The following is a 115,343-nucleotide window of genomic DNA, read 5'->3' as shown; positions in this document are numbered from 1 at the left end:
GCTATCCCCGCCCTATCACGGTTCACGCGCACGAAACCCCCACACCATGGACACCGGAGGGGTGTTCGGGGAGACTTGCCCAGCGCTCCACCCGTTCTCAGGCGTTGCCCCAGCTGGGAGACTCATGACTGTTTCGTCCGGCGGGGTGTTCCACACCCCGGACGCGGTGGTTTTCCGGATCCTCGGACCGTTACAGGTGACCGGCCGTGACGGGCCGGTGAGGATTCCCCCGGGGCGGCAGGAAGTCATTCTGGCCGCCCTGCTCCTTGAGGCGAACCGGGTGGTCAGCACCGACTACCTGGTCGATCTGATCTGGGACGACGAACCGCCGGACACGGCGCGCACCCAGGTGCAGATCTGTGTCTCGCGGTTGCGGAAGCTGTTCACGAAGGCGGCCATCGCCGCCGCGATCACGACGCGTCCTCCGGGGTACGTGCTCAAGACGGAGGGTGACCTCGTGGACGCGGCGCTGTTCGTGCGCAGGGTCGCGGACGCGCGGACCGCCGCACGACAGGGCGCCATGACCGAGTCGGTGGAACTCCTGCGATCGGCAGGAGAGTTGTGGCTGGGCGACTGTCTGAGCGGGGTGTCGAGCGAGACGTTGCGCAGCAAGGCACTCCAGTTGGACGAGGAGCGGCTGACGGCCGTGGAGACGCGGATCGAGTTGGATCTGGACCTGGGGCGTCACCATCAGCTCGTGGGCGAGATCCAGTTGTTGGTGCGGGTCCACCCGCTGCGGGAAAGGTTGCGCGGACAGTTGATGCTGGCCCTGTACCGGTCGGGCCGGCAGGCGGAGGCGTTGGAGAGCTACCGCGTCGGGCGCGACCTGCTGGTGGAGGAGCTGGGCCTGGAGCCCGGTGGGGCGCTGCGCAGGCTGGAGCGGGACATCCTGTCGGGTGCCGTTCCCCCGCCGCCGTCGGAGACCGGGCCGGCCACGCCCGCCGCGGGTGCCACGGGGGGCGACAGACCCGGCCCCGGCCGTGCGCCGGGTGGTGACCCCCGACCCGATCCGGCCGCAGGGGGTCATTTCGAGCAGCGCCGGGACCGGGATCGCGCCGACGAGGCCGGGGCGGCGATGACCGCGGCCGTGACCGCGCCCTCGACTCCCCCGATCGGCCCCGTACCGACCGGCCCCGTACCGACCGGCCTCGTACCGACCGGCCCCGTACCGACCGGCCGGGGCCCCGCCGATGCCGACCCGACCGAAGCGGCGGGGTACCGCGGGGCCACGACCGCCCGCGAGGAGGTCCCGCGTCAACTCCCGGCTGACACGTGCGACTTCGTCGGTGACGAGGAGCAGATGGCGCGGGTCGAACGGACGCTGCTCGGTGACGGGGATAGGCGAGCGGTGGGGCTCGCGGTGATCGTGGGCAAGCCCGGCACCGGGAAGTCCACGCTCGCCACGCACATCGCACACAGGCTGGGCGAAACCTCTTTCCCTGACGGGCAGTTGTACTGCGACCTGCGCGGTACGGGAACTCCGGCCACGTCCGGCGAGGTGCTGGGCCGGTTCCTGCGCGCGCTCGGCATCCCCGGGCCGGTGATCCCCGAATCGCAGGACGAGCGGGCGGAGATGTACCGGACGCTGCTGGCCGCGCGACGGGTCCTGGTCGTCCTCGACGACGCGGCGTCCGAGAGCCAGATCCGACCCCTGTTGCCCGGCAGCAACAGGTGTGCGGTGCTCGTCACCAGTCGGGTCCGCCTGACCGGGCTGCCCGGGGCGCACCGGGTCGAGCTCGACGTGATGGACACCGAGCGGGCGTTGGAACTGTTGGCGCGGGTCGTCGGCGGCGACCGCGTCGGCCGTGAGGCGGCGGCCGCGGAGGCTCTCGTACGGACGGTCGGCGGACTGCCCCTGGCCCTGCGGATCGTCGCGGCACGGCTCGCGGCCCGACCACACTGGCCGTTGTCCTCGATGGTGCACCGGCTCGCCAACGAACGGCACCGTCTGGACGAGCTGACCCACGGCGAGATGACCATGCGGGCCAGCCTCTGCCTCACCCATGACGGGCTCGCGGCGGAGGACCGCCGGCTGCTGCGCCTGTTGAGCCTGGCGCAGGGGCCCACCCTGCCGGGTTGGCTGGCGGGGGCGCTGCTGGACGACCGGCGCCCGTTCCCCTCGGACCTCCTCGAACCCCTGGTCGACGTACAGATGCTGGACGTCGTCGGCGTGGACTCCACCGGCGGCTTCCGCTACCGCTTCCACGAGATCATTCGGGTCTTCGCCCGGGAGCAGTTGGCCACGCACGACGATCCGGGCGCCCAGAAGACGGTCGTCGCCAGGATGCTCGGTGGCTGGCTGTCGCTGGCGGAACAGGCCCATCGGCGCATCTACGGCGGGGACTTCACGGTTCTGCACGGCACCGCTCCGCGCTGGGAACCGCCGGCCGCGTGCGTGGACGAGCTGCTGGTCGATCCGCTGGAATGGCTCGACAGCGAGCACGCGAACCTGGTGCAGGCCGTCGAGCACGCCGCCCGCGAGCAACAGGACGAGCTGTGCTGGGACCTGGCGACCACCCTGGCCACCCTCTTCGAAGGGCGCGGATACTTCGACGACTGGGAGCGTACGCACCAACTCGCCCTGGAGTCGGTCCGGTCGGCCGGGAACACGCGCGGCACGGCGGCGCTGCTGAGCTCGCTCGGGGTGCTGTACCTGGGCCGCAGCCAGAACGAGGAGTCCCGCACCGCCTTGACGACGGCGCTCGGGCTGTTCCGGGAGCTCGACGACCGGCAGGGCCTGGCGCTGTGCCACCGCGACCTTGCCCTGCTGGAGCGGATGCGGGGCGACGACGACCGCGCGCTCGGGCTGTACGACCGGGCGCTGCGGGATTTCGACCAGGTCGGTGACGTGGTGGGCCGGGCCATCGTCCTGACGCAGAGCGCGCACATCTGGATGCGGCGCGGGCAGGACTCGGCGGCGCAGAGCCGACTGGACGAGGCACTCGGCATCTACCGGTCCGTGGGCTACACGGGAGGTGAGGCACGGACCCTGCGCAGAGCCGGTCAGTTGTCGCAGAGCCGAGGTGAACACGAGCGTGCGGTGCGGACGTTCACGGAGGTGTTGGAGCTCTGCCGCGCGAGCGGGGACCTGATCGGCGAGGGACACCTGCTGCGGGACCTGGGGCACGCGCACGTGGAGATGGGCCGGGGTGAGGCGGCCCGGGGCTTCTACGCCCAGGCGCTGTCCGTGCGGGACCAGATGATGGACCACGGCGGCGCGGCGCTGGTGCGCCTCGACCTGGCGCGGCTGCTGGCCGCGAGCGGAAGCTCCGGGGAGCGGTCGCGTTCCCGCGAGTTGCTGGAGACGGCGGTACGGGCCTTCCGCGAGCGTCGGATGACGGCGGAGCTTGCCGAGGCGGAGGGGATGCTGGGAATCGGCGCGGGTACTGCTGCCGTCACCGTCATCGGTTCGGCGGGAGGTACGCCGGGCGGTACGGCCTCGGGTCCCGGTGTCGGGGGCGGTTCCTCGGCCGGGCCGGTGCACGGGCCGGCCATCACGGCCCTGACGGCTCGGGCGGTGCACGCGCCGGCGGCGGAGTCCGCCGCCGAGGTCTGACCGGCCGTCGTTCCCGAGCGGCGGGGCGTCAGTCCCACGGGTTGGTGTTGGTGGAGGCGCCCGCCGCAGCCGCACTGTGCGAGGCGCCGGCGACCGCGGTGAGGCCGGCCGGGTCGGCGGCGTGGGCGGCCTGGGTCCCGAGGGTGGCGACTCCGGCGATGGCGACGGTGACGAGGGCGGCGCGGAAGGCGTGGGTGACGCTCATGTCGGGGTCCTTTCATCGGTGCGCTCCGGTGGTTCCGGGGCGCTTCCTGCTTTCTGGACCTCACGTTAGGAACGGCCGGAATCCCCGGACCGGCCCCGCTCCTATCGCCCCGCTATCACCGTTGGCCCGCGCTTTCCCGGCCCGGTGATAGCGGCGCCCGGCCGTCGGACGATGCCCGCGCGATAGCGCGCTGCCGACGATGGGAACAGGAACCGGGCGCATCACCCCAGGCCCGCCCGTTCCCCCACCACCGCAGCCGGGAGCGCCCACATGACAGCTCACACGACCGCTCGCAGCGCCGCCCACCCGAACCCGCACGACGCCCCGTACGGGACGCACGGCGCGCGGGACCCGTTCAGCCCGCTCGGCACGCACGAGACCCACGGCACCCACGGCGCCCACGGCACCCACGGCACCCACGGCACCCACGAGACCCATGGCTCTGACGACACCCACAGCACCCACGACACCCACAACGCCCACGGCACCCCCCACACCGGCGGCACGCCCGACGCACGCGAACCCGAGGGCGGGGCGGTGCGGGAGGCCTCCCGGGTGGGGGCCCTCATCAGAGGGCACCGGCTGCGCATCGGCATGACCCAGCGGGAGCTGGCCGACCTGTCGACGATCAGCGTGCGGGCCATCCGCGATCTGGAGCAGGGCAAGGCGAGACGTCCCCGCCCCGACACGGTGCGGCTGATGGCGGAGGCGCTGCGGCTGGGCCCGCGGGCCCGGGCGGCGTTGGAGGCGGCCGCGCAGCAGGGCCGGCCGGGCGGGCAGGGGTGGTGGACGGAGCCGCCCGCGCCGCCGACGGCCCTGCACGCGATCCTGGGCCGGGATGCCGAGGCGGGTTTACTGGAGCGGGAGTTGGGGTCGGGCGCGGAGCGGCTGGCGCACGTGGTGGGGCTCGCCGGGGTGGGCAAGACCCGGTTGGCGCTGGAGGTGGCGGATCGGTTGCACCGAGCGGGGACGCCGGTGCTGTGGCACGCCTTTCCCGGCGCCACGGCGGACTATCTGACGTCCGGGGAAGGCACGGTGTCGGCCCGAGCGGCTGCCGCCGCGGCCCGACTGTGGACCGCCGCGGACCCGGCTTCCGCCGTCCGTGCCGCGCACGGCCCCGGAGGCGGGGGCGGCGATCCGGAGGGCGCGGAGGCCGTGTCGGCGCTCGCGGAACTCCTGGGCGACAGGGCCGCGTTACTGGTCCTCGACGGCGCTCCCGAGGATCCGCCCCGGTTCGGCCTGTTGACGGCGCTGCTGCGGGCCTGCCCCGGCCTGCGGCTGCTGGTCACCTCGGACCGGCCGTGGGAGATACCGGGCGAGCGGATCTTCCTGCTCTCCCCTCCGGCGGTGCCGGCCGAGGGAACCGTCGATCGCGCCGCCCCGGCCGTGCGGGTGTTCCTGGACCACGCCCGGAGGGTTCGGCCCGGGTTCGGTGCGACGTCGGCGGATCTGGAGCGGACGGCGTGGATCTGCCGCCGCCTGGACGGCCATCCGGGAGCGCTCGCCGCGGCCGCGTCCTGGCTGGTGCTGTGCGATCTCGACGCCCTGTGCCGGAGCCTGGACGCCGACCCGGCGGCCCACCTCGACCACCTCGGCGGGGGCGAGGGCACGGGGCGTCTACGGGCGGCGTTGGACGCGCTGACGGACCGGCTCACGCCCGGCGCGCGAGGTCTGTTGGAGGCGCTCTGCGCCGGTGGCGGGCCCGACGACGAGTTCACGCTGACCGGGATCACCGCACTGACCGGCCGCGACCTGCCGAGCTCCGGGCGGCTGCTGCGGGAGCTGCTGATCAGCGGGGCCGTACGAGCCGCGCACGAGGGCGACGGTTCGCGCTTCCGGGTGCTGGGCCTGGTCCGGACCGCCTGCCGGGCCCGGGCGGTCGGCTCCGTCGCCGCCGCCTCCTGACTGCTGCCGGAGTGCCGGAGTGCCGGAGTGCCGGAGCAACTGCTGCCGGAGTGCCGGAGCAACTGCCGCCCGGGCCGGCGCGCCGCGGGTTGGATGACGTACGGCCGGACGACCACCCCGACGACCATCCGACGACCGCCCGACGACCATCCGACGACCGCCCGATGAGTCCCGGACGACCACCCGACAGCCCCGGCGCGCGTCGGCGCCCGCGGTCCGCCTCGGCAACGATTCCTAGGAGCATCCGCATGTCCCCGAAGGCCTCTGAACAGGGCACCGCGCACGGGCCCGCCGCTGTGCGGCTGCCCCTGTCGGCGGCGCAGCGCGACATCTGGATGGCCCATGGGCTGGACGCCACGGGCTGCCGCTACAACATCGGGGAGTACCGGGAGGTCCTGGGCGCCCTGGATCCCGAGGCACTCGCCGGCGCCTGGTACCAACTCGCCCGGGAGGCCGACGTCCTGCGGATCCGGGGTACGGGATCGGACGAGCACGGCGGCCTGTGGCAGCTCGTTCACCCCGAACCGGTGGGCCGACGGCTGGAGTTCGTGGATCTCGGCGGTGAACCGGATCCCGCCGCCGCGGCCCGCGCGTGGATGGCGGCGGAACTGGCCCGGCCCTTCGACCTCGCCGAGGACTGGTTGACCCGGCACGCCCTCATCCGGCTGGGCGGGGAGCGGTGGTTCTACTTCCACGCCTTCCACCACCTCGCGATCGACGGCATGGGGGTGGCCCTGCTCGACCAGCGTCTGGTGGAGCTGTACGCGGCGGTTTCCGCGGGGGAGCCCTGGGGACCGAGCCCGTTCGGGGCGCTGTCGGACGTGCTGGCCGAGGACGCGGCGTACCGGACCTCCGAGGAGGGGGCCGCCGACCGGGCACACTGGGCCGCGCACCTCGCCGACCTGCCCGCGACCCCGCGGCTCGGGGAGGGACACACCGGCCGTACGGCGCCGGGCGCGCTGCCCTTCGTCCGTCGGACCGTGGTGCTGTCCCCCGATCGGGCGGACCGGCTGCGCGAAGTGGCCCGCGAGCACCGGGCGCCGTGGACGATGCTGGTGATCTCGCTGGTGGCGGCGTACACGCACCGGGTGAGCGGGAGTCCGGAGACGGTGTTGGGGCTGCCGGTCACGGGCCGGCGGACCGAACTCGCGCGGCGCACCCCGGGGATGCTGTCGAACGTGGTCCCGCTGCGGGTGCGGGTCGCGGCCGACGGGTCGCTCGCCGAGCTGTTGGCCTCCGTCGTCGCGGAGACCCGGCAGGGTCTGCGACACCAGCGCACCCGGTACGAGGACATGTGCCGTGACCTGGGTCTGGGCGAGACCGAGCGGCGGATCACGGCCCCGCTCGTCAACATCATGGCGTTCACGCCGGGGATGCGCTTCTGCGGGTTCCCCACCACTCAGCACAACCTGGGCAACGGGCCCGTCGAGGACCTGGCGGTCGGCGTGTACGACCTCGGTCCGCGGGGCGGGTTGCGCATCGACTTCGACGCGGCGCCGGAGGTGTGCGACATCGAGGCCGTGGCCGGTCATCAGGACCGGTTCCTGCACTTCGTGGAGCAGGCCGTGAATGGCTTCCGACTCCCCTTGTCCCAGGTCGAGTTGTTGGGCGGGGTGGAGCGGCGGCAGGTGGTGGAGGAGTGGACGGGTACCCGTGCCGAGATCGGCGAGGCGACCCTCACGGACCGTTTCGAGGAACAGGCACGGCTACGGCCCGAGGCCCCGGCGGTGCTCTTCGGCGGCCGGGAACTCACCTACGGGGAGCTCAACACCCGAGCCAACCAGCTCGCCCACCACCTCACCGCGCGGGGACTGGGCCGAGGCGACCTGGCCGGCATCCTCCTCGACCGCGGACTCGACTTCGCCGTCGCCGTCCTCGCCGTCGTCAAGACCGGCGCCGGCTACGCCCTCCTGGACCCCGAGTTCCCCGACGAACGCCTCTCCCGCACCGCACACGACGCCACCATCCGCACACTCGTCACCGACACCCGACAGGGCTCACGGATCAGCGGCCCCTGGACCACCACGCGAACCGACGCCGACCACACCACCATCGCCGGCCGACAGTCCGGAAACCTCGGCGTGCCCCTCGCCCCGGCCGACACCGCCTGCGTGATGTTCACCTCGGGATCCACCGGACGCCCCAAAGGCATCCTCTCCACCCACCGCAACCTGGTCTCCACCCTCACCGCCCAGACCTACGCCCACTTCGGCCCCGACGAAACCTTCCTCCAATGCTCCCCCGTCTCCTGGGACGCCTTCAGCCTCGAATTCTGGGGAGCACTGCTCCACGGCGGAAGCACCGTCCTCCAACCCGGCCAACGCCCCGACCCCACCGTCATCTCGGCCCTGGCCCGGCAACACGCCGTCACCATGCTCCAACTCTCCTCCAGCCTCTTCAACCACCTCACCGACGAACACCCGGACACGTTCGCGAAGACCCGGATCGTCTACACGGGTGGCGAGCCCGCCTCCCCCACGCACGTCCACCGGCTCCACCTGTCACACCCCCACCTCACCATCACCAACGGCTACGGCCCCGCCGAGTCGATGGGGTTCACCACCACCCACACCATCGAACCCACCACCGAGCCACCCACCGGCACGGTCCCGATCGGCCGCCCGCTCACCAACAAGCACGCCTACGTGCTGGACGTGCGGCTGCGCCCGGTCCCGCACGGCACCACGGGCGAGCTGTACCTGACGGGCGACGGCCTCGCCCACGGCTACCTCGCCCAACCCACCACGACCGCCACCCACTTCATACCCCACCCCTTCGGCCCACCCGGCTCACGCCTCTACCGCACCGGCGACCAGGCCCACTGGGACACCGCCGGAAACCTGCACTACACAGGACGCACCGACACCCAGATCAAGATCCGCGGCTTCCGCATCGAACCCACCGAGATCGAAACCGTCCTCACCACCCATCCCCTCGTCAACCAGGCCACGCTGGTCCACGCCGACGAACGGCTGACGGCGTACGTGACCCTCACGTCCGGGACACGGCCCGCGCCCGGCCCGGGTGATCTGAAGGCGTGGTTGCGCGAGCGGCTGCCCGATCACATGGTCCCCGCACGGTTCGCCGTCCTCGACCGGCTGCCGCTCACTCCCAACGGCAAGATCGACCGGCGGGCGCTGCCGGCCGTGGAGGCGCTCCCGGCCGTCGGGGGGCGGGCGCCGCGCAGTGAGCTGGAGGAGGTCGTCAGGACGCTGGTCGGCGAGGTGCTCGGTTCGTCCGTCCCCCTGTCCATGGACGACGACTTCTTCGACCACGGCGGCCACTCGCTCCTCGCCGCCCGCCTCACCAACCGGATCGGCGCCACCCTCGGGGTGACCCTCACGCTGCGGGACGTCTTCCGGCACCCGACCCCGGCCGCCCTCGCCCGGCGGGTCGAGGATGCCGGGCCGCGGCCCGCCCTGCCGCCGCTGACCCGTGTCGAGGAACGCCCGGAGCACCTGCCCCTGTCCTTCGCCCAGCAGCGGCTCTGGCTGGTGGAGGCACTGGGCGGGCGGGGAACCTCGTACAACGTTCCGTTGGCGGTCCGGCTGGAGGGCCGACCGGATTCCGACGCGTTGCGGGAGGCGTTCGGGGACCTCGTCGCCCGCCATGAGCCGCTCCGGACCCGGTTCGCCACCGCGGAGGGACATCCGTACCAGGTCATCGACCCGCTTCCGGTCACGCCCGTCTTCGAGGTGCGCGACGTTACGGCGGAGCGTCTGGACGCCGAACTGCTCGCGGCGGCCGGCCACTCCTTCGATCTGACGGCCGAACACCCCTTGCGTGTCACGCTTTTGCGGACGGAGAGCGGGGACTGCGCGCTCCTCGTCCTGCTGCACCACATCGCCACCGACGGCCAGTCGCTCGGGCCGCTCTTCGCGGACCTCTCCTCTGCCTACGCGGCCCGACTCGAAGGCCGGTCGCCCGACCGGGATCCGCTGCCCGTCACCTACACCGACTACGCCCTCTGGCAGCGCACCGCCCTCACCGGACGGCCGCTCCATGAACAACTCGCCTACTGGAAGACCGCGTTGGCCGGGCTCCCGGAGGAGCTCGCGCTGGTCCATGACCGGCCCGCGCCGGCCACCGCCGGGCAGCGCGGGGGTGTGGTCCGAGTGGATTTCGGAGCCGAACTCCATCATCGAGTCGTGGAGTTGGCGCGGGTCGAACGCTGCACCCCGTTCATGGTCGTACAGGCCGCGCTCGCCGCGACCCTGACCCGCTCGGGTGCGGGGAGCGACATCCCGATCGGGTCGCCGGTCGCCGGTCGGTCGGACGAGGCGCTGTCGGCGCTGGTGGGATTCTTCGTCAACACCCTCGTACTGCGTACCGACACCTCCGGTGATCCGGAGTTCCGTGAGTTGTTGGCCCGGGTCCGCAGCGCCGACCTGGATGCCTTCGCCCATCAGGACGCCCCCTTCGACCTGGTGCTGGAGGCCGTGAACCCGGCGCGCTCCCTGGCCCGGCACCCGCTGTTCCAGGTCTGCCTGGCATTGGAGTCGGGTCCGTCGGTCGTGCCGAAGCTGCCGGGGTTGCTCGCCGGGCCGGTCGAGCCGCTGGCGACCGGCGCGGTCAAGTTCGACCTGGAGTTCCTGCTGCGGGCCGACGAGGAGCGGGGTCTGACGGGCGCCGTGCTCTACCGCCGCGACCTGTACGAGCAGGCGACCGTCGAGCGTCTCGTCGCGAGGGTGCGCCGCGCGCTGGAGCAGGCGACGGCCGGGCCGCGTACGCGGCTGTCGGAGCTGGAGCTGCTCGGGGAGGTGGAGCGGCGGCAGGTGGTGGAGGAGTGGACGGGTACCCGTGCGGAGATCGGCGAGGCGACCCTCACGGACCGTTTCGAGGAACAGGCACGGCTACGGCCCGAGGCCCCGGCGGTGCTCTTCGGCGGCCGGGAACTCACCTACGGCGAACTCAACACCCGCGCCAACCAGCTCGCCCACCACCTCACCGCGCAGGGACTGGGCCGAGGCGACCTGGCCGGCATCCTCCTCGACCGCGGACTCGACTTCGCCGTCGCCGTCCTCGCCGTCGTCAAGACCGGCGCCGGCTACGCCCTACTGGACCCCGAGTTCCCCGACGAACGCCTCTCCCGCACCGCACACGACGCCACCATCCGCGTGCTCGTCACCGACACCCGACAGGGCTCACGGATCAGCGGCCCCTGGACCACCACGCGAACCGACGCCGACCACACCACCATCGCCGACCGACAGTCCGGAAACCTCGGCGTGCCCCTCGCCCCGGCCGACACCGCCTGCGTGATGTTCACCTCGGGATCCACCGGACGCCCCAAAGGCATCCTCTCCACCCACCGCAACCTGGTCTCCACCCTCACCGCCCAGACCTACGCCCACTTCGGCCCCGACGAAACCTTCCTCCAATGCTCCCCCGTCTCCTGGGACGCCTTCAGCCTCGAATTCTGGGGAGCACTGCTCCACGGCGGAAACACCGTCCTCCAACCCGGCCAACGCCCCGACCCCACCCTCATCTCGGCCCTGGCCCGGCAACACGCCGTCACCATGCTCCAACTCTCCTCCAGCCTCTTCAACCACCTCACCGACGAACACCCCGAGACCTTCACCACCACGCGGATCGTCTACACCGGAGGCGAGCCCGCCTCCCCCACCCACGTCCACCGACTCCACCTCGCCCACCCGGGCATCACCATCACCAACGGCTACGGCCCCGCCGAGTCGATGGGGTTCACCACCACCCACACCATCGAACCCACCGCCGAGCCCACCGTCACCGTCTCGATCGGCCGCCCGCTCACCAACAAGCACGCCTACGTCCTCGACGCCCACCTCAGGCCGACTCCGGCCGGCACCGTCGGCGAGCTGTACCTGACGGGCGACGGCCTCGCCCACGGCTACCTCGCCCAACCCACCACGACCGCCTCCCACTTCATACCCCACCCCTTCGGCCCGCCCGGCTCACGCCTCTACCGCACCGGCGACCAGGCCCACTGGGACACCGCCGGAAACCTGCACTACACAGGACGCACCGACACCCAGATCAAGATCCGCGGCTTCCGCATCGAACCCACCGAGATCGAAACCGTCCTCACCACCCATCCCCTCATCGCCCAGGCGACCCTCGCGACCCACCAGGACCACCGCAACACCCCTCAACTGACGGCGTACGTGGTGACGACCGGGGAGCTGACCGCGCAGGACGTGCGCCTGTGGCTGCGCACGCTCCTGCCCGACCACATGGTCCCGGCCTTCGTCGTCCCGCTCGACCGGCTGCCGCTGACCCCCAACGGCAAGATCGACAAGACCGCGCTGCCCCAACCCCAGGCCGTGACCACGCCCGGTGGACGGGCCCCGCGCACACCGCTCGAAGAGTCCGTGCGGAACTGGTTCGGCGAGGCCCTCGGCACCCCCTCCCCGCTGTCCATCGACGACAACTTCTTCGACCACGGCGGCCACTCGCTCCTCGCCGCCCGCCTCACCAACCGGATCGGCGCAGCCCACGGGGTCACCCTCACCCTGCGCGACATCTTCCAGCACCCCACTCCCGCCGCCCTCGCCCAGCACGTCGAGGCCCTGACGGCCCCGGCCGGGCCCGCGGCCGCGCCGAGGCGCGGCCGGCCCGCGCTGCGGCAGCGCACCCCCGATCAGGAACGGACTTCCTCATGAACGGCGTGAACGACATGAACGAGGTGGACGACATGCACGGCACACACGACGACGACCGGTCACCGGCCTTCACCCCCGCGCCCGACGACGTGGTCTGGGACCTGCCCGGCGAGGGCGAGCAGCGGACCTCGCTGCTGGTCCTCCCGCACGCCGGCGGCAACGCGCACGCGTACGCCGAGTGGCGCGCGCACCTGCCGGCCGACGTGCGCCTGCTGATCGGCCAGTACCCGGGGCGCGGAGCCCGCTTCGCGGAGGACCTTCCGCGCGACGTCGCCGATCTCGCCGGCCCGGTGGTGGCGGCCCTGCCGGCCGGGGCCACCGACGACCTGGTGGTGCTGGGGCACAGCATGGGTTCGCTCGTGGCCTTCGAGGTCGTGCGCGCCCTCCAGGCGGCCGGCCGTACCCCTCGAGCGCTGGTCGCCTCGGCCTGCCGGGCGCCGTTCCTCGCGAACCCGGCCGCCGTACATCCGGAACTCCTGGACGACGACGCGTTGGTGGCCGCCATCAAGCAGCGCGGTGGCACCGACGACGGAATCCTCGACGAGCCGGAGCTCCGGGAGATCATCCTGCCGGCCATCCGGGCCGACTTCGCGATCGACGACGTGTACCGCTGCGAGGAGTCGGCCGCCCGGGTGGACTGCCCGGTGACGGTGATCGGCGGCGACGCCGACCCGGTCGCGCCCGCCCCGGCGCTGGGCAACTGGGCGCGGATCACCGACCGGGGGTTCACCTCGCACGTGCTGCCGGGCGGCCACTTCTACTTCCAGCAGCGGTTGCCGGAGTTCTTCGCCGTACTGGCCTCGGTCGTCGACGGGCACGTGCAGGCCCCGACCGCCGCCTGACCCGCGCCCCGGCCCCACACCACCGCGCCCGCCCGTCCCCGGCCCGTGACCCGCCCTTCCCCGTTCTTTCGTTCCGCACCCTTGAAGGACTCCTCATGACCCTGACCACAGTGGCCCACGCTCAGGTCTCCGCCGGGATCACCCCGGTCCGCGAACCCGGCAGGCCCGTCGTCGTCCACACGCCCGCCGGCGCCGACCTGGAGACCTCCGTCGCCTGGCTGACCACCCACCGGGAGGCGATACAGGCCGAGTTGTACCGCTCGGGCGCCGTCCTGCTGCGCGGATTGCCCGTCACCGACGCGGCCTCGTTCGCCGTCGCGCGGGACGCCCTGATCCGGCAGCGGGCCGGCTACAAGGAGAAGGCCACGCCGCGCACCGACTTCGGCGAGGGCGTCTTCTCCTCCACCGATCTGCCGGCCGTGCAGCCGATCCGGTTGCACAACGAGAACAGCTACACCCTCGACTTCCCCGGCGTGCTGCTGTTCGGCTGCGTGATCGCTCCCGAGGAGGGCGGCGCGACCACCGTCGGGGACATGCGGGAGGCGCTGCGTCTGCTGCCGCCGGAGCTGGTCGAGCGGTTCGAGCGGGCCGGCTGGCTGCTGGTGCGCAACTACTCCGAACTGGCGGGCCTGCCCTGGTACAAGACCTTCGCGACCGAGGACAAGGCCGTGGCGGAGGCGTACTGCGAGGAGAACACGGTCGGCTACGAGTGGGTCGACGACGGGGACTCGATGATCACCCGGCAGCGGCGTTCGGCGATCGTCACGCACCCGGTGACCGGTGAGCGCACCTGGTTCAACCACTTCGCGTTCTGGAACAGCCGGACCCTGGACCCCGATGTCCGCGAGGTGCTGGTGGAGACGTACGGCGAGGACGGGCTGCCCTTCAACACCTACCTGGGGGACGGGTCCCGACTGACCGACGCCGAGGTGGACGCGATCAACGCCGTCTACGACCGGGTGACCGTACGGGAGACCTGGCAGGCCGGCGATCTGATGATCGTCGACAACATCCTGTGCGCTCACGGCCGCGAGGCCTTCAAGGGAGACCGGAAGATCCTCGTCGCGATGGGCGAACCGGTCGCCCTCGCCGACTGCGCCCCGGCCACCCGGCCGTCCACCACCGTCCACAGCGCGCCCGCCGGGGAGTGATCGCCGTGACCGCCGTCCTTCCCGAGCGCCCGAGCACCCTCGCGGCGCGTCCCGAGCCGCTCGCCGCGCCCGACCTGCTGGACCTGCTGGACCGGCTCGCCCTGGTGCCCGCCGCGCGGACCGCCGTCGTCGCGGGCGATCGGGCGCTGAGCTTCGGCACCCTGCGCGCCCAGGCGATGCGGGTCGCCGGCCGGCTCGCCGAGCGGGGCATCGGCCCGGAGAGCGTGGTCGCCCTGTGCCTGCCGCGCGGCACGGAGCTGGTCGCCGCGCTGCTCGGCACCCTGTGCGCGGGGGCCGCGTACCTTCCCGTGGATCCGAGGCTGCCCGCCGAGCGGCGCCGGTACCTCGTCGAGGACGCGGGGGCCGACCTGGTGGTCACCACGTCCGACCTGGAGCCGATCGTCGAGGGGACGCCGCACCTGGCGGTGGCCGCCCTGACGGCGCCCGGCCCCCGGGACCGCCCGTTCGCGCCGGTCGCCGTGTCCCCCGAGACCCTCGCCTACGTCATCTACACCTCGGGTTCCACGGGCCGGCCCAAGGGCGTCGAGATCGTACGGGGCGCCGCGTCCGCGCTGCTGGCCGAGTTGGAGGACGCCGGCATCGCGGTCACCGAGGGCGGGCGGGTCGGCTGGAACGCCTCGCCGTCCTTCGACGCCTCCGTGCAGCAGTGGGTGCGGGTCTGCCGCGGCGACACCCTGGTCATGATCGACGAGGAGACGCGTGCGGACCCGGCGCTGCTGGCCCGGCTGATCGACGAGCAGGCCCTGACCGATCTCGACATCACGCCCTCGCACGCCGATCCGCTGCTGGACCTGCTCACCGCGGACGGCGGGCCGCGCCCGCTGACCCTGCTCGTGGGCGGTGAGGCGATCGGCCCCGCGCTGTGGCGTCGGCTCGCCGAGCGCGGTGCGGCCGGGGTGCTGCGGACGGTGAACCTGTACGGGCCCACCGAGTGCACGGTGGACTCCACGGCGGGTTGGGTGGACGGGGCGGACGAGCCGCACATCGGGACCGTCCTGCCCGGCCTGCGGATGCGGGTGCTCGACGGGCGGCTGGAGCCGGTGGCCGAGGGCGAGAGCGGCGAACTGTACCTGGCGGGGCCCCGGGTGGGGCGCGGCTACCGGCGCCGGCCGGGGTTGACGGCGGAGCGGTTCGTCGCCGACCCGGGGGGCTCGGGTGAGCGGATGTACCGCACGGGCGACCTGGTGCGGCTGCTGCCGGACGGCCGGCTGGGCTACCTCGGCCGGGCCGACGGGCAGATCAAGCTGCGCGGCCACCGGATCGAACTCCGGGAAGTCGAGGCGGCGTTGGCAGCGCTGCCGGGGATCGCCGAGGCCGTGGTGCTGCTGCGGGAGGAGGTGCACGGGGCGCCGGGGCTGGTGGCCTACCACCGGGGCGTGGAGCCGGTCGCCGAGGCGGCGCTGCGCTCGGCGCTGGCCGCCGCGCTGCCCGCGTACATGGTTCCGTCGGCCTTCGTGCCCGTGGACCGCTTCCCGACCACGCCCAACGGGAAGATCGATCGGGCGGCGCTGCCGGCGCCCGCCGTGTCGGCCTCCCCGCAGTCGCCGCCGGCCACCGGCGGGCTGACCCCCTCGCAGGAGCTGATCGCGGGTGTCTGGGCGGCCGTGCTGGGCGCCTCGCGGATCGGCCCGGACGACAACTTCTTCAAGTTGGGCGGCCATTCACTGCTCGCGATCAAGCTGGTGTCGCGGGTCCGCGCGGAGCTGGGCGTCTCCCTCCCGGTGAAGGCCGTGTACGCCAACCCGCGCCTGCGGGACCTGGCCTCCCACATCGACACGCTCGTCGCGGCCGCCGCAGGTCCGGCCCCGTCGGGCCAGGACGGCTGAGGACATGACCGTGATCCCGTTGTCGTTCGCGCAGCGCCGGCTGTGGTTCCTGGGCCGGCTGCACGGACCGTCGGCCACCTACAACGCGCCGGTGGTGCTCCACCTGGACGCCGAGCCCGACGCCGACGCGCTCGGCCTGGCGCTGGTCGACGTGGTGGAGCGGCACGAGGTGCTGCGCACGGTGCTGCCGGCCGACGCCGAGGCCGAGCCGCACCAGGTCGTGCGGGAGTCGGCGGCCGTGCCCCGGCTCACCGTCCGGACCTGCGCGCCGGACGGGGTGGAGGCGGCCGTGGCCGCGTTCGTCCGGCAGCCGATCGACATCACCCGCGAACCCCCTTTGCGGGCGCGGCTGCTGCGGCCGGGCGACGGGACCTCGGTCCTGGTCCTGCTCATCCATCACGTGGCGACCGACGGGTGGTCCGTACGCCCCCTGCTGCGCGACCTGTCGCAGGCGTACGGTGCGCGCCTCGCGGGTCGGGAGCCGGGCTGGGAGCCGCTGCCCGTGCAGTACGCGGACTACAGCGCCTGGCAGCACGAGCTGCTCGGGGATCCGGCCGACCCGGGCAGTCTGGCGGCCGAGCAACTGGCCCATTGGCGGACCGTGCTGGACGGCGCCCCGCCGGTGATCGCGCTGCCGGCGGACCGGCCGCGTCCCGCCGAGCCGTCAGGACGGGGGGCCATGGTGACGGCCCGGCTGGACGCGGCGTCGCACGAGGGGCTGCTGGCCCTGGCCCGTGCGCACCAGGCGAGTCTGACGATGGCGGCCGGCGCGGCGCTCGCGGCGGCCCTGGCCGCCACTGGAGCGGGCGAGGACCTGGTGATCGGCACCCCGGTCGCGGGCCGGCCCGAGGAGGACCTGTACGAGCTCGTGGGATTCTTCGTGAACTCCCTCGCGCTGCGCACCGACCTGTCCGGGGATCCGACCGTCGGCGAACTGCTGGACCGGGCCCGGGACGCGAGCCTGGCGGCGTACGCGCACCAGGACCTGCCCTTCGACCTGCTGGTGGAGCGGCTCGCCCCGGAGCGGGCGCTCGGGCACCACCCGTTCTTCCAGGTGATGCTGACCGTGGCCACGGGCGGCGAGGCCGCGGGGCCGGTGGAGTGGGCCGGCGGGATCCGCGGGCGGCTCGCGGACGTCGTGTTGGACGCGGCCAAGTTCGACCTGACCTGGTACTGCGTGGAGCGGCGGACCGCCGAGGGGCGGCCCGGGGGGCTGGAGGTGGCCCTCCAGTACGCGACGGACCTGTTCGACGAGGACACGGCCCGGCTGCTGCTGGACGTGTACGTACGGGCGTTGGCGGGCTTCGCGGCGCGGCCGGCAACCCGGTTGGGCGGACTGGGCCTGGTGTCGCCCGAGGAGGCGGGCGGGTTGGCCGCGCGGGGCGCGCGGCGCGCGATCGACGCGGCGCCGCCGCCTGCCTCCGGGTCGGGCCGGCGGGACGTGCTGTCCCCGCGCGAGGAGATCCTGTGCGGGCTGTTCGCGGAGGTGCTCGGCCGGGAGACGGTGGCCGCCGACGCGAACTTCTTCCGCAGCGGCGGGCATTCGCTGCTGGCGAGCAAGCTCGTCAACCGGATCCGGGGCGCGCTCGGAGTCGACGCGGGCATCCGCGACCTGTTCCTGGCGCCGACGCCGAGCGCCCTGCACCGCCGGTTGACCGAACGGGGCGACGCGGCGGCGGCCCGGCCGGCGCCGGTGCCCGTCGCGGGCCGGCCGGAGCGGGTCCCGCTGTCGGCGGCGCAACGGGCCCTGTGGCTGGTGGGCCGGATCGATGGCCCGTCGGCGGCCTACAACGCGCCGTTGGTGATCCGCTGGGACGGGGTCCCGGAGCGGGCCGCGCTCGCGGAGGCGCTGGGGGACGTGCTGGAGCGGCACGAGGTGCTGCGCACGGTGTACGGGTCCGAGGGCGGGGAGCCGTACCAGCGGGTCCTGACCGCCTGGGAGGCCCCGTTGGAGGTGGTGGACTGCCCACCGGGGGAGCTGGACGCGCTCGCGGACGGCTTCGGCCGCGAGGTCTTCGACCTGGAGAACGAACTCCCCTTGCGAGCGCGGCTGTTGCTGCCGGGGGACGGTACGTCGGTGCTGGTGCTGCTCGTCCACCACATCGCCACCGACGGGTGGTCGATCGCGCCGCTGCTGCGGGATCTGGGCGAGGCCTACGAGGCCCGGCGCGCGGGCGGGGCGCCGCGGTGGACGGCGCTTCCGGTGCAGTACGCCGACTACGCCCTCTGGCAGCGGGCGTTGACGGCGGAGCCGGACCGGCTCCTCGACTTCTGGCGGGAAGCCCTGGACGGGATGCCGGAACGCACCGCGCTGCCGGCCGACCGGCCGCGCCCCGTCGAACCGTCCGGCCGCGGGGCCACGCTGTCCGCGACCCTGGGGGCGGCGGAGCACCGGGCGCTGGTCGGACTGGCCCGCTCCGGCCGGGCGAGCCTGTTCATGGTGGTCCGCTCCGTGTTGGCGGTGGCCCTGTCGGCCACCGGGGCCGGGGAGGACCTGGCGATCGGCACCCCGGTGGCGGGACGCGCGGACCAGAACCTCCACGAGCTGGTGGGCTGCTTCGTCAACTCCCTGGTGCTGCGCACCGATCTGTCGGGTGAGCCGACCGTCGCCGAGCTGGTGGAGCGGGTACGCGACGCCGACCTGGCGGCTTTCGACCACCAGGACCTGCCGTTCGACGTCCTCGTCGAACGACTCGCCCCGTCGACCCGCGCCTTGGGCGAACACCCCTTCTTCCAGGTGATGTTGACCGTGCGGGAAGCGGGCGACGACCGGGTGCGGCTGGGTGGGATCGAGGGCCGGGCCGGCAGCACGGACCTGGGCGCGGCCAAGTTCGACCTGAGCTTCCACTGCGCCGAGCGGCGGGACCCGCGCGGTGGGGCCGACGGCCTGGACGTACACGTGCAGTACGCCGAGGACCTGTTCGACGAGTCCACGGCGCGACTGCTGCTGGAGGTGTGCGTACGGGCGTTGCGCGCGTTCGCGGCGGCTCCCGAAGCACGGACGGCCGAACTGGAGCTGCTGTCGGCGGCGGAGCTGCGGGCGCTTCAGGAGCGCCGGGACGGGCTGGAGCGGGCCGCCGCCTCGGCGGCGGCCGCCGTACGGGAGTCGGCGCCGGCCGTCCCCGCGGCGCTCTCGCCCCGCGAGGAGATCCTGTGCGGACTGTTCGCGGAAGTCCTCGGCCGCGACGGCCTCGCGGCGGACGCCAACTTCTTCAAGTCGGGCGGCCACTCGCTGCTCGCGAGCCGGCTGGTCAACCGGATCCGGGCCGTGCTCGGCGTGGAGACGGGCATCCGCGACCTGTTCCTGGCGCCGACGCCGAGCGCCCTGCACCGGCGGCTGGACACGGCCGCGGGATCGACGCGCCCCTCGCTGCTCCCCGTGCCGGACACGGAGCGACCCGCTCGGCTGCCGCTGTCGTACGCCCAACGCCGACTGTGGTTCATCGACCAGTTGGAGGGCCCCTCGGCCGCGTACAACATCGCGCTGGTGCGACGCCTGGACCGACCGCTGGACCCGGCGGCGCTCGCCGAGGCGCTGGCCGACGTCGCCGAGCGGCACGAGGTGCTGCGCACGGTGTACGGGATCGAGGACGGGGAGCCGTACCAGCGGGTGTTGGAGGGGGCGAGGCCGCCGCTGGTGCTCGGCCGGCCGGTCGACGTGACGGCGGCCGTGGACGAGGCCGCCGGGCACGTCTTCGACCTGACGCGCGAACTGCCGCTGCGTGCCTGGCTGTTCCTGCCGGACGGGGACGGTCCGCAGACCCTGGTGCTGTTGCTGCACCACATCGCGGCCGACGGCGGGTCGACGGGGCCGCTGCTCGCGGACCTGTCGGCGGCCTACGAGGCCCGGTGCGCGGGCGGCGCGCCGGGGCGGGAGCCGCTCGCGGTGCAGTACGCGGACTACACGCTGTGGCAGCGGGACCTGTTGGCGGACGCCGACGCCGAGGTGGAGCACTGGCGGGCCGCGCTGGCGGGGCTGGCGCCGCTGATCGACCTGCCGACGGACCGGCGGCGCCCGGCCGAGCCCTCGGGGCGCGGGGCGGTCACCGTTTTCGCGGTGTCCGCCGCGACGCACCGGAGGTTGACCCGGATCGCGCACACCGGCGGGGCCACGCTGTTCATGGTGGTGCAGGCCGCTCTCGCGGCGGCCCTGTCCCGGTGCGGCGCGGGAACGGACCTGGCGCTCGGCACCTCGGTCGCGGGGCGCTCCGACGAGGCCCTGTCGGGGCTGGTCGGGTTCTTCGTGAACACGCTGGTGCTGCGGACGGACACGGCCGGGGACCCGACGTTCGAGGAGTTGCTGGCCCGGGTGCGGGAGGCGGACCTGGCGGCGTACGCGCACCAGGACCTGCCGTTCGACCGGCTGGTGGAGGCCCTCAACCCGCACCGCTCGTCGGCGCACCATCCGCTGGTGCAGGTGATGCTCCAGGTGAACCCGGCGGAGCCGGACGCGGCCGACGGCGGCCCGCTGGCCGGCGCCACGCTGCCGTACCGGGCCGGGTCGGCGAAGTCGGACCTCACCTTCGCGTTGACGCAGGACGCGGACGGCGGGCTGAGTGGGGTGCTGGAGTACGCGAGCGACCTGTACGGCCCTTCGGGTGCGGCGCGGCTCGCGTCGCTGCTGGTGGAGGCGCTGGAGCTGTTCGCCGCCGATCCGGGGAGGCGGATCGGCGAGCTGCCGGCGCCGCCGGACCGGCGCCCCGAACGCGTCCTGGTCGGCGGCTACCGGATCGACGCGGCGCACGTCGGGGCCGTCCTGGCGGAGCACCCCTCGGTGGTCCGGGCGGAGGTGCGCGTGGAGGACGGCCGGCTGGTCGCGTACGCCTCGGGCGGCGTGACGGAGGGCGAGCTCCAGGCGTGGGCGGCGGAGCGGCTGCCGGAGTACGAGGTCCCGTCGGCCGTGTTCCTGCCGACGAGCCCGACGAGCCCGACGAGCCCGACGATCCCGGCGGGACCGGCGGGACCGGCGGGACCGGCGGCGGCCCGGACACCCGACCCGTCCGAGGCCCGGGACGCGGACGCGGGGGACGGCCCGGTGGCGACACTGGTCCGGCTGTTCGGGGAGGTGTTGGAACGCGAACGGATCGGCGCGCAGGACAACTTCTTCAAGTCCGGCGGACACTCGCTGCTCGCGGTGCGGCTGGTGAACCGGGTCCGTGCGGAGCTGGGCCGTGAGCTGACCCTGCGCGAGGTGTTCCGCCACCCGACGCCCGCCGGCCTGGCCGCCCTGCTGGCCGCCGGCGCCCTCGGCGGCGGATCCGGCCCGGCGCCGACGTTGCGCCGCCGCACCCGGGGCGGCGCCCGCGTCCCGCAGGCGTAGGAGGACCGCCGTCGAACCCCCGGGGCGGGCCCCCGAGGGTTCGACGGCAGTCGGGCGGCAGTCCGGGGCGGCAGCGCGCCCGGCCCGAGCTGCCCCGGGGACTGCCCGCCGGGGCCGGGGGCGGTGCCTAGCGTGGTGGTCACGGACTCCGCTCCGCATCCCACCCCTCGCCTGGAGGCCCCGCGATGCCCTCGACCGCCCCCACCGCCTCCGCCGTCCTGGACGGCGGCCCGGCGATCACCCCGGCGCCCGGAGTGCTCGACCGGATCGCCGCCCAGAGCCCCGAACGGGTCGCGCTGGTGCACGGCGAGCACCGGATGACCTACGGGCAACTGGCCCTCGCGGTGGCGTTCCGCGCCGACGAACTGGCCGGCTCCGGGGCCGGCCCGGGACGCCTGGTGGCCGTCCACCGACCCCGGGGCGTCGACGCCGTGGTGGGCCTGCTGGCCGCCCTGCGAACGGGCGCCGCCTACCTGCCGCTGGACCCCGGGGCGCCCGCCGCCCGCAACGCCGCGATCCTCGCCGACTGCGCGGGCGTCGACGTCCCGCTGGTCGACGGCGAGTTCCCGCTGCCGGGACCCGGGGTTCCCGAGGGTTCCGCGTACGTGATCTACACCTCCGGGTCCACGGGCACGCCCAACGGCGTCGTCGTCGGGCACGGGGCGTTGGCCCGGTTCGTGGCCGGTGCGGGCGCCCGGTACGCGATCACCGCCGAGGACCGGGTGTTGCAGTTCGCCCCGCTGCACTTCGACGCCAGCGTGGAGGAGATCTTCCTGACCCTGGGCGCGGGCGCCACGCTCGTGCTGCGGGACGAGGAGATGCTCGACGTGCCGGGGCTGCTGGCCGGGTGCGCGGCGCACGGCATCACCGTGCTGGACCTGCCCACCGCCTACTGGCACGAACTCGCCCACGCCCTGGCTTGCGGGGTCGCCCGCCTGCCGGACACCCTGCGCACGGTCGTGATCGGCGGTGAGGCCGCGTTGCCCGAGCGGGTCGCGCAGTGGTGCCGGACCGTGGACCCGGGGCGGGTGCGGCTGCTGAACACGTACGGGCCCACCGAGGCGACCGTCGTGGCCACCGTCGCCGACCTGTCGCGGTACACGGGCGGCCCGGTGCCCATCGGGCAGCCCCTGCCGGGCGTCCGCGCCGCCGTGGTGGACGGTGAACTGTGGTTGCTCGGCGACGCGTTGGCGACCGGATATCTGGGCCGGCCCGAGCTGACGGCGGCCCGGTTCGCCACGCTGGGCGGGGAGCGCGCGTACCGCACCGGCGACCTGGTGTTCGTGCGGCCGGACGGGCAGTTGGGGTTCCGGGGCCGGGCCGACGACGAGGTGAAGATCAACGGGCACCGGGTGGACCCCGCTTCCGTGGAGGCCGTGTTGACGGCGCACCCCGGGGTGCGGGAGGCCGCCGTGGTACCGCGGGAGACCGCCGACGGGGTGCGCCGGCTGGCCGCGTTCGTGGTCGCGGACGAGGGGGTCGACGCCGCCGCGCTGCGGGACCGGGTCGCGGCGGAGCTGCCGGCCGCGGCGGTGCCCGGCACGGTGACCCTCGTGGCGGCCCTGCCCCGGACCTCCTCCGGGAAGATCGACCGCAAGGCCCTGCGCGGCCCGGCGGCCGCGGACGACACCGAGCCGTCCACCGGGGTCGTGTTCGACGGGGCGGTGCTGCCCCCCGAGGAGCGGGTCCCGCTCTCCTTCGCCCAGCGCCGCCTGTGGTTCCTGGCCGGGCTGGAGGGGCCGTCGGCGACGTACAACCTGCCCGTGGTGCTGCGGCTGGACTCCGTGCCCGACACGGCGGCGCTGGCGGCGGCGCTGGCCGATGTGGTGGAACGGCACGAGGTGCTGCGCACCGTCTACCCTGCGGTGGACTCCGAGCCGTACCAGCACGTGCTCCAGGCGCCGCCGGTGCCGTTCGAGGCGACCGGGTGCACCCCGCCGGAGGTGGCCGCGCTCGTGGCCCGGTTCACCGCCTCAACCTTCGATCTGGGCTACCAACTCCTCTTCAGGGCACGACTGTTCGTACCCGGTGACGGATCGGCGACGCTGGCGCTGCTGATGCACCACATCGCGGCCGACGGCTGGTCGGTCGGACCGCTGCTGCGCGACCTCGGCGAGGCGTACGCGGCCCGGGCGGCCGGACGCGCCCCCGCCCGGGAGCCGCTGGCCTTGCAGTACGCGGACTACACGCTGTGGCAGCACGAGCTGCTGGAGCGGCCGGCGCAGGCGCTGGAGCACTGGCGGGCCGCACTGGACGGCATGCCGACGCTGCTGGACCTGCCACTGGACCGGCCACGGCCCGCCGAGCCGACCGGCGCCGCCGCCACGCTGCCGGCCCGCCTCGACGCCGACACGCACCGCCGGCTGACCGCGATCGGCGCGGAACGCGGGGCGAGCCTGCTGATGGTGCTCCAGCCCGCGTTGGCGCTGGCCCTGGCCGCCGTCGGCGCGGGGACGGACATCGCGATCGGCACCCCGGTCGCGGGGCGGGACGACGAGGCCCTGGACGAGTTGGTCGGGCTCTTCGTGAACACGCTGGTGCTGCGCACCGACGTCTCGGGCGACGCCCCGTACGGCGAGTTGGTCGAGCGGGCCCGGGACACGGCCCTGGCCGCGTACTCCCGTCAGGAACTCCCCTTCGACCTGCTGGTGGAAGCCCTCAACCCGCGGCGGGAGTTCGCCGTCAACCCCTTCTTCCAGGTGATGCTGACCGCGCAGGCCCAGGACGGGGAGCGGGTCTCGCTCGGCGACGGAGCCCTGACCGGGCAGTACGTCGAACCGGGCCTGGAGGTCGCCAAGTTCGACCTCAGCGCCTCCTGCGTGGAACTGCCGGGCGGCGGCCTGGAGGTGTGGTGGCAGTACGCGACGGACCTCTTCGAGCCGGAGACGGCCCGGCTGCTGCTGGACGTGTTCACCCGGGCCCTCGCGCACGCGGCGGCCGACCCCGGCGCGCGGCCCTCCGCGTGGCCGCTGCTCGACGAGGAGGAGCGTCGGGGGATCGCGGAACGCCGAGCCCGGGCGACCGGGGCGCGCGCGGCCCTCGACGCGGCCGCCGCCGCAGGGACGACCGGGCCCACCGGCCGCCGATCCCCCGCCGAGCAGGTGCTGTGCGTGCTGTTCGGCGAGGTGATCGGGCTCGACGGACCGGTGGCCCCCGACGCCAACTTCTTCTCTGCGGGCGGCCATTCGATGATGGGGGTGCGGCTCGTCAACCGGATCCGGGCCACGCTCGGGGTGGAGGCGCGCATCCGGGACCTGTTCCTCGCGCCGACCCCGGCCGAGCTCGCGGTCCGCCTGGTGCGGGAGGCCGCGCCGACCGGCCGGCCCGCTCTGGTCCCCGTGCCGGCGGCGGACCGGCCGGAGCGGGTCCCGCTGTCCTCCGCGCAGCGCCGGCTGTGGTTCGTGGACCAGTTGGAGGGGCCGAGCGCCTCGTACAACATCCCGTTCGCGCTGCGCCTGGACCGGCCGCTGGACCCGGCCGTGCTGGCCTCGGCGCTGGCCGACGTGTCGGAGCGGCACGAGGTGCTGCGGACCGTGTACCCGGTGGTGGACGGGGAGCCGTACCAGCGCGTCCTGGAGGCGGTGCGGCCCGAACCGGTACGGGTGACCGTGCCGGAGGGGCACGGCGCGGCGGCGGTCGACGCCGCCGCCGGCCATGTCTTCGACCTCGCGACGGAGCCTCCGCTGCGGGCGACGCTGATCGACGCCGGCACCGAACGGTTGCTGGTGCTGGTGGTGCACCACATCGCCGCCGACGGCTGGTCCGCCGGACCGCTCCTCGCCGACCTGGCACGGGCGTACGAGGCCCGGGAGGCCGGCCGGGCGCCCGACCAGGAACCCCTGCCGGTGCAGTACGCGGACTACACGCTGTGGGAGCGCGCGGCGCTGGAGGACGGCGCCGCGGCGGACGGGACGGCCGGAGACGCCCCGTTCGCGCGGCACGCCGCCTACTGGCGGGCGACCCTGGCCGACGCCCCGCCGGTACTGGAGCTGACCGCGGCCCGCACCCGGCCCGCGGAGGCCTCGCACCGGGGCGCCTCCACACCGGTCGCCCTGGACGCCGACACGCACGCCCGGCTGGAACGGCTCGCGCTGGAGCACGGCACCACCGTCCTGACCGTGGTGCAGGCGGCCGTGGCCGCCACCTTGACCCGGCACGGGGCGGGCACCGACCTGCCGCTGGGGACGGTGACCGCGGGCCGTGACGACGAGGCCCTGGACGATCTGGTGGGCTTCTTCGTCAACACCCTCGTCCTGCGCTGCGACACCTCCGGCAACCCGTCCTTCGGCGAGCTGCTGGGCCGGGTCCGGGACACCGCGCTCGGCGCCTACGCCCACCAGGAACTCCCCTTCGACCTGGTGGTCGAGCAACTGAACCCGGTGCGCTCCACCGCCCACCACCCCCTGACGCAGGTGATCGTGCAGGTGCAGCCGGACGAGCCGCGGACGGCGCCGGAGGGCGCGCTGAGCGGGGTGCCGCTGGGATCGGAGTCCGGGTTCACCAAGTTCGACCTCACGCTGTCGCTGCGCGAACTCCGGGGCGAGCGGGGGGCTCCGGGCGGGCTCGTCGGTGTGCTGGAGTACGCGACGGACCTCTTCGACGAGCCGACCGCCGCGGTCCTGGCGGAGCACCTGGCGCGGACCCTGCGGGCGGTGGCCGAGGACCCGGGGCAGCGGATCGGGGACGTCCGGCTCCTCTCGGAGCGGGAGGAAGCCCGGTTGGCCGCGTACAACGACACGGCCGTGCCCAGCGTCGCGGGCGGGCTGATCCACGAACGGTTCGCGGAGCAGGCCCGCAGGACGCCGGACCGGATCGCCGTCTCGTACGAGGCGGAGGAGCTGTCGTACGCGGCGTTGGACGCGCGGGCCGACGCCCTCGCCCACCGGCTCCTCGCCGAGGGCGTACCCCGCGACGGGGCGGTCGGGGTCCTGCTGGACCGCACGCCCCACCTCCTGGTCGCCGTGCTGGCCGTGCTCAAGTGCGGTGCGGCGTACGTCCCGCTGGACCCGCGGCTGCCTCAGGCCCGCATGCGCATGATCATGGAGGACGTGTCGGCCCGGGTCCTGGTGACGGGGTCGGCGCACCTCGACGCGGCGTCGGTCGGACGGGAGCGGGCGGCCGGGGTGCGCGTCCTGTGCGCGGACGACACCGACGACACCGACGGCCAGGGGTCGGACGCGGTCGCCTCGGGTCCCGGCGTGGTCGTGGGCGAGGACGCGTCGGCGTACGTGATGTTCACCTCGGGCTCCACGGGCCGACCCAAGGGGGTCGCGGTCACCCACCGCAACGTGGTCGAGCTGGCCGGCGACCGCTGCTGGGACCGGGCCAACCACCGCCGGATGCTGGTCCACTCCGCGATCGGCTTCGACGCCTCGACCTACGAGTTGTGGGTGCCGCTGCTGAACGGCGGCCGGCTGGTCATCGCCCCCGGCGACGGCACCGACGTCGCGGAACTCGACCACACCATCCGCACCCACGACGTCACCGCCGCCTACTTCACCATGGGTCTCTTCCACATCATGGCGGACGAGGGCCTCGACACCCTGAAGCTGCTGGACGAGGTGTGGACCGGCGGCGACGTCGCCTCCCCCAGCGCCCTCCAACGGGTCCTGGACCAGTGCCCCGACACCGTCCTCGTCCACTCGTACGGGCCGACCGAGACCACTTTCGCCTCCCATCACCAGCGCCTGCCCCTCACCGTGCGCACCCTGCCGGGCGTGTACCTGGGGGCGGCGCTGGACAACACCCGCGTCCACGTCCTGGACGCGCGGCTGCGGCCGGTCCCGGTGGGGGTGCCCGGCGAGATGTACATCGCGGGCACGCAGGTGGCGCGCGGCTACGTCGGCCGGCCGGGCCTGACGGCCGAACGGTTCGTCCCCGACCCGTTCGGCGGCGACGGCGGGCGGATGTACCGCACCGGGGACCTGGCGCACTGGACGCCCGGCGGGGAGCTGCGGTTCATCGGACGGGCCGACGGCCAGATCAAACTGCGCGGCTTCCGCATCGAGCCGGGCGAGATCGAGGAGACCCTGGCCCGGCACCCGGGCGTGGGGCAGGTCGCGGTGGTGGTCTTCGAGGACGGACCGGGCGGCAAGCGCCTCGTCGCGTACGTCGTGCCGCGCGCCGGCCACACCCTCACCGACACCGAGTTGCTGCGCTGGGCCGGCGGCGAGCTTCCCGAGCACATGGTCCCCGCCGCGGCGGTGGTGGTCGAGGGCATCCCGCTCACCGTCAACGGCAAGCCGGACCGGGCGGCCCTGCCGGCGCCCGCGCCCGCGGCGCGCGGTGCGGGTCGGGGGCCGCGTACCCCGCGCGAGGAGGTGCTCTGCGGGCTCTTCTCCGAGGTGCTGGGGATCCCGGACGTCGGCATCGACGACAACTTCTTCGGCCTGGGCGGGCATTCGCTGCTCGGGGTCCGCCTGATCAGCCGGATGCGGACCGTGCTGGGGCTGGACCTCGGGGTCCGTGACCTGTTCCGCACCCCGACCGTGGCGGGGCTGCTGGGCGACGAGCCCACCGGTTTCGACCCGATGGGGGTGATGCTGCCGCTGGCCACCCGGGGTGCGGGGCGGCCGTTGTTCTGCGTCCACCCCGGCACCGGCGTGGGGTGGCCGTACGCGGGGCTCGCCCGGCACCTGGGGCCCGACCAGCCGTTGTACGCGATCCAGGCGCGGGCGTTGAGCGAGTGGGGCCACTCCCCCGGCACGGTCGAGGAGATGGTGGCCGATTACCTCCCGCTGATCCGGGAGGTCCAACCGCACGGCCCGTACCGCTTCCTGGGCTGGTCCTTCGGGGGCACGGTCGCGCACGCCCTCGCCGTCGCGCTGGCCGAACTCGGCGAGCGCACCGAGCTGCTGGCCATGATGGACGTCCACCTGCTGCCGACCGAGCCGGAGCGGCGCGCGATGACGCCGGCCCAGAAGCGGGACATGCTCGTCGGCGACGCCGCGGACGAGCCGGCGGACGCCCCCTTCGACGTGGACACCCTCATCGGCCTGGTCCGCCTGAAGGACCCGGTGCTCGGCGCGTTCTCCGACGAGGAGATCCGCTCGGTGATCGGGGCTTCCATCAACCACGCGGAAATCATGAACCTGTACGCGCCGCGCCCGGTGGCCACCGATCTGTTGTTCCTGGCGGCCCTCGAGGACGGCGAAACGGAGAACACGCTCGCACGGCACTGGATTCCCTACATCGAGGGCCGCGTCGAGAATCACGTCATAGGGGTCCCGCACACCCGTATGGGAGAACCGACCCCGCTCGCCCTGATCGGCCGTATCCTTTCCGAGAAATTGAGGAGTCTGTCATGACCAATCCTTTCGACGACACCGAGGGCATGTTCCACGTCGTGGTGAACGCCGAGGGCCAACACGCCCTGTGGCCCGCGTTCGCCGCCGTCCCCGAGGGCTGGGAGTCGGTGTGGGGCGAGGGGACCAGGGCGGATGCCCTGGCGTACGTGGAGGAGAACTGGACGGACATCCGCCCGAAGAGCCTCATCGCCCAGTACGCGTGAACCAGCCCGCGCCGAACACCTGAATTCTTCCCGAATTCAGGGAGAGCCGTGACCCGCACCGCGGGTCACGGCTCTCCGCGTCCACCGCATTCCACGCGCAGGAATTCCGCACGGTCGAGCACCCCGAATTCCTCGATACTGCCGCCTCGACTTCCCCTCGCCGGGGACATCCGTTCCTATATTTGTCGGCATGCGACGACGGAATGTGAACATCCTGCTGACGGGTACCGCATCGGATTCCCATACGTGGAATCTCGTCTATCTCCAGCTCTTCCTGGAGGAGCAGGGGCACCGGGTGCGCAATCTGGGCCCCTGTGTCACCGACGACCTGCTGACCGCGGCGTGCGCGGCCGACGCGCCCGACCTGGTGGTCATCAGCAGTGTGAACGGCCACGGATACCGCGACGGCCTGAGCGCCGTCCGGGCCGTGCGGCGCGCCGGCCTGACCCTGCCCGTGGTGATCGGCGGCAAGCTGGGTGTCGCGGGCCGGGCCGATCCGCACGCTCGGGGCCTGCTCCTCGACGCCGGCTGCGACGCCGTGTTCGACGACGGGGACGTCGAGGCCCTGCGCCGCCATCTCAGCCCTGCGACCACCATCGACGCCACCGCCGCCGCCGCGCGGGCCGTGGCATGACCGCCGCCACGCTCGCCGCACCGATCGTGGCCCGACCCACCACCACGGCCCCCTCGTTCGGGGCGTTCGTCGCGCGGGCGGCGGCCGCCGGGCAGCTCGTCGTCCAGCCCCGGATGGGGTTCGGCGAGCCGCGCCGGATGCGGTCCGGCCTGGAGCGCACCAAGTCCGCCGTCGCCACCACCGTGGGCACTCTCACCATCGACAGCTACACCCGGGTCGGCGATCAGGACGCCGCCCGGGCCGCGCTCGCCGAGGGTCTCGCGCTCAACGGCTATCCGATCGCCACCCATCCCGCCGACCTGACCCGCGCCCTGCTCGACGGGGTGATGGATCCGGGGTTCCCCGTCCAGGTGCGGCACGGCTCCTCCCGGCCCGAGTCGATCGTGCGGGCCCTCGCCGCCGCCGGGCTCGACGCCACCGAGGGCGGGCCCGTCTCGTACTGCCTGCCCTACGGGCGGACCCCGCTGTCGGAGTCCGTGGAGAACTGGGCCCGCTGCTGCGAGTTGCTGGCCGAGCTGGTCCCGGCGCCGCGGGTGCCCCACCTGGAGAGCTTCGGCGGCTGCATGCTCGGCCAGCTCTGCCCTCCCGGGCTGCTGGTGGCGCTCAGCCTGCTGGAGGGGCTGTTCTTCGCCCGGCACGGCATCGGCAGCGTCTCCCTCAGCTACGCCCAGCAGAGCGACCCCGGCCAGGACACCGAGGCGATACGGGCGTTGCACCGGCTCGCCGGGGAGTTCCTGCCGGCCGGCGTGGACCGGCACGTCGTCCTCTACACCTACATGGGGGTGTTCCCCCGTACCGAGCCGGGCGCGACCCGGCTCCTGGAGGCCTCGGCCCGGCTGGCCGTGCGGGCCGGGGCGCAGCGGCTGATCGTGAAGACCGCCGCCGAGGCGCACCGCATCCCGACGGTGACGGAGAACGTGCGCGCCCTGGAGACGGCCGCGGCGAGCGCGGCCCTGGCGGAGGCGGAGGCCGGGCCGGCCGGCGGGCCCGCCGACAGTGAGGTGTACCGCGAGGCCCTGGCCTTCGTGGAGGCCGTGCTGGACCTCGACGAGGACCTCGGGCGGGCGCTGCGGAAGGCCTTCGCGCGGGGCGTGTTGGACGTCCCGTACTGCCTGCACCCGGACAACGCGGGCCGCTCGCGCAGCTTCGTCGACGGGGCCGGCCGGTTGCGCTGGTCCGAGGTCGGGGCGATGCCGGTCGCGCCGTACGCGGCCCCGGCCGGCCGCAGGCGCGCCTTGACCTCGGACGGGCTGCTGGTGGCCCTGGGGGCGGTGGCCCGGAGGTACGACGACGCCGGCGAGGAGGACCGCCCCGGCTGACCGGGACGCGCACGCGGCCGGTTCGAGCACACACGGACACGAGACAGGAGTCGACACCATGGAAACCACCCACGGAACGGACACCGCGGACACCGCGGGGACGACAGTGACGGCGGGGACGGCGGGGACGACGCCCCCGACCCCGCCCCCGCTCGGCGAGCACCTGCGCTCCCCCGAGCTGCGGTCGGCGATGCTGGTGCAACAGGAAGTCCTCTTCGCCGCACGGGAGTTCCTGCGCGGCAGGGAGTTCGTCGAGCTGCTCCCGCCGCTGGTGGGGCCGGTGACGGACCCGGGCGGGCGGGGCGCGAAGGCGCTGGACGTGGACTACTACGGCCGGCCGTACAAGCTCATGACGAGCGCGATCCTGTACAAGCAGGCCTCGCTGAAGGGGTTCCCCCGGCTGTTCTACATCGCGCCGAACGTCCGCGTGGAGCCGCCGGAGACGGCGTCCACCGGCCGACACCTGGTGGAGTTCCACCAGATCGACGTGGAGTTGGCGGGCGGTACGCGCCTCGACGCGCAGGAGCTCGCGGCCGGGCTGCTGACGCACGTGGTGGAGCACGTGTGGACGGCCGTGCCGCAGGTGCTGCGCGAACTGGGCCGTGAGGAACTGGACTTCGCCGAGCTGCGGCAGGGCAAGTTCGACACCCGCACCCACGAGGAGGCGGTGGCCGCGCTGATCGGGCGGGGCCACCCGCAGAGCCCGGACGCCGAGATCGACTGGGCGGGCGAGAAGCTGCTCTCCCTGGAGGCCGACCGCCCGTTCTTCGTCAACGACTACCCCAAGGGTTCGCGCGGGTTCTACGACCGCGAGGATCCCGAACGGCCGGGCGTGCTCCGCAACTTCGACCTGATCGCGCACGGCGGCTTCGGCGAGCTGGTCAGCGGCAGCGAGCGCGAGTCCGCGTACGCGACGATCGTGACCCGGATGCGGGAGAGCGGGGAGAACCCCGCCAAGTACGCCTGGTACCTGGACCTGGCCCGGGAGGGCATCGAGCCGAGCGCCGGTTTCGGGATGGGGCTGCAGCGCCTGGTCCGCTTCCTGACCGGACTGGACGCGCTGTGGCAGGTCAGCGCGTACCCGAAGCTGCCCGGGGTGATCGCGCCGTGAGCGGGCTGAACGCCCCCGGGTTCCCCGAGGAGGCGGTACGGGCCCGGGCGCGGACCGGGACGGCCGAGGTGTTCCCGGCGCCGGACGGGTACGGGTCCCGGCTCTTCGGGGCCACCCCCGTCCAGGGGGACGGCCTGGACGCCTTGCGGCTCGTTCCGCCGGTGTTCATGCCGCGGCGGCTGGAGAAGCTGATCGACCTGGGCCGGGAGCCCTCGTACGAGGACGTGGACCTGCGCACCCGGGTCGGCGGTTTCGCCTCGCTGCTCCCGCTCTACCTCTCGGCCTTCGGATCGACCCGGGCGGGCAGCGGGGACCTCGGCGTGGCCGCGGGCCGGCAGGCCGCGCGGCTCGGCATCCCGATGGTGATCGGCGAGAACATGGTGCCGGTCCACGGCTACGGCGCGCGTTCGGCGCTGCTGGAGCGGGTGGCGGAGTACGCCGAGACCGTCGCGGACGGGGTCGGCGGGGTGGTGGTGCAGCAGTCGACCGAGGACGCCGACTCCGAGGTGTGGAACCTGCTCTACAGCGACCCGGGGACGCGCGCCCTGCGGGATTCCGGCCGGCTCGGGTTCGAGCTGAAGGTGGGCCAGGGCGCGAAGCCGGGGCTCGGCGGGATGACCGTGGTCGGGGCGGCCGAGGCCGAGCGGCTGGCCGAACAGTTCGCGGTGCGGGACCTGTTGGGCGACCCCGACCGGCGGCTGCGCTGCGCGACCCCCGGCACGTTCACCGAGGAGATCGTCCGCCGGCAACTGAGGTTCATGCGGAACAACTTCCCGCTGGCCCGGACCTGGGTGAAGTTCCACCCGGGCCGGGACGTGGGCCGGGCCGCCGCCGTCGCCTGGACGGCGGGCGCCGACGCCGTCACGGTGGACGGCGCCGAGGGCGGCACCGGTTGGGCGCCGCGCGCCTTCCTGGAGGGCGTCGGCCTGCCCCTCGACGAGTGCCTGCGCCGTGTCGGCACCCCGGCCGGGGACCTGCTCGCCTCGGGCCGGATCTGGGAGGGCGGGCGCGCGGTGCGGGTGCTCGCCCTGGGCGCGACGGCGGTGGGCATGGGCCGGGCGGCGCTGCTCGCCGTGGACGAGGACCCCCGGGCGGGTCTGGTCCGGCTGGTCGAGGCACTGGCCCTGGAGACCCGGCTGCTGGTCAGCGCCCTCGGCAAGTACCACGTGGGCGACCTCGACCCGGCCGACCTGTGGGCTCCGGACCGTCCCGGCGCACCCGCCCCCGTCACGCCGGTCCCCGACCGGGCCGCGCCCGCCACGACGCATTCGGCCGCGGCGACCGCGGCCGCGACGGTGGTCGGTGGGCCGTCGTGAGGCGGGTCCGGCGCGGCGGCCGGTTGGCGCCGCCCGGTTGTCCGGGTCGCCGCCGGCGACCCGGCTACGCCCGGGCCCGGTTCCGGCTCTCCGAGCTCCCCGGGGTCACGGTCACCCCCACCGCCGGCGGCGGCGCGGCCGGGGCCGCCGCCTCCCGGGTCCTGACCGGGGCCGGCCTCGGCCACCTCGGCGGGCACCTGGAACTGCGGAGTTTCGGTTCGCCCGGCCCGTCCGCCCGGGCCCGCGCGGCGGAACACGCCGTCCGGGCCGCACTGCGTCGCACCGGCTGACCCCCGCCCACCGCCCCTCCCCCTCCCTCCTCGCCTTCCACACGGAACAGGTGCACCTGATGGACACCCCCGCACGTCTCGACACCGAACGACCCGACCCCGCCCGGCCGGACCCCGCGAAGGTCCAGTGGGGTCGCGTCGGCAGCCTCGTCGGCGGTCAGGCCGCCGTCCAACTGGGCAGCTTCGCCCTGCTGATCGCCATGAACTGGACCGCCGTACAGATCGGCGGGACCCGCGCCGTCACGCTGCTGATGCTCGCCGCGACCGTGCCCCGCGCCCTCATGCTGATCTTCGGCGGGGCGGTCGCCGACACCCTCGGTCCGCGCTTCGTCCTGCTGCGCACCACCGCCGCCCGGGTCCTGCTGCTCGGCGTCGGCGCCGTGGTCACCGCGAACACCGGACAGTTGTGGCCCCTGGTGGTGATCGCCCTGGTCGAGGGCGTGCTGCTCGGGCTTGCCGGGCCGGCCTCCGGGGTGCTGCTGCCCCTGTTCGCCCGCGGCGACCAACTGGCGCGCGCCAACTCCCTGTACGCGATGGTCCTGCGGGTCGCGCCGATCCTCGGCGCCCCCGCCGGCGCCTTCCTGATCACGGTCGGAGAGTTGTGGGTGGCGATGCTGGTCGGCGCGCTCACGGGCGCGATCTGGCTCGGCTGCCTGCTCCACGTCACCCACGGGTTCGTCAGGCCCGAGCCGGAGCCCGGGGTCTCCCTGGTGAAGCGGTCCGGGGACGGTTTCCGACTGCTGGCCCGGCATCCGAGGCTGCGCTGGATGTTCGTCGCCGCGCTGTGCCTGGACATGGCGTTCAGTTGGCCGGCCGAGGTGGCGCTGCCCCTGCTGGTGTCCGAGCGGGGCTGGGGCGTCGGCGCGGTCGGCGTGGTCCTGGCGGCGTTCAGCGTGGGGGCGCTCGGCTCCAGCGCGGTGGGGGCGGCGTTCGCGCACCGCATCCCGATGTTCGTGCGGCTCGTCGTGACGGGCGCCGGCCTGGCCGCCGGGATCCTCGTCATGGCGCTGATGCCGTCGGTGGTCTCGCTGACCGTCGTCGCCGCCGGCGTCGGGCTGCTGTCCGGGCTGAACGGCCCGGCGATCGTCACCCTGTACCAACAGTCCGCCCCCGAGGACCGGATGGGCGCCGCGATGTCCACCCTCTCGCTCGCCGGGATCGGCACCGCGCCCGTCTCCATCGCCGTCTTCAGTTCGCTCTCGCTGGTCCTCGGCGTCCAGAGCACCTGGTTGTTGTGCGGTGCCATCGCGTTCGTCTCCCCCTTCGCGGCGGTGATGGCCCTGCGCCAACCGGCGCGGGCCGAGGAGCCGGCGCCGGTGGAGCCGCCCGTACCGGCCGCGGTGTGAGGGGGTCCCGTGACGTCTCTCGCCATCCCTCCCCGCGGCCGGGCCCCCGGGCGGCTCCTGGTCCCGGAGCCGCTGTCGGACCCCGGGCCGGAGCGGGCCGCGCTGGTGGCCGCGACCCCGCAACTGTGGCTCGTGGACACCACGGCGTACCGGGCGCACGCGGCTCGGCACGCCCCGGGGACCCTGGACGCCCAGGAGTTGGCGCGGGCCGCGGAGTTCGCGCGGGCGGCCGACCGGGACGCGTACGTCTGCGCGCACGTGGCGCTGCGCCGGCTGCTCGGCGCGTACCTGGGAACGGCCGCGCGCGAGGTGGTCGTCGAGCGGGCGCCGTGCTCGCACTGCGCGGAGCCGCACGGACGTCCCGTGCTCCCGGGTGGGGCCCTGCACTTCTCGCTCTCACACTGCACCGGGATCAGCCTGTTGGCGTTCGCCTCCGCGCCGGTCGGGGTGGACGTGGAGGAGGTGGTGCGGCCCGACGTGATCGCCGACACGGCGGACGTGCTGCACCCGAGGGAGGCGGCGGAGCTGGCCGCCCTCCCGGCGGGCGAACGCGCCCGCGCCTTCACCCGGGTGTGGACCCGCAAGGAGGCCTACCTCAAGGGCCTGGGGGTGGGGTTGTCGGAGGACCCGGCGGCGGACTACGTGGGGTCGGGGCCGGAGCCGGCGCGGCTGCCGGGCTGGACGCTGACCGACGTACGGGTCCCCGAGGGTCACCGGGCGGCGCTGGCGCTGAACACGGGGCGGGCGCGATCGGCGGGGGACCCGGCCCGGGCGGGCGGGGGCGGCGCGGCGATGTCCCCGCCGGCCGCCGGCGCGGCGCTCACGCCACCTCGACGGCCGACCGCGGGTTGAGCGCGGCGTACTCCAGCGGCGCCGACGGGTCGATCGTCAGCTCGTACGGCGCCGGCCGCGTGCCCGCGCGGACCAGCAGGTCGCCGATGGCCGCGATCATCGCGCCGTTGTCGGTGCACAGGGTCATCGGCGGAACCCGCAGTTCGATCCCGGCGGAGGCGCAGCGCCGCTCCGCGAGTTCGCGGACGCGGGAGTTGGCGGCCACTCCGCCGACCACCACCAGGGTCCGGACCCCGTACTCCTTGCAGGCCGCGACCGCCTTGCGGGTCAGCACGTCGGCCACCGCCTCCTGGAGCGAGGCCGCGCCGTCGGCGACCGGCGGTTCCTCGCCGCGCAGTCGGTGGCCCTCGGCCCAGCGGGCGGCGGCGGTCTTGAGCCCCGAGAAGGAGAAGGAGTGGGCGTACGGGTCGCCGGCGCGGGGCCCGCCGGTGAGCGGGCGGGGGAAGGCGACGGCCTTCGGGTCGCCGCCCCGGGCGGCCCGGTCGATGGCCGGCCCGCCCGGGTAGGGCAGGCCGAGGACCCGGGCGACCTTGTCGAAGCACTCGCCGGCCGCGTCGTCGAGGGTGTCCCCGAGGTGCAGGATCGGTTCGCGCACGAGGTCGCGCACCAGCAGCAGCGAGGTGTGGCCGCCCGAGACGATCAGGACCATGCAGGGTTCGGGCAGCGGCCCGTGCTCCAGGGTGTCGGCGGCGACGTGTCCGGCCAGGTGGTGGACCCCGTACAGCGGCAGGTCCAGGGCGTAGGCGAGGGTCTTGGCGCCGGCGAGCCCGACCTGGAGCGCGCCGGAGAGGCCGGGCCCGGTGGTGACGGCGATGGCGTCGAGCTGCGACATCCGCAGGCCGGCCTGGTCGAGGGCCTGGCGGACGACCGGGTTGAAGGCGTGCAGGTGGGCACGGGCCGCGATCTCGGGCACCACTCCGCCGAAGCGGGCGTGTTCGTCCATGCTCGACGCGACGACGTGCGCGAGGAGCTTTCCGTCGCGCACGATTCCCGCGCCGGTCTCGTCGCAGGACGATTCGATGCCGAGCACCACCGGAGATCCCACGACGACACCTTCAACCCTTGTTGCGAATGGTTCGCAACAAGGGTAGCGGCGCCGGGGGCTCGACCTCGCACGGGCTGTGAGGACGGACACGTCCCCTTTCGGGAACCCCCGGCACCCCGCACCCGTCGGACGGGACGTCGAAGATCTTCGGGAACGGGAGCGGGAGCGCCACATGGTCGGCAAGGCGGGGGGCGGGGCGAGACGCGTCCGCGTCGTGCTGCTCGGGATCGTTCTCGCCCTGCTGGGAGCCGGTTCCTGGGTCGTGTGGGAGCTGCGTGTCGTCGCCGCGCACCTCGCGGACGGGGACCCGGCGCAGGGCACCTACCTCCAGGATCCGGAACGCGCCGACCGGACGGCCTCGGCGGTCCTGGACGGCCTCGTGGTGGAGGTCGAGGCACCGCGCGACGACACCCCGGACCCCGCCGGTTCCGAGGCGACCGCCGAGCCCGCCGGATCCGCGACCCCGGCCGAGCCCGCCGGATCGGCGACCCCGGTACGGTCGCGGCGGGAGGGCGACTGGCGCCCCTCCTCGCCCCTGGAGGCCCGGAGCACGGCGCCCGAGCCCGCGATCGGCGCGCTGTTCTCCCCCGGCGGCGACTGGGACTCCGACCACCACTGCTCCGCCGGCGTGGTGCACTCCCCCGACGGGGATCTGCTCGTCACCGCCGCCCACTGCGTGTACCAGGGCGGCTTCCGCACCAACCTCGCCTTCGTGCCGGGCTACCGGGACGGCGTGGCCCCGTACGGCGTCTGGGTGCCCACCCGGATCGACGTGGATCCCCGCTGGACGGAGTCCGCCGACCCCGATCACGACGTGGCCTTCGTCCGGGTGCGCCGCCCCGGACACCCCGGGGAGCGGCTGGAGGACGTCACCGGCGCGCCCGCGATCCGGTTCCGGCCCGGGCTTCCCGTGCCCGCACGGGTGGTGGGCTATCCGAACGACGCCGAACAGCCGGTGGACTGCTTCAACACGGCCCGCGCGGAAGGGCCCGCGCAGGTGCGGCTGGACTGCGCGGGCGTACCGAACGGGACCAGCGGCGGCCCGATCCTGACCGAAGGACCCGCCCTGATCGGGGTGGTCGGCGGCCGTGACGGCGGCGGCGACGAGAGGACCTCGTACAGCAGTTGGTTCGACGACGGCACCCGCGCCCTCTACGCCCGGGCGACCGGATCCCCCTGAGGGGGCTCCCGGGATCCGCTCCGGGTGCGCCCGCGCCTCGGGGGGAGCCCGGGTCCTGGGTGGTTGTCCGTAGAGTCGTCTTCCATGCCGCCGAGTGTCCGGGACGGCGGGGTCCGGTTCAGGGTCCACCCGGGGCGCCCGGAGGCGTCCCGGGGGCGGACGGGCTCACTTCGAGGCACCCGTGACGGCGGATCCGGGGTGCGTCAAGAGCCTCACGGGGGCGGGTGTCGGCCATCCGCCCCCGAGACATCGGCCGTTCAGCGCGCCGGCGCCGGGTACGACACCCCGGTCAGTTTCTCGGAGGCGCTCCACAGCCGCTCCCCGGACGCGTCGTCGAGGGTCCACTTGGCCCGCCGGGACCGGACGGGTGCCCCGCGCCAGCCGAGCCGCGGCCCGATGAACGCGTCGGGCCGGACCCCGGGGGCGGTGGCCGCGTACAGGGTGGGCAGCGCGCCGGCCTCGGCGGACTGCGCGACGACGGCGATGCCGACGGCGTTGACCGCGGCGTTCGCGGCGACGGCGATCCGTGACGTGAGGGTGCGCCCGGCCCGCGGGGCCGCCCCGACGTGCAGGTTGGTGGAGGCGTAGCCGGGGTGGGCGGCGGCCGCGACGATCCCGGAGCCGGCGGCCGCGAGACGCCGGGACAGTTCGTGGGTGAAGAGCAGGTTGGCGGTCTTCGAGCGCCCGTAGACGATCCAACGCCGGTATCCGCGTTCGGCGTTCAGGTCCTCGTGGTCGAGGTCGCCGAGGACGTGGAAGGCGCTGGAGAGGGTGACGATCCGCGCCCCGTCGCCGGCGGCGAGGAGACGGGGCAGGAGCAGCCCGGTCAGGGCGAAGTGACCGAGGTGGTTGACCCCGAACTGGCTCTCGAAGCCGTCGGTGGTGCGACCGTACGGCAGGGCCATCACGCCGGCGTTGTTGACGAGCAGGTCCAGGGTGTCGTGGCGCCGCGACCAGGCCCGGGCGAACTCCCGCACGGAGGCGAGGTCGGCGAGGTCCAGCGGCATGAACTCCACGTCCGCGCCGGGCACCTCGGTCCTCAGCCGTACCGCCGCGGCGTGGCCCCGGGCCGCGCTGCGACAGGCCAGGACGACCCCGGCGCCGGCGCGGGCCAGCTCGCGGGCGGCGACCAGCCCGATGCCGCTGTTGGCCCCGGTCACGACGGCGGTGCGACCGCTCTGGTCGGGGATGTTCCTGACGTTCCAGCCGGGCATCTCGACTCCCTCACGACGACGTGGTTACTGAGGGTAACATCCCGTGTTCCGGGTGCCCGGCACGTGGGGCCGGTCACCCCGGGGACCGGGGAGGTGCGCAGGCCAGTAGGCTGCGGGTCCATCCGCTTCCCCTCCCCCGAGGTCCACGCAGTGAGCTCCGCACCCCCCGCCCTCCCCGTGACGGTCGTCGGCCTCGGCGCCGACGGCTGGGCCGGGCTCACCGCCGCCGCGCGGACCGCGCTGACCTCCGCCGAGGTGCTGATCGGCGGCCCGCGCCAACTGGACCTGCTGCCGACCGACGCCTGCCCCGGCGAACGGGTCGCCTGGCCCAGCCCACTGCGCCCGGCCGTCCCGAAACTGGCCGCCGAGCACGCGGGCCGTCGGATCGCGGTGCTGGCCAGCGGCGACCCCATGTTCTACGGGATCGGCCGCGCCCTCTGCGAGGAACTCGGACCGCACGCCCTGCACGTCCTTCCGCACCCCTCGTCGGTGTCCTACGCCTGCGCCCGGCTCGGCTGGCCGGTGGAGGACACCGAGGTCGTCACCATCGTCGGCCGCCCCGTGGCCCGGCTCGCCGCGGCCCTGTACGAGGGCCGGCGGGTGCTCGTGCTCAGCGCGGGCGCGGGCTCGCCGGGCGAGATCGCCGCGCTGCTGCGGGAGCGGGGCTTCGGCCCGAGCCGCATGCGGGTGCTGGAGCGGCTCGGTTCCGAGCACGAGGACGCGTACGAGGGCCACGCGGACGGCTGGGACCGGGCGCCGGGCGACCCGTTGAACGTGGTGGCCGTGGACTGCCGCCGCGACCCGGCCGCCCCGACGCCCCGCCTCGGCACCACCCCCGGCCTGCCCGACACCGCGTACGAACACGACGGCCAGCTCACCAAGCGGCACGTACGGGCCGCGACCCTGTGCGCCCTCGCCCCGGCCCCCGGCGAGCTGCTGTGGGACATCGGCGGCGGTTCCGGTTCCATCGGCATCGAGTGGATGCGCAGCCACCCCTCCTGCCGGGCGGTGGCCGTGGAACGCGTCCCCGAACGCGCCGAACGCATCACCCGCAACGCGACCGTCCTCGGTGTGCCGGGCCTGCGGGTCGTCCTCGGCGCCGCCCCCGACGCGCTGATCGGACTGCCCGCCCCCGACGCGGTGTTCATCGGCGGTGGCCTGACCGCGCCCGGCCTCCTCGACGCGGCCTGGACGGCGCTGGCACCCGGCGGCCGGCTGGTGGTCAACACGGTCACCCTGGAATCGGAGGCCGTGCTCGGCGACCACTACCGCCGCCGCGGTGGCGAACTGGTCAAACTGGCCGTCGCCCACGCGGTGCCGGTCGGCGGCTTCACCGGCTGGCGGCAGGCGATGGCGGTCACCCAGTGGTCGGTCACCAAACCGCACCCGACGACGGACCGGACGACCGAGAACGAGAACGAGAGCGACAAGGACCCGACATGACCGTGTACTTCATCGGAGCGGGCCCCGGCGCCGCCGACCTGATCACCGTGCGCGGTGCCCGGACGCTGGCCGCCGCCCCCGTCTGCCTGTACGCGGGCAGCCTGGTGCCGCGCGAACTGCTGGCCGAATGTCCGGCAGACGCGCGCCTGATCGACACCTCCCGGCTCAACCTGGACGAGATCGTCGCGGAGTTCACCCGGGCGCACGAGGCGGGCCTGGACGTGGCACGGCTGCACTCCGGCGACCCGTCGATCTTCAGCGCGGTCGCCGAGCAGATGCGGCGCCTCGACGCGGCCGGCATCCCCTACGAGGTGGTCCCGGGCGTGCCGGCGTTCGCCGCGGCGGCCGCCGCGCTGAAGCGGGAGTTGACCGTGCCCACCGTCGGGCAGACCGTGATCCTGACCCGGATCGCCCAGCAGGCCACCCCGATGCCGCCCGGGGAGGACCTGGCGACGCTCGGCCGCAGCGGCGCGCTGCTGGTCCTGCACCTGGCGACGCGGTACGTCGACCGGGTCGTCGAGGAGCTGCTGCCGCACTACGGGGCCGAGTGCCCCGTCGCGGTGGTCGCGATGGCCAGCCGCCCCGACGAGCTGATCCTGCGCGGCACCCTGACCGACATCGCGGAACAGGTGAAGGCGGCCGGGCTGGTGCGCACCGCGGTGATCGTGGTGGGTCGCACGCTGGGCGCGGAGCAGTTCCGCGACAGTCACCTGTACTCCGCCGAACGCGACCGGCATGTCTGCTGAAGGGGACCCCGGTCACCTGCTGATCCTGGGCGGCACGACGGAGGCCCGCCGGCTCGCCGAGGCCCTGGAGCGGTTCCCGCTTCGGGTGACGAGCTCCCTGGCCGGCCGGGTCGGCGCGCCGGTGCTGCCGCCGGGCGGGACCCGGATCGGCGGCTTCGGTGGCGCCGAGGGCCTGGCGGCCTGGATGACCGCCCACCGGGTCACGCACCTGGTGGACGCCACCCACCCCTTCGCGGAGCGGATGAGTTTCCACGCGGCGCGGGCCGCGGAGCTGACCGGCGTACCGCTGCTCGCGTTGCGCCGTCCCGGCTGGGTCCCGGGGCCCGGCGACGACTGGACGTTCGTCGACTCCCTCGACGCGGCGGCGGCCCTGCTCCCGGAGCGGGGCCGTCGGGTGTTCCTGACCACGGGCCGGATGGGCCTGCACCGCTTCGCGCACCTCACCGAGCCCTGGTTCCTGGTGCGTTCCGTGGACCCGCCGGACGGGGAACGGCCGCCGCGCCTCGAAGTGCTGCTCGCGCGGGGGCCGTTCGGCCTCGCCGACGAGCGGGACCTGTTGGCCCGGCACCGGATCGACGTCCTGGTGACCAAGGACAGCGGCGGCGACGCCACCGCGCCCAAGCTCGTCGCGGCCCGCGAGGCGGGCATCGCGGTGCTGGTCGTCCGGCGACCGCCGGTGCCCGAGGGAGTGCCGGAGGCGGACTCGGTCGAGGCGGCGCTGGCCCGACTGACCGGCTTCCGGGCCTGAACCGGCCGAACGACCCGGCCCGAACCAGCCGGGCCCGACCTGGCCCGAACCAGCGCGGCCCGACCCGGCCGAACAGCCCGGCCCGGCCCGCCCGATCGGCCGGGTCCGATCGCCCGCGCGGCCGGGTCCCGGGGCCGTCACCGCCCCCGAGCCCGGCTCTCGCGTCGACCGATCAGACCGATCGGACCGGTCAGGCGTAGCGGCGCGGGGTCCACGTGACCCGCGACCCGTCGGCCCGCTCGGTGATCCGGGTCTGCGAGGAACCGATCAGCAGGATCGTGCGCATGTCCACCTCGGCCGGCTCCAGTTCGGCGAGGGTCACGATCCGCACCGACTGTTCCGGGCCGCCGACGTCCCGCGCGACGACCACCGGGGTCTGCGGGGAGCGCAGTTCCAGCAGGAGCTCCCTGGCCTGCGCGACCTGCCAGGTGCGGCTGCGTGAACCCGGGTTGTACAGGGCGAGCACCAGATCGGCCGCGGCGGCGGCGCGCAGCCGCTCGGCGATGACCTCCCACGGCTTGAGCCGGTCGGAGAGCGACACGGTGGCGTAGTCGTGGCCGAGCGGCGCCCCGGCCGCCGCGGCGGCGGCGTTGGCGGCGGTCACGCCCGGCAGGACCCGTACCGGCACGTCCTTGTAGGCGTCCTGGTCGGCGACCTCCAGGACGGCCGTGGCCATCGCGAAGACGCCGGGGTCGCCGCCGGAGACCACGACGACCCGCTTGCCCCGGCGGGCGAGGTCCAGGGCGAACTCGGCGCGCTCCGACTCCACCTTGTTGTCGGAGCCGTGCCGGACCTGCCCCGGCTTGACCGGGACGCGATCCAGATAGGTCGTGTACCCGACCAGCACCTCGGCATCGGCGAGCGCCCGCCGGGTCTCGGCGGTCAGCCACAGCGGGCCGGCCGGTCCGGTGCCGACGACGGCGACCTCGCCGGGTCCGGACGGCACGCTGCCCGGGTTGCCGATCCGGCTGGGCACCACGGCGACGGCGAAGTACGGGACGCTGTCGGGGTCGGTGTCGGCGAGCAGGCCCGTGCGCTCACCCGCCATGGTGGCGCGCTCGACGTAGCGGGCCTCGGCGAGCCGGCCGCTGTTCTCCATGGCCCGGCGGACCGCGGGGAAGGTGCGGCCGAGCTTCATCACGACCGCCGAGTCGGTGGCGGCGAGCCGGGCGGTGAGCTCCTCCTCGGGCAGGGTGCCGGGCAGGATGGTCAGCACCTCCTCGCCCTCCACGAGCGGGGTCCCCAGGCGTGCTGCGGCGGCGCTCACCGAGGTCACGCCGGGGATCACCTCGGCCGGGTAGCGGTCCGCGAGTCGCTTGTGCATGTGCATGTACGAGCCGTAGAAGAGCGGGTCGCCCTCGGCCAGCACGGCGACGGTCCGGCCGGCGTCGAGGTGTGCGGCCAACCGGGCGGCGGAGGCCTCGTAGAACTCCTCCATCGCACCCTGGTAGCCGCCGGGGTGATCGGTGGTCTCGGTGGTGACCGGGTAGACCAGCGGTTCCTCGACGTGGTCGGCGCGCAGGTGCTTCGCGGCGATCGAGCGGGCGATCGAGCGGCCGTGGCGGGCGGAGTGGTAGGCGACGACGTCCGCCTCCGCGATCACCTCGACGGCGCGCAGGGTCATCAGGGAGGGGTCGCCGGGGCCGAGGCCGACGCCGTAGAGCCGGCCGGGGGTCACCTCGTCGGCGCTCATTCGGCCACGCTCGCGATGGCGTTGACGGCCGCGGCGGCGATGGCGCTGCCGCCCCGCCGGCCCCGCACGATCAGGTGGTCGAGGCCCGAGGGGTGGGCGGCGAGCGCGTCCTTGGACTCGGCCGCGCCGATGAAGCCGACGGGGACGCCGATGACGGCGGCGGGGCGCGGCGCGCCCTCCTCGATCATCTCCAGCAGGCGGAAGAGAGCGGTCGGGGCGTTGCCGACGGCGATCACCGAGCCCTCCAACAGGCCCCGGTCACGCCAGACTTCGAGCGCGGCGGCGCTGCGGGTGGTGCCCATCCGCGCGGCGAGTTCCGGCACGGCCGGGTCGGAGAGGGTGCAGATCACCTCGTTGTCTGCGGGCAGCCGCTTGCGGGTGACCCCGCTCGCGACCATCTGCACGTCGCACAGGATCGGCGCGCCGGCCTCCAGCGCGGCGCGCGCCCGCAGGACGACGTCCGGGGTGTACCCGAGGTCCTGGGGCAGGTCGGTCATCCCGCAGGCGTGAATCATGCGCACCGCGACCTGGGCGACCGAGGCGGGCAGCCCGGAGAGGTCCGCCTCGGCGCGGATCGTGGCAAAGGACTGGCGGTAGATCGCCGCGCCGTCCTTCTCGTACTCGAACACGGGGCACTCGCTCATTTCTTCACTGCGGGGTCGGGGGCTGGTGGGGTGGTGCGGGCGTCCGCGAGGGCCGCGGCAAGTTCGGTGGGGGTGTCCGGCACATGGCGTGCGGGGCGGCCCGGTGCGGCGAGCCGGTAGCCGGTCGGGCCGGCGACCAGGTCCACCCAGGCGGTGCCGCGCGGGTGCCCGCAGCGCCGTTCGCAGCCCGACCAGTGCACGGGCAGCGGGCCGCGCGCGCGGTCCACGACGGCCCGCGCGTCGGCGCGCACGTCCGCGAGGGACTTCGCGCAACCCGGCCGTCCGGTACAGGCGGTGACGGACTGCCAGGGACCGTCGGGGGCGAGCACCAGTCCGGCGTCCTCGACGCGGGCCGTGACGGAGGCGGCGGGCCAGGGGGCGTCGCCCGGGGGCAGCACGACGCCGCGCCACGGGGTGACGCGCAGCTCTCCGCGCCCCTGTTCCGCGACGTCGACGAGGACCCGCCACTGCGCGGTGGTGGCCCGGCCCAGCGGGGGCAGGACGCACAGGGCGCCGCGGCCGTCGTCGCCCGGCCCGGCGGGCGCGGGCGGCGGCGCGTACGGCCAGGTCGGCGTGCCGGCGTCCACCGCATCGATTCCGGCGGCCACCAGGCGCCGGTTCAACTCGGCTGCTTTCAGGGGGTGTTCGGGGGGCAGTTCGGACACCCGCCAGGCGCGGGTGCCGGCCTCGGCGGCGGTGTCGAGGAAGTACGCGGCGGCCAGCAGCGCCGCCCGGGGGGCGTCGGGCGCGGGCACGTCCACGGCGTCGGCGGCCGCGCCGAGCCGGAGCAGCGCCCGTCCGTCGGGCCGGCCGAGCACGGTCACGTCGGGGCCGAGGGCGGCGACGTCCCCGCGTCCGTCGTCGAAGGCGAACAGGAACCGTCCGGACAGGGCGGTGGCCCCGGCGCTCGCGCAGAGCAGCCGGTCGAAGGCCATGGCCCAGGCGAGCGCGTCGGGCCGGTGCGGGCCCTCCAGCCCCGACATGGGGGTCGCCACGATGTTCCGTACCCGCTCGTGGGCCGGCGCCGGCAGCAGCCCGGCGGCGTCCAGCAGTTCCGCGGGGCCCGCGCCGCAGTCCTCGGCCAGGCCGCGGAGCTGCACGTTCCCGCGCGAGGTGATCTCCAGGTGCCCGTCCCCGAAGCGGTCCGCGGCGAGCGCCAGGGCCTCGGCCTGCGGGGCCGTGAGCAGCCCTGCCGGGATCCGCACCCGGGCCAGGAAGCCGTCGTCCGCCGCGTGCAGCCGCAGCGCGCCGGGGCAGGCGTCACCGCGGTCCCGTATGACGGGTTTCTCCCGCGATGCGGCGGAGGGGGGCGTGGGCATGGCCGCGAGCATACCCAGGATTGCCGCCCCCCGACCTGTGTCCGTCACCACCCCCGGGGCTCGGGCCGCCCCGCCCCGCGCCCCTCGTCCTCTCCGCCCCCACCAGCCACTTTCCGGCCCGCGGGGGTTTGGGGCACCCGTGCCGTGGGGCAGGGCCCCGGCAACGGAGCCGCGCACGCCGCCCCCCTAAGATGACCACCGGCGGGCCGCACGGCCCGCCGTCGCCGAGGACGGCGACATGGGAGGAAGCCCGGTGAGATTCCGGCGCGGTCCCGCCACTGTGAACCCCGGGGAGCGATCCGCGGGGTGAGTCAGGAACTCCCGCTGTCCTCACTGCCCGGGGCGCGGAAACCCCGAGGAAGGCTGCCGCCGCATGATCCTGTTGCTGTCGACGTCCGACACCGATCTGCTCAGCGCCCGCGCCGCGGACGGCCCCGTCCCGTACCGGTTCGCGAACCCCTCCCGCCTTCCCCTGGACGATCTGCCGGGCCTCCTCGACGGCGCCGACCTGGTCGTCGTACGCCTCCTGGGCGGTCTGCGGGCCTGGCAGGACGGCCTCGACCTGCTGCTGGCCCCGGGCCAGACCCGTCCCGTGGTGGTGCTGACCGGCGAACAGGCCCCGGACGCCCAGCTGATGGAGGCCTCCACGGTCCCGATCGGCATCGCCGCCGAGGCACACGGTTACCTCGCGCACGGCGGTCCCGCCAACCTGGACCAGCTGGCCCGTTTCCTCTCCGACACCGTGCTGCTCACCGGTCACGGCTTCGAGCCGCCGGCCGCGGCGCCCACCTGGGGCCCGCTGGAGCGCACCCCGCAGCGCATCGAGGGCCCCAAGGTCGCGGTGCTCTACTACCGCGCCCACCAGATGAGCGGCAACACCTCCTTCGTGCACGCCCTGTGCGAGGCCGTCGAGGCGCAGGGCGCCCGGGCGCTCCCGCTGTACGTCTCCTCGCTGCGCACGCCCGAGCCGGGCCTGATCGCCGAGCTGGAGTCCGTCGACGCGGTCGTCACCACCGTCCTCGCGGCGGGTGGCACCAAGCCCGCCACCGCCTCGGCGGGCGGCGACGACGAGTCCTGGGACGCGGGCGCGCTGGCCGGGCTCGGCGTGCCGATCCTCCAGGCCCTGTGCCTGACCGGATCGCGCAGCGCCTGGGAGGAGAACGACGAGGGCCTGTCCCCGCTCGACGCGGCGACGCAGGTCGCGGTGCCGGAGTTCGACGGCCGTCTGATCACCGTCCCGTTCTCCTTCAAGGAGCTCGACGAGGACGGACTGCCCGCCTACGTGGCCGACCCCGAGCGGGCCGCCCGGGTCGCGGGCATCGCCGTGCGCCACGCCCGGCTGCGGCACATCGAGCGCCGGGACAAGAAGATCGCGCTGGTGCTGTCGGCGTACCCGACGAAGCACTCCCGCATCGGCAACGCGGTCGGCCTGGACACCCCGGCGAGCGCCGTGGAACTGCTGCGCACACTGATCGCCGGCGGCTACGACTTCGGCCCCGTCGAGGAGATCCCGGGGCTGGTCTCGGGTGACGGCGACGAGCTGATCCGCGCCCTGATCGAGGCCGGCGGCCACGACCAGGACTGGCTCACCGAGGAGCAGTTGGCCCGCAACCCCGTCCGCATCCCGGCCGCCGACTACGAGCGGTGGTTCGCGCAGCTCCCGGCCGACCTGCGCGCGAGCGTCGAGGAGCACTGGGGCGAAGCGCCCGGCAACATGTTCGTGGACCGCTCCGCCAACCCGGAGGGCGACATCGTCCTCGCGGCCCTGCGCCGCGGGAACCTGCTGATCCTGATCCAGCCGCCGCGCGGTTTCGGCGAGAACCCGATCGCGATCTACCACGACCCGGACCTGCCGCCCTCGCACCACTACCTGGCCGCGTACCGCTGGATCCAGGCCCGCGCCGAGGACGGCGGCTTCGGCGCCGACGCCATGATCCACCTGGGCAAGCACGGCAACCTGGAGTGGCTGCCGGGCAAGAACGCGGGCCTGTCCGCGTCCTGCGCCCCGGACGCCGCCCTCGGCGACCTGCCGCTGATCTACCCGTTCCTGGTCAACGACCCGGGCGAGGGCACCCAGGCCAAGCGCCGGGTCCACGCCACCCTCGTCGACCACCTGGTGCCGCCGATGGCCCGCGCGGAGTCCTACGGCGACATCGCCCGCCTGGAGCAGCACCTGGACGAGTACGCGCAGATCTCGGCGATGGACCCGGCGAAGCTCCCGGCGATCCGCGCGCAGATCTGGACCCTGATCCAGGCCGCGAAGCTGGACCACGACCTGGGGCTGGAGGCGCGCCCCGACGACGACGGCTTCGACGACTTCCTGCTGCACGTCGACGGCTGGCTGTGCGAGGTCAAGGACGCCCAGATCCGCGACGGTCTGCACGTCCTGGGCGGCGCCCCGACCGGCACGGCCCGGGTCAACCTGGTGCTCGCCATCCTGCGCGCCCGCCAGATCTGGGGCGGTACGACGGCCCTGCCGGGCCTGCGCGAGGCGCTCGGCCTGGACGAGTCCGCGGCCACCCGCACCTCCGCCGACGAGGCGGAGGAGACGGCCCGCGCGCTGGTCCAGGCGATGGAGGACGCCGGCTGGGCCCCGGAGGCGGTGGCTTCCGTGGCCGGCGACCACTCGGCGGACGTGGCGGCGGTGCTGGACTTCGCGGCCCGCGAGGTCGTGCCGCGGCTGGCCGGCACCACCGACGAGATCGCCCACGTGGTCAGTGCCCTGGACGGTTGCTTCGTCCCGGCGGGCCCCTCCGGCTCGCCGCTGCGCGGTCTGGTCAACGTGCTGCCGACCGGTCGGAACTTCTACTCCGTCGACCCGAAGGCCGTCCCGTCCCGGCTGGCGTGGGAGACCGGTCAGGCGCTCGCCGACTCGCTCCTGAACCGCTACCGCACGGACAACGGCGAGTGGCCGCCGTCCGTCGGCCTGTCGCTGTGGGGCACGAGCGCGATGCGCACCTCCGGCGACGACGTGGCGGAGGCCATGGCGCTGCTGGGCGTGCGCCCGGTCTGGGACGAGGCCTCGCGCCGGGTCACCGGTCTGGAGCCGATCCCGCTCGACGAGCTGGGCCGGCCGCGCATCGATGTCACCCTGCGCATCTCGGGCTTCTTCCGGGACGCGTTCCCGCACGTCATCGGCCTGCTGGACGACGCGGTGCGGCTCGCGGCCTCGCTGGACGAGCCGGCCGACCGGAACTTCGTCCGGGCGCACGCCCAGGCGGACCTGGCCGAGCACGGCGACGAGCGGCGCGCGACGACCCGTATCTTCGGCTCGCGCCCGGGCACGTACGGCGCCGGCATCCTCCAGCTGATCGACTCGCGCGACTGGCGCACGGACGCCGACCTCGCCGAGGTCTACACGGTGTGGGGCGGGTACGCGTACGGTCGCGGCCTGGAGGGCCGTCCGGCCCGCGCCGAGATGGAGACGGCGTACAAGCGGATCACCGTCGCCGCGAAGAACACGGACACCCGCGAGCACGACATCGCGGACTCGGACGACTACTTCCAGTACCACGGCGGCATGGTCGCCACCGTGCGCGCCCTGCGGGGAACGGCGCCCGAGGCGTACATCGGGGACTCCACCCGCCCGGAGACGGTCAAGACCCGCACGCTGGTGGAGGAGACCTCCCGGGTCTTCCGCGCCCGGGTGGTCAACCCGAAGTGGATCGAGGCGATGCGTCGCCACGGCTACAAGGGTGCCTTCGAGCTCGCGGCGACGGTGGACTACCTCTTCGGGTACGACGCCACGACGGGCGTCGTCGCGGACTGGATGTACGACAAGCTGACCGAGACGTACGTCCTGGACCCGGAGAACCGCGCCTTCCTGGAAGAGGCCAACCCCTGGGCCCTGCACGGCATCGCCGAACGCCTCCTGGAGGCGGAGTCGCGCGGCATGTGGGAGAAGCCGGACGCGCGGATCCTCGAGGAGCTGCGCCAGGTGTACCTGGACACCGAGGGCAACCTGGAGAGCGACGCCGAGTAGGGCCGGGCGGTCGCCGGGGAGTCCCGGCCCGCCCTCGCGCCACCGGAGCGACGAACGTCCTCCCCGCCCGTCGTCGGGCGGGGAGGACGCACTCGTTTCCGGGCCGCCGGGCGCCCGCCCGGACCGCGGACCGGCCGGCTACTTGGTCGTGGTGTTCAGCGAGACCAGCGCCGCCGCCCACCGGGCGTACTTCAGTTGGCCGAGGTCGGCGACGGTCTTGACCCCGAACGCCTCCTGGAGCAGCTCGCCGTCCCGGTCGGTGACGCCCTTCAGGGCCGCCACCGGCGCCGCGAGGACCTCCGCGAGCGGCTTGTCCTCCCAGGCCTTGTCCAGCACCTTGCTCAGATCGATCGAAGACATCGGCGTTTCCTCCCGTATGGGATTTACATAGGGGAGGAAATCTAGATGAACAGGACATCGGTCCGGAGGTTCGACACGAAGGAGGTCCGGAGGTTCGACACGAAGGACCGGATCTCTATCCCCCGTCGGGTCCCCATGTCGCGGAACGCCACTTCCGTCACCTGAAGCAGTGAAATCCCCCTTGTCCCTCCCGCACCAGGGGTAGGTGCCTGCTGATCTCGTGCGGGGGGCCGCAGCCGAAGGCCTCCGCACCCTCGGACCGAAAGGCCTGCCCCGCCGTGACACAGCCGTTTCAACTGCCGGACTTCTACGTGCCGTATCCGGCGCGACTGAACCCCCATCTGGAAGCCGCGCGCGCCCACACGAGGCAGTGGGCCCGCGACTTCGAGATGCTGGAGGGGTCCGGCGTCTGGGAGGAGAGCGACCTCGAATCACACGACTACGCCCTGCTGTGCTCCTACACGCACCCCGACTGCGACGTCGACGCGCTGAACCTGGTCACCGACTGGTACGTCTGGGTCTTCTTCTTCGACGACCACTTCCTGGAGATGTACAAGCGCTCCCAGGACCGGGACGGCGCCAAGGCGTACCTCGACCGGCTCGCCGGCTTCATGCCGATGGACCTCTCCGACGGATTCCCCGAGCCGACCAACCCGGTGGAGGCGGGCCTGAAGGACCTGTGGCTGCGGACCGTCCCCGCCATGTCGGCGCACTGGCGGGAACGGTTCTCCGAATCGACCCGCAACCTCCTCAACGAGTCGATGTGGGAACTCGCCAACATCAACATCGGGCGGGTGGCGAACCCCCTCGAATACATCGAGATGCGCCGCAAGGTGGGCGGCGCCCCCTGGTCGGCCGGCCTCGTCGAGTACGTCTCCGCGGAGGTCCCGGCGCGCGTCGCCCACTCACGGCCGCTCGCGGTGCTGCGCGACGCCTTCTCCGACGCCGTGCACATCAGGAACGACATCTTCTCCTACGAGCGCGAGGTCGCCGACGAGGGCGAACTCTCCAACGCCATCCTCGTGTTGGAGACCTTCCTCGGATGCTCCACCCAGGAGGCGGCCGAGGCCTCCAACGACCTTCTCACCTCCCGGCTCCACCAGTTCGAGCAGACCGCCCTGGCGGAGCTGCCCCAACTCTTCGTCGACCACGCGATGAACCCGGCGGAGGTCGCCGCCGTCCTCGCCTACGCGAAGGGCCTCCAGGACTGGCAGTCCGGCGGCCACGAGTGGCACATGGTCTCCAGCCGCTACATGAACAAGGAGGCCCGGGCCACCGCCCCGCTCAGCCTGCCCTTCATGCCCGGCGGGCTCGGCACCACCGCGCTCGACGTCCGGTCCCTGTTCACACAGCGCTCGATGGACCTGCGCCGCCGCTCCTTCACCCACGTGCCGTTCGAGAAGACCGGGCCGTCGGTCATCCCCGACATCTACATGCCGCACCGGCTCTCGCTGAGCCCGCACCTGTCGCACGCCCGCGAGGAGTCGGTCGCCTGGTGCAAGGCCATGGGGATGCTGGACCCGCAGCCGGGCGATCCCGGTTCGGCGATCTGGTCCGAACGCAAGCTGCGCGGCTACGACTTCGCGGTCTGCTCGGCCGGGATCGACCCCGACGCCACCCCGGAGGCCCTGGCCCTCAACGCGTGCTGGCTGAGCTGGGGCACGTACGGGGACGACTACTACCCGGTGGTGTTCGCCCGGGCGAAGGACCTCACCGCGGCCAAGGCCACCACGGCCCGACTGATCGCCATGATCCCCGTCGACCACGCGGAGCAGGCGGAGCCGGTGACGGCGATGGAGCGCGGGCTCGGCGACCTGTGGGTGCGCACCAGCGCGGACATGTCGCACGAGCAGCGCACGGAGTTCCGCACGACGCTGGTGAGCATGTTGGAGAGCTGGCTGTGGGAGGTGGAGAACCAGATCCTGAACCGCATCCCCGACCCGGTGGACTACGCGGAGATGCGCCGGCACACCTTCGGCTCCCACCTCACCATGTACCTGTGCCGGCTCGGCCACCAGAACCGCGGCATCCCCGACGAGATCTACGCCTCGGGCACCATCCGGTCACTGGAGAACGCCGTCGCCGACGCCGCCTGCTTGATCAACGACGTCTACTCCTACCAGAAGGAGGTGGAGGTCGAGGGCGAGGTCCACAACCACATCCTCGTCACCCGCAACTTCTTCGACATCGGCTACCCGGAGGCCCTGCACATCTGCCACGCGCTGATGACGCAGCGGACCGAGGAGTTCGAACACATCGTCGCGACCCAGATGCCGCTGCTCTACGACGACTGGAAGTTGGGCGAGGAGGCCCGGGCGGCGCTCGACGCGTACGTCACCGAGCTCAAGGACTGGCACGCGGGCATCCTCAACTGGCACGAGAAGATCGCCCGTTACCGGCCCGAGGACCTGTACGAGCTGCCGGTGGGCCTGGGCGCGGGCGCCTGGAGCGACGGCTTCGGGATGTCCGCCGCCCGGATCTCGCTGCCCCGCTGACCCGGTGGGCGGGGGCGGTCCGCTCGCCCGCCCCCGCCCGCCGTACTCGGCCTCCGCGCCCGCTCAGAACTCGTCGGCGGTGTGCGGGAGCAGTCGGGTCCGCAGCGCCGCGTCCAGTGCGGCCGCCGCGCCCGGGACCCGTTCCTCCACCAGGCCGGCGGCGACCAGCTCACCGACCCGGGTCCCACCCAGGTAGCAGGCGGCCAGCTCGCGCACGTCCAGCACCAGGTCGGGTGCGGCCCGGGCGGGCTCGCAGGCGGCCCCGTCCGGTCCCGCCTTGAGCCGGTACCGTCCCGCGTTCGCGGGCAGACGTACGTCGGACAGCTCCAGCACCACTTCCACCGGCGCGGCCCACGCCCGGGCGGTCAGCGCCGCCGGGACGTCGACCAGGCGCAGCCACAGTGCCGGGAACTGGGCGGTGACCCTCACCTGGTCCCGGTCGGCGGCGAAGTGCAGCAGCGGGTCGTCGACCGGACGGCCCCAGGCGGTGACCCTGCCGGTCAGATCGAGGGAGGACACGCACTCCCACAGGGCGGCGGCGACCGCCGGGGTGTCGGCCTCCAGTTCGTCCACGCGCACCAGGCCCACACCGCGCGGGCGGCCGTCCCCCGCCGCCGAGGCGGACTTGGTGCGGTAGAGCACGTAGCCGGCGATCGGCTCGCCCGGCTCACCCAGGACGACGGTCCGGGGCGGGCTCAACTCCTCGTCCTCCTCGTCGTGTTCGCAGAGCCACTCGTCGGCCCAGCGCTCCGCGCTGCGGCTCGGCCGGCCGGCCCGGGCGCCGCGGGCGGCCTCGTGGTACGGACCGACCAGGTCCGGTACGTCGGTGGGTTCGACCAGGCGCAGCGGGCGCCGGTCCGGGGCGACGCGCAGGGCCAGCGGTCGGGTGGAGTCGATCTCGATGGTGACGCCCTGGGTGGCGGCGCCGTAGCCGAAGCGGCCGTAGATGGCGGCCTCGGAGGCCCACAGGGCGGCGATGGGTTCGCCGGCCGCGGCGGTCCGGCGCAGTTGTTCGTCCATCAGGGCGGTGAGGACGCCGCGGCGGCGGTGCGTGGGGGCGACGCAGACGAAGGTCAGCCCGGGGCAGGCGAGGTCGCTCCCGGGCACGGACAGCCGGAAGTCGTGCGCGGCCATGAATCCGACCAGCGCTCCCCCGTCGAAGGCGCCGATGCGGGCGCACCGGGTCAGCAGGGCGTGGTGAAGTGCCCGGCGGTCCTGGTCGGGGCGGTCGTGGAAGACCAGGTAGGCGAGCTCCAGAGCGCGGTCGATCTCGGTCTCGGGTACCTCGCGGATGTCCACCATGATCGGGAGACTAATCGGTCATCGCGGACCGGTCACCCCATAGTGGCCGGATCCGTACGGCCGCCCGGGGGTACGCCCCGCGTACGGGGCGGTGGTGCGACCGGCCGGCGCGAGGGGTCGGCTCTTCAAGCGACGGAGCCTATCCGTCCGACCACGGTGTTCGATCCGTCGTGGTGGATGGGGATGCGCGCGCCGGTCAGGGCGGCGCCGGTGCCGCCGCGGCGGTTGGCGACGATCTCGGCGGCGATGGACAGCGCGGTCTCCTCCGGGGAGCGGGCGCCGAGGTCCAGGCCGATCGGGGAGCGCAGGCGGGCGAGTTCGAGTTCGCTCACGCCGACCTCGCGGAGCCGCTTGTTGCGGTCCTCGTGGGTGCGGCGGGAGCCCATGGCGCCTACGTAGGCGACGGGGAGTCGCAGGGCCAGTTCGAGGAGCGGGACGTCGAACTTGGCGTCGTGGGTGAGCACGCACAGGACGGTCCGGGCGTCGACGGCCGCGGCGTCGACCTGGGCCTCCAGGTAGCGGTGCGGCCAGTCGACCACGATGTCGTCCGCCTCGGGGAAACGGTTCTTCGTGGCGAACACGGGCCGGGCGTCACACAGGGTGACGTGATAGCCGAGGAACTTGCCGATGCGCACGAGGGCGGAGGCGAAGTCGATGGCACCGAAGACGATCATCCGAGGGGGCGGGACGCTGGACTCGACCAGCACCTTGAGCGGCTCCCCGCACAGCCGGCCGTCCGCGCCGACATCCAGCACGCCGGTCCGGCCGGCGTCCAGCATGGCGCGGGCCTCCTCGGCGAGCGTGCGGTCGAGCTCGGGGTGTCCGCCGAAGCCGCCCTCGGAGGAGCCGTCCGCCCGGACGACCAGGGCGCGGCCCATCAGCTCGGCCGGGCCCTCGGCGATCCGGGCCACCGCCGCCGCCTCCCCGCGGGCGGCGGCGGCCAGCGCCGCCGCGAACACCTCCCGGACGGGAGAGTCCGCGGCGACCGGGGTGACGAGGATGTCGATGATCCCGCCGCAGGTCAGGCCCACGGCGAAGGCATCGTCGTCGCTGTACCCGAAGCGCTCCAGGACGGGCTCCCCGTCCTCCAGCGCCTGCCGGCACAGTTCGTACACCGCCCCCTCCACGCATCCGCCGGAGACCGAGCCGATGGCCGTCCCCTCGCCGTCGACGGCGAGGGCGGCTCCGGGCTGCCGGGGCGCGCTCCCGCCGACCGCCACGACCGTGGCGACGGCGAAGTCACGTCCCTGCTCGACCCACCGGTTCAGTTCCTCGGCGATGTCCAGCATGCGGGCCTCCTCGGAGAGGTTCGGTTTCCAGTATCGGATACGTGGGGAATGCGGCTTGGTGCGCGGGCGTCCGGGTCGGCTGGGCCGGCTCTTCCGGGTCTTGCCTGGCCCGCGCCGCCCGGCACCGCACCTCGCCGCGTTGTCGAGGCACCCGAGGACGTCCAGTACTCGGGAGCCTCTCCGCCTTGCGATGCACGGCACCGGACGACGCGGGCCTGACCGGCGAGATCCGAAAGAGACGGCCTAGCCGACGCCGAGCCAGCCCTCGATCGGGTGGAGCGCGAAGTAGACCAGGAAGATGCCGGTCAGGGCCCACATGAAGGCGCCGATCTCGCGGGCCTTGCCCTGGGCGACCTTGATGGCCACGTAGGAGATGACGCCCGCGGCGACACCGGCGGTGATCTGGTAGGTGAACGGCATGATCACGACGGTCAGGAAGACCGGGATCGCGGTGGCCGTGTCGGCCCAGTCCACGTGGCGGGCGTTCTGCATCATCATCGCGCCGATGACGACCAGGGCCGCGGAGGCGACCTCGCCGGGCACGATCTGCGTGATCGGGGTGAAGAAGAGGCAGGCGGCGAAGAAGAGGCCGGTGACGACGGAGGCGAGACCCGTACGGGCGCCCTCGCCGACGCCGGTGGCGGACTCGACGAAGACGGTCTGGCCGGAGCCGCCCGCGATGCCACCGATGGCGCCACCGGCGCCGTCGATGAACAGCGCCTTCGACAGGCCCGGCATGCGGCCCTGGTCGTCGGCGAGCTTGGCCTCGGTGCCGACGCCGATGATGGTGGCCATCGCGTCGAAGAAGCCGGCGAGCACGAGGGTGAAGACGATCATGCCGATCGTCATGACGCCGACGTCGCCCCAGCCGCCGAACTCGACCTTGCCGAACAGCGAGAAGTCGGGCATCGAGACCGCGGAGCCGGAGAGCTCCGGGGGACCGTTCTTCCAGGCCTTCGGGTCGATGTCCACGATGGCGTTCAGGATCGCGGCGAGGACGGTGCCGCCCACGATGCCGATCAGGATGGCGCCGGGGATCTTGCGGGCCTGCAGCATGAAGATGGCGAGCAGGGTGACGCAGAAGAGCAGGACGGGCCAGCCGGCGAGCTCACCGACGGCGCCGAGCTGGACCGGGGGGCCGAACTGCGGACCCGCGCCGACGAAGCCGGCCTTCACGAGTCCGATCAGGGCGACGAAGAGGCCGATGCCCATGGTGATGGCGTGCTTGAGCGCGAGGGGGATCGCGTTCATGATCATCTCGCGGAGGCCGGTGACGACCAGGAGACAGATCACCACGCCGTACATCACGCACATGCCCATGGCCTGCGGCCAGGTCATCTGCGGCGCGACCTGCGAGGCGAGCACACCGGAGACGGAGAGCCCCGCCGCGAGGGCGAGCGGCACCTTGCCGACGAAGCCCATGAGCAGCGTGGTCAGGGCCGCCGCGAACGCGGTGGCGGTGATCAGGGCCGCGGGGGCCATGGTGTTTCCGGCGACGTCCTTGCCGGAGAGGATCAGGGGGTTGAGCAGGAGGATGTACGCCATGGCCATGAAGGTCGTGATGCCGCCACGGACCTCGTTGCCGACGTTGGATCCTCTGTGCGTTATGTGGAAGTACCGATCGAGCCAAGAACGCCCGGCGGGGGTGCGAGAGCCGTCGCCGGCCTCTTCCGCGGTGGTCTTGGGCTCCACAGACGATTGGGTCATGGTGCCTAACTCCCAAGGTTCAAAGGGGCACCCGCTTGAAGATTGGAGATGCGGGATTTGGGATGGTGCGTTTGGCTGCACGACCCGGGGTGACGGCCCGAGGCGACGCGAAAGTGCACTGCGTGTACTGCGGGTACTGCGGGGTTTCGCGGTACTGCCGGTGGCTCCGGGGTGGTGGTGCCTTCCGGGGTGGGTGGTGCGTGGGGGTACTGCCGGTGGAACGGGCCGCGAGCGGAGCGGCATGTCGTATTCCGGACTTCGAGCTCCGGGCGGTGCGGTCGGCAAGTGTGACGTTCCCGTGTCACACCGCCCGGAGAGCTGGGGGTCCGGGGGCCTCGCGGCCCCCGGAGCACGCCGTCCTAGAGGGTGCCGGTGAGGGCTTCCGGACGGATCGGCGTCTTGTTGAGCTCCAGCCCGGTCGCCGCCCGGATCGCCGCGAGGACGGCCGGGGTGGACGACAGGGTGGGGGCCTCGCCCATGCCGCGCAGCCCGTAGGGCGCGTTCGGGTCGGCGAGTTCCAGGACGTCGACCGGGATGGTCGGGGTGTCGAGGATGGTCGGGATCAGGTAGTCCGTGAAGGAGGGGTTGCGCACCTTCGCGGTCTTCGGGTCGACGATGATCTCTTCCATGATCGCCACGCCGAGGCCCTGGGTGGTGCCGCCCTGGATCTGGCCGACGACGGAGAGCATGTTCAGCGCCTTGCCGACGTCCTGGGCGGTGGCGAGCTCGACGACCTTGACGAGGCCCAGCTCGGTGTCCACCTCGACCACCGCGCGGTGCGCGGCGAAGGTGTACTGGACGTGGCCGTCGCCCTGACCGGTCTTCAGGTCGAAGGCGACGGTCGGCCGGTGCCGGAACTCCAGCTCCAGGTCGATCGCGTCCTCGCCCTCCAGGATGTCCGCCAGCTCGGCGAGCACCTCTCCGCCGTCGGTGACGACCTTGCCGCCCTCCAGGAGCAGTTCGGCGGTCGCCCACGCGGGGTGGTACGAGCCGTTCTTGCGGCGGCCGATCTCCAGAACGGCCTCGCGGACGGCCTCGCAGGTGTTCTTCACGGCGCCACCGGTCATGTACGTCTGCCGCGAGGCGGACGTGGAACCGGCGGAGCCGACCTGCGTGTCGGCCGGGTGGATGGTCACCTGCGTGACACCCAGCTCCGTGCGGGCGATCTGGGCGTGCACGGTGACACCGCCCTGGCCGACCTCCGCCATGGCCGTGTGGACCATCGCGACGGGCTCGCCGTTGATGACCTCCAGGCGCACGCGGGCGGTGGAGTAGTCGTCGAAGCCCTCGGAGAAGCCGACGTTCTTGATGCCGACCGCGTAGCCGACACCGCGGACGACGCCCTCGCCGTGGGTGGTGTTGGACAGGCCGCCGGGCAGCGCGCGGACGTCGGCGCCCTCGCCGGCGGTCTCCCACTGGCGCTCCGGCGGGAGCGGGCGGGCCTTGACCCGGCGCAGCAGTTCGGCGACGGGCGCCGGGGAGTCCACGACCTGGCCGGTGGGCATGATCGTGCCCATCTCCATGGCGTTCAGCTGGCGGAACTCGACCGGGTCCATGCCCAGCTTCGCCGCGAGCTTGTCCATCTGGGCCTCGTACGCGAAGCAGGCCTGGACGGCGCCGAAGCCGCGCATCGCGCCACAGGGCGGGTTGTTCGAGTAGAGGGCGATGGCCTCGATCTCGACGTCGTCGATCACGTACGGGCCGACGGACAGCGAGGAGGCGTTGCCCACGACCGCCGGGGAGGCCGACGCGTACGCGCCGCCGTCCAAGACGATCTTGCACTTCATGTGCGTGAGCTTGCCGTCCTTGGTGGCGCCGTGCTCGTAGTAGAGCTTCGCCGGGTGACGGTGCACGTGGCCGAAGAAGGACTCGAACCGGTTGTAGACGATCTTGACCGGCTTGTTCGTGGCCAGGGCCAGGAGGCAGGCGTGGATCTGCATCGAGATGTCCTCGCGGCCACCGAAGGCACCGCCGACGCCCGAGAGCGTCATGCGGACCTTCTCCGGCGGCAGGCCCAGGACCGGGGCGATCTGCTGGAGGTCCGAGTGCAGCCACTGGGTGGCGACGTACAGGTCGACGCCGCCGTCCTCGGACGGCACGGCCAGACCGGACTCCGGGCCGAGGAAGGCCTGGTCCTGCATGCCGAAGGTGTACTCGCCCTTGACGATGACGTCGGCGCGCTTGGCGGCCTCGTCCGCGTTGCCGCGGATGATCGGCTGGCGGTGCACGATGTTCGGGTGCGGGACGTGACCGGAGTGGTGGTCGTCGCGGCCCGGGTGGATCAGCGGCGCGTCGGGGGCGATGGCCGAGGCCTCGTCCGTGACGAGCGGCAGCTCCTTGTAGTCGATCTTGATCTTGGCGGCCGCACGGCGGGCGGTCTCCGGGTGGTCGGCGGCCACGAGGGCGACCGGCTCGCCGTGGTGGCGTACCCGGCCGTTGGCGAGGACCGGGGTGTCCTGGATCTCCAGGCCGTAGTTCTTCATCTCGGCCGGCAGGTCGTCGTACGTGAGCACCGAGTACACGCCGGGCAGCGCGAGGGCCTCGGAGATGTCGATCGAGACGATCTCGGCGTGGGCCACGGTGCTGCGGAGCGTCTGGCCCCACAGCATGTCCTCGTGCCACATGTCGGAGGAGTACGCGAACTCGCCGGTCACCTTGAGGGTGCCGTCGGGGCGCAGCGTGGACTCGCCGATGCCGCCCTTGGTGTGGTTCTGCGTGACGTTGGTCGGCGTGCCCGCCGGAACCGTGCGCGTGTTCTGAGCCATGGTCAGACCGCCTCTCCCTGACGGGCGGCCGCGAGGCGGACCGCGTCGAGGATCTTCTCGTAGCCCGTGCAGCGGCAGAGGTTGCCGGACAGGGCCTCACGGATGTCCTGGTCGGACGGGGAGGAGTTCTCCTCCAGCAGCGCGTCGGCCTGGACCAGCAGACCCGGGGTGCAGAAACCGCACTGCACGGCGCCGGCGTCGATGAACGCCTGCTGGATGTTGGAGAGCTCGACGCCCTCGCCGGTCTGCGAGTCGCCCGGCTTGGACTGCCACCGCCTGGCCGCGTCCAGTGAGACGCCGCCCTTGGCGCCGCAGCCGCCGCCGGTGCCGCAGGCACCGCCGTGGCCGTGCTCCTCGCGCTGCTTGGCGAACTCCGCCAGGCCCTCGACGGTCACGACGTCGCGACCCTCGACCTGGCCGGCGGCCACGAGGCAGGAACACACGGGCACGCCGTCGAGGCGGACGGTGCAGGAACCGCACTCCCCCTGCTCACAGGCGTTCTTCGAACCGGGCAGGCCCAGGCGCTCGCGCAGGACGTAGAGGAGGGACTCGCCCTCCCAGACGTCGTCGGCTTCCTGCTGACGGCCGTTGACAGTGAAATTGACGCGCATGATTACGCAGCCCCTTCAAGCGAGCGGCCGTTTTCGGTGCCGCGGTACTGCTCCCAGGTCCAGACGAGCTGGCGGCGAGCCATGATGCCGACCGCGTGACGGCGGTACTTCGCCGTGCCGCGGACGTCGTCGATCGGGTTGGCCGCGCCGGAGGCGAGGTCACCGAACTGCTTGGCGATCGACGGGGTGACGACCTTGCCGGACTCCCAGAACCCGCCCTCTTCGAGCGCGGCGTTCAGGAACTCCTCGGCGGCCTTCGCGCGGATCGGGGTCGGCGCGGCCGATCCGATGCCGGTGCGGACCGTGCGGGTCTCGGGGTGCAGCGCCAGGCCGAACGCGCAGACCGCGATGACCATCGCGTTGCGGGAGCCGACCTTGGAGTACTGCTGGGGGCCGTCCGCCTTCTTGACGTGGACGGTCTTGATGAGCTCGTCGGCGGCCAGCGCGTTGCGCTTCACACCCGTGTAGAACTCGTCGATCGGGATGAGGCGGGAGCCGCGTACGGACTCCACCTCGACCTCGGCACCCGCGGCGAGCAGCGCGGGGTGGGAGTCACCGGCCGGCGAGGCGCAACCGAGGTTGCCGCCGACGCCGCCGCGGTTGCGGATCTGCGGGGACGCGACCGTGTGCGAGGCGAGCGCGAGACCGGGCAGCTCCGTGCGGAGGTTCTCCATGATCTGCGTGTACGGGACGGAGGCGCCGAGCCGGACCACATCCTCGCCGACCTCCCACTCCCGCAGGAGACCGATGCGGTTCAGGTCCAGGAGGTACTCCGGCCGACGGTGGTCGAAGTTGATCTCGACCATCACATCGGTGCCACCCGCAATCGGCACAGCCGTGGGGAACTCGGCCTTAGCGGCGAGCGCCTCCTCCCAGCTGGCGGGGCGAAGGAAGTCCATGTGCGGCTCTCTTCTTCTTCATCGTGTCGTTCACTTCAAGCCAGGAGGCCCAATGGCCCTCGACTGGTCGTTCACGTGCTGTTAACGCGGTGTGGAGTCAGTACACAAGCCGCGCGTCCCCCGGGTGCAGTCACCGAAACCATGAAGGAGTTGGCTGGGGACCTCTCTCGTCTTGTAGATTCGTATGAAAGGCAGGATGCGACGACCTGCCCGATTTCCAACGGCAACATCGAGACAGATCGGCGGCGACATCATGCGGCTGCGCGCACTGCTGGAAACCGAGGCGCTGGGGCTGCGGCTGCTGGGCGGCCAGGAGGAGCTGGACCGGACGGTCCGCGGGGTCATGACGACCGACCTGCGCGATCCCAGCCGGTACCTCTCCGGAGGGGAACTCGTCCTCACCGGCCTGGCATGGCGAAGGAATTCGGCCGACTCCGAGCCGTTCGTACGAATCCTCGCGAGCGCGGGGGTCGCCGGGCTGGCGGCGGGCGAGGCGGAGCTCGGCGACATCCCCGACGATCTGGTCTCGGCCTGTCTGCGCAACCGGCTGCCCCTGTTCGCAGTGAACGAGGACGTTGCATTCGCCACCATCACGGAGTACGTGGTGCGGCAGGTGTCCGGGGAGCGCGCGGGCGACCTCGCGGCCGTGGTCGACCGCCACCGTCGGCTCATGACGTCCGGGCCTGCCGGTGGTGGCCCCGACGTGGTGCTGGATCTGCTCACCACCGACCTCGATCTCCGGGCCTGGGTGCTCTCGCCCACGGGCCGGCAGATCGCCGGCGCGGGCGAACCGCTGGCACCGGGCGTCTGCGCGGCACTGGCGGGCGAGCACCTCGCGGCGGTCCGGACGGGCCGCAGGGGACCGCACCGGATCTCGATTCAGGGTATTACGTACTCGCTCTTCCCGATCAGGGGACACGGCCGCGGCGCCGGTCCGGCGGCGCGTGACGTGCGCGAGAGCGTGCTCTCCGACTGGCTGCTGGCCGTCGAGGCCGACGCGGGCGACTGGCCGGCCGAGCGGCTGGACCTGCTCCAGGGCGTCACCCAGCTCATCGCGGTCGAGCGGGACCGCCGGGACGCGGCCCGCACGGTGCGCCGCCGGCTGGCCCAGGAGGTGCTGGAGCTGGTGCAGACGGGCGCCCCGCCGGCGGAGATCGCCGCCCGCCTGCGGGTGGCCGCCCCGGTGCTGCTGCCCGGGCTGGGCGCGGCCCCGCACTGGCAGGTCGTGGTGGCCCGGGTGGACTGGGAGGGCGGCGACATCGCCGGCGGTCCGGTGGCCCAGTCGCTGCTGGAGGAGATCCTGGTCGACCCGTCGCTCTCGGGGCCGGAGCCCTCCGACCGGATCGCGGTCGCCCACGCGGGCGACGAGGCGATCGCCCTCGTGCCGCTGCCCGCGCTCTCCGGGGACACGGGCGAGGACAAGGGCCCCGACCCGGCCCTGCACGCCGACGTGCTCCTGTCGACCGTACGGGAGCCCCTGGCGGCCGGCCTCGCCGACGACGGCCGGGTCACCCTGGGCGTCAGCGCCGCCGTGCACTCCGCCGAGGGCCTGCGCGGGGCGCTGGAGGAGGCCCGGCACGCCCGCCGGGTCGCCGCCGCCCGCCCGGGCCGGGTGTGCGCCGCCGGACACCACGAGCTGGCCTCGCACGTCCTGCTGCTGCCGTTCGTGCCGGACGACGTGCGCCGCGCCTTCACGGCCCGGCTGCTCGACCCGCTGCGGGACTACGACCGGCGCCACCGGGCGGAGCTGATCCCGACCCTGGAGGCGTTCCTGGACTGTGACGGGTCGTGGACGCGCTGCGCGACGCGGCTGCACCTGCACGTCAACACGCTGCGGTACCGGGTCGGGCGAATCGAGCAGTTGACGGGACGGGACCTGTCCCGGCTGGAGGACAAGCTCGATTTCTTCCTCGCACTGCGCATGAGCTGAGGAATCACGCCAAGGGGTCGTCGCGGGCCGCTGACGAGCCGTCCGGACTTTGTGAAAGAGTTCACCCGACCCCTTGGCCGGAGCCGCCGATCCGTGCTCTCATTTCGCCCCAGGGCTCGAAGACGCGCTGCTTGGTTGCTTTGGGGAGGGCAATGTGGCGGATACCGCCATGTCCGGTGCCGGTTCTACAGGGGGGGACGACCCCCTCCAGCGGGCGATATGGCGGCTGCGCTCGCGCGGCTGTTGGACCGACGCGGCGGCCCTGCTGACACCACACGCACACGACGCGGGCGCCGCCGTTCAACGCACCGCGCTCCTCGTCGAGCGCTGCCTGTTCACCGGCCAGGGCTGGGCTGAGGCCGAGGACGCCCTGCGGGTCGCGGAGGCCGTGGCGCACGACGACGGCGAACGTGGCGCGGCCGCCTGCGAACGGGGCCATCTGGCCTACGCCGCGACGGTGTTGGGGGTGCGCGACCGGGCCGATGAGGCCCGTTCCGCCCTGGGCCGCGCGGCGGCCCTGCTCTCGCCGGGATCCCGTGCCCGGCCGCTCCTGGACTTCCGTCGGGGGCTGGTCGCGGAGCACCTGACGGACGCCCCGCAGGCGGCCCTGCCGGCGTACCGGCGGGCGCACGCGGGCGCCGTGGCCCACAACGACACCCTGCTGCTGTCGTTCACGTGGCGCCACCTGGCCGCGCTGGCCCTGCGCGACGGCGAGGTCGCCGAGGCGCGCAAGGGGTTCGCGGAGTCCCTGCGGATCCGCGAGGACCTGGGCTTCCTGATCGGCACCGCTCCCGCGCTGGCCGCGCTGGCGGAGGCGGAACCCGAACCGGAGGCGACCCGCCTGCGGGCGGAGGCCCGCCGCCTGTTCCACCTGTTGGGCGGCATCCCCACCTGGTTGGCGGACCAGCTCCACCCGAGTCCCGCCGCCTGAACCCGGCCCGGCCCCGTCCGCCCGGACCGGCGGCGGGGACCGGGGCGCCGCCGGGTCCTGCCGGGCTCCGCCCCGCCTTCGGGCCCGCGCGGCGCGGCCCTCAGACCGCGGCGCCCGCGAAATGCTCCCGTACCAGCGACTCGACCACGGCCAGGTCCCCCGCGATCAGGGCGTCCAACAGCGCCACGTGCTCCGCCGCGTCCGCGACCAGGTCCGCGCGGCGCACCCGGGGTGCGCCGGGCAGGGGCCACTGGGCCCGGCGGTGGAGGTCCTCCGCCACCTGGAGCAACTGCTCGTTGCCGGCGAGGGACAGCACCGCCCGGTGGAAGGCCCGGTCCGCGTCCGCGTAGCCGGGGAGGTCGCCGACCACCGCCGCGGCCGCGGTGGCCGCCGCGGCCGGTCGCAGGGACTCCCAGACCGAGGCCGGCAGGGTCCTGGCCAACCTCGACATCACCGGGACCTCCAGCAGGGCGCGCACCTCGGCCAGCTCCGCCAGCGCCCGCGGGGTACGGGTGAGCACGCGGAAGCCCCGGTTCGGGAGGCATTCCACCGCCCCCTCCCGCGCCAACTGCTGCATCGCCTCGCGCACCGGGGTCGCCGAGACCCCGAACCGCTCGCCGAGCGCCGGGCCCGAGTAGATCTCCCCCGGTGCCAGTTCCCCGTCGACCAGCGCCGCGCGCAGGGCGTCGAGGATCTGACCGCGCACCGAATGGCGCAGCACCTTTCGCGGCGCGATGGTGGACTTCTCCGACACCCCGGTGTGGGCCGCCTCCTGCACTCGGTCCCTCCCGGGGTGTCGACGTGCTTCCGAGAATAGGCGACACGGCGGGGGCGCCGATGATACGGATCCCCACCGATCGGGTAAGGTAAGGCTAACCTTCTGACGATCGCTCGATTCGGTGGTCCGCGATGCCCGTCCAGACCCTGGTACCCGCCCCGGCCGGCTCTCCGGTGGCGGATGCCTACCAACGCCTGGCCGAGGTGTACGACGGCCTGCGGATCACGGAGCTCGCGGCGCACGAACCCGGACCTCGCGGTGTGGGATGGGTCGGTGCCGACGAGCTCGCGGCGGGCGGGGCGGCCCTCGACGCCTTCCTCGCCTGGGACAACGCCCAGGTGCTCCGGGACTACGGCCACCAGGCCCGGCCCGATGTCGTCGCGGGCTTCGGCCTGCACCGCTACGCCTGGCCGGCCTGTCTGCTGATCACCGTTCCCTGGCTGCTGCACCGGCGGGTCCCCGGGCCGGCACCCGACCAGGTGGCCTTCCACCGGACCACGGGCCGGATGGCGGTGCGCGTCGACGGGTTCGCCTGCCTGCCGGACGATCCGGCGGCCGCTCTCCCCGGGGCCCGGGTCGTGCCCGACGAGGAGGCGCTGCGCGGGGAGGTCCGGGCCGCGGTGGCCCGACACCTCGAACCGGTGCTGGAAGGTTTCGGCCCGCGCATGCGGCGCGGCCGGCGCGCCCTGTGGGGCATGGTGACGGACGACGTGGTCGAGAGCCTCTGGTACATCGGGGGGCTGCTCGGCGAGGAGTCGCGGGTCATGGCGGAGCTGGAGGCGCTGCTGCCCGGCTCCACGGCTCCGTACACGGGCGGCGCGGGCTTCCGCACCCTGGCGGGCCCCGACGGCGAGGAACTCACCACCCGGGACCGGGCCGGCTGCTGCTTCTTCTACACGATCCGTCCGCAGGACACCTGCGTGACCTGCCCCCGCACCTGCGACGGCGAGCGCGTGGCCAGGATGACGGCGACGGTCGAGGCACCCCCGGCCGACTGAACCCACCCGCGTGGGTGAACAGGATTCGAACCCAACCCCAGCCGCGCGCGCGGGCGTTCGAACCACAACACCCTATCCGACGGGCCCGGCCCCCCGTTGGCGTCCACTTGCCCCGAAACCCGCGTGTGCGGCGGACCGACTGCGCCACTATGGCGCCCGGAAAGCCGCATACGCGAGGCAAGGGACATCCGCATGAGACTGACCGACATATCGCTGGACTGGCTGCTGCCCGGCAGCCTCCTGATCCTGGGCGTACTTGCGGCAGTGGCGGTACTGGCCCGGGGCAAGCGGGAGAGCGAGAAGGCTGCGGCCGAAGACAGTTGGGAGCGCAGCGAGGAGCGGCGCCGGCGCAAGGAGGCCGTGTACGGAACCGCCTCGTACGTCCTGCTCTTCTGCTGCGCGGCGGTGGCCGCCGCCCTCTCCTTCCACGGCCTGGTCGGCTTCGGCCGACAGAACCTCAACCTCTCCGGCGGCTGGGAGTACCTGGTCCCCTTCGGTCTCGACGGCGCCGCGATGTTCTGTTCGGTGCTCGCCGTCCGCGAGGCCAGCCACGGCGACGCCGCCCTGGGCTCCCGCATGCTGGTCTGGCTGTTCGCGGGCGCGGCCGCCTGGTTCAACTGGGTGCACGCGCCGCGCGGCATGGGTCACGACGGCGCCCCGCAGTTCTTCTCCGGGATGTCCCTCTCCGCGGCGGTGCTCTTCGACCGGGCCCTGAAGCAGACCCGCCGGGCCGCGCTGCGCGAGCAGGGCCTGATCCCGAGGCCGTTGCCGCAGATCCGGATGGTCCGCTGGCTGCGGGCGCCCCGCGAGACGTTCGGCGCCTGGTCGCTGATGCTGCTGGAGGGCGTCCGCACCCTCGACGAGGCCGTGGACGAGGTGCGCGAGGACAAGAAGGAGAAGGAGCAGGACCGGCACCGCAGGCGGGAGCAACACCGCCTGGACCGCGCCCACATCAAGGCGTTGGGCCGGCAGAACCGGGCGTTCGGACGGGCCCGCGCCCGTCAGGTGGACGTTCCGGGGCTGGCTCCCGGAACGGGCTCCGCGCCGGTCGGCGCGGAGCCGGCCATACCGGAAGCGGGACAGTTGCCCCTGCGCCGCCGGCCCTCCCTGCAGGCCGTGAACGGAACCGACCCTCTTGAGGTGACCGGCACCCGGACGGTGGACCTGACCGCCGAGGACGACACCCAGACCATTCCCCGACTCGACTCACTGGAGCGCAAACTCAAGGACCTGGAGCAGCAGTTCGGCTGATCCACCGCACCCCCGAGGGCCGTTCCGAGCGCCGCGCGCCCGGAGCGGCTCTCACGCTTCCAGCTCGAACCAGACCACCTTGCCGGCCCCGCGCGCCAGGGTGTCCACACCCCATTCGTCGGCCAGCTCCTGCACCAGCACCAGCCCTCGGCCGTGCGTACCGTCGTCGGCGGTCGGTACGTACGGTCGGGGCCGGCGGGAGGCGTAGTCGCGGACCTCGACCCGCAAGCGGGTGGCGGCCAGGCTCGCGGACACCTCCGCGCCCTGTTCGGTGTGGACCAGGGCGTTGGTCACCAGTTCGGTGATGAGCAGCTCCGCCACGTCGGCGGCGTCGGATCGACACCGGTGACGCATCAACTCCCGTAAGGAACGACGTATTTCGCCCACTGCCTTGAGGTCGGCCCGGCGCACGCTGCGGGTGATCCCCGACGTGCCCGCCGCGCCCCCGTCCTCGGCGGACGGTTCACGCGGCTCCGGCCGCCCTCTCTTCCACGGCTTTCCGATCTTCGCCCCCACCCGCACGGCGATGTACCTCCCCCGCGTCCATGTCTCTCGAACAGGCCTACGGGATGCATGCCCCTCAGGGAAATCCGCACTCCTTCGGGCTTACGGGCGCGGTACGTTGCGGAGATTGGATCGAGCCATCTGGATCATGCGGCCCACTCCGCCGTCCAGCACGATCTTGCCGGCGGAAAGTGCGAAACCGGTCACCATTTCGGCGCTGATCTTCGGCGGAATCGACAGGGCGTTGGGGTCGGTCACCACGTCCACCAAAGCGGGCCCCTTGTGCCGGAACGCGTCCTTCAAAGCGCTCGTGAGCTGCTTGGGCTTCTCCACCCGCACCCCGAAGGCGCCGGCCGCGCGGGCGATGGCCGCGAAGTCGGGATTGCGGTTCGTGGTTCCGTAGGAGGGCAGGCCGGAAACCAACATCTCCAACTCCACCATTCCGAGGGCAGAGTTGTTGAAGAGGACCACTTTGACGGGTAGGTCGTACTGCACGAGGGTGAGGAAATCTCCCATCAGCATCGAGAAACCGCCATCACCCGACATGGAGACCACTTGACGGTTGCGATCGGTGAACTGTGCGCCGATGGCCTGGGGCAGTGCGTTGGCCATGGAGCCGTGGCTGAAGGATCCGATGATGCGCCGCTTGCCGTTCGGGGAAAGATAGCGCGCGGCCCACACATTGCACATGCCCGTATCCACGGTGAACACCGCGTCCTCGTCGGCGAGTTCGTCGAGCACGGCGGCGACGTACTCGGGGTGGATGGGCGTGTGCTTCTCCACCTTCCGGGTGTACGCCTTGACCACGCCCTCCAGCGCGTCCGCGTGCTTCTTGAGCATCCGGTCGAGGAAACGGCGGTCGGTCTTGACCTTCACCCGGCTGTTCAGGGCCCGCAGGGTCTCGCGCGCGTCCCCCCAGACGGCGAGGTCCAACTTTGAGCGACGGCCGAGGTGTTCGGGGCGGATGTCCACCTGGACGATCTTCACGTCGTCGGGGAGGAAGGCGTTGTAGGGGAAGTCCGTGCCGAGCAGGATCAGCAGGTCGCACTCGTGGGTGGCCTCGTAGGCCGCGCCGTAGCCGAGCAGGCCGCTCATCCCGACGTCGTAAGGATTCTCGTACTGGATCCATTCCTTGCCGCGCAGCGCGTGGCCGACGGGGGCCTTGACCCGGCCGGCGAACTCCATGACCTCGGCGTGCGCGCCGGCCGTGCCGCTGCCGCAGAAGAGCGTCACCTTGTCGGCCTCGTCGATCAGCCGGACCAGCTTCTCGATCTCCCCGTCACCGGGCCGCACGGTCGGCCGCGCGGTCATCAGGGCGTGCTCGACGCTCTTCTCGGGGGCGGGGAGGGAGGCGATGTCCCCGGGGAGCGCGATCACCCCCACGCCGCTGCGGCCGATGGCGTGCTGGATGGCGGTCTGGAGGACCCTGGGCATCTGCTGCGGGTTGGAGATCAGCTCGCTGTAGTGGCTGCACTCGGTGAACAGCCGGTCGGGGTGGGTCTCCTGGAAGAAGCCGAGTCCGATCTCGCCGGAGGGGATGTGCGAGGCGAGGGCGAGCACCGGGGCCATCGAACGGTGGGCGTCGTAGAGCCCGTTGATCAGGTGGAGGTTGCCGGGGCCGCAGGAACCGGCGCAGGCGGCCAGCCTGCCGGTGATCTGGGCCTCGGCTCCGGCCGCGAAGGCGGCCGTCTCCTCGTGTCGTACCTGGATCCACTCGATGCCGTCCGTCCGGCGGATGGCGTCGACGACCGGGTTCAGACTGTCACCGACGACTCCGTACATCCGTTGCACGCCCGCGCGCACGAGGATGTCGACGAACTGCTCCGCCACGTTCTGCTTGGCCATGGAAGGGGCGCCCTTTCCGGTTCGGCACTGCCGTGTGCGCCTTCCATCCACGCACGTTCCGCGCCGTTACGCCTCCCAGACCGCGGCGGCCGTCCGGTCGTCGGCGTATCCCTTGAGGCGGAGCTGGGTGTCCGCGAGGAAGGCGGCCAGGCCGGGCGGCTCCCCCTCGGACCAGCGGGCGGCGAGTTCGGCCGAGAGGAGCCCTTCCTCCCGCATCGGGTCCGCGAGTCCGCCGGAGCAGAGGAGCAGGGTGTCCCCCGGCCGGGCCACGGACGCGCGGAACAGGAACCCGCTGCCCACGCCCGCCTCGGGGGCCGCCTCGGAGGGGGCGGTCCGTCCCGGGGCCGCGCCCGGCTCCAGGTCCTGCCACCGGCCGTCGCGGAGCCGGAAGACGCCGCCCGCGCCCGCGCCGAAGCACACCCGGTTGCGGCACCGCGGGTCCACCGGCAGCAGGACCCCGCGCAACCCGGCCGTGTAGGACTCCTCGGCGTGGCCCAGTTCCGCGGCCCGGACGCGCAGACGCCCGTATCCCCGGTCGGTCAGCCGTTGGAGGCCGGAACGCAGGGCCTCGCGGCGCCCGGCCCGGATGTCGTCGGACAGCCGTTCGTGGCTGCGCCCGACGGCCGCCGCGACCGCCTGGCACAGTTCGGCGGCGGCCTCCTTGGCCCCGGGGGCGGCCCGGTCCCCACCGGCCAGCACCACCAGCACGAGGGCGTCGTCGCCCGCGCCGAAGCGGGCGGTGAGCAGGGAGTCCCGCCGGGCCTCGCCCCGGAACCGGGCGGAGTCCCCGCGCACGGACGCGGCGCGCAGGGTGTACGTGCCGTGGCGGGCGCCCTCCAGCACGGTGTCGGGAGTCAGCGTGTCGAGCGCGGCGGGATCGGCCGGGGGCAGTGCTCCCGGTTCGGCGTTGTAGGTGGGGGCCCGGTCCCCGAGGTGGCGCACCTCGGGCCGTTCGGCGGGGGCGCCCCGGGGTGGCCGCGCCTCCCGGGGCGACTGCGGCGCGGGTTCCGCCTCGGGTGCGGTCCCGGCCTGCGGCGAAGCCTCCCGGAAGGGTGCGGGCACCGAGGTGGGCGCGGCGGGGAGTGCCTCCTCGCGGGGCGCCCCCCGGCCGCGGACGGGCGGCTCCGGCGGCTCCGGCGATCGCGCCGGGGGGCCCGGCTCCGGGGCCCACGCCGGTTCGGGCTCGGCGGGCGGGACGACCACGTCACCCAGGGCGTAGCCGGTGGCGCCGGCCATCCGCGGGTCCCGCGTCGCGGGCGGCGGCGGGTACGCGGGGGGCGGTGGAGGCGGGGGCGGGGGCACGTACGCGGGGGGCAGGGGCGGCGGCGGTGGCGGGGTTCCCCCGCCCGGGCCCCGCGGCGGGGCGTCCCCGCCCCGGGGTCCGGCCCCTTCCGGCTCCCGCTCCGGCTCGGCCTCCCGCCGCTGGGCGGGCAGTACCGCGCCGGCCGGCCCGGTCGGTGCGGCCGTGTCCACCGGCCCCGGACCGGATTCCGCGCCCGCCCCCGTGCCCGCGCCCGCCTCCGTGCCCACCTCCGGCTCCTTGACCAGGACCACCGCCGAGCGGTAACGCTGGTCCAGCGTGTCGCCCGGATCGGGTTCGGGTACCGCGTCCGGGTCCTCGTAGAGCTTCTGCCACCAGTCGTCCGCACCCCGCTGACTCATGCCTCCATTGTCGGCCGTCGGGGGCGGCGAAAAACGCGGAACACACGAAAAGGGCCCACCGGGCCGCCGCCCGGTGGACCCTCTCCGCTTCAGTCGTACGGGCTAACGAATGTCGTAGGCCCGCACGACCGTCTGGGTGACGGACGCGCCGTTCGCGTCCGTGAGTTCGACCTTCAGCGACACCGGCTTGCCGGCGGCGCCCGCGTGGTCCACGCGTGCGGTCCAGGTGCCTCGACGCTCGGTGACCTCGGCCCGCGTCCAGTTCTCGCCGTCGTGGGAGTACGACAGCTTCGCCGACTTCAGGACGCCCGGCGTGTAACCCGCGTGCCCGCTGACGCCCAGGCCGATCGTCTGGCCGTTCGTCCCGGGGAGGGTCTTCAGCCCGTCCTCCGGGATCGAGAGCGCAGGGAACAGGATCGGCAGGGCCTGCGAGTACTGCGCGGGGTCCTCCTTCGAACGGAAGGTCCAGGACGTCCGGATCTCCTGCGAGCGCTGCCAGGTACGGGCCGGTTGGCCGAACTTCTGCACTTGCTGGGTGAGTTCGTACGTGGCCTCGCCGGCCGGAACCTCGAAGACCCCGGACGGGTACCAACTGTCCCCGATCTGCTCGCCGTCGCGCTTGAGCACCAGTCCCCCGGCGTCGCCGAAGGAGCCCGGCTGCGCGTGGTGCCCGCTGTCGCCCCACATGGCGGAGGCGAAGCCGATCAGGTTGCCCTGGCGCTCGGCGACGAGCAGCGGCCGGCCCTCGGTGTCGCGCGGGGCGACCGGTCCGATCACTCCGTCGTACCAACTCTCCGTGCGCTTCGACCCCTTGGTGTAGGTGCGCTGTCGGTCGGTCATGAACTCGCCCCAGGGGAAGCTGCTGGAGAGCAGGTGGTCCCAGGCGGTGTCACCGGCGGTGTGGTATTCGGTGCGCTTGCCGGGCACGGCCACGGTCTCCAGGCTGCCGAAGAACACGGCGTCGCCCGACGGCCGGTGGGCACCGACCAGATCGACGAAGTCCGCGCCGACGCCCATGGCGTGGTAGGTGGACTCCACGGCGCCGAGTTCGCGGTCGCGCACCCGGTAGGTGCGCTCGCCGCGCACCTCGCCCTTCTCGATCTGGGCGAGGTTGTAGAGGTACGGGCTCTTCGCGGTGGCCTTCCAGTTCAGCGTGACCTTCCCCGCGTCGAGCCGGGTCAGCAGGGCCTTGGCCTCGCCCGTCTCGATGGACAGGGCGGGCAGGGAGCCTCCCGCGTAGCCGGTGAAGCCGATCCAGCGGCCGGGGGCGTCACGGTGGGCGAGCACGGCCTTGGCGCCGGCGGCCCTGGCGCGTTCCGCGACCTCGTGGAGCGCCCCGTCCACGGTCTTGACCAGCACGATCGCACCCTTGGCGGAGACCGCGGCCAGCTCCTCGGGGGTGCCGTCGCCGGCGTTCACCAGGGGTGCGGAGCCGGTTCCGTCGAGGTTGTCGCTGCCGAGGGAGGCGGTGGTCGGGTGCAGCGTCGGACCGCCGGCCGGCTTCAGCTCGGAGACCAGGGGCGCGGCGGCCCGCCAGTAGCTGCCGAACTCGAACCGCCCCTCCTTGGCCTTGCCTTCGACCGAGGCGTAGTAGCCGCGGATCGATCGGCCGCCCTGCGCGGTGCCCGCGTGCGACCAGACCTCGGCCCAGGAGCGGGAGAAGGCGAGGGTGGTGGAACGGGCCTCGGTGGGCCTGTCGGTGGCGAGGGACAGCCGGGCCGCCTTGCGGGCGTCCAGCACGATCACGGTGTCCTTCACGACCTCGACCTGCGGGCGGCCGAGGTAGGTGAGGGAGTCGACGAGCGGGTTCTCCCCGCCGCCGGCGTCGGGGGTGCCGACGAACGCGGACAGGAAGTACGAGCCCGGTCGGACCCGGTGGACCTGGTCGACGGCGCCCTCGTTGAAGCGGCGCTCGCCACTGGCGTCGTCGGTGCCGATGACGTCCAGGGAGGACGGCCCGGCGGCCGGCTTGCCGGCGCGGTCGATCAGCTTGACGCGCAGGGTGACGGTCTGCGGCTGCACGTACAGGGAGAAGGGGGTGGAGACGCGCACGCCGTTCGCCGTGGCGACGACGCGGCCGGTGACGTCCCCGTACTGGGAACGCTCCAGCCTCGCGTCGGGCTCCAGGGCCAGCGGCACTTCGACGGTGGCCCCGGCCGGGACGCTCACGGTGCGCCGGTCGAGGTGGGCGACCCGGGAGCGGACGGTCGAGCCGTCGTTGCCGGTGACCTTCTCGACGGCCAGGTTCAGCGTGACCGCCTTCGTGCCCGTGTTGGTGTACGGGACGTCCACGCTCGTGCGGTCGCCCCGGTCCTGCGGCCAGTTGTACGTGCCGCCCTGCACGGCCGGCGCGGAGGTGACAACGGTGTCGATCGCCGCCTTGACGTCGAGCCGGCCGCCGCCGGTCTGGCGGACGTCACCGGGCACCTTGGTGTTCGCGGACCCGACGAGGGCCGCCTTGACCTGCCGCGGAGTCCAGTCCGGGTGGCGCTGCTTGAGGATGGCGGCGGCGCCCGCGACGTGCGGGGTGGCCATCGAGGTCCCGGACATGGACTGGTACGCGTACACCCCGCGGCCGCCCATCGCGGCGGCGGAGATCCCGACGCCGGGCGCGGCGATCTCCGGCTTGAGGGTGCGCCGGAGACCGGCGGGGCCGCGGCTGGAGAAGGAGGCGGTGGTGTCGTCGCGGTCGACGGCGCCGACGGTCAGCACACTGGGGGCGCAACCGGGAGAGGACACCGTGTTGTCGCCGGGGCCCGCGTTTCCGGCGGCGATCACGAAGAGGGTGCCGGAGGTGCGGGCGAGTTGCTCGGCGGCGGCGCTCATCGGGTCGTCGCAGGCGGTCCGCGAGGGGTCGCCGAGGCTCATGGAGACCACGTCGGCCTTGCTGTCGACGGCCCACTGCATGCCGGCGATGATCCAGGAGTCGAGGCCGTACCCCTGGTCGTCGAGGACCTTGCCGCTGAGCAGTTCGGCGCCGGGGGCGACGCCCTTCTTCGCTCCGCCGCTCGCCGCGCCGGAGCCGCCGACGGTGGAGATGGTGTGGGTTCCGTGGCCCTGCCGGTCGGTGTCGGAGTCGGAGTCGGTGAAGTTCCTCGACTCCGCGACGCGGCCCTTGAGGTCGGGGTGGTCCAGGTCGGTGCCGGTGTCGAGGACGGCCACCCTGGCGCCCTTGCCGTCGTAGCCGGCGGCCCAGGCGGCGGGCGCGTTCACCTGTTTGGTGGACCGCTCCAGGTTCGCCCGGACCTTGCCGTCCAGCCACAGCTTCTTCAGGCCGCCGGCCGCCCGGGAGCGGTCGGCGGCCGAAGGGCGGATGACGTCCGTCCAGAAGGCGGCGGCCCGCTGCTTGTCGGCGGTGAGGGCGACCGCGCCGATGGAGGGCAAGACCAGGGAGCGGTCGGCGCCGCGCGGTGCGGGCGGCGCGGAGCGCGCCACGTTCACGGAGCCGTCGTAGACCGCGATGAGCGGCAGCCTCTTGGCGTGCGCGTCGTCGTAGCCCTGCCGGATCAGGCCGGTGACGTTGAAGAGCTCCTCGTCGACCGTGCCCGCCGCGAGGGCCTTGATCGCGCCCTCGGGGTAGACGTAGAGGTCCTTGCCGCTCCGGCGGGTCTGGACCACGGGCTGCGAGCCGTCCTCGCGGGGCATCGCGGTGGCCGCCCCGCGGCCGGCGGCGTCGGTGGACACCAGGATCCGGTCGCCCGTGACGAGGGTGACGGTGACGGGCGTCGAGGGGTGTGCGCCGGCCGCCTCGCTTCCCACGATCGGTCTGTCGTCCTTCGCTCCGCCGCTCGGCTGTGCCGTGGACGGGCCGACGGCGGTGGCGGCCAGGACGGCCGCGACGGCCGCTCCCAGCGCCGTGCGCGATATCGGGCGCATCGCTCTCCCCAGGTGAATTCCGACCAACTGCCTCATCGCACGGCAAAGTTGCCGTGCGCGTGGCTGTCGACCGGCGGATGGTGGTGCTGCGGTGGCGTCACCTTTACAGAGAGCCGGGTGGTACGGCGATGATGTCGGCGGCGGGTTTGCGCCGTGGCCGCTTCCCGCCAGGAACGGCGCCGAGAGAAGGGGTGGACGTGTTGCTGGGTGCGATAGGCCTGGACGAGGGCCAGGAGTCGGCGTACCGCGCGCTGGTGGCGTTGGGGGCCGCGGAGGTGCCCGACCTGGCCCACCGGCTGACGCTGCCCGTGCCACAGACCGAGCGGGCCTTGCGGCACCTGGAGCGGCACGGCCTGGCGGCCCAGTCCTCGGCCCGGCCCGGCCGTTGGGTGGCGGCCCCTCCCGGGGTGGCGCTGGGGGCGCTGCTCACGCAGCAGCGGCACGAGCTGGAGCAGGCGGAGTTGGCGGCGGCGCTGCTGGCGCAGGAGTACCGGGCGGAGGCGGCCGAGCCGGCGGTCCACGACCTGGTGGAGGTGGTGACGGGGGCGAGCGCGGTCGCGCACCGCTTCGTACAGCTCCAACTGGGCGCGGCGGAGGAGGTGTGCGCGCTGGTGAGCGGGCGGCCCCAGGTGATGACGGGGATGGACAACGAGGCGGAGGAGCGGGCCTCCGTGCGCGGAGTGGAGTACCGGGTGGTCATCGAGCGGGAGGTGCTGACCCTGCCGAGCGGCATCCGGGAGGCGTCGACGGCCCTGGCGCGCGGCGAACGGATCCGGGTGACGGGGCAGGTCCCGACGAAGCTCGTCATCGCGGACCGCAGTCTGGCGATGGTGCCGCTGACGGCGCGGGGCGCGGAACCGGCGGCGCTGGTGGTGCACGCGTCGGGCCTGCTGGAGTCCCTGATGGGCCTCTTCGAGGCGGTGTGGCGGGAGGCGCTGCCGCTGCGGTTGGGTTCCACCGGTTCCCCGGAGGAGTCGGGGGGCGGCCCCGACACCATCGACCTGGAGATCCTCTCCCTGCTGCTGGCCGGCATGACGGACGCGAGCGTGGCGAAGCACCTGGAGCTGGGGCTGCGGACGGTGCAGCGGCGAGTCAAGGGGCTGATGGAGATGTCCGGGGTCACCACGCGGCTCCAGCTCGGTTGGCACGCGTACGAGCGGGGCTGGGTGGCTCGATAGCCCCTGGTCGGTCAGGCTGGGCAGATGGATCTGCCTCAGCTGCTCCTGGTGGGGCTGGTGCTGCTGCTCGGGGTGCTCGGGGTGATGGTCCCCGGCGTCCCGGGAACCTGGCTGGTCTGGGCGGGGGTGCTGTGGTGGGCGCTGCACACGAGGTCCTCGCTCGCCTGGGCCCTGCTCGTCGCCACGACGGCCCTGCTGTTGGTGGTGCAGGTGGTGAAGTGGCAGTTGCCGCCCCGGCGGCTGCGGGGCGTGGGGGTCACCCCCCGGATGGCTGTGTTCGCGGGCGCGGGCGCGCTGCTGGGTTTCGTGCTGCTGCCGGTGGTGGGCGCGGTCCCCGGGTTCGTGGGCGGGATCTACCTGTGCGAGCGCCTGCGGCTGGGCACCCGGGGGGAGGCCTGGACCTCGGTCCGGGCGGTGATGCGGGCGGTGGGTACGAGCGTGCTGGTGGAGCTGTTCGCGTGCCTGATGGTGGTGGCCGCCTGGCTGGGCGCGGTCCTCGCGTCGTAGGTCCGGGGTCCGACACGCGGGGGTCCGGGGACCGATGCGCGGGGCGGGCGGGGCTGGGAGAGTCGGGGGCATGACGACGTTCGAGGGCTTCAGCGAGGCGGAACGGTCCTACCTGCGGTCGCAACACCTGGGGCGGCTGGCGACGGTGGACGCGGCCGGGCAGCCGCAGGCGAACCCGGTGGGGTTCTTCCCGCAGGACGACGGGACGATCCTGGTGGGCGGCAGGGCCATGGGCACGACGAAGAAGTGGCGCAACCTCACCGCCAACCCGAGGCTGTCGCTGGTGGTGGACGACCTGGTGAGCACCCGGCCGTGGCGCGTCCGCGGGATCGAGATCCGCGGGACGGCCACGCTGGAGGTGGGCCCCCACACGCTGGGAGCCCACTTCAGCCCGGAGGTCATCCGCATCCACCCGGATCGTGTCCACGCGTGGGGGCTGGACGACTGAGCCCCGGACGCCGAAGCTGCCCGCGGGCCGGGGTCGGGGTGGGTGGACGACGCCGGGGATGGGCGCGCCCGGGGCGGCCCGGGATGGGCGCGCCCGGGGCAGCCCGGGGTGGGCACACGCCCGGGACCGGCGGGCCGGTCCCCGTTCCCGGGGCCCGGCCGGACGGGTCGGCGTCAGACCCGTCCGCCCCGCTTGGCCGCGTGGTTGGCCCGGCCCTCCGCCGACTTCAGTCGCCAGTCCCGGCGGATCTCGGACCGCAGGCGCGCGTCCGTCTTGGCGACGATCCGCTGGTTCTCCCGCAGCAGCTTGCGGTAGCTGTCGAGCCGTCGTTCGGGCAGCTCTCCCGACTCCAGCGCCGCCAGCACCGCGCACCCGGGCTCGGCCTCGTGCCCGCAGTCGTGGAAGCGGCACTCGCGCGCGTACTCCTCGATCTCGGAGAAGACCTGCCCGACGCCCACCTCGGCGTCCCACAGTCCCACGCCGCGCAGACCGGGGGTGTCGATCAGGACGCCGCCGCCCGGGAGGGCGAGGAGGTTGCGGGTGGTCGTCGTGTGACGGCCCTTGCCGTCGACCTCGCGGGCCTCCTGGACCTCCATGACGTCGACGCCGAGCAGGGTGTTGGCGAGCGTGGACTTGCCGGCTCCGGAGGTGCCGAGGAGCACGCTCGTACCGTCCGCGACGACCGCGGCGAGGACGTCCGTGCCCTCGCCCGTCAGGGAGGAGACGGTCAGCACCTGTACGCCCGGCGCGGCGGTCTCGACGTCCTCCACCAGGTAGGACAGCGCGGTCGGGTCCGGGACCAGGTCCGCCTTGGTCAGGACGACCAGCGGCTGCGCGCCCGACTCCCAGGCCAGGGCCAGGAAGCGTTCGATGCGCCCGAGGTCGAGTTCGACGGCGAGCGAGACCGCGATGACGGCGTGGTCCACGTTGGCGGCGAGGATCTGTCCCTCGGAGCGCTGCGAGGAGGTGGACCGCACGAAGGCGGTCCGGCGCGGCAGGTAGGCCTTCACGTACCGCGGGTTTCCGGCCGCCTCGACGGCGGCCCAGTCACCGGTGCAGATGACCCGCAGCGGGTCGTGCGGGGTGACGAAGGCGGTGTCGGCGCGGACGATCCCGTCCGCGGTCATGACGTCGCACTGGCCGCGGTCGACCCGTACGACCCGGCCGGGCACGAGGCCCTGCGCCACGTAGGGGGCGAACCCGTCCGCCCACGCGTCGTCCCAACCGAAGGGGGTGAGGGCGTGCGGGAGCGGAGCCTGCGAGAAAGAGGAGAAAGACAAGGGGAACCCTTCACAGGGTGGCCCCGGCGGCGCGCGCTCGGTGGCGCGCGAGGAAGGTGTGAGGTCAGCCGGAGACCACGGGGGTGACATTGATGGTCTTCTGAGTGCGGGCAGCGCCCTGCGCGACGACAGTCATCAACGAGCTCACCTCCGGGTCCTTCACGAGCCGATGCTCCGCGCCGATCGGCGGAACGGCCTCACCGTAACAAGCGCCCTCGGGCAGACGCCAACTCTTTTTCCGACACGTTCGTTTCAGGCGGCCCCGTCCCTTCCCCGGATCGCCGTCTCCACCGCGGTGAGGCGGTCGGCCAGCAGGCCGAGGGCGGCGACGGCGCGGGTGACCGGGTCGCTCTCGGGGCCGCCGAGTGCCTGCTCGCGCACGTACGAGGCCTTGAGCGCCGCCCAGCGCTCTGCCTGATTCGTCGTCAGACGTCCGCGCAGTTGGGCGAGTTTGAGCAGATTGGTCTCGGCTCCCGTGGTCAGGGTCTGCGCCTGCGCACGGTAGTGGTCGTCGATCAGCGCGGACAGTTCGGCCGGGTTCATCACCGGGTCGATCCTCGCCGCGATCTTGTTCATGTCGCGGTACGAGCCCTGGAGCCGGAAGGGGGGTTCCGTGCGGGTGGCGTCCGTCCGGGCGGCCGAGGCGATGTAGGCCGCGTTGACGGTGACGACCACGTCCCGCGCGGCCAGCAGGTGCCGCAGCACCGCCACGATCCGCTCGCGTTCCGCCGGGGCGTACGGGTGGACCAGCCGGTCGGCGTGCGCCGTCGCGTCCCCCGAGGCGAGCCGGACGAGCAGGTCGAGGTCGGCTCGGTCCCGCGCCGCCAGGGGTGCGAGGACGGGGTGCGAGGTGAGGGCGTTCTCGACGAAGCTGAGGGCGAAGGCGTCCTCCTTGCCGGTCAGCACGTCGCCCAGGTTCCACACGTCGGCGCGGTTGGCGAGCATGTCGGGGATCTTGAACCGCTCCCCGCTCTCCGTGTACGGGTTGCCGGCCATGCACACCGCGAGCCGCTTGCCCCGCAGGTCGTAGGTGCGCGCGACCCCGTCACGGACCCCTTCGATGCGGCGGGTGCCGTCACAGAGGGAGATGAACTTCTGGAGCAGTTCGGGCGAGGTGTGCTGGATGTCGTCGAGGTGGAGCAGGGTGTTGTTGCCCGACGCCAGCGCGAAGTTGATCTTCTCCACCTCTCGGCGGGCGCTCGCGTCGGGCGCCTGCGCGGGGTCGAGCGAGGTCACCGCGTGCCCCAGCGCCGGCCCGCTGACCTTCACCAGCACCATGCCGAGCCGGTCCGCGACGTACTCCACCAGCGTGGTCTTGCCGTAGCCCGGCGGTGAGAGAAGGAGCAGCAGGCCGCTGTTGTCGGTGCGCTTGGCGGCGCCGACGGTTCCGATCTGTCGGGCGAGGTTGTCGCCGATCAGCGGCAGGTACACCTCGTCGACGAGGCGCCCGCGGACGAAGCCGGACAGCACCCGGGGGCGGTGCTCGTCCAGCCGCAGCCGCTGCCGTTCGGCGGCGACGAGTTCGGTGCGCCGCTGCTGGTAGGCGCGGAAGGACGGCACCACCGACGCCTCGAACCCGCCGACCCTGGAGAGGAGTTCCGGCAGATCGAGCAGGATGCGGCCGCCCTCGCCCACCCGCGGGTGGGCTCCGAGCAGCCCGGTGACCGTCTCGATGGTGGCGCACCCCTCGCCGGGGTCGTGGTGCGGCAGCGCGCCGCACAGTTCGACGGCGACGGCCTCCGCCAACTCCCCGCGTGTGAGCGTCTCCCCGCGCGAGGCGGCGAACCCGGACAGCCAGCTCTCGGCCAGTTGGCGGCGGGCGGGCAGGTCGTCGCCGAGCGCGGCCAGATCGGCCCGGTAGGCGGCGATCCCGTCCAGCGCGGCGAACTTGGCCAACAGGGCCCGTACGGGCGGGGCGACCACGAAGCCCGCCCCGCCCGCCAGCTCCTCGAAGAGGTACTCGGCGACACCCCCGTGTCCGCCGAACTTCCCCATCGAGGCGGTCAGTTCCGCCTGGAAGTCCTCGATGGCCGGGCCCGGGCCGAAGGTCTCCCGGGCCCGCGCCATCGACCGGGCCCGCCGGGTCCAGATCGCCCGGGCCTCCTCGGTGACCCCGTACGCCCAGAACAGTTGGGCCGCGGCCCGGTCCGCGGCCGGGTGGCGCAGCAGCCCCGCCGAGGCGTGCAGCCGCAGCAGCGCCGCCAGGATCAGCGTGGCGTCGTGGTCGTGGACCCCGCGCTGGTGGCCCTCGTCGTACGCGGTCTCGGCGGCCTCCCGTACGAGGGCGGGCAGGTCCGCGCCCGCGAGGGCGGCCGGTCCGTGCGCGAGCAGCAGCCGGACGGCCAGGTACTCGGCGCGGTACACGGCCGGGTTCTCCGAGGGCAGCGTCTGCTCCCAGAACGGCCGGGTCGCGGCGAAGTCCGGGTCGGTGACGGGGGAACGGTAGTCGGTGCCGGCGATGGCGAAGCCGATCCCGTCCCCGTACGGCACGAGGGCGAGTTCCGGCGGCTGTGCGTTGACGGCGAAGGCGTGTTGCCCGAGCCGGATGACGGAGCCACCCTCGGTGTAGAGGTCGGTGCGGTCGCGCAGGGCCCGGCCGGCCGCCTCGCGGGCGGCCCCCAGCCGTCCGTCGAGTTCCTCGGCCCGGACCCGGTCGTCGAGGGCGCGCAGTTCCTCGGCGGTGCGCCGGATCTTGGCCACCATCGGGTCCGAGGCGAAGTAGGTGTGGACGGCGTCGATGTCCTCCAGCGCGGCGATCCGCCGGGTGATGGTGTCGAGAACGCGGCCCGCGGAGGCGGCGAGCCGTTCGGCGTGCCGGGCGCGAGTGTCCTGGAGGGTCTGCTTGCGGGCCGAGAAGGCGTCGTAGACCTCGGTGCGGCGGGCTTCGAGGCGGCCGAGGAACTCCTCGGACTCGCTGAACCGGGCTTCGAGGTCCTCGACGCGCAGCAACAGCCGAGCCAGTTGTTCGTCGCACGCCGGCGGGGTGTCGGCGGCGGCGAGCGCTCCGGTGACGGCCTGCCCGAGCAGGGCGAACTCGGCGGCGAACTCGGCCCGTCCCTCCGCGCCGACCAACTCCCGGCGGCGCGCGTCGAGGACGGCGCGGGCCCGGTTGGCGCCGCCCAGCACGTCCGCGATCCGTTCCAGGATGGAGGTGCGCACGGTGGCGTCGCCGATGTCCAGGGCGGCGACGACGTCGGTGACCGTCCCGAGCCCTTCGGAGTGTTCGGCGAGCCGGCGTGCGAGGGGCTCGGCCTCGGCGGCGACGGTGATCGCCGCCGCTTCCGCCGCCATGGCGTCGATCGCGGCCCGGTGGTCGGTGAACGCGTCCTCGCCGCGCAGGAACTCCACCGCCCGGCGGCCGGCCGCGTCGATGTCGGCGGACACCTCGGCGGCCAGCGACTCGATCCGTGCGGTGTCGACGTACCGCATCCCGGTCAGCGAGACCAGCCGGCCCTGGGCGCGGCGCAGCGCGGTGAGCTGTTCCACCCAGGCGCCCGCGGTGCGCGGGGCGGAGCCGCGGACCCGGCGGACCAGGCCCGCCAGGGAGGCGGCGGCCTCCTCCAGGGCGTCGGTGGCCTGTCGGGTCAGGTTCCGTACGGTCTCGAACTCGACGAGGACCTGTTCCGCGGTGTCCCGCAGCTCTTCCAACGGGGCGGCCAGGTCGCCGACTTCGGGGTCGCCGAGCCAGTGGTACTGGTCGGCCGCGCGCACGGAGGCCGCGGTGAGGGACTCGTACAGCTCGACGGTCGGCTCGCCGGCGTCGCGTACGGCGCCGGCGAGTTCGAGGCAGTCCGCGATGGCGCGCACCAGGTCGGCGTTGCCGATCCGGGCGAGCGGTCCGGTGCCGGCGGGGCGGGCGGCGGCGTGGGTGTCGGAGACGTACGGGGACTGCCACACCTGGACGGGGTGGACACGTGTGGCGCCGCCCGCGTCCCGGTCGGCGGGGCCGCGCAGCACCGTGAGGGTGCCGTCGTCGAAGAGGGCGTGGCCGTGGCAGGGGATGGGGGTCGCGGCGGCCTTGCGGATGACGTTGTACGGCATCAGCAGGGTCCGGCCCTCGTCCCCGGCGAAGACGTGGAGCACGTCCTCGCCGTTGGGCGAGCGCACGGTCCGCTCGTACGTCAGACCGTCGGTGTCCACGTCGAAGGTCTTGTGGGCGCCGCCGGCCAGGCAGTAGCCGCCGGGGAAGACGATGCCCTGGTCCTCGGGCAGTCGCCGGCAGCCCCGGCCGATGCCGTCGAGGCGGACGACCTCCCGCGTGACGGTGTTGAAGACGAGGTGGCGGCGGGTGTCCTCCTTGTACGGGCGTACGCGCAGCAGGATCAGCGGGCCCACCCGGGCGTGCGCGACCTCGGCGTCGGCGAGGGCCTGGAGGGGCTCGGCGACCGGCTCGGTGAAGACGCCCTCGCCGGTCTCGGTGTCGTTCTCGGTCTTGACGGTGAGCCGGCCGCCGACCGTGGAGACGTACAGGTCCCCGCCGACGGACAGGTGCGGATGGCGGCCGAGGATCTGGTCCTCGCGGGTGGCGGCCGTCCACTCGACGTCGTGCGCGGCGGGCCGTACGTGGTCCCGTTCGCCGCGCGCGTCGAGGAAGCGGACGCCGCCGCCGGCGAGCCGCCAGCGCAGCACCCGGATGTCGGCGGCCGTCTCGCCGGTCCGGAAGACGGCCAGCAACCCGCCCTCGACGTGGCGCAGTCGCAGCAGCCGGGCCTGACGGTAGTAGCGGAAGAGGGCGGCGAACTCGCGCAGGAACCCGGGGTCGTCGAGCAGGCCGGGGACGGCGTCCTCGGGCGCCGGGTTCAGGTCCCGGTCGTACAGCCCGAACACCTCGCCGGGGCGGACGTCCCCGGTGTGCCCGACCGGCACCCCGTGGCCGAGCAGCAGCCACTCGCCCACGGCGACGAGGTCGCGGGCCACGCAGGGTTCGGGGGTGTGCACGGGGGCGGTGCCGGTGAGGGTCAGCCCGGTGGAGCCGAACACCTCGACGCGCCGCGCGTTGAGTGCCTCGGCCCGTCGGGCCAGCTCGGCGGCCCGCGCGCCGAGGCGGTCGCGCAGGACCTCGTACGTTCCGGCGTCGATGTCCGTACCCATGGGTCGTCTTCACTCCTGACGCGAGGGGAGAGGGGCCGGGGGCCGCCGGTCACGACCGGCCGGCGGCCCCGTGTTCGTCACCGGCTGCCGGGGCCGCCGGGGGTTGTGCCTACGCCTGCCGGCCAGCCGCGGCCGAGCCGTTCGCCCGGGCGGCGGGGACGCCGGCCGGGGCGCCCGCGAGGGCCGTGAGCGGCAGGTCCGAGAGCCCCAACCGGTCGGCCTGGGAAAGGAGTTCGGCCAGTGGTCCGGCGCTCGCGCCGCCGCCCTGCATCAGTTTCATCAGCAGCGCGGACACCGTCAGGTCCCGTATGTCGGCCGTACCGACGCCGGCGAGCATCCGGGTCAGGTCGGCGGTGAAGTCGGACGAGCCGTCCAGCCACGGCTTCGCGAGGGTCCGCGCGGTGGCCGAGTTCTCGACGAAGGCGTCCACGCCCTTGCCCATGGAGATCGAGGAGACGAGTCGGTCGAAGAAGACGGAGTCCCCGCCGACGATGTTGATGTCGGCGTTCTCCAGCCCGGCCGTGACCACCGCGGCCTGGGCCTCGGCGACCTGCCGCTGCACGTCCAGGCCGGCGAGCCGGACCTCCTTCTCCGCCTGCAGGCGGAGCCGGTACTCCTCGTGGCCCCGCGAGGCGTCGTCCAAGGCGGCCATCGCCGCGGCCTTCTCGGTGAGGCCGGCGGCCTCCGCCTTCAGCTTCCCGCCGATCGCCTCGGCGTCCGCCAGGGCCTGCGCCCTGGTGCCCTCGGCCTGCGCCCGCAGCCGTGCCTCGGTGGCGTGTGCCTCCGCGAGACCCGACTTCTCGATCGCGTCGGCCTCCTTCTCGCGGACCTGTACGGCGGCCAGCCCGGGCGCGGCGGCCTCGGCCTGCACGCCCTCCGCGAGCCGCAGTTTGGCCCGCGCGTCGAGGTCGGCCGTCTTGACCCGAGCCTCGGCCAACGTGACCTGCTCGGCGGCGTGGTGGACGGCCGCGGCCTCGGCCGCCTCGGCCGCCTTGATGTCCTTGACCAGTTGCTCCTGGGCCTCCGCCTCGGCGGCGATGACCACGGCCTGCCGGGTCCGCTCGGCCTCCTCGACCATGCGGAGCCGCTTGATCGACTCCTCCTGCTCGGCGACCGTGCGGTCGACCGCGACGCGCTCGCGCACGACTTCGGCGATGTCGCGCTTCTCGGTCTCGACCTCCTTGTCGGCGGCGATCCGGCTCAGTTGGGTCTCGCGCTCGCGGGCGATGACCTCCAACTGGCGGTCCTTCTCGATGCGCTCGCTCTCCACCGCGATGACGCGCTCGCGGTTCTTCGCGGCGACGGCCACCTCGCGGGCCTGGTTCTCGCGTTGGACGCCGAGCTGTTCCTCGGTGCGCAGGAAGGCGCCCTGGGCGCGCAGCCGCTCCTCCTCGACGACCTTGGCGGTCTCCGCCTCCTCCTTGGCGCGCACGGTCTCGATCTCGCGGCGCTGCTTGATCTCGGCGTCGGCCTGGCGGCGTTCGAGTTCGAGGATGGCCTCGCGGGCGTCGACGTTCTGCCGGGTGATCTCCTTCTCCTCCGTGCGCTGGAACTCGTTGGTGCGCACGTGCTCGATGGCGGTCAGCTCGGTGATCTTCCGGATGCCCTGCGCGTCGAGGATGTTGGAGGCGTCGAGCTGGCTGAGCGGGGTCTGCTCCAGGTAGTCGATCGCCGCGTCCTCCAGGCTGTAGCCGTTGAGGTCGGTGCCGATGACGGCGATGATCCGGTCCCGGAACTCGTCGCGCTTGGTGTAGAGGTCGGTGAAGTCGAGTTGCTTTCCGACGGTCTTGAGCGCCTCGGAGAACTTCGCGTTGAACAGTTCCTGGAGGGTGGCCTTGTCGCTGGCCCGCGCGGTGCCGATCGCCTGGGCGACCTTGATGACGTCCTCGGTGGTCTTGTTGACGCGCACGAAGAACGAGATGCGGATGTCCGCGCGGATGTTGTCCTGGCAGATCAGGCCGTCGCGGCCGGTTCGGGAGATCTCGATGGTCTTCACCGAGATGTCCATGATCTCGGCCTTGTGCAGGACGGGGAGGACGACCTGTCCGGTGAAGGTCACGTCGACCTTGCGCATCCGCGACACGATCAGCGCCTTGCCCTGTTCGACCTTCCGGAACAGCCGGCTGAGGACGAACAACAGGACGAAGACGACGAGGAGGATGACGCCGACGAGCACGCCGACGCCCAAGGAGATGGCATCCATGCAGGGGCCCCTTCGAATGGAGCGGTAAGGGTGGTTCCGTGGGGTTCAGGCGCGGGGGTCGAGCGCGCTGTCGTACGGGGCGACCCAGAAGAACTCGCCGGGTTCGTCGTACGCGTAGAGCAGGCCGGTGCTCCCGTGGGAGAGCGGATCGTCCCCGGTCTGGCGGACCTGCACGATCGCGGTCGAGCCGTCGGCGGCGGCCACCTCGGCCTGGCCGAAGCGGTCGTCGACCCGACCCGTGCGGATGACGCAGACCAGGCCGATGAAGTCCTGCCGTGAGGGCGGCGGTTCGTCGGGTTGGAAGAAGCCGCGCAGCGGCGCCACGCAGATCCTGGTGGCCACCCTGGCCACGATCAACGCGGCGAGCAGGACGGGGACGGCGGTTCCACCGCCGAGGCCGGCGCGGTCGAGGTACACGGTCCCGGCGAGGGCGGTGAACCAGGCGAACGCGGTGAACATCGAGACGGAGACGGAGAACGGGACCCCGGCGGTCCCCAGGGCGGCGGATCCGGAGTCGGTGTCGAGGGTGTCGTGTTCGGCGGCGCCGAGCAGGACGAGCAGCCAGTAGGCGACGACCACGCCGAGGGCGAAGGTGAACACGACGGCGGGGAACCCGAACGCGGCGGCGATGAACTCTTCCACCGGTAGCCCCCCTTCCGCTTCCGTGACTCGGCATCGGGCCGGTACGGACACCCCGGCAACCCCCAGTCTGCCGCAGCATCACCCTCGGATTCATTGCCGGATCCCGGCAGTCTTTACGCTTTCTTGATGCCGGGCGATGGTGGAACCATTCGGCACGTGTCCGATTCGTTCAAGACCCGCGATCGGCGCACGTCCCACACTGGGCGCATGACTCCCCGACTCGACATGATCGGCCTCGTCGTCTCCGACATGGCCGCCTCGCTCGCCTTCTACCGCCGACTGGGCCTGGACCTCCCACCCGAGGCGGACGGCCAACCGCACGTGGAGACCGTGCTGCCGGGCGGCACGCGGATCGGCTGGGACACCGAGGAGGTCATCCGCTCCTTCGACCCGTCCTGGACCCGGCCCTCCGGCGAGGGCCGCGTCGGCCTGGCCTTCCTGTGCGACTCCCCCGACGAGGTGGACGCCCTCTACGCCGAGCTGACCGCGGCGGGACACCCGGGGCACCTGAAGCCCTGGGACGCCTTCTGGGGGCAGCGCTACGCCGTCGTACTGGACCCGGACGGCTCCGGGGTCTCCCTGTTCGCACCCGCCGCCGCGGAGCCGCGACCCGGCGCCTGACCCGCGCCGTTACCGACACCTGACCCGCGCCGTTCCCCCGGCCTGACCCGCCCGCCCGCCCCGATCCCCCGGTCAGCCCCCTGGCGCCCGGTCCGGGGGCGGTGCGTGGGCCCCGGGCGTGCGCCCGGTCAGGGCGCGGACCTCCCGGCCCAGGTGGGCCTGGTCGGCGTACCCGACCGCGTACGCCACCTGCGCCTGCGGGGTCCCGGCGCGGAGCAGGGCCAGCGCCCGTTGGAGCCGCAGGATCCTCCCCAGGGTGCGGGGGCCGTACCCGAACGCGTCGAGGGAGCGACGGTGCAGCTGCCGTTCCCCGAGCCCGACGTCCCGGGCGAGGGCGGCCACCGACCGGCCGCGCCCCAGTCCCGCCCGTACCGCGGCGGCGACAGGGTCGGGCGGCCCGCCGGCGGCGGCGCGGGCCCGGGCCAGTTCCTCCAGGCCGTCGCGGGGGTCCGCGTACGCGCCCGTCCGCTCGGCGAGGCGGCGCACCTCGGCGCCGGGCCACAGTCCGGCCAGCTCCACCCGTCGGTCGCGCAGTTCGTGCGCCGGTACGCCGAGGAGCGCGGGCGCGGTCCCGGGGGCGAACCGCAGCCCCCAGAAGGTGCCGCCGGGTGCCTCGCCCGGGATCTCGCCGGCGGGGTGCGGGCCGGTGTCCGGGCCGGCCACCAGCAGCCGTCCGCCGGTCCACAGCAGGTCCATGCAGCCGTCGGGCAGCACCGCGCCGCCGGGCCCGTCGGAGCGCCACAGCACGGCGCCCGGCACCAGCGGGGAAGGTCGCTCCTCGTACACCGGTCCAGGCTACGACCGCTCCCGGTGCCCGCGCGGCCGGGGACCTCGGGGGCCCTGCGGCCGGGGACCTCGGGGGCCGTGCGGCCGGGGGCTCAGTGCTTGCGCAGTCGGGAGTGGTAGTCCTCGGGCGGCAGGAACCTCGACCAGCGCTCGGGGAACTCCGAGGGCATCCCCGCGTCCTCGTCGTCCTCGGACTCCCCCTCGGCCAGCGCCCGCCAGGCCGCGGCGCGGGCGATCAGCTGGGCCGCCTCCGCCTCCCGTACCCGCTCGTTGGCCTCGCGGGCCGCGGCCGTGGCCACCGAAGGCCAGACCCGGTCGATGGCGGCGTTGACGGCGGCCCCGACGAGCACGGCGAAGGCGGAGATGCCGATCCACAGCAGGATCGCGACCGGCGCGGCCAGCGAACCGTAGATCGTCGGCCCCTCCACGGTGTTGGTGAGGTAGATCCGCAGCAGGAACGAACCCATCACCCACATCGCCAGGGCCACCAGTGCGCCCGGCACGTCCTCGATCCACGGCGAGCGCACGGGCACGGACACGTGGTAGAGCGTGGTCAGGAAGGCGATGGAGAGCAGGGTGACCGTGGGCCAGTAGAGGACCGCGATCACCTCCGTGCTCCAGGGCAGCAGGCTCACCACCGCGTCCGGGCCGGCGACCATCAGCGGCAGCACGATCGCACCGATCAACAGCGCGACCACGTACAGCAGGAAGGACAGCAGCCGGGTCTTGACGATGCCGCGCTGACCGTCGAGGCCGTACATGACCGTGATGGTGTCGATGAAGACGTTGACGGCCCGGGAACCGGACCACAGGGCGAAGGCGAAACCGAGGGAGATCAGGTCCGGTCGGCCGCGGCTGGTCACGTCGTCCAGCATGGGTTTGGCGATGTCGTTGACGCCCCGGTCGGAGAGCACCGTGCCGACCGCCCGCAGGATGTTCTCCTCGATGCTGGCGACGAACGTGCCGCCCGTCCAGCCGTCCACGTACCCGAGCAGGCCCAGCAGGCCCAGGAAGAGCGGCGGGAGCGAGAGGAGGGTGAAGAAGGCCGCCTCGGCCGCGAGACCCAGGATCCGGTACTCGATGCACGAGTTGACGGTGTCCTTGAGCAGCAGCCAGCCCATTTTGCGCTTGGAGACGTTGCGGTAGAGGGCGCGGGCCCGGTGGAGCCGCCCTGGGATCCGCTGGGGTGTTTCTTTTGCTGGCTGCACGTCCTTACGGTATCCGCATGGCAGCCACCACCCACACAGTCAGCAACCAGGCCCCGCCCCTCGTGGGCTACGAGGCGTTCACCGGCGACCGGGCCCTCACCGAGGGGGTGGAGCGGCACCTCGCCGACGCCTCCCCCGAACTGCGCGACGAGGTGAGGGAGGAGCTCACCACGCTCGGACGGGCCGCGGGCTCGGGACAGGCCCAGGACTGGGGTGCGCAGGCGAACGAGAACCCGCCGAAGTTGCGCACGCACGACCGGTACGGGCACCGCGTCGACGAGGTGGAGTTCCACCCGGCCTGGCACCGGCTGCTGGGGCACGCGGTGACCTCCGGGCTGACCGACGCGTGGGGCCGCCCGGCCGGGCACCTGCGCCGGGCGGCCGGGTTCTTCCTGTGGTCGCAGGCCGAGGCCGGGCACGGCTGCCCGGTGTCGATGACGCATGCCGCGGTACCCGCGCTGCGCACCGATCCTAAGCTGGCCGCCGAGTGGGAGCCGCGGCTGACCTCGCACGTGTACGAGCAGGGCCTGCGGCCGGCCGCGGAGAAGGGCGGCGTGCTCTTCGGGATGGGGATGACGGAGAAGCAGGGGGGCAGCGACGTACGGGCGAACACGACGGCGGCGGTGCCGCTGGACGCCTCCGGCGAGTACCTGCTGACCGGGCACAAGTGGTTCTGTTCCGCTCCCATGTGCGACGGGTTCCTGGTGCTGGCGCAGGCCCCGGGCGGGCTGACCTGCTTCCTGGTGCCGCGGGTGCTGCCGGACGGGACCCGCAACGTCTTCGCGATCCAGCGGCTGAAGGACAAGCTGGGGAACAGGTCGAACGCGTCGAGCGAGGTCGAGTTCGACGGCACCTGGGCCCGCCGGGTGGGCGAGGAGGGCCGGGGGGTGCGGACCATCATCGAGATGGTCGCGGCGACCCGGCTGGACTGCGTCATCGGTTCGGCCTCGCTGATGCGTCAGGCGCTGACCCAGGCCGTCCACCACACGGAGCACCGCTCTGCTTTCGGAGCGCCGCTCATCAAGCAGCCGTTGATGCGCAACGTGCTGGCCGACCTGGCCCTGGAGTCGGAGGCCGCCACCGTCCTCACCCTGCGCCTCGCCGCCGCGTACGACGCCGGCACCGACGAGGAGAAGGCCTTCCTGCGGCTCGCGGTGCCCGCGGCGAAGTACTGGGTGACCAAGCGGTGTACGCCGATGGTCGCCGAGGCCCTCGAATGTCTGGGGGGCAACGGCTACGTCGAGGAGTCCGGACTGCCGCGACTGTTGCGCGAATCCCCGCTGAACTCCATCTGGGAGGGCTCGGGCAACGTCCAGGCCCTGGACGTACTGCGGGCACTGCAACGCGAACCGCAGGCGCTGAACGCCTTCCTGCGGGAGGTCGGACTGGCCCGGGGCGCCGACCACCGGCTGGACGCCGCCGTCAAGGACCTGCTGACCGACCTCGCGGACCTGGAGGGCATCGAGGCCCGGGCCCGCCGGGTCGTGGAGCGCATGGCACTGGTGTTGCAGGGGTCACTGCTGGTGCGGTGGGCCCCGCCGGAGGTCGCGGACGCGTTCTGCGCCTCGCGGCTGGGCGGCGACTGGGGCACGGCGTTCGGCACGCTGCCGCACAGCCTGGACCTGGGTTCGATCGTGGCACGGGCACGGATCGCGGGCTAGGCCTGCCCTTTCGGATCTTGCCGGGCAAGATCCGAAAGAGACGGCCCTGGAGTGGTCCCCAAACCGCTCGCTGCCGTGATCCGGGCCCGTCGGCCGGAAGTCCGGGAATGGCGCCGCGCCGACTCGGCACCACCCCGGATCCGAGAAGCCCCGAGGAAGGAGCTGTCACGCCGCTCGGCGACGTCCCGATAGTTTCGGTCGGGCGACCGGGGGTTGGCGAGAGTTGCATACCGTTGCAACCCTGCACCCCAGTCGTCCCATCGAGTCGGGGACAGCCCGCCGCGCGCGCCAGGGGGAGTTCGGCGGCGCGGGCCACCGGGCGGCTTCCCCCGCACGTCCGTTCCGCACGGGGAGGTTCCGGTGACCCACACCGCAGGCAGCGCGGTCGACGCGGCACGCGTCTCGGCCATGGACGCGCGGCAGGCCGCGCGTCTACTCAAGGGGGTACGGGCGGCCGCGCTGGCCGGTGACCGGCCCCCGGCCGCCCCCCGACCCGAGATCGCCGAGTCCTGGCGCCGGATGCTGGCCTGCGGGGTGCACCCGGACCGGGACGCGCGCTCGCGGCTGCTGTCGGCCGCCGAGACCGAGGAACGACGGCAGGTCTCGCCCCTGCGGGAGGTCCTGCCGGTGCTCCGCGAGGGCCTGCTGCCCGCCCTGGACGAGTCCCTGCACATCATGGTCGTCGCCGACGCGGACGGGCGGCTGCTGTGGCGGGAGGGGCACGCCTCGATCCTGCGCAAGGCGGACCGGCTGGGCTTCGCGGTGGGCGCCGACTGGACGGAGGCCGTGGTCGGCACGAACGGGGTCGGCACGACCCTGGTGGCCCGCCGCCCGATCCAGGTGTTCTCGGCGGAGCACTTCGTCTCCACCCACCACGACTGGACCTGCGCCGGGGCTCCCGTGTGCGATCCCCGGGACGGGCGGCTGCTGGGCGTGGTCGACGTCAGCGGGCCGTTGGCCACGATGCACCCGGCCACGCTGGCGTGGGTCGGCGCGGTGGCCCGGCTCGCCGAGCGGGAGCTGCGGGTGCGCCACCTGGAGTCCCTGGAGCGGCTGCGGTCGGTGGCGGCCCCGCTGCTGGCCCGCCTGGCGGGCCGGGCGGTGGCCGTCGACCCGCACGGCTGGACGGCGGCCGTGACGGGGCTGGCTCCCGCCGACCGGATCCCGCTGCCCAAGGGGCTCGGCCCGGGGCACGTGTGGCTGCCGCAGCTCGGCGACTGCGTGGCGGAGCCGCTGCCCGGCGGCTGGCTGCTGCGGATCACCGAGTCCGGTCCCGCCTCGACGGCCGCGAGCAGGGTGGTCCTGGACCTGAGCCGGGCCGGGTCCTGGACGGTGACCGTGTACGGGGCCGCGGGCAGTTGGTCGAAGGAGCTCAGCCCGCGCCACGCGGAGCTGCTGTTCCTGCTGGCCGAGTCCCCGAGGGGCCGCTCGGCGGCGGAACTGTCCGGCGAACTGTTCGGGGACCCCACCCGTACGGTCACCGTCCGCGCGGAGCTGTCCCGGGTGCGGCGCCGGCTCGCGGGGGTCCTGACCCATCGCCCGTACCGTTTCGCGGACGACGTGGAGGTGGAGCTGATCCGCCCGGAGCGCCCCGGGGACCTGCTGCCGCACTCCACGGCGCCCGCGGTGATCAGGGCCCGGCAGGACGTCGCGGGGCCCTGGGGGCCACCCCGGGGCCGGTCGGGCGATGTGATTCCCTGACGTCCATGAGCACCATCACACTCACCACCTGGTCCCTGGAAATGACCTCGCCCGAGGAACTGGTCGCGGCGACCGTCCCCGGTCCCGAGATCACCGTCTCACGGGCGGAGGTGCCGTCCCCCGAGTTCAGCCGGTTCCTCTACGCCTCGGTGGGCGGGGACATCCACTGGACGGACCGGCTCGCGCTGACCCGCGCGCAGTGGGTGGAGCAGTTGGGGCGGCCGGGCGTGGAGACGTGGGTCGCCTACGACCGGGGCACCCCGGCGGGGTACTGCGAGCTCGACCCCCAGGACGACGGTGTCGTGGAGATCATGTACTTCGGGCTGCTGCCGGACTTCCGCGGCCGGCGCATCGGCGGTCACCTGCTGTCGGTGGGCGTGGCCGCCGCCTGGTCGCTGGCCGACCGCTGGCCGGGCCGCGAGGGGACCCGGCGGGTCTGGGTCCACACGTGCAGCCAGGACGGACCGACGGCCATGGCCAACTACGAGCGGCGCGGCTTCAAGGTCTTCAGGACGGAGACGGAGCCCAAGGAGGAGACCCCGACCCCCGGCCCCTGGCCGGGCGCCTGACCGTCCCCCCTGGATCACCCCGGTCCCACCCGGCCCCCCGTTGGTGGCCGGACCGGGGTGATCCGGATCACGCCGTCCCATGATCCGAGACGAGTTCGTCCGCATGATGGACAGTAGTGGACTCCCCCAATCGGCCCGTGCCACGCTTCCGCCATGGATGCAGCTGGAATTGCCTTGGTGAGTCGGCGGCACGTCGACCTCGGCCGCATGTCCAGCGCCATCTGTCCGGCGCGCTGACGGAACCAGCCACCGCCGCACGTCGACGCCGTCCCCGCCGCCGCGGACCCGTCGACCATCCGCAGCACCGCCCGCCCCCTGAAGGCCGAACACCGCTCCGACCACCGGCAATCCCGGTGAGGAGTGGCACTGTGCCGCACCCGCTCACCGGCGGGCGCACCGTCGGGGGCGCACCCGCGCCGCGCCCCCCTGCCCTTGCCCCGAGCCGCCCGAGAAGGACGTACCGCCATGGCCGCCACCCCCGAAACGCCCGCAGCCGCAGCCCCCGCGGCCGCAGCCGCGCGCCGCAAGACCGGCCGTCACCGCGGCGAGGGTCAGTGGGCCGTCGGACACCACACGCCCCTCAACGGCAACGAGCAGTTCAAGAAGGACGACGACGGTCTCAATGTGCGGACACGCATTGAGACGATCTACTCCAAGGCGGGCTTCGACTCGATCGACCCCAACGACCTGCGCGGCCGCATGCGCTGGTGGGGCCTCTACACCCAGCGCAAGCCCGGGATCGACGGCGGCAAGACCGCGATCCTGGAGCCGGAGGAGCTGGACGACAAGTACTTCATGCTGCGCGTCCGCATCGACGGCGGCCGGCTGACCACCGAGCAGTTGCGCGTCATCGGCGAGATCTCCGAGGAGTTCGCCCGCGGCACCGCCGACCTCACGGACCGGCAGAACGTGCAGTACCACTGGATCCGGATCGAGGACGTCCCGGAGATCTGGCGCCGCCTGGAGGCCGTCGGCCTCTCGACCACCGAGGCCTGCGGTGACACGCCCCGCGTGATCCTCGGTTCTCCCGTCGCCGGTATCGCCCGGGACGAGATCATCGACGGCAGCCCCGCGATCGACGAGATCTACCGCCGGATCGTCGGCAACCCGGACTTCTCCAACCTGCCCCGCAAGTTCAAGTCCGCGATCTCCGGCTCGCCGCTGCTCGACGTGGCGCACGAGATCAACGACATCGCCTTCGTCGGCGTGAACCACCCCGAGCACGGCCCCGGTTTCGACGTGTGGGTCGGCGGCGGCCTCTCCACCAACCCCAAGCTGGGTGTGCGCCTGGGCACCTGGGTCTCGCTCGACGAGGTCCCGGACATCTACGAGGGCGTCATCTCGATCTTCCGCGACTACGGCTACCGCCGGCTGCGCAACCGCGCCCGCCTGAAGTTCCTCGTCGCCGACTGGGGCCCGGTCAAGTTCCGCCAGGTCCTGGAGGACGAGTACCTGAAGCGCAAGCTGACGGACGGCCCCGCCCCCGAGCAGCCCTCGGGCGAGTGGCGCGACCACGTCGGCGTGCACGAGCAGAACGACGGCCGCTTCTACGTCGGTTTCGCGCCCCGCGTGGGACGCGTGGACGGGGCCACCCTGACCAAGATCGCGGACGTGGCCCGGCAGCACGGCTCCGACCGGCTGCGCACCACCGCCGAGCAGAAGATGATCGTCCTCGACATCGAGCCCGACCAGGTCGACTCGATCGTGGCCGCCCTGGAGGCGCTGGACCTGCGGGTCAAGCCGTCGCCCTTCCGCCGCGGCACCATGGCCTGCACCGGCATCGAGTTCTGCAAGCTCGCCATCGTCGAGACCAAGGCGCGCGGCGCCTCGCTGATCGACGAACTGGAGCGGCGCCTGCCGGACTTCGCCGAACCGCTGACCATCAACATCAACGGCTGCCCGAACGCCTGCGCCCGCATCCAGGTCGCGGACATCGGTCTCAAGGGCCAGCTGGTCCTGGACGACGACGGCAACCAGGTGGAGGGCTACCAGGTCCACCTCGGTGGCGCGCTCGGCCTGGAGGCCGGCTTCGGCCGCAAGGTCCGCGGCCTGAAGGTCACCGCGGCCGGTCTGCCCGACTACGTCGAGCGGGTCGTCACGCGCTTCCAGGAGCAGCGCGAGGAGGGCGAGCGATTCGCCGCCTGGGTGACCCGAGCGGGCGACGAGGCCCTGTCGTGAGCGAGCGAGCCGCCCCCTTCCACTGCCCGTACTGCGGCGACGAGGACCTGTTCCCCAACGAGACGGGTCACGGCGCCTGGGAGTGCAGGGCCTGCAACCGAGCCTTCCAGCTGAAGTACCTCGGGCTGCTGTCCCGAGGCGTTCAGTCCAACTCCACTGGAGGCGAAGAGACATGACGACCGTTCAGGAGACGCGCGACCTCAAGGCACTGGCCGAGCGGGCGGGCCGGGACCTGGAGGACGCCTCCGCGCTGGAGATCCTGCGCTGGGCCACCGAGACCTTCGGCGAGAAGTTCGCGGTGACCTCCTCCATGGAGGACGCCGTCGTGGCCCACCTCGCCTCCCGGGTCTCCCCCGGTGTCGACGTGGTCTTCCTCGACACGGGCTACCACTTCGAGGAGACCATCGGCACCCGGGACGCCGTCGAGGCCGTGATGGACGTCAACGTCATCACCCTCACCCCGCGGCGGACGGTGGCCGAGCAGGACGCCGAGCACGGCCCCCGGCTGCACGACCGGGACCCCGACCTGTGCTGCGCGCTGCGCAAGGTCAAGCCCCTCGAAGAGGGCCTGGTCGCGTACGAGGCCTGGGCGACGGGCCTGCGCCGCGACGAGTCCCCGACCCGGGCGAACACCCCGGTCGTCGGCTGGGACGAGAAGCGCCGCAAGGTGAAGGTCTCGCCGATCGCCCGCTGGACCCAGGACGACGTGGACGCGTACGTCACCGAGCACGGCGTGCTCACCAACCCGCTGCTGACGGATGGTTACGCCTCCGTCGGCTGCGCCCCCTGCACCCGTCGGGTGGTCGAGGGCGAGGACGCCAGGGCCGGCCGGTGGGCCGGGCGCGCCAAGACCGAGTGCGGGCTGCACGGCTGATGACCGACCGCCAAGCGAACGAAGAACCGACGGAGACGAGAACGATGAGCGTGAGCGACCAGGGCGCCACCGTGTGGCTGACCGGGCTGCCGAGCGCGGGCAAGACCACGATCGCCCTCGCGCTGGCCGAGCGGCTGCGCGCCGACGGCCACCGGGTGGAGGTGCTCGACGGTGACGAGATCCGCGAGTTCCTCTCCGCCGGCCTCGGCTTCGGCCGCGAGGACCGGCACACCAACGTGCAGCGCATCGGGTTCGTCGCCGAACTCCTCGCGAGCAACGGCGTCAAGGCGCTCGTGCCGGTGATCGCGCCGTTCGCGGACAGCCGGGAGGCCGTTCGCAAGCGGCACGCCGCCGAGGGCACCACGTACCTGGAGGTCCATGTGGCCACCCCGGTCGAGGTCTGCTCCGAGCGCGACGTGAAGGGCCTGTACGCCAAGCAGGCGGCGGGCGAGATATCCGGTCTGACCGGCGTCGACGACCCGTACGAGGCCCCGGAGTCCCCGGACCTCCGCATCGAGTCGCACACGCAGTCCGTGCACGAGTCGGCCTCGGCCCTGCACGCGCTGCTCACCGAGAGGGGTCTGGCATGACGGCCACCGTCGCACACGTCCACGAAGGGACGGACGCGCCCTACGCGCTGTCGCACCTCGACGCCCTCGAATCGGAGGCCGTGCACATCTTCCGCGAGGTGGCGGGCGAGTTCGAGAAGCCGGTGGTGCTGTTCTCCGGCGGCAAGGACTCCATCGTCATGCTGCACCTGGCGCTGAAGGCCTTCGCCCCGGCGCCGGTCCCCTTCACGCTGCTGCACGTGGACACCGGCCACAACTTCCCCGAGGTCCTCGCGTACCGCGACCGGGCCGTGGAGAAGCACAACCTGCGCCTGCACGTGGCCTCCGTCCAGGAGTACATCGACGCGGGCAAGCTCCGCGAGCGCCCGGACGGCGTCCGCAACCCGCTGCAGACCGTCCCCCTCACGGAGGCGATCCAGCGGCTGAGGTTCGACGCGGTCTTCGGCGGTGGCCGCCGTGACGAGGAGAAGGCGCGCGCCAAGGAGCGGGTGTTCTCCCTGCGCGACGAGTTCTCCCAGTGGGACCCGCGCCGCCAGCGCCCCGAGCTGTGGCAGCTCTACAACGGCCGCCACGCCCCCGGCGAGCACGTGCGCGTCTTCCCGCTCTCCAACTGGACCGAGCTGGACGTGTGGCAGTACATCGCCCGCGAGGGCATCGAACTGCCGGAGATCTACTTCGCCCACGAGCGCGAGGTGTTCCGTCGCAACGGCATGTGGTTGACGGCCGGCGAATGGGGCGGTCCGAAGCGGGACGAGTCCACCGAGACGCGTCTCATCCGCTACCGGACCGTCGGTGACATGTCCTGCACGGGTGCCGTCGACTCCGACGCCACCACGCTGGACGCCGTGATCACCGAGATCGCCGCCTCCCGGCTCACCGAGCGGGGCGCGACCCGCGCCGACGACAAGATGTCCGAGGCCGCGATGGAAGACCGCAAGCGCGAAGGGTACTTCTAGACATGACCTCCACCACCGAGCAGTTCGCCGGCTTCGTCGACCCTTCAGTGACGACGCTGCTGCGCTTCGCGACCGCCGGTTCCGTCGACGACGGCAAGTCCACCCTGGTCGGGCGGCTGTTGCACGACTCCAAGTCGATCCTGACCGACCAGTTGGAGGCCGTCGAGGCCGTCTCCGCCCAGCGCGGCCAGGACACCCCCGACCTCGCGCTGCTGACCGACGGCCTGCGGGCCGAGCGGGAGCAGGGCATCACGATCGACGTGGCGTACCGCTACTTCGCGACGACCCGGCGCCGGTTCATCCTCGCGGACACCCCCGGGCACGTGCAGTACACCCGGAACATGGTCACGGGTGCGTCCACCGCCGACCTCGCGGTCGTCCTGGTCGACGCCCGCAACGGCGTGATCGAGCAGACCCGGCGGCACGCGGCCGTCGCGGCCCTGCTGCGGGTCCCGCACGTGGTCCTGGCCGTCAACAAGATGGACCTGGTGGGCTACGAGGAGAAGGCCTTCGCGAAGATCGCCGAGGAGTTCACGGCGTACGCCTCCGACCTGGGCGTCCCGGAGATCACCGCCATCCCGATCTCGGCGCTGGCCGGCGACAACGTGGTGGAGCCCTCCGCGAACATGGACTGGTACGGCGGCCCGACCGTGCTGGAGCACCTGGAGACCGTCCCGGTCAGCCACGACCTGACCGCCTGCCCGGCCCGGTTCCCCGTGCAGTACGTGATCCGCCCCCAGTCGGCGGAGCACCCCGACTACCGCGGCTACGCGGGTCAGATCGCCTCCGGCGTGCTGCGTGTCGGCGAGCCCGTCACGGTCCTGCCGTCGGGCCGCACCTCGGTGATCGAGGGGATCGACGCGCTCGGCGAGAACGTGGACATCGCCTGGGCGCCGCAGTCGGTGACGCTGCGGCTGCGGGACGACATCGACATCTCGCGCGGCGACCTGATCGCGCCGTCCGCGAGCGCACCGGCCACCACCCAGGACGTCGAGGCGACGGTCTGCCACGTGGCCGACCAGCCGCTGGCCGTGGGCGCCCGGGTGCTGCTCAAGCACACGACGCGCACGGTGAAGGCGATCGTCAAGGAGATCCCCTCGCGGCTCACCCTGGACGACCTGTCCCAGCACCCGAACCCGGGGCAGCTCGTCGCGAACGACATCGGCCGGGTTGTCGTGCGCACCGCCGAGCCGCTGGCGCTCGACGCGTACGCGGCCTCGCGCCGTACCGGGTCCTTCCTGCTGATCGACCCGGCCGACGGAACCACTCTGGCCGCGGGCATGGCGGGCGAGTCCTTCGCCTCCCAGGCGCAGACCACCGTGCAGGCGGATGAGGAAGGGTGGGATTTCTGACGTGCCCGACATCTACGCGACCTTCGCGAAGGAGGGCGGCCGCGTCGGCAGCGGCTCCCTCGGCAGTGGCCAGGGAGGCGTGGCGCGATGTGCGTGATGACGTACGCGCACCGCTCGCGCGCCCTCACCCCCCACGAGTCGCCCCCGCTCCGTAGACGAAGACGTGCGTCGTGAATCGACGCCTTGAGAGGAACCTCTCCCGTGCCTGCCACCGGTACCGCCCGTAAGACCCCGCGCCGCGGCGTTGTCGTCGCCGCCGCCCTGCCGCTGCTGATCGGCGCGCTCGCCTCTTGCGGTTACGGCTCGGACGCCGAGAAGGACAAGTCCGCCGACAAGCCCGCACCCGCCGGCGCCGAGGGCAAGAAGCTCTCCGCCCCCGAGGTCCGCATCGGCTACTTCCCCAACCTCACCCACGCCACCGCCCTGGTCGGGATCCAGGAAGGCCTCATCGCCAAGGAACTCGGCGCCACCACCATCAAGCCGCAGACCTTCAACGCCGGCCCCTCCGAGATCGAGGCCCTCAACGGCGGCTCCCTCGACATCGGCTTCATCGGCCCCTCCCCCTCCATCAACGGCTACGTCAAGTCCAAGAGCACCAACCTGCGCATCATCTCCGGCTCCGCCTCCGGCGGCGTCAAGCTCGTCGTCAACCCCGACAAGATCAAAACCCTCGACGACATCAAGGGCAAGAAGATCGCCACCCCCCAAAAGGGCAACACCCAGGACGTCGCCTTCCTCAACTGGATCGGCACCAAGGGCTGGAACGTCGACCCCGAATCCGGCAAGGGCGACGTCTCCGTCGTCCGCACCGACAACAAGGTCACCCCCGACGCCTACAAACAAGGCTCCATCGACGGCGCCTGGGTCCCCGAACCCACCGCCTCCAAACTCGTCTCCGAAGGCGCCAAGGTCCTCCTCGACGAAACCGACCTCTGGCCCGACAAGAAGTTCGTCATCACCAACGTCATCGTCTCCCAGAAGTTCCTCAAGGAGCACCCCGACGTCGTCGAAGCCGTCCTGACCGGCACCGTCAAGACCAACGACTGGATCAACGCCAACCCCGACAAGGCCAAGGCCTCCGCCAACGCCGCCCTCAAGACCCTCGGCGGCAAGGCACTCGACCCCAAGGTCATCGACCCCGCCTGGCCGAGCATCCTCGTCACCGACGACCCCCTCGCGAGCACCCTCAAGACCGAATCCGACTGGGCCGTCAAGGCCAAGCTCATCCAGGAACCCGACCTCACCGGCATCTACGACCTCAAGATCCTCAACAAGGTCCTCAAGGCCGCCGGCAAGCCCGAGGTCTCCGACGCCGGCCTCGGCGCCAAGTAACCCCGGTCAGCAGAGAATCCCCAGGAGGTGACGACCATGGCCACCACACTTGCCAAGGCTGCCGAGGGCACCGCGGCCGAGCACGGGCACGCCGCCCGCATCGAGCACGTTTCGAAGTCCTTCCCCGGCCCGGCCGGATCGCAGCTCGTCCTGGACGACATCAGTCTCGATGTCGCTCCCGGCGAGTTCGTCACCATCCTGGGGGCGTCGGGGTGTGGCAAGTCCACCCTGCTCAACCTCGTCGCCGGTCTCGACAAGCCCAGCGTGGGCACCATCGAGACCTCCGGCCGCCCGGCCCTGATGTTCCAGGAGCACGCCCTCTTCCCGTGGTTGACGGCGGGCAAGAACATCGAGCTCGCCCTGCGTCTGCGCGGGGTGGCGAAGGCGGAGCGCCGCCCGGAGGCCGAGCGACTGCTGGAGCTGGTGCGGCTCGGCGGCGCGTACGGCAAGCGGGTCCACGAGTTGTCGGGCGGCATGCGCCAGCGCGTGGCGCTCGCCCGGGCCCTGGCGCAGGACAGTGAACTGCTGCTGATGGACGAGCCGTTCGCGGCCCTGGACGCCATCACCCGGGACGTGCTGCACGGCGAACTCACCCGGATCTGGGAGGAGACCGACGTCTCCGTCCTGTTCGTCACGCACAACGTGCGCGAGGCCGTCCGCCTCGCCCAGCGCGTGGTCCTGCTCTCCTCGCGTCCCGGACGGATCGCGAAGGAATGGACCGTGGACATCCCGCAGCCGCGCCGCATCGAGGACGCGGACGTCGCGGAGCTGTCCGTCGAGATCACTGAACACCTGCGTGGGGAGATCCGCCGCCATGGCCAGCACTGACACCAAGCTCAAGGGCACGGCCAGGGGCGCGGACGATCTGGCGGGCCTGGAGGCCGGCCTGGACGCCCTCGACGCGGTCCAGACCCACCGCACCCCGATCGGCCAGGTCCTCGTCAAGAAGGTCCTGCCGCCGGTCGTCGCCGTCGGTCTGGTCCTCGTCGTCTGGCAGGTCCTCGTCGCGACGAAGATCACCGACGAGACGAAGCTCCCGTCCCTGTCCGCGGTGTGGGACAGCCTGTCCGCCATGTGGCTCCAGGGCACGCTGCTGGAGGTCGTCTGGACCAGCGTCTCGCGCGGTCTGCTGGGCTTCCTGCTGGCCCTGGCCATCGGCACCCCGCTCGGCCTGCTGGTCGCCCGGGTGAAGTTCGTGCGCGCCGCGATAGGCCCGATCCTCCAGGGTCTCCAGTCCCTGCCGTCGGTCGCCTGGGTGCCCCCGGCCGTCCTCTGGTTCGGCCTCAACGACGCCATGATGTACACCGTGATCCTGCTCGGCGCGGTGCCCTCGATCGCCAACGGACTGGTGTCCGGCATCGACCAGGTCCCGCCGCTGTACCTGCGGGCCGGCCGCACCCTCGGGGCCACCGGTCTGCGCGGGGCCCGACACATCGTCATGCCGGCCGCGCTGCCCGGCTACCTGGCCGGCCTCAAGCAGGGCTGGGCCTTCTCCTGGCGCTCCCTGATGGCCGCCGAGATCATCGCCAGCTCGCCCGATCTGGGCCTCGGACTCGGCCAACTGTTGGAGAACGGCCGCAACAACATCGACCTGCCGGGCGTGTTCCTCGCGATCATCCTGATCCTGGTCGTCGGCATCGCGATCGACCTGCTGATCTTCAGCCCCGTCGAGCGGTACGTACTGCGCAGCCGCGGCCTGCTGGTCAAGAGCTGAGTCCCGTGCACACCGCCCCCGCCCTCCTCGTCATCGCCCACGGCAGCCGTGACCCGCGGCACGCGGCGACCGTGCACGCCCTCACCCGGCGTGCGCGGGCGCTGCGGCCCGGACTGCGGGTGGAGACGGCGTACCTGGACTTCAACGCCCCCCGGGTGGACCAGGTGCTGTCCTCCCTGTACGCGTCGGGTGTCCGGGACGTGGTGGCCCTCCCGCTGCTGCTGACCCGCGCCTTCCACGCCAAGACCGACATCCCGGCCGTGTTGTCGGAGGCCTGCGTGCGCCTCCCGGGCCTCGCGGTCCGGGTCGCGGACGTCCTCGGGCCGTCACCCCTGCTGACGGCGGCCCTGGAGCGCCGGCTCCTCGAAGCCGGCCTCACCCCGGCGGATCGCGCCGGCACCGGTGTGGTGCTCGCGTCCGCCGGTTCCTCGGACCCGGAGGCGATCGCGGTGATCGCTGAAATCGCGCGGGAGTGGCGGCACACCGGTTGGTGCGCCGTGCGGCCCGCGTTCGCCTCCGCGGCACTGCCCCGTACGGAGGACGCCGTACGGGCGCTGCGCGCCGAGGGCGTGCGGCGGGTGGCCGTCGCCCCGTACGTGATCGCCCCCGGCCGGCTCCCGGACCGGATCGCGGCGGGCGCCGAGGCCGCGGGCGCGGACGTGCTCGCCGAGGTCCTGGGCGCGGCCCCCGAGTTGGCCCGGCTGCTGCTGCGCCGCTACGACGCGGCCGCCCTGGCCCCGGCCCGCCTGTCGGCGCTGTCGGCCTGAGCGGCCGGTCCCACCCCGTCAGGCGCGGGCCGCCGCCTCGTCGGCGAGGGCCGTCAGGTCCGTGACGGACATGGCGCCGGGCGGGAGGCCCTCCCGGGCGAAGATGTTCGCGGCGTGCCGCAGGGTGTCGTTCACCGGGGTGGCCACGCCGTGCAACCGGCCCAGCAGGGAGATCTCCCCGTTGAGGTAGTCCGCCTCGACCGATCCCGTGCCGCGCGCCAGGCTCTGCCAGGACGACCCGCCCCGCACCCCGGGCGGCTGGTCCACCTTCCCCGCGCGCGCCGCCGTCTGCTCGGCCTCGGACGCGTACGCGATCCCGGCGGCCTCGAAGGCCGCCTTCGCCTCGCGGATCGCCCGGAGCAGCAACGCCGCCTTCGCGGGGTCCGGTTCGGGGCCGGTCGTCGCCTGGATCGCGTTGCCGAGGTTGCCGAGCAGCTTCGCGTACTTCCACCGCGTCACGTCCTCGACGACGGGCGCCTCGAACCCGGACTCCTCCAGGTCGGCGGCGACGGCCCGGATCCGTGCGTCGCTGCCGCCGGCCGCCCGGCCCAGGTGCAGGATCCCGGTCAGTGGCGCGCACAGCGCGGAGACCACGCCCGGCTCCAGGAAGGTCGCGGGCAGCCAGACGCACACCCCGTACACCCGGGCGAAGCGGCGCAGCGCCAGCCGTTCGCTCTCCACGCCGTTCTGCAGACAGAGCACGGGCAGTCGCTGCGCCGCCGTGCCGCCGCCCGTGACCTCCGCGTCGCCCCACGCGTCCAGTGCCGCGACGGCGTCCTGCGTCTTCACGGACAACAGCAGCACGTCGTCCGGGCGCAGCGCGCCGAGTTCCGCCGGGCCGGTGACGACGGGCAGCCGGTGCACCTCGGTCCCGTCGGTGGTCGTGAGCCGCAGCCCGTCGGCCCGCAGCGCCTCGGCGTGCGCGCCGCGTGCGGACAGGACGACCTCCCGGCCCGTCCGTGCGAGCCGGCCGCCGATGGTCGCGCCGATCGCCCCGGCGCCGATGATGATGTAACGCATCCGCAGAGCCTGGCACATCCGGCGTCCCGGGTTACCGTCGGGCCATGACGGACACGATGTTCAGACTCGGTGGGGACCTGCCCGTGCGCCGCCTCGGGCTCGGTACGGGTGGTCTGGTCGGCCCCGGCTACTGGGGCTCGCGCGGGGACCCGGCCGAGGCCCTGGCCCTGCTGCGCACGGCGGTGGAACTCGGGGTGACCCTGATCGACACGGCCGACAACTACGGGCCCGACCTGGCGGAGGAGCTGATCGCCGAGGCCCTGTACCCGTACGACGAGCGGCTGGTGATCGCCACCAAGGGCGGGGTGGTGCGCACCGGTCCGGACCTCTGGCACGTGTCGGGCCGTCCGGAGCGGCTGCGGGAGCAGTGCGAGGCGAGCCTGCGCCGGCTGCGGGTGGAGCGGATCGACCTGTACCAGTTGCACCGCCTGGATCCCGCCCTCCCCGCGGTGGAACAGCTCGGTCTGCTGGCCCAGTTGCAGGCCGAGGGCAAGATCCGGCACGTAGGCCTGGACACGGTGACGGCGGCGCAGTTGGCGTCGGCGGTGGAGCTGATGCCGATCGCGTCGGTGCAGAACCCGTACAACCTGCTGGACCGTTCCTCGGCCGACGTGCTGGCGTTGTGCGAGGCGCACGGGATCGCCTTCCTGCCCTACTACCCGCTGGGCGGCGGCGCCCTGACCCGCGAGAGCGCGGCCGCGGTCACCGCGGTCGCGGGCGGGCACGGGGCGGGCCCGGGTCAGATCGCCCTGGCCTGGCTGTTGCACCACTCCCCGAACCTGTGCCCGACGCCGGGTACCGGATCCCCCGCGCATCTCGCGGAGAACCTGGCCGCGGCGACGATCCGGCTCGCCCCGAGGGAACTCGCGCTGCTGGACGCCCTGGTGGCGTAGCGCGTGGTGCGGGGCGTGGTGGCGTGGTGCGTGGCGTGGTGCGGGGCCGGTGGCCGTGCGGCCGGTCCGCTCCGGCTCAGTCCCGGGTGAGTTCGACGAGCTTGACGACCGTGTTCCAGTTCCGGGTGGTCACGTCGAGCCCCTTCACGACGGCGGGTCTGGCCAGGACCTCGGCCAGCTTCGATCGGCCGAGGCCGTCCGGGGTGTGGAGGTAGACGACCCGGTCGCCGACCCGGAACTCCTCGGGGAGGAAGGCGGGTGCGTCGATGGCCGCGAAGCGCTCCTCGCCGGGTTGCCCGGAGCAGAAGGTGGCGTGCAGTTGCCTGCCCTCCAGCTCGGCGGCGGGGAAGGGGCAGGAGTCGACGACGGCCCGCAGGTGGTCGCCGTCGACCACCAGGCAGGGCACCCTGAAGCCGAAGTGGGCCTCGATGGCCGCCTCCAGCGCGCGGGCGAGTTTCGTGGTGTCCCGTTCCGCGCTGCCGAAGACGGCGTTGCCGCTCTGCAGGTAGGTCCGTACGTCGTCGTGGCCGAGGTCCTCCAGGATCTGGCGCAGTTCGGCCATGGGGACCTTCTTGTTCCCGCCGACGTTGATGCCGCGCAGCAGTGCGGCGTACTTCCGAGAGGTCATGCCCGAACGATAGGGCGGGGCACCGACAGTTCCGCCTCGATGAGGTCGGCGGCCCGTCGTGTGCCGCCCTCCGCGGCGATCCCGGCCCTGACGGCCTCGGCGCGGGCGGCGACCTCGGGGTCGGCGACGAGTGCGAGGACCGCCGCGCGCAGGGTCGCGGCGTCGGCCTGCTCCATCGGGACGTGACGGGCGATGCCGAGCGCCTGGAGCATGTCGGCGTTGCCGAACTGGTCCACGGCCTGCGGGACCGCGACCATCGGGGTGGCGGTGGCCATGCCCTCCTGGCTGCCGCCGGCGCCCGCGTGGGTGATGAAGGCGTCGGCTTGGCGCAGGACGTCGAGTTGGGGTACCCAGCGGTGCACCTCGATGTTGTCGGGGATGGCGCCGAGTGCGGCGGTGTCGGTCTTCCTGCCGATCTGGAGGACGACGTGCCAGTCGGGCAGGCCGCCGAAGGCCTCGACGCACGCCCGGTAGAAGTCGGGCCGGTCCGTGAAGGCGGAGCCGAGCGAGACCAGGAGCACCTTCTTCCCGGCGGCTTCGGCGGGGCGGTTCCAGGTGCCCTCGTCGGCGGCCCGGTCGCCCTGGCAGGCGCCGACGAAGGTGTACACGGACTCGTCGACCCGGTCGGCGTGCGGTTGCAGCGCCTTGGGGATGAGCACGATGCTGCGCCGGGGGCGGCCGATCAGGTGGTCGGAGTCCTCGGCGATGCCGTTCTCGTCGAGCCAGGCGCGGAAGCGGGCGTAGTAGGCCCTGCCGCGCTCGGAGGCGCGCAGTTGCGCGGTCATGGGTGCGGCGACCTCTTCCTCGTAGCCGGTCCAGGCGACCAGGTTCGGGGAGAGGGAGACGTCGGGGACGCCCCAGCGCCGGGCCAGGACGATCGCCGGGTAGGAGGTGATGTCGTGGATGACGAGGTCGGGCTCGTCGCCTTCGAAGGCGGCGGCGAGTCGGGGCAGCGCCTGGATGGCGTCGGCGAGGAAGGGTTCGATGTTGTCGATGAGTTCGGTGCCCCAGGCCTCGGGGTTGTCCTCGGTGGGGAGGGTCGATTCCCAGATCACGGGGGTGGCGCCGGTAGCCGCGACCTTGTCGGCGAAGGAGGCGGGAATGGCGTAGCTGACGCGGTGGCCGCGGGCGACGAGTTCCCGGATCACCTCGATGCTCGGGTTCACGTGTCCGTGGGCGGCGATGGAGAACATGGCGATGTGCGCGGGCTTGACTGGGGTCATGCTCCGACCATAACGAGACGATACGTCTCGTGCAACGCGTTTCCCGGGCGGCCCCGACACCCGTGGACCGGCGGCGCTCCGGCCCGCGACGGCGCGTCGAGGCCCCGGGCACCGGGATGACAGACTTGGCGGATTCACCACGATCCGGAGAGACGGCGGACAGCAGGCATGGACGAGGCGCGGGCCAGGGACGTACTCACAGCGGCGGGCCTCACCGGCCGGCCCGAGCTGCTGACCTTCGGCGAGAACGCCGTCTTCGCGGTGGGCGACGACCTGGTGGCCAAGGTGGGCCGCGAGGCGGCGCTGTTGGAGCGGGCCGAACGCGAGTTGGCCGTGGCGGGCTGGCTCGCGCGGGCCGGCGTCCCCGCCGTGCGCGCCGCCGAGCCGTCGGCCAGGCTGGTGGCCGGACATCCCGTGACCCTGTGGCACCGGCTGCCCGCCGCGGTCCGGCCGGCGGGACCCGAGGACCTCGCGGCGCTGCTGCGCCTGATCCACGCGTTGCCCGCGCCGCCGTTCACGCTGCCGGCGCGCGATCTGCTGGGCGGGGTGGAACGCTGGCTGCGGTTCGCCGGCGAGGCCGTCGACCCGGCGGACGCCGCGTACCTGAGGGCCCGCCGCGACGCGTACGCCGGCGAGGTCGCCGCGCTGACCCCGCGCCTGCCCCTCGGTCCGATCCACGGCGACGCCCTGCCCCGCAACGTCCACGTGGGGCCGGACGGGCCGGTGCTGGTGGACCTGGAGACCGTGTCGAGCGACCTGCGCGAGCACGACCTGGTGGTGATGGCCCTGTCCCGTGACCGCTACGGGCTGCCCGCCGCCTCGTACGAGGCGTTCGTGACGGCGTACGGATGGGACGTGCGCGAGTGGGAGGGCTGCGCGGTCCTGCGCGGCGCCCGGGAGACGGCGAGCTGCGCCTGGGTCTCCCAACACGCGCCGGACAACCCGAAGGCGCTGGCGGAGTTCCGCCGCCGGGTGGCCTCGCTGCGGGACGGCGACACCGAGACGCGCTGGCATCCCTTCTGAGCCGCGGGAGTTCGACAGGCGGCGACGCGCCGGCCCATCCCGCCCTACGCTCCCGATCACGAGATCGACTGCTGAGCGTGCATCGTCAACAACCAGGGGGAGCAACGTGCCGTCTTTCGTCTACCGGATCACCAAGTACGACCCTGCCGACCGCGACGAGCACGGCAGCTATATCGGCGCTGAGGACTCGACCAGCGACCACGGACCGGTCGAGGCTGCATATCTGCAAGCGATTGCCGCCTTCGCAGAGGACACCGGAATCGACCATCTGGCCATTCGTGAGCCGGGGATCTCCGGCCTCGCCCACTTCGGTCTGGAGCCGACGATCGACGGCCACGGCCTTGCCGGGCTCTTCCCGCCCGACCTCAGCGGGTTCCACGACGGTGCGGAGGTGCCCGTCTCCCTCGGCCTGGAGCTGGTCAGGGGCATGCTCCGCGACAACGGTGCCTGGTGCCGTCTGGAGGTGGAGGACAGGTTCGTCGTGCAGGTCGGTTGGGACCAGTACCTCTACGTCAGCAGCGACAAGCCCTGCGAGCGCGCCTTTGCCCGCACCCGGGCTCTCGGTCTCTTCCCGGAGCGGCTGGAGGCCTCGCCCTACGACGCGGACTTCGACGAGCCCGGCGTGCAGCGGCCCGCCGACGAGGACTTCTGGGCCCGCCTACGCTGGTCCATCGCCGCGCGGCAGGCAGCGATATTGGAGGAGGGATACCTCTACAACGCCTCCCGCTGGCACCGCCTCACCAAAGACACCCTCGATGCGGTACGAGCCCGGCTCACGCCCCGCGCCCAGTTGACCGTCTGGCCGGATCTGTCCACCGACGTCGATGCGGTTCTCGCCGCACTGCCCGACGACGGCTCGGTAGAAGTCGTCTGGGAGGACAAGAACGGGCTGATCACCAGCACGATCGCCGACGAGTCCGAGTACCCGCAACTGGCCGCCCAGGTGGCAGGCGCCCGTGCCGCTACGGCCCTGTCCTTGGCCCTCGACGAACGCCACCCGCTGTTCACCGCGGTCCTGCCCGACAGCGATGGCGTCTTGCGCGCGCGGTGGAGGACCGAGCCGACGCCGAGCGACCGGAACTGGGCCTTTCTGAAGACTCTCCACCGTGGGCAGATCTGCACGGGCACGGTCACGAAGATCGCCAGCTTCGGTGTGACCTTCGTGGACATCGGCGGCTTCACCGCGATGATCAACATTCCCGAGCTGTCCTGGCGCCGTTTCGATCACCCCTCCGACATTGTCGCCGTCGGCCAGGAAATCACGGCCGAGATCCTCGACGTCGACCTGGTGCACGAGCGTGTTCCGCTGTCCCTGAGGACATTGCAAGAGGACCCGATGCCGCAGTTCATACAGCGGGTCGGCCAGATCACGAACGGCGTCGTGACCAAAGTCGTACCGTTCGGCGCCTTCGTCCGTATCGAAGACAGAGAGGGCGGCCTCGAAGGCTTGGTGCACCTCACCGAGCTGACCGAAGGGCACGTGGACCGGCCCGAGGATGTTGTTCAGGTCGGAGCCAGCCTCACCGTGAAGATTCTGGACGTCGACCTTCCACGACGTCGGATCACCCTCTCCCACCTGCAGGCTCTCCCGCCTGGAGAGTGCTGACCAGCGCGGTCATCGCCTCCGGGGAATGAGCGGCCAGGCCGGCTCGACAACCGTCGTCGGATCCGCGGTACGCCGCAGATAGGCCTGCAACGAGACCGACTGTTCAGCCGCCGCACGCACCTGAAGGTCATGCAGATCCGCCAGTGGCATCAGGCCGACGGGCTGGTGCTTCTCACCCATGCGTCGCACCACGCGGGCGGCGGCCACGGCGTCCGCCCTCGCATCGTGCGCGTCATCGAGCGACACCCCGTAGTGAGCACACAACGCGTGGAGGGCCCGCTTGCCCTTCCGGTACTTGTCGACGTGCTTGTCGATCACCAGCGGATCGATGACGGGCGAAGGCACGCTGCCCAGCCGCTCGCTGATCGACTCGACCTCGTGTCGCCGACACTCACGGTCCAGCAGCGACAGGTCGTAGCGTGCGTTCATCACCACCAGAGGCATCCCAAGAGTCAGCCCCTCGGCGACGGCCTGCGCGATCTCCTCGATGGCGGAAGCAGCCGGTACCCCGTGCTCGCGAGCACGCGCCGTCGAGATGCCATGGATCGCCGACGCCTGTTCTGGTATCGCCACCCCTGGATTGAGCAGCCAGGTCCGTTCTTCCGAGACGGATCCGTCCGGATCCAGCCGCACGACCGCCGCGGTGACGATGCGGTCGGTCTCGACGTCGGTGCCCGTGGTCTCCAGGTCGAAGGCCACCAATGGCCCACTGATCCAGCTCATCACGCCGCCACCATTCCGGCGTGGGCTGCCGGCCGACGCCGCGCTTCGCCATGAGACACCTGAGACGCGCCTGGCGTGCGGGGACAAAAGGCCGCGTTGTACGCGACGACCACGGCGCCCCGCCGCCAGTGCTCCACCAGCAGGGCGGCCACCTCGTCCGCGACCTCCCGCACCGGGCGGCCCTCCGCGACGGCCCGCTCGGTGCTGATCCCGTGGATGGCCGAGGCCCCCTCCGGGATCGGTATGCCCGGGTCCGCGAGCCAGCCGCGCCGCTCGCACACCTCGCCGTCGCGCACCTCGACCACCGCGGCCGTCACGATCCGGGACTCCCCCGGTTCCGTGCCGGTCGTCTCCAGGTCGAACCCGACCAACGTTCCCCCGTGCCACGCCGCCATGACGCGCCCCTCCCCCGTACAAACTTCCGGTCAACGACTTTCAGCCTGCCACGGGGTACTGACAGCCCGGTCGCCGGGTCGGCTCCGGTCCGGCCGCGCGGGGTCACGACACCGGCCGGGAGTCCTCCCACACCGATTCGAATTCCTCCCGGTATGTCGTGAACAGCCCGTGGTCGGCGTCCTTGGGCACGCCCCGCCCGCCCCCGCGCAGCACGAGCACGGGCGCCTCCATGCCCCGGGCCCGGCGCAGGTACGACTGGACGACGGCTATCCCCGAGGACTCGCCCTCCACCAGGTACGCGGTGAAGCGCGGGGTCTCGTCGAAGACGTGGATGTCGAAGCGGGAGGGGTCCCGCAGGCCGGCCCGGACCCGCCGCACGTGCAAGATGTTCATCTCGACCGACCGGCTCAGCTCTCCCTTGCGCAGCCCCAGTTCGCGTTCGCGGCGTTTGACGGCGCTGCTGGCCGGGTTCAGGAAGAGCAGTCGGACCCGGCAGCCCGCCTCGGTGAGCCGTACGAGTCTTCGCCCGGAGAAGTTCTGGACCAGCAGGTTGAGGCCTATGCCGATGGCGTCGAGCCGGCGCGCCCCGCCGAACAGGTCCTCCGCCGGCAGTTGCCGTTGGAGCCGCACCCGGTCCGGGTGGACCGAGATGACGTCCGCGTACCGGTCGCCGACCAGGTCCTCGACGGCGTCGATGGGCAGCCGGTCCGCCGACGGGGAGCCCGAGCCGCCGCCGAGCACCTCCAGCAGTCGCGCCGAGGCCCGCTCGGCCTGCTCCAGCACCGCCCGCGACAGGGCCCGGTTGCGGGAGACGACGTTCCGGGTGACCTCCAGCTCGTCGAGGGCCAGTTCGATCTCGCGCCGGTCGTCGAAGTACGGTTCGAAGCAGGGCCAGTGCTGGACCATCAGCTCCCGCAACTGCGGCAGCGTCAGGAAGCTCAGGACGTTGTCGTCGGCCGAGTCCAGGAGGTAGCCCTTGCGCCGGCTGACCTCGCGCACGGCCACCGCCCGCTGCACCCATTCCTGACCGGCGGGCCCGGCGGCGGCGACCACCCAGTCGTCCCCGCCGTGCGCCGGCTCGTAGATCGGCCGCAGCACCGCCCCGACCACCGAGCGCAGCCGCTGTTCGATGAGGTTCAACCAGATGTACGCGCGTCCCGCCCGCTGGGCGCGGGTCCGGACCTCGCTCCAGGCTTCCGTGCTCCAGTCCAGTTCGGCTCCGGCCCGGGTTCCTCCGGTCTCCGGCGGGGCCAGCGAGACCGCTCCGGCCGGCGCTCCCGCGGGCCCGCCCCCCGCGGTGTCCGCCGGGCCACCCTCGTGACCGCTGTCACCAGGGGGCAGCTCCAGACCTCCCGAGCTCACCCGTGCACCGCCTTCTGCGTCTGGACGCCCGTCTCCAGTGATCACGGAAGGGTACTCCGCGCGCGCGGCCGGATGCAGCCCGATGGCCCGTACACCGGCTGCCCGTTGACCCATTATCCGATGCCCACACAGTCCACTGACCCGCATATCAGCTCTCCGGGTCACCCGGTAGGAGCATCCCAAGTCCCCGCTTGGGGGCGCTCTTTCGGGGAAGATCTGGCAGTGACGTGGTGTACGCCGGATCACCAGGGGCATCCACCGACAACGAGGGAAGAGTCTTCATCCATGCAGATCTGGCCGGGACAGGCGTATCCGCTGGGTGCCACGTACGACGGCGCCGGCACCAATTTCGCGGTCTACTCCGAGGCCGCCCGACGGATCGAGCTGTGCCTGCTGCACGACGACGGCTCGGAGACCGCCGTCGAACTGCGCGAGACGGACGCCTTCGTCCGGCACGCCTACCTGCCCGGCGTGATGCCGGGCCAGCGCTACGGATTCCGGGTCCACGGCCCGTACGAACCCGAGCACGGCCTGCGCTGCAACGCGGCGAAGCTGCTGCTCGACCCGTACGCGCGGGCCATCAGCGGCAGCGTCGACTGGGGCGAACAGGTGTACGGCTACCACTTCGGTCGGCCGGACTCCCGCAACGACCTGGACTCGGCCCCGCGCACGATGAGTTCGGTCGTGGTGAACCCGTACTTCGACTGGGCCAACGACCGACCGCCGCGCCACGAGTACCACCACACGGTGCTGTACGAGGCGCACGTCAAGGGTCTGACGATGCGGCACCCGGACCTCCCCGAGGAGCTCCGCGGCACCTACGGCGCCCTCGCGCACCCGGCGGTCATCGGGCACCTGACCAAGCTCGGGGTGACCGCGCTGGAGCTGATGCCGGTGCACCAGTACGTCAACGACCACCGGCTGGTGGACGATGGGCTGAGCAACTACTGGGGCTACAACACCATCGGCTTCTTCGCCCCGCACAACCGTTACGCCTCCGGTGACCGCGGCCAGCAGGTGCTGGAGTTCAAGTCCGCGGTACGGGCCCTGCACGAGGCCGGGATCGAGGTGATCCTGGACGTGGTCTACAACCACACGGCCGAGGGGAACCACCTGGGGCCGACGCTGTCCTTCCGGGGGCTGGACAACGCCTCGTACTACCGGCTGGCGGAGGACCCCCGGCACTACATGGACACCACGGGCACCGGGAACTCCCTGCTGATGCGGTCCCCCCACGTGCTCCAGCTGATCATGGACTCGTTGCGCTACTGGGTGACGGAGATGCACGTCGACGGTTTCCGCTTCGACCTCGCGGCCACCCTGGCCCGGCAGTTCCACGAGGTGGACCGGCTGTCGTCGTTCTTCGACCTGGTCCAACAGGACCCGGTGGTCAGCCAGGTGAAGCTGATCGCCGAGCCCTGGGACCTGGGCGAGGGCGGCTACCAGGTGGGCAACTTCCCTCCCCTGTGGACGGAATGGAACGGCAAGTACCGCGACACCGTGCGGGACATGTGGCGCGGTCAGCCGCGCACGCTGGCGGAGTTCGCGGGACGGCTGACGGGCTCCTCCGACCTCTACCAGGACGACGGGCGGCGCCCACTGGCCTCCATCAACTTCACCACCTGCCACGACGGTTTCACCCTGAACGACCTGGTCTCCTACAACGAGAAGCACAACGAGGCGAACCGGGAGGGCAACCGGGACGGGGAGACCCACAACCGGTCCTGGAACTGTGGGGTGGAGGGTCCCACGGAGGACCCCGAGGTGCTGGAACTGCGCGCGCGTCAGATGCGCAACTTCACGGCCACGTTGATGCTGTCGCAGGGCGTGCCGATGCTGAGCCACGGCGACGAGTTCGCCCGCACCCAGGGCGGCAACAACAACGCCTACTGCCAGGACAACGCGCTGTCCTGGGTGGACTGGCCGGAGCCGGGCAAACCGGCGCCCGGATTGCTGGAGTTCACGCGGCAGATGGTGTGGTTGCGCCGGGACCACCCGGTGTTCCGGCGGCGCCGGTTCTTCCACGGCCGGCCGGTGGAGGGCACCCACGACGAACTCTCGGACATCGCGTGGTTCACCCCGCAGGGCGAGGAGATGCGGGCCCGTGACTGGCAGGCGCAGCACGCCCGCGCGCTGACGGTGTTCCTCAACGGCGAGGCGATCTCCGAGCCGGGCACCCGGGGCGAGCGGATCACCGACGATTCGTTCCTGCTGATGTTCAACGCGGGTGCGGAGGCGCAGGAGTTCACCGTGCCGGCCGGGCACGGGGCCCAGTGGCGCCTGATCGTGGACACGGCCCGGTCGGACGTGCTGCCACCCGGCACCGGGCCGCAGTTCGCGGCGGGTGACCGGGTGGCGTTGACGGGTCGGTGCATGGTGGTGCTTCAGCGGCCGGCGTAGGAGCTCCGCCCGGCGGCGGTCGGCCGCTCCTCGCCGGCCGCCCCGATCCGGGGCGCCGTGGCCTGTGCGGGGATGGCGATCCCGGGGTGCGGGCGGGCCGCGGGTACCCGGGTGGTCAGGGCCAGGACCAGGCACAGCGCGGCCGCGCCCACGGCGAGCGCGAAGGGACCCGCCGGCCCGTACCGCTCGGCGAGTTGGCCGCCGATCCCCAGCGCGAGGGCCTGGCCGGCGACGAGGGAGCCGGCGGCGAAGGCCATCGCCTCGGCGAGCCGGGCGGGCTCCACGTGCCGCTCGGTGAGCGCGAACGCGGTGATCAGGTGCGGTGCGCAGGCGGCGCCGAGCACGGTGACGACCGCGTACAGCGGCAGCAGGCCGTCGGTGAACACCAGCGGCGCCGAGAAGGCCAGACCCGCGGCGGTGGCCAGCCTCCAGCGCAGCCGCAGCCCGAAGCGGGCCGGCAGCGCGCCCATGGCCAGGCCCACGACGGCGCTGACCACACCCATGCAGGCGTAGACGATGCCGGCCTGTCCCGGGACGCCCAGGCGCAGGGTCAGGGCCGCGACCCCGGCCTGGCAGGCGCCGAACACCGCCCCCTGGAGGGCGAGGGAGGCCCGTACCGAGTACACGACGCCCGGCGGCCGGGGCCGGCCGCCCTCGGGGCGGTCCGGGGCGGGCGAACCGGCGGTGGCGGAGGCCGTCGGGTGGAGCGCGTAGACACTGCCGAAGACGGCGACGAGGCAGGCGGCGGCCGCGAGGGCGGCGGCCGGGTGCGCGACGAGCGTGGCCGCGCCGACGAGGGCCGGTCCGATGACGAACGACACCTCGTCCAGGGTGCCTTCGAGCGAGTGGACGGCGCCCACCACGCTCTCGTCGGCGTCGGCGCGGCGGGCCAGGGCGACGGAGCGGCTGCGGGCGAGGGGCCCGATCAGCGGGATGGAGGCGCCGGCGGCCACCGCGATCGCGGCGAGCGGGACCGTGTCGAGGTGCGCGAGGGCTCCGGCGACCAGGGCTCCGGTGGCGACCGCGTTGACGGCGACGGCGCCCAGGACGACGGGGCGCTGCCCGCGGCGGTCGGCGAGCCGGCCCAGGACGGGTGCGGAGGCCACCTGTCCGGCGGAGAGGGCGAACCCGACGATCCCGGCCGTGGCGAGGGAGCCGGTGGTCTCCGCGATCAGCAGCACGCTGCCGAACTGGCACATCGCGACGGGAAGTCGGGCAAGGAAGGAGACGAGCGGCAGGAGGGGCCCGGTCAGGGCGATGACCTTGCGATAGGTGTCGACGGTTCCAAACACCCGAGGAACGTTAACCCGGTGCAGTCACCCGGATGCATTGGGTCATGGCACGGAATCCCGCAGGCTGGGTACGTACGT

At 73.2% G+C, this 115,343-nt stretch carries 77 protein-coding genes, 2 pseudogenes and 1 riboswitch; of the genes and pseudogenes, 48 read left to right on the top strand and 31 right to left on the bottom strand.

The window, feature by feature from the left end; all coding sequences use genetic code 11:
- Positions 1 to 124 precede the first annotated feature (124 nt).
- Entirely contained in the window at positions 125 to 3,556 is a 3,432-nt protein-coding gene (locus tag ACFYW3_RS01750; RefSeq protein ID WP_389385227.1) for a BTAD domain-containing putative transcriptional regulator, read from the top strand.
- Between the two features lie 28 nt (positions 3,557 to 3,584).
- Here the strand turns inward: ACFYW3_RS01750 and ACFYW3_RS01745 are convergent, their stop codons facing one another.
- Positions 3,585 to 3,761 (bottom strand): hypothetical protein, encoded by a 177-nt coding sequence (locus ACFYW3_RS01745; protein ID WP_389385226.1) that lies wholly within the window; start codon positions 3,759 to 3,761, stop codon positions 3,585 to 3,587.
- A 270-nt stretch (positions 3,762 to 4,031) separates the two neighbouring features.
- Here ACFYW3_RS01745 and ACFYW3_RS01740 point away from each other — a divergent pair, with 270 nt between their 5' ends.
- The 15 genes from ACFYW3_RS01740 to ACFYW3_RS01670 all read left to right on the top strand — a co-directional run bounded on the left by ACFYW3_RS01740 (position 4,032) and on the right by ACFYW3_RS01670 (position 35,845).
- A complete protein-coding gene (locus tag ACFYW3_RS01740; RefSeq protein ID WP_389385225.1) occupies positions 4,032 to 5,666 on the top strand; it encodes a helix-turn-helix domain-containing protein in 1,635 nt (544 codons plus the stop codon).
- Between the two features lie 248 nt (positions 5,667 to 5,914).
- On the top strand, positions 5,915 to 12,307 hold the full coding sequence (locus tag ACFYW3_RS01735; RefSeq protein ID WP_389385224.1) for an amino acid adenylation domain-containing protein: 6,393 nt from the start codon (positions 5,915 to 5,917) through the stop codon (positions 12,305 to 12,307).
- A gap of 32 nt (positions 12,308 to 12,339) precedes the next feature.
- Positions 12,340 to 13,149 (top strand): thioesterase II family protein, encoded by an 810-nt coding sequence (locus ACFYW3_RS01730; RefSeq protein WP_389385610.1) that lies wholly within the window; start codon positions 12,340 to 12,342, stop codon positions 13,147 to 13,149.
- 95 nt (positions 13,150 to 13,244) lie between these two features.
- A complete protein-coding gene (locus ACFYW3_RS01725; RefSeq protein WP_389385223.1) occupies positions 13,245 to 14,300 on the top strand; it encodes a TauD/TfdA family dioxygenase in 1,056 nt (351 codons plus the stop codon).
- Positions 14,301 to 14,305: 5 nt separating this feature from the next.
- A complete protein-coding gene (locus ACFYW3_RS01720) occupies positions 14,306 to 16,147 on the top strand; it encodes an amino acid adenylation domain-containing protein (RefSeq protein WP_389385222.1) in 1,842 nt (613 codons plus the stop codon).
- Between the two features lie 4 nt (positions 16,148 to 16,151).
- Positions 16,152 to 21,467 carry a condensation domain-containing protein gene (locus ACFYW3_RS01715; RefSeq protein WP_389385221.1) on the top strand — a complete coding sequence of 1,772 codons (5,316 nt, stop codon included), beginning with the start codon at positions 16,152 to 16,154 and terminating at the stop codon, positions 21,465 to 21,467.
- A gap of 185 nt (positions 21,468 to 21,652) precedes the next feature.
- A complete protein-coding gene (locus ACFYW3_RS01710; RefSeq protein ID WP_389385220.1) occupies positions 21,653 to 28,774 on the top strand; it encodes an amino acid adenylation domain-containing protein in 7,122 nt (2,373 codons plus the stop codon).
- On the top strand, positions 28,771 to 28,977 hold the full coding sequence (locus tag ACFYW3_RS01705) for an MbtH family protein (RefSeq protein ID WP_389385219.1): 207 nt from the start codon (positions 28,771 to 28,773) through the stop codon (positions 28,975 to 28,977). Before ACFYW3_RS01710 ends, ACFYW3_RS01705 begins: the two co-directional genes overlap by 4 nt.
- 190 nt (positions 28,978 to 29,167) lie before the next feature.
- Complete coding sequence (locus ACFYW3_RS01700; protein WP_389385218.1) at positions 29,168 to 29,611, top strand: cobalamin B12-binding domain-containing protein; 444 nt, start codon at positions 29,168 to 29,170, stop codon at positions 29,609 to 29,611.
- On the top strand, positions 29,608 to 30,930 hold the full coding sequence (locus tag ACFYW3_RS01695) for a methylaspartate mutase (RefSeq protein WP_389385217.1): 1,323 nt from the start codon (positions 29,608 to 29,610) through the stop codon (positions 30,928 to 30,930). Before ACFYW3_RS01700 ends, ACFYW3_RS01695 begins: the two co-directional genes overlap by 4 nt.
- A 190-nt stretch (positions 30,931 to 31,120) precedes the next feature.
- Positions 31,121 to 32,041 (top strand): asparagine synthetase A, encoded by a 921-nt coding sequence (locus ACFYW3_RS01690; RefSeq protein WP_389385609.1) that lies wholly within the window; start codon positions 31,121 to 31,123, stop codon positions 32,039 to 32,041.
- Positions 32,038 to 33,357, top strand: a complete 1,320-nt coding sequence (locus ACFYW3_RS01685) for a glutamate synthase-related protein (RefSeq protein WP_389385216.1) — start codon at positions 32,038 to 32,040, stop codon at positions 33,355 to 33,357. The genes ACFYW3_RS01690 and ACFYW3_RS01685 overlap by 4 nt, the downstream gene beginning before the upstream one ends.
- Positions 33,354 to 33,647, top strand: coding sequence for a hypothetical protein (locus tag ACFYW3_RS01680; protein WP_351760681.1), 294 nt, complete (start codon positions 33,354 to 33,356; stop codon positions 33,645 to 33,647). Before ACFYW3_RS01685 ends, ACFYW3_RS01680 begins: the two co-directional genes overlap by 4 nt.
- Positions 33,648 to 33,706: 59 nt before the next feature.
- The gene (locus tag ACFYW3_RS01675; protein ID WP_351760683.1) at positions 33,707 to 34,993 is read left to right on the top strand and encodes an MFS transporter; all 1,287 of its coding nucleotides are present in this window, start codon (positions 33,707 to 33,709) and stop codon (positions 34,991 to 34,993) included.
- A gap of 9 nt (positions 34,994 to 35,002) precedes the next feature.
- Complete coding sequence (locus ACFYW3_RS01670; protein ID WP_351760686.1) at positions 35,003 to 35,845, top strand: 4'-phosphopantetheinyl transferase superfamily protein; 843 nt, start codon at positions 35,003 to 35,005, stop codon at positions 35,843 to 35,845.
- Here the strand turns inward: ACFYW3_RS01670 and tsaD are convergent.
- Positions 35,814 to 36,890, bottom strand: a complete 1,077-nt coding sequence (gene tsaD, locus ACFYW3_RS01665; RefSeq protein WP_389385215.1) for a tRNA (adenosine(37)-N6)-threonylcarbamoyltransferase complex transferase subunit TsaD — start codon at positions 36,888 to 36,890, stop codon at positions 35,814 to 35,816. The two genes, ACFYW3_RS01670 and tsaD, sit on opposite strands and share 32 nt — an antisense overlap.
- 172 nt (positions 36,891 to 37,062) lie before the next feature.
- On the opposite strand from tsaD, the gene ACFYW3_RS01660 reads away from it, so the two are divergent.
- The gene (locus ACFYW3_RS01660; RefSeq protein ID WP_351760691.1) at positions 37,063 to 38,070 is read left to right on the top strand and encodes a serine protease; all 1,008 of its coding nucleotides are present in this window, start codon (positions 37,063 to 37,065) and stop codon (positions 38,068 to 38,070) included.
- Between the two features lie 257 nt (positions 38,071 to 38,327).
- Here ACFYW3_RS01660 and ACFYW3_RS01655 read toward each other — a convergent pair whose 3' ends face one another.
- Positions 38,328 to 39,284 (bottom strand): oxidoreductase, encoded by a 957-nt coding sequence (locus tag ACFYW3_RS01655; protein ID WP_389385214.1) that lies wholly within the window; start codon positions 39,282 to 39,284, stop codon positions 38,328 to 38,330.
- A 150-nt stretch (positions 39,285 to 39,434) separates the two neighbouring features.
- Here ACFYW3_RS01655 and cbiE point away from each other — a divergent pair, with 150 nt between their 5' ends.
- From cbiE to ACFYW3_RS01640, 3 genes are read left to right on the top strand one after another with little or no spacing between them, the layout of a single operon-like run.
- The gene (gene cbiE, locus ACFYW3_RS01650; RefSeq protein ID WP_351760697.1) at positions 39,435 to 40,727 is read left to right on the top strand and encodes a precorrin-6y C5,15-methyltransferase (decarboxylating) subunit CbiE; all 1,293 of its coding nucleotides are present in this window, start codon (positions 39,435 to 39,437) and stop codon (positions 40,725 to 40,727) included.
- Positions 40,724 to 41,473: a precorrin-4 C(11)-methyltransferase gene (gene cobM, locus ACFYW3_RS01645; RefSeq protein ID WP_389385213.1), complete on the top strand. Its 750-nt coding sequence runs from the start codon at positions 40,724 to 40,726 to the stop codon at positions 41,471 to 41,473. The genes cbiE and cobM overlap by 4 nt, the downstream gene beginning before the upstream one ends.
- Entirely contained in the window at positions 41,463 to 42,221 is a 759-nt protein-coding gene (locus tag ACFYW3_RS01640; protein ID WP_389385212.1) for a cobalt-precorrin-6A reductase, read from the top strand. The genes cobM and ACFYW3_RS01640 overlap by 11 nt, the downstream gene beginning before the upstream one ends.
- 190 nt (positions 42,222 to 42,411) lie before the next feature.
- Here the strand turns inward: ACFYW3_RS01640 and ACFYW3_RS01635 are convergent, their stop codons facing one another.
- The 3 genes from ACFYW3_RS01635 to ACFYW3_RS01625 are packed head-to-tail and all read right to left on the bottom strand — an operon-like array spanning position 42,412 to position 45,877.
- Positions 42,412 to 43,914 (bottom strand): precorrin-2 C(20)-methyltransferase, encoded by a 1,503-nt coding sequence (locus ACFYW3_RS01635; protein ID WP_389385211.1) that lies wholly within the window; start codon positions 43,912 to 43,914, stop codon positions 42,412 to 42,414.
- Positions 43,911 to 44,558, bottom strand: a complete 648-nt coding sequence (locus ACFYW3_RS01630) for a precorrin-8X methylmutase (RefSeq protein WP_267795996.1) — start codon at positions 44,556 to 44,558, stop codon at positions 43,911 to 43,913. The genes ACFYW3_RS01635 and ACFYW3_RS01630 overlap by 4 nt, the downstream gene beginning before the upstream one ends.
- Entirely contained in the window at positions 44,555 to 45,877 is a 1,323-nt protein-coding gene (locus ACFYW3_RS01625; protein ID WP_351760708.1) for a cobalamin biosynthesis protein CobG, read from the bottom strand. Before ACFYW3_RS01625 ends, ACFYW3_RS01630 begins: the two co-directional genes overlap by 4 nt.
- A 242-nt stretch (positions 45,878 to 46,119) precedes the next feature.
- Positions 46,120 to 46,198: riboswitch (cobalamin riboswitch) on the top strand.
- 52 nt (positions 46,199 to 46,250) lie between these two features.
- Between ACFYW3_RS01625 and cobN the strand changes: the two genes are divergently transcribed.
- Positions 46,251 to 49,859 carry a cobaltochelatase subunit CobN gene (cobN, locus tag ACFYW3_RS01620; RefSeq protein WP_389385210.1) on the top strand — a complete coding sequence of 1,203 codons (3,609 nt, stop codon included), beginning with the start codon at positions 46,251 to 46,253 and terminating at the stop codon, positions 49,857 to 49,859.
- A gap of 138 nt (positions 49,860 to 49,997) precedes the next feature.
- On the opposite strand, the gene ACFYW3_RS01615 is transcribed toward cobN, so the two are convergent.
- Entirely contained in the window at positions 49,998 to 50,219 is a 222-nt protein-coding gene (locus tag ACFYW3_RS01615; protein ID WP_351760714.1) for a hypothetical protein, read from the bottom strand.
- A 278-nt stretch (positions 50,220 to 50,497) separates the two neighbouring features.
- On the opposite strand from ACFYW3_RS01615, the gene ACFYW3_RS01610 reads away from it, so the two are divergent.
- Positions 50,498 to 52,714, top strand: coding sequence for a germacradienol/geosmin synthase (locus tag ACFYW3_RS01610; RefSeq protein ID WP_389385209.1), 2,217 nt, complete (start codon positions 50,498 to 50,500; stop codon positions 52,712 to 52,714).
- A gap of 63 nt (positions 52,715 to 52,777) precedes the next feature.
- Here the strand turns inward: ACFYW3_RS01610 and ACFYW3_RS01605 are convergent, their stop codons facing one another.
- The 6 genes from ACFYW3_RS01605 to ACFYW3_RS01580 all read right to left on the bottom strand — a co-directional run bounded on the left by ACFYW3_RS01605 (position 52,778) and on the right by ACFYW3_RS01580 (position 61,287).
- Entirely contained in the window at positions 52,778 to 54,016 is a 1,239-nt protein-coding gene (locus tag ACFYW3_RS01605; protein ID WP_389385208.1) for a GNAT family N-acetyltransferase, read from the bottom strand.
- A gap of 125 nt (positions 54,017 to 54,141) precedes the next feature.
- Entirely contained in the window at positions 54,142 to 55,305 is a 1,164-nt protein-coding gene (locus tag ACFYW3_RS01600) for an XdhC family protein (protein WP_389385207.1), read from the bottom strand.
- Between the two features lie 243 nt (positions 55,306 to 55,548).
- Positions 55,549 to 57,012: an NCS2 family permease gene (locus ACFYW3_RS01595; protein ID WP_351760723.1), complete on the bottom strand. Its 1,464-nt coding sequence runs from the start codon at positions 57,010 to 57,012 to the stop codon at positions 55,549 to 55,551.
- 359 nt (positions 57,013 to 57,371) lie between these two features.
- A complete protein-coding gene (locus tag ACFYW3_RS01590; RefSeq protein WP_351760725.1) occupies positions 57,372 to 59,777 on the bottom strand; it encodes a molybdopterin cofactor-binding domain-containing protein in 2,406 nt (801 codons plus the stop codon).
- A 2-nt stretch (positions 59,778 to 59,779) separates the two neighbouring features.
- Positions 59,780 to 60,388 (bottom strand): (2Fe-2S)-binding protein, encoded by a 609-nt coding sequence (locus ACFYW3_RS01585; protein WP_053681398.1) that lies wholly within the window; start codon positions 60,386 to 60,388, stop codon positions 59,780 to 59,782.
- A gap of 2 nt (positions 60,389 to 60,390) precedes the next feature.
- Positions 60,391 to 61,287 (bottom strand): xanthine dehydrogenase family protein subunit M, encoded by an 897-nt coding sequence (locus ACFYW3_RS01580; protein ID WP_351760730.1) that lies wholly within the window; start codon positions 61,285 to 61,287, stop codon positions 60,391 to 60,393.
- Positions 61,288 to 61,540: 253 nt separating this feature from the next.
- On the opposite strand from ACFYW3_RS01580, the gene ACFYW3_RS01575 reads away from it, so the two are divergent.
- Both ACFYW3_RS01575 and ACFYW3_RS01570 read left to right on the top strand, forming a co-directional pair.
- The gene (locus ACFYW3_RS01575; protein ID WP_389385206.1) at positions 61,541 to 63,217 is read left to right on the top strand and encodes a PucR family transcriptional regulator; all 1,677 of its coding nucleotides are present in this window, start codon (positions 61,541 to 61,543) and stop codon (positions 63,215 to 63,217) included.
- Positions 63,218 to 63,371: 154 nt separating this feature from the next.
- Positions 63,372 to 64,148 carry a hypothetical protein gene (locus ACFYW3_RS01570; RefSeq protein ID WP_351760736.1) on the top strand — a complete coding sequence of 259 codons (777 nt, stop codon included), beginning with the start codon at positions 63,372 to 63,374 and terminating at the stop codon, positions 64,146 to 64,148.
- A gap of 100 nt (positions 64,149 to 64,248) precedes the next feature.
- Here ACFYW3_RS01570 and ACFYW3_RS01565 read toward each other — a convergent pair whose 3' ends face one another.
- Entirely contained in the window at positions 64,249 to 64,902 is a 654-nt protein-coding gene (locus ACFYW3_RS01565; RefSeq protein ID WP_389385608.1) for a GntR family transcriptional regulator, read from the bottom strand.
- Positions 64,903 to 65,057: 155 nt separating this feature from the next.
- On the opposite strand from ACFYW3_RS01565, the gene ACFYW3_RS01560 reads away from it, so the two are divergent.
- Together ACFYW3_RS01560 and ACFYW3_RS01555 are read left to right on the top strand one after the other, a co-directional pair.
- On the top strand, positions 65,058 to 65,924 hold the full coding sequence (locus ACFYW3_RS01560; protein WP_351760738.1) for a (2Fe-2S)-binding protein: 867 nt from the start codon (positions 65,058 to 65,060) through the stop codon (positions 65,922 to 65,924).
- Positions 65,925 to 66,116: 192 nt separating this feature from the next.
- Entirely contained in the window at positions 66,117 to 67,175 is a 1,059-nt protein-coding gene (locus ACFYW3_RS01555; protein ID WP_351760741.1) for a DUF2637 domain-containing protein, read from the top strand.
- 51 nt (positions 67,176 to 67,226) lie between these two features.
- Here the strand turns inward: ACFYW3_RS01555 and ACFYW3_RS01550 are convergent, their stop codons facing one another.
- The 4 genes from ACFYW3_RS01550 to ACFYW3_RS01535 all read right to left on the bottom strand — a co-directional run bounded on the left by ACFYW3_RS01550 (position 67,227) and on the right by ACFYW3_RS01535 (position 75,062).
- Positions 67,227 to 67,586, bottom strand: a complete 360-nt coding sequence (locus ACFYW3_RS01550) for an ATP-binding protein (RefSeq protein WP_389385607.1) — start codon at positions 67,584 to 67,586, stop codon at positions 67,227 to 67,229.
- Between the two features lie 195 nt (positions 67,587 to 67,781).
- Entirely contained in the window at positions 67,782 to 69,524 is a 1,743-nt protein-coding gene (locus tag ACFYW3_RS01545) for a pyruvate dehydrogenase (protein ID WP_351760744.1), read from the bottom strand.
- 66 nt (positions 69,525 to 69,590) lie between these two features.
- A complete protein-coding gene (locus ACFYW3_RS01540; protein ID WP_389385205.1) occupies positions 69,591 to 71,186 on the bottom strand; it encodes a protein phosphatase 2C domain-containing protein in 1,596 nt (531 codons plus the stop codon).
- A 102-nt stretch (positions 71,187 to 71,288) separates the two neighbouring features.
- On the bottom strand, positions 71,289 to 75,062 hold the full coding sequence (locus tag ACFYW3_RS01535; protein WP_389385204.1) for a S8 family serine peptidase: 3,774 nt from the start codon (positions 75,060 to 75,062) through the stop codon (positions 71,289 to 71,291).
- 200 nt (positions 75,063 to 75,262) lie between these two features.
- On the opposite strand from ACFYW3_RS01535, the gene ACFYW3_RS01530 reads away from it, so the two are divergent.
- From ACFYW3_RS01530 to ACFYW3_RS01520, 3 genes are all read left to right on the top strand, one after another.
- Positions 75,263 to 76,240, top strand: a complete 978-nt coding sequence (locus tag ACFYW3_RS01530; RefSeq protein ID WP_351763658.1) for a helix-turn-helix domain-containing protein — start codon at positions 75,263 to 75,265, stop codon at positions 76,238 to 76,240.
- A 24-nt stretch (positions 76,241 to 76,264) separates the two neighbouring features.
- Positions 76,265 to 76,747: a DUF456 domain-containing protein gene (locus ACFYW3_RS01525; RefSeq protein ID WP_351763656.1), complete on the top strand. Its 483-nt coding sequence runs from the start codon at positions 76,265 to 76,267 to the stop codon at positions 76,745 to 76,747.
- A 70-nt stretch (positions 76,748 to 76,817) separates the two neighbouring features.
- Positions 76,818 to 77,195 (top strand): PPOX class F420-dependent oxidoreductase, encoded by a 378-nt coding sequence (locus tag ACFYW3_RS01520; RefSeq protein ID WP_351384903.1) that lies wholly within the window; start codon positions 76,818 to 76,820, stop codon positions 77,193 to 77,195.
- Between the two features lie 173 nt (positions 77,196 to 77,368).
- On the opposite strand, the gene rsgA is transcribed toward ACFYW3_RS01520, so the two are convergent.
- The 4 genes from rsgA to ACFYW3_RS01500 all read right to left on the bottom strand — a co-directional run bounded on the left by rsgA (position 77,369) and on the right by ACFYW3_RS01500 (position 86,411).
- Positions 77,369 to 78,475, bottom strand: coding sequence for a ribosome small subunit-dependent GTPase A (gene rsgA, locus ACFYW3_RS01515; protein WP_351762579.1), 1,107 nt, complete (start codon positions 78,473 to 78,475; stop codon positions 77,369 to 77,371).
- A 252-nt stretch (positions 78,476 to 78,727) separates the two neighbouring features.
- Positions 78,728 to 83,566, bottom strand: coding sequence for a DNA repair ATPase (locus ACFYW3_RS01510; protein ID WP_389385203.1), 4,839 nt, complete (start codon positions 83,564 to 83,566; stop codon positions 78,728 to 78,730).
- Between the two features lie 109 nt (positions 83,567 to 83,675).
- On the bottom strand, positions 83,676 to 85,769 hold the full coding sequence (locus tag ACFYW3_RS01505) for a flotillin family protein (protein ID WP_351762573.1): 2,094 nt from the start codon (positions 85,767 to 85,769) through the stop codon (positions 83,676 to 83,678).
- A gap of 45 nt (positions 85,770 to 85,814) precedes the next feature.
- On the bottom strand, positions 85,815 to 86,411 hold the full coding sequence (locus ACFYW3_RS01500) for a hypothetical protein (RefSeq protein ID WP_266969326.1): 597 nt from the start codon (positions 86,409 to 86,411) through the stop codon (positions 85,815 to 85,817).
- A gap of 207 nt (positions 86,412 to 86,618) precedes the next feature.
- Between ACFYW3_RS01500 and ACFYW3_RS01495 the strand changes: the two genes are divergently transcribed.
- Positions 86,619 to 87,032, top strand: coding sequence for a VOC family protein (locus tag ACFYW3_RS01495; protein WP_351762570.1), 414 nt, complete (start codon positions 86,619 to 86,621; stop codon positions 87,030 to 87,032).
- A 72-nt stretch (positions 87,033 to 87,104) separates the two neighbouring features.
- On the opposite strand, the gene ACFYW3_RS01490 is transcribed toward ACFYW3_RS01495, so the two are convergent.
- Both ACFYW3_RS01490 and ACFYW3_RS01485 read right to left on the bottom strand, forming a co-directional pair.
- Positions 87,105 to 87,818, bottom strand: a complete 714-nt coding sequence (locus ACFYW3_RS01490) for a helix-turn-helix domain-containing protein (RefSeq protein WP_389385202.1) — start codon at positions 87,816 to 87,818, stop codon at positions 87,105 to 87,107.
- Positions 87,819 to 87,910: 92 nt separating this feature from the next.
- Positions 87,911 to 89,026 (bottom strand): YihY/virulence factor BrkB family protein, encoded by a 1,116-nt coding sequence (locus ACFYW3_RS01485; RefSeq protein ID WP_351762564.1) that lies wholly within the window; start codon positions 89,024 to 89,026, stop codon positions 87,911 to 87,913.
- Between the two features lie 17 nt (positions 89,027 to 89,043).
- On the opposite strand from ACFYW3_RS01485, the gene ACFYW3_RS01480 reads away from it, so the two are divergent.
- From ACFYW3_RS01480 to ACFYW3_RS01415, 14 genes are all read left to right on the top strand, one after another.
- Positions 89,044 to 90,687, top strand: a complete 1,644-nt coding sequence (locus ACFYW3_RS01480) for an acyl-CoA dehydrogenase family protein (protein ID WP_389385201.1) — start codon at positions 89,044 to 89,046, stop codon at positions 90,685 to 90,687.
- Positions 90,688 to 91,095: 408 nt separating this feature from the next.
- Positions 91,096 to 92,388, top strand: coding sequence for a GAF domain-containing protein (locus ACFYW3_RS01475; RefSeq protein ID WP_389385606.1), 1,293 nt, complete (start codon positions 91,096 to 91,098; stop codon positions 92,386 to 92,388).
- Between the two features lie 5 nt (positions 92,389 to 92,393).
- Complete coding sequence (locus ACFYW3_RS01470; protein ID WP_389385200.1) at positions 92,394 to 92,957, top strand: GNAT family N-acetyltransferase; 564 nt, start codon at positions 92,394 to 92,396, stop codon at positions 92,955 to 92,957.
- Positions 92,958 to 93,110: 153 nt separating this feature from the next.
- Complete coding sequence (locus ACFYW3_RS01465; RefSeq protein WP_323178918.1) at positions 93,111 to 93,194, top strand: putative leader peptide; 84 nt, start codon at positions 93,111 to 93,113, stop codon at positions 93,192 to 93,194.
- A gap of 228 nt (positions 93,195 to 93,422) precedes the next feature.
- Positions 93,423 to 95,135: a nitrite/sulfite reductase gene (locus ACFYW3_RS01460; RefSeq protein WP_389385199.1), complete on the top strand. Its 1,713-nt coding sequence runs from the start codon at positions 93,423 to 93,425 to the stop codon at positions 95,133 to 95,135.
- Positions 95,132 to 95,311 (top strand): hypothetical protein, encoded by a 180-nt coding sequence (locus ACFYW3_RS01455; RefSeq protein ID WP_351762554.1) that lies wholly within the window; start codon positions 95,132 to 95,134, stop codon positions 95,309 to 95,311. The genes ACFYW3_RS01460 and ACFYW3_RS01455 overlap by 4 nt, the downstream gene beginning before the upstream one ends.
- A complete protein-coding gene (locus tag ACFYW3_RS01450) occupies positions 95,308 to 96,009 on the top strand; it encodes a phosphoadenylyl-sulfate reductase (protein WP_351762551.1) in 702 nt (233 codons plus the stop codon). The genes ACFYW3_RS01455 and ACFYW3_RS01450 overlap by 4 nt, the downstream gene beginning before the upstream one ends.
- Positions 96,010 to 96,053: 44 nt before the next feature.
- The gene (cysC, locus tag ACFYW3_RS01445) at positions 96,054 to 96,599 is read left to right on the top strand and encodes an adenylyl-sulfate kinase (RefSeq protein ID WP_267796919.1); all 546 of its coding nucleotides are present in this window, start codon (positions 96,054 to 96,056) and stop codon (positions 96,597 to 96,599) included.
- A complete protein-coding gene (gene cysD, locus ACFYW3_RS01440) occupies positions 96,596 to 97,534 on the top strand; it encodes a sulfate adenylyltransferase subunit CysD (RefSeq protein WP_053684814.1) in 939 nt (312 codons plus the stop codon). Before cysC ends, cysD begins: the two co-directional genes overlap by 4 nt.
- 2 nt (positions 97,535 to 97,536) lie before the next feature.
- Positions 97,537 to 98,886 carry a sulfate adenylyltransferase subunit 1 gene (locus tag ACFYW3_RS01435; RefSeq protein ID WP_389385198.1) on the top strand — a complete coding sequence of 450 codons (1,350 nt, stop codon included), beginning with the start codon at positions 97,537 to 97,539 and terminating at the stop codon, positions 98,884 to 98,886.
- A gap of 201 nt (positions 98,887 to 99,087) precedes the next feature.
- On the top strand, positions 99,088 to 100,218 hold the full coding sequence (locus tag ACFYW3_RS01430) for an aliphatic sulfonate ABC transporter substrate-binding protein (protein WP_389385197.1): 1,131 nt from the start codon (positions 99,088 to 99,090) through the stop codon (positions 100,216 to 100,218).
- A gap of 36 nt (positions 100,219 to 100,254) precedes the next feature.
- The gene (locus ACFYW3_RS01425) at positions 100,255 to 101,046 is read left to right on the top strand and encodes an ABC transporter ATP-binding protein (RefSeq protein ID WP_351753228.1); all 792 of its coding nucleotides are present in this window, start codon (positions 100,255 to 100,257) and stop codon (positions 101,044 to 101,046) included.
- A complete protein-coding gene (locus ACFYW3_RS01420) occupies positions 101,033 to 101,932 on the top strand; it encodes an ABC transporter permease (RefSeq protein ID WP_389385196.1) in 900 nt (299 codons plus the stop codon). Before ACFYW3_RS01425 ends, ACFYW3_RS01420 begins: the two co-directional genes overlap by 14 nt.
- Positions 101,933 to 101,937: 5 nt before the next feature.
- A complete protein-coding gene (locus tag ACFYW3_RS01415) occupies positions 101,938 to 102,699 on the top strand; it encodes a sirohydrochlorin chelatase (RefSeq protein WP_389385195.1) in 762 nt (253 codons plus the stop codon).
- Between the two features lie 18 nt (positions 102,700 to 102,717).
- Here ACFYW3_RS01415 and ACFYW3_RS01410 read toward each other — a convergent pair whose 3' ends face one another.
- Positions 102,718 to 103,719 (bottom strand): ketopantoate reductase family protein, encoded by a 1,002-nt coding sequence (locus tag ACFYW3_RS01410; RefSeq protein WP_389385194.1) that lies wholly within the window; start codon positions 103,717 to 103,719, stop codon positions 102,718 to 102,720.
- Between the two features lie 44 nt (positions 103,720 to 103,763).
- Between ACFYW3_RS01410 and ACFYW3_RS01405 the strand changes: the two genes are divergently transcribed.
- Entirely contained in the window at positions 103,764 to 104,612 is an 849-nt protein-coding gene (locus tag ACFYW3_RS01405; protein ID WP_351753238.1) for an aldo/keto reductase, read from the top strand.
- Positions 104,613 to 104,688: 76 nt separating this feature from the next.
- Here ACFYW3_RS01405 and ACFYW3_RS01400 read toward each other — a convergent pair whose 3' ends face one another.
- Entirely contained in the window at positions 104,689 to 105,240 is a 552-nt protein-coding gene (locus ACFYW3_RS01400) for a DUF1697 domain-containing protein (RefSeq protein ID WP_389385193.1), read from the bottom strand.
- Positions 105,237 to 106,498, bottom strand: a pseudogene (mgt, locus tag ACFYW3_RS01395) (macrolide-inactivating glycosyltransferase). The gene ACFYW3_RS01400 and the pseudogene mgt overlap by 4 nt, the downstream one beginning before the upstream one ends.
- A 133-nt stretch (positions 106,499 to 106,631) precedes the next feature.
- On the opposite strand from mgt, the gene ACFYW3_RS01390 reads away from it, so the two are divergent.
- Both ACFYW3_RS01390 and ACFYW3_RS01385 read left to right on the top strand, forming a co-directional pair.
- The gene (locus tag ACFYW3_RS01390; RefSeq protein WP_351753245.1) at positions 106,632 to 107,486 is read left to right on the top strand and encodes an aminoglycoside phosphotransferase family protein; all 855 of its coding nucleotides are present in this window, start codon (positions 106,632 to 106,634) and stop codon (positions 107,484 to 107,486) included.
- A gap of 106 nt (positions 107,487 to 107,592) precedes the next feature.
- Positions 107,593 to 109,092, top strand: a complete 1,500-nt coding sequence (locus ACFYW3_RS01385) for a S1 RNA-binding domain-containing protein (RefSeq protein WP_389385192.1) — start codon at positions 107,593 to 107,595, stop codon at positions 109,090 to 109,092.
- Positions 109,093 to 109,101: 9 nt separating this feature from the next.
- On the opposite strand, the gene ACFYW3_RS01380 is transcribed toward ACFYW3_RS01385, so the two are convergent.
- The 3 genes and pseudogenes from ACFYW3_RS01380 to ACFYW3_RS01370 form a co-directional block, all read right to left on the bottom strand.
- The gene (locus ACFYW3_RS01380; RefSeq protein WP_389385605.1) at positions 109,102 to 109,815 is read right to left on the bottom strand and encodes a 3'-5' exonuclease; all 714 of its coding nucleotides are present in this window, start codon (positions 109,813 to 109,815) and stop codon (positions 109,102 to 109,104) included.
- An 86-nt stretch (positions 109,816 to 109,901) separates the two neighbouring features.
- Positions 109,902 to 110,210, bottom strand: a pseudogene (locus ACFYW3_RS01375) (exonuclease domain-containing protein); the annotation flags it as partial.
- A 103-nt stretch (positions 110,211 to 110,313) separates the two neighbouring features.
- On the bottom strand, positions 110,314 to 111,573 hold the full coding sequence (locus ACFYW3_RS01370; RefSeq protein WP_351373584.1) for an SAV2148 family HEPN domain-containing protein: 1,260 nt from the start codon (positions 111,571 to 111,573) through the stop codon (positions 110,314 to 110,316).
- 285 nt (positions 111,574 to 111,858) lie between these two features.
- On the opposite strand from ACFYW3_RS01370, the gene glgX reads away from it, so the two are divergent.
- A complete protein-coding gene (glgX, locus tag ACFYW3_RS01365; protein ID WP_389385191.1) occupies positions 111,859 to 113,973 on the top strand; it encodes a glycogen debranching protein GlgX in 2,115 nt (704 codons plus the stop codon).
- Here the strand turns inward: glgX and ACFYW3_RS01360 are convergent.
- Positions 113,958 to 115,265 carry an MFS transporter gene (locus ACFYW3_RS01360; protein WP_389385190.1) on the bottom strand — a complete coding sequence of 436 codons (1,308 nt, stop codon included), beginning with the start codon at positions 115,263 to 115,265 and terminating at the stop codon, positions 113,958 to 113,960. The genes glgX and ACFYW3_RS01360 overlap by 16 nt on opposite strands.
- Positions 115,266 to 115,343: the final 78 nt, after the last annotated feature.

Source organism: Streptomyces sp. NPDC002602 (assembly GCF_042889445.1).
Taxonomy (GTDB): domain Bacteria; phylum Actinomycetota; class Actinomycetes; order Streptomycetales; family Streptomycetaceae; genus Streptomyces.
Note: the sequence above shows the minus strand (reverse complement) of the source record. Positions and strands in the feature narration are given on the sequence as shown.

What these genes read in the sequence shown, in the direction of transcription:
- ACFYW3_RS01750 (WP_389385227.1), top strand. Translation starts at nt 125, where the DNA reads ATGACTGTTTCGTCCGGCGGGGTGTTCCACACCCCGGACGCGGTGGTT.
- ACFYW3_RS01745 (WP_389385226.1), bottom strand. Translation starts at nt 3,761, where the DNA reads ATGAGCGTCACCCACGCCTTCCGCGCCGCCCTCGTCACCGTCGCCATC.
- ACFYW3_RS01740 (WP_389385225.1), top strand. Translation starts at nt 4,032, where the DNA reads ATGACAGCTCACACGACCGCTCGCAGCGCCGCCCACCCGAACCCGCAC.
- ACFYW3_RS01735 (WP_389385224.1), top strand. Translation starts at nt 5,915, where the DNA reads ATGTCCCCGAAGGCCTCTGAACAGGGCACCGCGCACGGGCCCGCCGCT.
- ACFYW3_RS01730 (WP_389385610.1), top strand. Translation starts at nt 12,340, where the DNA reads ATGCACGGCACACACGACGACGACCGGTCACCGGCCTTCACCCCCGCG.
- ACFYW3_RS01725 (WP_389385223.1), top strand. Translation starts at nt 13,245, where the DNA reads ATGACCCTGACCACAGTGGCCCACGCTCAGGTCTCCGCCGGGATCACC.
- ACFYW3_RS01715 (WP_389385221.1), top strand. Translation starts at nt 16,152, where the DNA reads ATGACCGTGATCCCGTTGTCGTTCGCGCAGCGCCGGCTGTGGTTCCTG.
- ACFYW3_RS01710 (WP_389385220.1), top strand. Translation starts at nt 21,653, where the DNA reads ATGCCCTCGACCGCCCCCACCGCCTCCGCCGTCCTGGACGGCGGCCCG.
- ACFYW3_RS01705 (WP_389385219.1), top strand. Translation starts at nt 28,771, where the DNA reads ATGACCAATCCTTTCGACGACACCGAGGGCATGTTCCACGTCGTGGTG.
- ACFYW3_RS01700 (WP_389385218.1), top strand. Translation starts at nt 29,168, where the DNA reads ATGCGACGACGGAATGTGAACATCCTGCTGACGGGTACCGCATCGGAT.
- ACFYW3_RS01695 (WP_389385217.1), top strand. Translation starts at nt 29,608, where the DNA reads ATGACCGCCGCCACGCTCGCCGCACCGATCGTGGCCCGACCCACCACC.
- ACFYW3_RS01690 (WP_389385609.1), top strand. Translation starts at nt 31,121, where the DNA reads ATGCTGGTGCAACAGGAAGTCCTCTTCGCCGCACGGGAGTTCCTGCGC.
- ACFYW3_RS01675 (WP_351760683.1), top strand. Translation starts at nt 33,707, where the DNA reads ATGGACACCCCCGCACGTCTCGACACCGAACGACCCGACCCCGCCCGG.
- ACFYW3_RS01660 (WP_351760691.1), top strand. Translation starts at nt 37,063, where the DNA reads ATGGTCGGCAAGGCGGGGGGCGGGGCGAGACGCGTCCGCGTCGTGCTG.
- ACFYW3_RS01655 (WP_389385214.1), bottom strand. Translation starts at nt 39,284, where the DNA reads ATGCCCGGCTGGAACGTCAGGAACATCCCCGACCAGAGCGGTCGCACC.
- cobM (WP_389385213.1), top strand. Translation starts at nt 40,724, where the DNA reads ATGACCGTGTACTTCATCGGAGCGGGCCCCGGCGCCGCCGACCTGATC.
- ACFYW3_RS01640 (WP_389385212.1), top strand. Translation starts at nt 41,463, where the DNA reads ATGTCTGCTGAAGGGGACCCCGGTCACCTGCTGATCCTGGGCGGCACG.
- ACFYW3_RS01635 (WP_389385211.1), bottom strand. Translation starts at nt 43,914, where the DNA reads ATGAGCGCCGACGAGGTGACCCCCGGCCGGCTCTACGGCGTCGGCCTC.
- ACFYW3_RS01630 (WP_267795996.1), bottom strand. Translation starts at nt 44,558, where the DNA reads ATGAGCGAGTGCCCCGTGTTCGAGTACGAGAAGGACGGCGCGGCGATC.
- ACFYW3_RS01625 (WP_351760708.1), bottom strand. Translation starts at nt 45,877, where the DNA reads ATGCCCACGCCCCCCTCCGCCGCATCGCGGGAGAAACCCGTCATACGG.
- cobN (WP_389385210.1), top strand. Translation starts at nt 46,251, where the DNA reads ATGATCCTGTTGCTGTCGACGTCCGACACCGATCTGCTCAGCGCCCGC.
- ACFYW3_RS01615 (WP_351760714.1), bottom strand. Translation starts at nt 50,219, where the DNA reads ATGTCTTCGATCGATCTGAGCAAGGTGCTGGACAAGGCCTGGGAGGAC.
- ACFYW3_RS01605 (WP_389385208.1), bottom strand. Translation starts at nt 54,016, where the DNA reads ATGGTGGACATCCGCGAGGTACCCGAGACCGAGATCGACCGCGCTCTG.
- ACFYW3_RS01600 (WP_389385207.1), bottom strand. Translation starts at nt 55,305, where the DNA reads ATGCTGGACATCGCCGAGGAACTGAACCGGTGGGTCGAGCAGGGACGT.
- ACFYW3_RS01595 (WP_351760723.1), bottom strand. Translation starts at nt 57,012, where the DNA reads ATGACCCAATCGTCTGTGGAGCCCAAGACCACCGCGGAAGAGGCCGGC.
- ACFYW3_RS01590 (WP_351760725.1), bottom strand. Translation starts at nt 59,777, where the DNA reads ATGGCTCAGAACACGCGCACGGTTCCGGCGGGCACGCCGACCAACGTC.
- ACFYW3_RS01585 (WP_053681398.1), bottom strand. Translation starts at nt 60,388, where the DNA reads ATGCGCGTCAATTTCACTGTCAACGGCCGTCAGCAGGAAGCCGACGAC.
- ACFYW3_RS01580 (WP_351760730.1), bottom strand. Translation starts at nt 61,287, where the DNA reads ATGGACTTCCTTCGCCCCGCCAGCTGGGAGGAGGCGCTCGCCGCTAAG.
- ACFYW3_RS01575 (WP_389385206.1), top strand. Translation starts at nt 61,541, where the DNA reads ATGCGGCTGCGCGCACTGCTGGAAACCGAGGCGCTGGGGCTGCGGCTG.
- ACFYW3_RS01560 (WP_351760738.1), top strand. Translation starts at nt 65,058, where the DNA reads ATGCCCGTCCAGACCCTGGTACCCGCCCCGGCCGGCTCTCCGGTGGCG.
- ACFYW3_RS01555 (WP_351760741.1), top strand. Translation starts at nt 66,117, where the DNA reads ATGAGACTGACCGACATATCGCTGGACTGGCTGCTGCCCGGCAGCCTC.
- ACFYW3_RS01545 (WP_351760744.1), bottom strand. Translation starts at nt 69,524, where the DNA reads ATGGCCAAGCAGAACGTGGCGGAGCAGTTCGTCGACATCCTCGTGCGC.
- ACFYW3_RS01540 (WP_389385205.1), bottom strand. Translation starts at nt 71,186, where the DNA reads ATGAGTCAGCGGGGTGCGGACGACTGGTGGCAGAAGCTCTACGAGGAC.
- ACFYW3_RS01535 (WP_389385204.1), bottom strand. Translation starts at nt 75,062, where the DNA reads ATGCGCCCGATATCGCGCACGGCGCTGGGAGCGGCCGTCGCGGCCGTC.
- ACFYW3_RS01525 (WP_351763656.1), top strand. Translation starts at nt 76,265, where the DNA reads ATGGATCTGCCTCAGCTGCTCCTGGTGGGGCTGGTGCTGCTGCTCGGG.
- ACFYW3_RS01520 (WP_351384903.1), top strand. Translation starts at nt 76,818, where the DNA reads ATGACGACGTTCGAGGGCTTCAGCGAGGCGGAACGGTCCTACCTGCGG.
- ACFYW3_RS01510 (WP_389385203.1), bottom strand. Translation starts at nt 83,566, where the DNA reads ATGGGTACGGACATCGACGCCGGAACGTACGAGGTCCTGCGCGACCGC.
- ACFYW3_RS01505 (WP_351762573.1), bottom strand. Translation starts at nt 85,769, where the DNA reads ATGGATGCCATCTCCTTGGGCGTCGGCGTGCTCGTCGGCGTCATCCTC.
- ACFYW3_RS01495 (WP_351762570.1), top strand. Translation starts at nt 86,619, where the DNA reads ATGACTCCCCGACTCGACATGATCGGCCTCGTCGTCTCCGACATGGCC.
- ACFYW3_RS01480 (WP_389385201.1), top strand. Translation starts at nt 89,044, where the DNA reads ATGGCAGCCACCACCCACACAGTCAGCAACCAGGCCCCGCCCCTCGTG.
- ACFYW3_RS01475 (WP_389385606.1), top strand. Translation starts at nt 91,096, where the DNA reads ATGGACGCGCGGCAGGCCGCGCGTCTACTCAAGGGGGTACGGGCGGCC.
- ACFYW3_RS01470 (WP_389385200.1), top strand. Translation starts at nt 92,394, where the DNA reads ATGAGCACCATCACACTCACCACCTGGTCCCTGGAAATGACCTCGCCC.
- ACFYW3_RS01465 (WP_323178918.1), top strand. Translation starts at nt 93,111, where the DNA reads ATGGATGCAGCTGGAATTGCCTTGGTGAGTCGGCGGCACGTCGACCTC.
- ACFYW3_RS01460 (WP_389385199.1), top strand. Translation starts at nt 93,423, where the DNA reads ATGGCCGCCACCCCCGAAACGCCCGCAGCCGCAGCCCCCGCGGCCGCA.
- ACFYW3_RS01450 (WP_351762551.1), top strand. Translation starts at nt 95,308, where the DNA reads ATGACGACCGTTCAGGAGACGCGCGACCTCAAGGCACTGGCCGAGCGG.
- cysC (WP_267796919.1), top strand. Translation starts at nt 96,054, where the DNA reads ATGAGCGTGAGCGACCAGGGCGCCACCGTGTGGCTGACCGGGCTGCCG.
- cysD (WP_053684814.1), top strand. Translation starts at nt 96,596, where the DNA reads ATGACGGCCACCGTCGCACACGTCCACGAAGGGACGGACGCGCCCTAC.
- ACFYW3_RS01435 (WP_389385198.1), top strand. Translation starts at nt 97,537, where the DNA reads ATGACCTCCACCACCGAGCAGTTCGCCGGCTTCGTCGACCCTTCAGTG.
- ACFYW3_RS01425 (WP_351753228.1), top strand. Translation starts at nt 100,255, where the DNA reads ATGGCCACCACACTTGCCAAGGCTGCCGAGGGCACCGCGGCCGAGCAC.
- ACFYW3_RS01420 (WP_389385196.1), top strand. Translation starts at nt 101,033, where the DNA reads ATGGCCAGCACTGACACCAAGCTCAAGGGCACGGCCAGGGGCGCGGAC.
- ACFYW3_RS01410 (WP_389385194.1), bottom strand. Translation starts at nt 103,719, where the DNA reads ATGCGTTACATCATCATCGGCGCCGGGGCGATCGGCGCGACCATCGGC.
- ACFYW3_RS01405 (WP_351753238.1), top strand. Translation starts at nt 103,764, where the DNA reads ATGACGGACACGATGTTCAGACTCGGTGGGGACCTGCCCGTGCGCCGC.
- ACFYW3_RS01400 (WP_389385193.1), bottom strand. Translation starts at nt 105,240, where the DNA reads ATGACCTCTCGGAAGTACGCCGCACTGCTGCGCGGCATCAACGTCGGC.
- ACFYW3_RS01390 (WP_351753245.1), top strand. Translation starts at nt 106,632, where the DNA reads ATGGACGAGGCGCGGGCCAGGGACGTACTCACAGCGGCGGGCCTCACC.
- ACFYW3_RS01380 (WP_389385605.1), bottom strand. Translation starts at nt 109,815, where the DNA reads ATGAGCTGGATCAGTGGGCCATTGGTGGCCTTCGACCTGGAGACCACG.
- glgX (WP_389385191.1), top strand. Translation starts at nt 111,859, where the DNA reads ATGCAGATCTGGCCGGGACAGGCGTATCCGCTGGGTGCCACGTACGAC.